Source organism: Haloferax sp. S2CR25 (assembly GCF_031624535.1).
In the GTDB taxonomy this organism is placed as follows: Archaea; Halobacteriota; Halobacteria; order Halobacteriales; family Haloferacaceae; genus Haloferax; species Haloferax massiliensis.
The window spans coordinates 1-110,681 of the sequence record NZ_JAMQOO010000002.1; the positions used below are offsets into that span (position 1 = coordinate 1).

Consider the following 110,681-nt stretch of genomic DNA (forward strand, 5'->3'; position numbering starts at 1 on the left):
CAGTTTTAGCAGTAGCAACCGTAACTCGGGTGAGGCGGCGGAATTCCGAACTCAAGACAATCTGCCGCTTCGCTTTCTACCGAGATAACGGAGTCGCCCTGCCGCAGTCTAGCGATCCTACAGAGCAGATATTTGCTAATACCCTGTTCTCCGCTCTTAATTGCCTCAATTTCAGGATTTTCTGTATCTGTTCCGATGCTGTCTACGAAGTTCTTTACCTCTGTAGGCTGGGCTTCGGCCAAGCCGGTGTAGTCGTTGTCGTGTCTCCATTCGTAGGCTACGAGGTCGATTCCGAATTTGTCGAATCCGAGTTGTTCGTGGCTGCTGTAGTTATCTAGTACTGGGTCTGATGTAACGAATCCGCCACGCTTCTCAAGATAGTTATCTTCCAGAGAGTTCTGGCTGATTTCCTCTCTCATTTCCTCGTTTCTCTCGGCAACTACGTCGACCTTGTAATTGCTAGGCGTGGCCTTTGCAGCCTTTGCAGTGTCCTGGGCTTGTTGGCTTCCCCACTGGGCTGTTGCAGTGAATTCTTGTTCTCCAGAACTCATCTGGCCTGGCTGAACAGTTACAGTATTCTGATTCCACTGACTGGAATCTCTGTTTAGTTCTACTTCGCCGTTTGAAACCGTCAGGGAACTTGGTTCGTCTGAGGTCTGAACTGAGAACTGGGCCTGGAAATCCTCAATACTCTGTCCACCCCATATTGACGGTAGTTTGGAAGGCTGGGCCTCAGTAGAAATACTGACTGTGTTCTCTGTTTCCTTGGTAGGGGTTGTTTCTGTGTTGTTGGGGTTATCTGTGCCTCCGTTGTTTCCGGTGATAGTGTTACAGCCGGCGAGTGCGGTGAGGAGTCCGGTGGTTCCGAGGAGGAGTTGTCGTCGTTTCAAAGATGAAACCTGGTTGTCGTATCTATGTAGAGTCACTGTTTATAAAATCAAGGGAGGAGAAGAAGGTACATCCGAACTCGGGTGTGGGACGATTCCTACCTCTTCACCAGTAACGGTCTGGTAGACTGTTCGTATCTCATTCAAGCATGCGGCGGAGCAGATGTCTCCTCATACCCTGTCCCGACAGCTCCCCATTTTCGATAGTGGTGGGCCTCAGGGCTATCCAGAACACAGACGGAGCCAGGTTCTCGTCCGTCTATATGGGAAGCGGGAACCGAGATGCCACGAACAGACCTTGAGACTCGTTCTGTACCTCCCCCCGGTGAACGGATTTTGACCCAGTCCTCGCCGCACTCGTAGCGAGACTCGCTTTTCTGTACCACGGTTGTGACTGGTGAGTGGAAAGCGGATCGCGCACCGAATCACGAGCTCTATGTGACGCCGCAGAGTGCACTGTATCGGGCTGTAAATGACAACTGTCCTCTCTCAGCGGATGGCAAACGCGACTCTCTGACGTTCGTTCATCTCCCCAACTGTCTGGATAGAAAGCTGGCCTCGGCACTCATAGGGCTCCGCATCACCGAGTGCCTAGTTCGGTTCGGAACGGTGCCGTCGTCATCGGCCACCTCGCTCTCGCCCCGCGAGCGAGTAATCACCATCGGTCTCGTTCGTCCCGCTCCCGACTCGCTCACGGCTTCTCCAACACCGACACGTCGATGCGAGGGTACCGCACGCCGCCCGAAATCGAGCCCTCGCCGGCGACGACGCCCCAGAGTCGGACGCGCTCGTCGGCGAGCAGTCGAAAGCCGATGTCATCGTGGAAAAAGCGGCCGGTGGGCCAGCGGGCGACCACGTCGCCGCTGAGTCGCCCCCGGTCGTCCTCGACGGCGACGAGCGCCAGTCGAATCTCGTCGCGTTCCATCGTCTCCTCGACGCGGCCGGTGTAGGTGACGGCCGTCCCCGTGAACGACTCGGGGTTCGTCCGGAGGTCGGCGTAGGGAATCGCCGTCGCGTTCGCCGGCGTCGCGACCGCGGTCGTTCGGTTCGGAAGGGTGGACTCCTCCGAGAGTGGTTGCGGCGTCGGGAGCGACCACTCGACGGTCGGGAGGCGCACGTCCGGGAGGCGGGCGTCGAGCCACGCCGCGCGGCGGGCGACCGCGGCGCGGAGTTCCGGCGACTGCTGGACGACATCCGAGACGCGCTCGGCGGCGAGGTAGGTGACGAGGCCGCCGGCGACGTAGGTGCCGGCCTTCTTGAGCGCCTCGCGGCGGGTGAGTCGGTCGGCCCCGTCGGCCTCCGGGTCGTCGCCTTCGCTCTCGGAGTCGAGGGCCTCGCTGTCGCCGTCGCCGCCCGCACCGCTCGCCCCGGCGGCGAGGTCGCGGACGAACGACTCGACGCCGGCCTCGCGGATTTCGACGGCGATGGCCGGTGCATCGAGGACGACGAGGCCGGGTCGATGGGCGTCGGAGGCGACTCGCCCGCCGCCGACCGCCGCGACGTAGGGTTCGATGCCGGCGCGCTCGCACCGCCGGACGAACGCGCTCGCCTTGTCCGCGGTGACGGTGCCCGTCGTCGTAATCCAGATTCGGAGGTCGTGCTTTGCGCCCTCGGGCGTCTCCCCGGTGGCCTCCACGTGCACGTCGGGGCCGCGGAAGCGGACGCGCGTCTCGTAGCCTCGCGCCCCCCAGACGCGCTCGAAGACGGCGGCGAGTTCGACGTCGGAGCGGTCCGAAACGACCGACGTGAGACTGGGCGCGGTCATTGCGTCCGAGGTGCCGGGCGAGGCTGTTAGCTGTTTGCGCCCGGTTCTCGGCGCTGAGAACGCGGCAAAACGGAGCGGCCGAAACGTCTCAGCCGAGGAACCGGACGGCGGCGTCGGCGACGATGTCGGCCACCTCGACCACGTCGTCGGTGAAGACGAACTCGCCGGCGGCGTGGATGTTCTCGCCGTCGGGGCCGAGGATGACCGTCGGGAGGCCGGCGCGGTCGCCGAGGTAGTTGAAGTCGCCGACGCTGGAGAAGTAGCCGTAGGCGGGGTCGGTGTCTGCGACAGCGCGAGTGGAGTCCGAGAGGGACGAAACGAGCGGGTGGTCGTCGTCCGTCACGTAGGGACCGTAGCGGATGCCCTCGTCGGGCGACTCGCGGAACCCGACGTCGACCTCGCTCTCCAAGCCGAGTTCCTCGACGACGCGTTCGGCGTCGGCGCGGGCGTCTTCGAGGGTCTCGCCGACGACGACGTGGCGGTCGACCATGAGGCGAGCGCGCTCGGGGACCGACAGCGTCTGGCTTCCGCCCTCGATTTTCAGCGGGCAGGTCGACCCCGAGCCGAGTTTCGGGTGGTCGCCCACGTCGAGGTCGTCGAGCGCGGCCGCGAGTTCGCCGGCCTCGACGACCGCGTTGACGCCGGTCTCGGGTTTCGAGCCGTGCGCCGCCTGCCCGCGGACGTCGATGTCGTAGAAGTAACGACCGCGCGCGCCGAGCAGGAGCGCCGGGTTCTCGATGTCCTCCTGTGCGAGAATCGGGCCGGGTTCGGTGACGACTGCGGCGTCGCAGTCGTCGATGACGCCGTCGCGGATGAGGCGGTCGGTGCCGAGCCCGTAGGGACCCTCCTCGTCCACGACGGCCGTGAGGAGCACGTCGCCGGCGAGGTCGCAGTCGGCGAGCGCGTCGAAGGCGACCATGACGGCCGCGAGGCCGCCTTTCATGTCGCACGCGCCCTGTCCGTACAGTTTGCCGTCCTCGATGCGGCCCGAACACGGGTCTTCGTCCCAGTCTTCGACCAGTTTCACGGTGTCCATGTGGGCGTTCAGCAGGAGCGTCGGCGCGTCCGGGTCAGCGCCCTCCAGTCGAGCGACGACGTTGTCGCCCTCGTACTCCGTGATGTCCGGTTCGCTCACGTGGTGGTACTCCGGGTCGTGCCCCCGGGCGTCCAACCAGTCGTAGACGAACTCGCTTATCTCGGCCTCCTCGAAGTACGGGCTCGGAATCCGCACGAGTTCCTGCAAGAGGTCGATTGTCTCGTCGGGGTCGACGCGGGGGGCGGCGTCGCGGTCGAAGTCGGCGTCGACCGGGCGGTCACCGCGCGGCGTCGCGTCGTCAGTCATCGCTCACCCCGCGGACAGAGGGGTTGTACTCGTCGGAGGGGACGCCGGGGAGCGTCCCGAGGATGGCCTCGACGTCGTGGTCCTTCCGCTGGCCGCGGTACCAGTAGACGCCGAAGACGACGAGGCCGACGGCGACCCACGGGACGTAAATCGACAGCGAGCCCTTGTACGCCTCGGTCAGGAGACCGACCGCGCCGAGCGAGCCGACGAGCCCCGTCACGGTCAGCAGCGCCGGGCGGGAAAAGCCCGCCTCCGCGCGGAGGTCGGTGCGGCTGTAGAGCACGTACAGCACCGTTATCGACACCGCGGCGTAGGCGATGAGGTAGCTGAACGTGGCGATGGCGATGGCCTGACTGAGGCCGGTGCTCCAGAAGGTGAGGCCGGAGGCGACGACGTACAGCGTCAGAAGCGACCAGTGGGGCGTCCCGAAGCGGTCGGAGACCGCCGAGAACTTCTTGGGGAACACCTCGTCCCACGCCCACGAGTAGGGCATCTTGATGCCCGCGGCCATGACCGCGTGGACCGACGACGCGGTGGCGAGCAGGCCGCCGATGCCGACGATGGCCGTGCCGATATCGCCGAGGAACACCGCCGCGGCCGTCGAGAGCGGCCGCGCCGAGTCCGCGAGGACCGTGTAGTCGCCGACGACGCCGTAGATGACGGCGGCGGTCAGTACGTACAGGAAGATGAGGATGGCCGTGCCGCCGGCCATCGCCAAGGGGAGGTTCCGCGAGGGGTTCTTCACCTCGGCGCCCATCTGCCCGGCGACGGCGATGCCGATGTAGGCGTAGAACAGCGGGACCGCGGCGGCGACGAAGCCGTCGAAGCCGCCGGTGAAGAACGGCTGGTAGTTCGCGGCGTCGATGTTCAACAGCCCGGGGCCGACGAGCACGAGTATCGACAGGATGAGGAAGCCGAAGATGGCGTTCTGCGAGCGGCTGTAACTCTTCGCGCCGACGAGGTTGACCAGAAAGAGGACCGTCAGCAGGCCGAAGCCGGCGAGCGTCGGGTCCACCGAAGGATAGAACACCTGTAAGTAGCTCCCGAAGCCGATGGCGAGGACCGCGTCGGCGGCCATGTAGCCGAGCCACTTCGACCACGTCACCACGAAGCCGGGGAGTCGGCTGTCGAACGCCCGCGAGACGTAGGCGTACGACCCGGCCGCGCCGGGGAAGATAGTCGCCATCCAGCCGTAGTTGAGCGCGATACTCATCGCGAGCAGCCCCGAGAGGATGACGACGAGGATGACGCTCGGTCCCGTCGTCGAACTCGCCGTGCCGAGGGTGACGAACAGCCCCGCGCCGAGCGTCCCCGCCACCACGGTGCTCACCGCGCCGAACAGTCCGATGTCCCGCGAGAGACTCCGTCCGTCGTTCACGTCTACCGATGACATGCTATCACATGGGTCGGTTGTCCGGCAAAGTACCCCTCCCTCTCATGAGTGGGGCGGCGGGAGAGCGAGCGGCGACCCCGGCGGAATCCGGCCCGAGAACCCGAAAAAATCCGTCTCAGTAGTCGCCGAGCAGTTTCGACTCCGCCTTCCGGAGGTGTTCGAGCAGCGTCGCCTTCGAGATGTCCAACTCCGCGGCCAGCGACGCGGCGCTCACCTCGCGGGGCCACGTGTAGTAGTCGCGGCGGCGAGCCAACTCGTACACCTCGCGCTGGCGGTCCGAGAGCGCGTCGGTGCGGAACATGCCGCCGCCGTCCTCCGGGGCGGTGATGAGTTCCACGTCGATGTCGGCGTTCCGCTCCTCGCGAATCTCCTCTAACCGCTCGTGGACGGTCTGCCGCGTCTCGTGGACGAGCACGGTCCAGCGCTCGCGGCCGCCCTGCATCCGAACCGGTTCGTCGGGGATGAACCCCCGCGAGACGAGGGCGTCGTTGATGGAGTTCCGGAGGTCGTAGCGGACGACGATTCCCCGCGCGGCGCTCCCCGGAACCCCGACGTCGCCGTCGTGTTCGTCGGTCTCCCACACCGACTCGGTCAGGTCGGACGCGCGGACCGCCGCGACGAGTTCGTCCACCTCCTCGGTCGTGTCGGCGTAGGCGGTGAAACGCCCGTTGGCGAGACCGTCTATCTCGTGGACGCCGTGACCGAGGAGTCCCCCGCTCGTCTCCGCGGTCACCTGTAGCGTCCAGCAGTCCGGGTGCCAGATGTCGAGACAGACCCGAACGCCCCGTCCACCCTCTCGTGCCATTCGTTGGCATGGAAGGGCGCTCGCCGGGTAAAAAGGTATCCCACCTCACTCGACGGCGGGTGGGCGCGTGCTGACGCGACGGTCGGGCGGTTCGCCGCGGCGTTACTCGATTCGCTCGCGCGCCGCGGCGACGAGTAGGGGGAGCATGATTGTCGCGTCGCCGAGGACGGTCGTGTTGCGGGCGTCCTTCTCCAGTTTGCCCCACGAGCGCGCCTCGTCGAGCGTCGCGCCCGAGAGGCCGCCGGTCGCGGCGGGGTCCATCGTTATCTGGACGCCGTAGTCGTACGCGCCCGGCGTGACGAGCATCGTCTGGAGCGTGAAGTTCTTCGGGACGCCGCCGCCGACGAGGAGACAGCCGGCCGTGTCGGCGTCGTACGCGAGGTCGGTCAACGGCGTCATGTCGGCCAGCGCGTCCAGCGAGAACGACGAGGTCTGCGAGTACATCCACGCCTGCAGGCCGAGCACGGAGTCCTGCACAGCGGGGCAGTAGATGGGCACGTCGGCCTCGTAGGCCGCGGCCGCGACGCCGGCGTCCTCCTCGATTCCCTCGCGCTCGTTGACCTCGCTGTTGGCGCGGCCGAGTTCGCGGCAGAGGTCGGCGATGCTGACGGTCCCCTCTTCCTCCAGCGCCGGGAACACCTCGCTTCGGAGGTGCGACTCGAACAGCGCGAAATGTTCCTGCGGGAGGTAGACGTTGTAGATGCGGTCGACCTCCTCGTCGCGGAGCGTCTCGTCGTGCTCGCGTTCGGTCTTCTCGCCGTGGTTCTGAGACCCATGATGATGTTTGCCCCCGACGGCCTCGATGGCGTCGTGCGTGAGGTTCGCGCCCGTCGTCACGAGGGCGTCGACGTGGCCGTCGCGGATGAGGTCGGAGACGACCTTCCGCATCCCGGTCGGGACCATCGCGCCGGCCAGCGACATGAACACCGTGCAGTCGTCGTCGGCCAGCATCTCGGCGTAGATGTCGGCGGCCTCGTGGACGTCGGCCGCGCCGATGCCCGCGTGGCCGTACTGCTCGACTAACTCGCCGACCGTCATGCCGCCGCGGACCTCGGCGTGGCCCAGCGGGTCGTGTTGGAACTCCTCGCGGTCCGGCATCTCGTAGCCGTCATCGTCGTGGTCGCTCATGCGAGGGAGTGCGTCGGCAGGGCGTTTGAACGCCCCGGTCCGGTGAGGCCGTGCGGCGGGTTGGCAGACGTTCGGTCGCCCTTACAGCCCGGTCGGGTGGCTGACGTACTCGGTTTCGAGGCCCCACTCGTCGGCGAGGTCGCGCAGGCTCCGCACGCCGAACGTCTCGGTCGCGTAGTGGCCCGCGAGGAACACCGAGATACCGGCCTCGCGCGCCTCGTGGTACGCCTTCTGTTTGCCCTCGCCGGTGACGAGCGCGTCGACGCCGCGGTCGATGGCCTCGTCCAACCAGTCGACGCCGGAGCCGGTGACGACCCCCACCGACGAGAGTTCGTCGGGGCCGAAGTCGAGGACGGTCGTGCCCGCGCTCCCGTCGAGTTCGTCGAGCGCCGTCCGAATCCCGTCGGTCGTCTTCGGCGACTCGAACGACCCAGCCTGCCCGATGTGAATCGGTCCGAGCGACCCGAACGGCTCGGTGTCAGCGAGTCCGAGGTGGTCGGCGACGCCGGCGGCGTTGCCGAGTTCCTGATGTCCGTCCAGCGGGAGGTGCGAGACGTAGAGCGCGAGGTCGCCGCGAAGCAGGGGCTCGATGCGGTCGAAGTCGCGGCCGGTCAGCCGGTCGAGGCCGCCCCAGACGAGACCGTGGTGGACGACGAGCAGGTCGGCGTCGGCGTCGAGCGCGGCGTCGATGGTCGCTTCCGCGGCGTCGACGGCGAAGGCGACTTTCTCGACCGGTTTCTCGTCGGGGCCGACCTGCAGGCCGTTGGCGCTGGCGTCCACGTCGGCGAACTCGTCGGTGGCGAGCGTCTCGTCGAGTCGAGCGACGATGTCGGAGAGCTGCATACCGGGGAGTCGTGACTCGGGAACTTGTAAGGAACGGGGTTCGCCGCGGGTCGGTTACTCGTCTGCCCGCCCGGCGGCGTGCGAGAAGACGAACTCCCGGAGGAGCTTCGCCGCCAGCGACGCGGCCTGTCCGTCGTCGCGGTCGTTGACCTCGACCACGTCGAAGCCGTCGGCGCGGGGCGCGACCGCTCGGACCGCGTCTCGCATCTCCCGAGAGGTGAGGCCGAACGGCTCTTTCGTGCCCGTGCCGGGCGCGAACGCCGGGTCCGCGGCGTCGATATCGACGCTCAGATAGACGGACTGGTCGTCGTCGAAGTCGGGGACCCAGTCGGCGACGGCCTCGGGTTCGACCACGGTCACGTCGGCGGCCTCGGCGCGTTCCCACTCGTCGGGCGAGCCGGTTCGCGCGCCGAGAATCACGACCTCGTCGACGCCGAGTTCGTCGAGGACGCGGCGGGTGACGGTGGCGTGGCTCCACTCGTTGCCGTCGTACTCGCGGCGGAGGTCGAGGTGGGCGTCGAGACAGACGAACACGTCGGGTTCGACGCCGGTGACGCCGGCGGCGGTGACGGTGTGTTCGCCGCCGAGGACGACGGGAACGGCGTCGTCCCAGACGGCGTCGCGGACGCTCCCGGCGAGCCATTCGACGTACTCAGGTGCGTCGTCCCACGCGCGGACGTCGCCCGCGTCGTGGACGCGCAAGTCGGTGAAAAACTGGTCGGTGCGCCGGTCGTAGTCGTCGAACGACTCGGCGAACCGACGGATTCGATTCGGCCCGAACCGGGTTCCGGGTTGGAAGGACGTCGAGATGTCGAGCGGAGCGCCGAGAAGGACGTAGTCGGCGACCTCGCGGTCTGCGATTGCTCCGGGAAACATCTCTGTGACCCCCGTTTAGACGATTTTTCGCTGGCCTTCGTATTCGAGGTACTCGATCTCGTCTTCGGGGTTGAGGTCTTCCTCGTCGGGGATGCGCATCGTGAACGTCTGGTACGTTTCGAGGTCCATGATCTGGGCGTCCTCGCCGGTGACGGAGACGACCTGGCCCTGTTTCCGCTCGATGATGGGCACCCACACCTTCGCGTCGACGGGCTGGGAGAGCGAGCGCTTCTTGCTGTCGAAGACGCCGCGGGCTTCGACGCGCGCCTTCGCGCTGCCGTGCTTGCCCGGCTTGGCGGTACTGTAGGCGTAGATCTTGCACGGCTTTTCTTCCATCATGACGTAGCTTCCTTCTTGGAGCTCGCGCACCTGCTTCTGCTCTTTCGCCATGCCTCTCCGTTATCGGATGGAGGGTATAAACGGTTTGGAACCGTCTTCGCACGCGAATCTCTGCCGTGGAAGGCGCGGCCGTCGGCCGATTCGGTCAGGCGTCTTCGACCGCGTCGACCTCGGCCATCTCGGGGTCGAACCACGTCCCCGTCGCGTCGCGCCTGACGCGGCTCCCGAGCGCGCCGGACGCGACGTTCGGCAGCGCGAGCGCGAGCATGATGGCGGTCGTCAGTTCCCCGGGCGTCTCGACAAGCGGGATGACGTACTGGAACGGAAAGAGAATCGGCGTCCGTTCGAGAAAGGTCAAAAGCACCGAGAGCGGCATGAGCAGACAGCCCCAGGCGACGCCCGCCATGAGGCCGTGCCACCCGCCGTCGGCGGGGTCCGTGCCGACGACGTAGCCGGCGAGCGCGCTCCCCGTGACCCCGCCGACGAGCGTGAACTGCCCCGTCATCGCGTAGACGAGCGATTCGGTGCACGCGGCGAGACACACCCCCACGAACACCGGTCGCCACTCCGTCATGCTGAACAGTGTGTCCGCGAGAGCCGATAAAATTACGCGCCCGATTCTCAGTGTTGATTACTCTCTGCGGCGCTCTTTGAGGTTCTGCCGGGTGAACTGCGGCGTCGTCCGGATGCCCTTCCGCGAGCGGAACGACCGCCACAGGAGCAGGGCGACGACGCCCGTCGGCGCGCCCGCCGCGCCGACCGCGACGAGGTTCTCCGGGTTCAGCGCGTAGATGATGACCGTCGAGACGAAGCCGAACGACAGGAAGATGCCGTAGATGAGCCGCTTGGCCAGCTTGTCGAGGACCCCTCGGTTGTCCTCCAACCGGACGTTGAGCGTCAGATTGTCGCGGTCCGCTCGGTCGAGGACGCGTTCGAGTTTGGGCGGCACGCGGAACAGCGACTGGGCGGTCTTTTGGCCCTGCTGTCCGACGCCCTCGATGATTTTCTGGACGCTCTCCTCGCGGTATCCCTCCTCGGTCAGGTAGTCGGTCGCCACCGAGATGAAGTCGAACTCGGGGTCGAGCGTGACGCAGACCCCCTCGACGACGCCGGCGACCCGGAGCACGAGCGCGAGGTTCCGGGGGAGCCGAAGCGGGAACTCGTAGATGGTCGATTCGACCTGTTCGAGGATTTGGTTGACGCGGTACTGCTCGATGTCGTCGCCGCGGGCGTCGGCGATGGCGAGTTCCATCACGTCGCCCATCACCTGCCGGTCGACGTTCGGGCTGAGCGTCCCCATCTCGATGAGCGTGTCGAGGATGCCGTCGACGTCCTGGTTGGCGACGGCGATGTAGAACTCGACGATTTTCTCCTGGACGAACGGGTCGACCTCGCCGTGCATCCCGAAGTCGTAGAAGATGATGCGGCCGTCGTCGGTCACGGAGAGGTTCCCCGGGTGGGGGTCGGCGTGGAACACGCCGTCCTCGACGATCATCTGGAGGTAGATCCGCTGGAGGTTCGTCGCCAACTCCGTGCGGTCGATTCCGCGGTCGTCCAGCGCCTCGATGTCGTTTATCTTGGTTCCGGGGAGGTACTCCATCGTGAGCACTCGGTCGTCGGAGCGCTCGGGAATCGGCTCGGGGATGACGAGCGTGTCGTCGTCCGCGAAGTTCTCCTGAATCTCGACGAGCGTCTCGGCCTCCTCGGCGTAGTCCATCTCCTCGCGGATGGTCTTGGCGAACTCGTCGGCGAGGTTCTCCAGCGAGAACGCCCGCCCCTCGCCGATAAAGCGCATGAGAAGCGGCATGGACCACCGGATGACCCGGAGGTCGGCCTCCACGAGGTCCTCGATGCCGGGGCGGCGGACCTTGACGGCGACCTTCTCGCCCTCGTACTCGGCGACGTACACCTGTCCGAGGCTCGCGCCGCTTATCGGGTCGCTGTCGAACGCGTCGAACGCCTCCTCGACGGGGCCGAGCTCCGCTTCGAGGACGGCTTTCGACTCGTCCCACGGCGCGGGGGGCACGTCGTCTTGGAGGCTCCCGAGCACCTCGATGTACTCCGGCGGGAGGATGTCGGGGCGCGTCGACAGGAGCTGTCCGAGCTTGATGAACGTCGGCCCGAGCGTCAGTAGCGACTCCAAGAGGACGTCGGCGCGCTTGACGCGCATCTCGGTCGTGACGCGTCGGCCGCCGCCGAACAGGAGGTACTTCCGCTTGTCACGGGTGTACGCGACGATGAGCGGGAAGAACTGATACAGGACGACGAGGAACCGCCAGTAGGCGCGGAGGTTGACCAGCGTGACCACCCGCCTCGTCAGGCGTCGTCACCGGACGTCTTCCGGTGGGCCGACGAGGCGTCCTCGTCGTCGTCGCCGTCGCCGTCGGTTGTGATGGGGATGGTCCGCTCGGAGGCGGCCTCGCGCTTGGGGAGGCGGATTTCCAGCGTCCCGCGCTCCATCGACGCCTCGGCCTCGTCGGCCACGGCGTCCGGGGGAAGCGGGACCTCGGCGTCGAGGAACAGCGGGCGCTCCTCGCGGACGTAGTCGAACTCGGCGGGGAGCCGTTTGTCGCGTCGCGCTTCGACGACCAATCTGCCCTTCTCGACTCTGAGCTCCGCCGTCTCGGCGGTCACGCCCGGGAGGTCGAGGACCAAGAGGTACGACGTCTCGGACTCCAACAGGTCGGCGAACACCGCGTCCGGGAGGTCGGACAGCGCGTCGCGCAGTGCTGACATGAACGCTCATAGGGAGTCGGGGTCGAAAAACCCGGCGGTCTCGCGCGCTCGCGCGAGCGCGAAGCCAAAACGGGCCGGCGCTCGGAAACCGCCCGCCGTCGCGTCCGAGGCCGACGCTTTTTGCCCCCCGAACCGAAGGGCCGGTATGAACCACGACGACCGACGCACGGCCGGGTTCAAGCAACGAACGCGGCTGTCGGACGCCCGCGAGACGCTCCTCGCGGCGGCGACGCCGCACGACCGAACCGTGCGCCGACCGCTCGCCGAGGCCGACGGCCGGGCGCTCGCGGAAGACGCCGTCGCCCCCGCCGACGTGCCCGGCTACGACCGCGCCGCGATGGACGGCTACGCCGTCCGCGCGTCGGACACCTTCGGCGCGAGCGGCCGCTCGCCGAACGTCCTCCGCATCGTCGACGGCCCGGTCGAACCGGGGACGGCCGCCCGCGTCCACACCGGCAGCGACGTGCCCGACGGGGCCGACGCCGTCGTGATGGTCGAACACACGGAACGCCTCGGCGACGAACTCGAAGTGTTCGACGCGCTCGCCGAGGGCGAGAACGTCGGCGAGCGCGGCGAGGACGTCCGCGAGGGAACGCCGCTGTTCGAGGCCGGCCACGAGCTTCGCCCGTCGGACCTCGGCCTGCTTCGCTCCGTCGGCGTCGAGGGGGTGACGGTGTTCGAACGCCCCCGCGTCTCGGTCATCCCGACCGGCGAGGAACTCGTCGAGTCCGACCCGGGCCCCGGCGAGGTCATCGAGACCAACGGCCTGACCGTCTCCCGACTGGTCGAGCGCTGGGGCGGCGAGGCGAGCTACCGCGACATCGTCGTCGACGACGCCGAGCTGCTCCGCGAGGCCGTCGAATCGGACCTCGACCACGACGTGGTCGTCACCACAGGCGGGTCGTCGGTCGGCGAGCGCGACCTCATCCCCGAGGTCATCGACGACATCGGCGAGGTGCTGGTCCACGGGGTCGCCCTCAAGCCCGGTCACCCGGTCGCGGTCGGCGTGGTAGAAGACACGCCGGTCGTGATGCTCCCCGGTTACCCGGTCGCCTGCGTCGTCAACGCGTTCCAGTTCCTCCGGCCGGTGCTGAAACACGTCGGGTCGCTCCCCGAGCGCCCCCTCCCGACGCAGGAGGCGACGCTCACGAAGAAGCTCCCGAGTTCGCCCGGCACGCGGACGTTCGCCCGCGTCAAACTCGACGCGTTGGGCGACGAACCGACCGCCGAGCCGACCCGGACGAGCGGGTCGGGCATCCTCTCCAGCGTCGCGCTCGCGGACGGCTGGGTCGTCGTCCCCGAGGAGATAGAGGGCTACGACGAGGGCGACACGGTCGCCGTCGAGGGCTGGGAGTGGTCCGCATGAGAAAGCAGTTCCGCGACCTCGCCGCCCCGGAGGACGCCCGCGAGGCCATCGCGTCGCTCGACCTGACGCCCGACGCCGAGACCGTCGCGCTCGAAGACGCCCGCGGCCGCGTCCTCGCCGAGCGAATCGACGCCGAACTCGACGTGCCCGGCTTCGACCGCGCGAGCATGGACGGCTACGCGGTCCGCGCCCGCGACACCTTCGGCGCTGACGAGGCGGAGCCGGTCGAACTCGACCTCGTCGGGGCGGTCCACGCCGGCAACGAACCGGACGTGACGGTCGGAGCCGGGACCGCCGTCGAAATCTCCACCGGCGCGGTGATGCCGCCGGGCGCGGACGCCGTCGTCATCGTGGAGCGAACCGAGGAGCGAGACGGCTCGCTCGTCGTCAACTCGGCGGTCGCGCCCGGCGACAGCGTGATGCCCGCCGGGACCGACATCGCCGCCGGCGCTCGCGCGCTCGGCCCCGGCACGCGCCTGACGCCCCGCGAAATCGGCCTGCTGTCGGCGCTCGGCGTCGACGAGGTGCCGGTCCGCGGGAAACCGACCGTGGGCATCGTCTCGACCGGCGACGAGCTCGTCCGGCCGGGCGACGAACTGCGACCCGAGGCGGGCGAAATCTACGACGTGAACTCCTACACCATCGCCGCGGGGGTCGAGGAGGCCGGCGGCGTCCCGACGCTCTACCCCCACGCGGGCGACGACTACGAGGAGATGGAGCGCCTGCTCCGGCGGGCGGCCGACGAGTGCGACCTCGTGCTCTCGTCGGGGTCGACGTCCGCGAGCGCGGTCGACGTCATCTACCGCGTGGTCGAAGAGCGCGGTGAACTCCTGCTGCACGGCGTCTCCGTCAAGCCCGGGAAACCCATGCTCGTCGGCACGCTCGGCGAGGGGAGCGCCTACATCGGTCTGCCGGGCTATCCGGTCTCCGCGCTCACCATCTTCCGGACGTTCGTCGCACCGGCGGTCCGCGACGCCGCGGGCCTCCCGGAGCCCCGGACCGCGACGGTCGAGGGGACGATGGCCGCCCGCGAGCGGTACGCCGAGGGACGGACGCGGCTCATGCCGGTCGGACTCGTCGCCGACGGCGACGGGAACACGCTCGTCTACCCCGTCGATAAGGGGTCGGGCGCGACGACGAGCCTCGTCGAGGCCGACGGCGTCGTCGAGGTCTCGGCCGACGTGGAGTATCTCGCGGAGGGCGAGTCGGTGACGGTCCAACTGTTCTCGCCCGACGTTCGCGCGCCGGAGCTGCTCGGCGTCGGCGAGGACGACCCCGCGCTCTCGCGCATCCTCGACCGCGTGTCGTCGCCACGGTATCTCCCGTTCGGCTCCCGCGAGGGTCTGCGGCGGCTCCGAGACGGCATCGCCGACGTGGCCGTCGTCGCGGGCGACCGGGGCGACGCCACGGACGGCATCGACGCGGTCGAACTTGGCTCGTGGACCCGCGAGTGGGGGCTCGTCGTCCCCGCCGGCAACCCCGACGGGGTGTCCGGCCTCGCGGACCTCGTGGACGGCGGGCTCCGCTTTATCAACCGCGACTCGAACTCCGGCCTGCGGACCGACCTCGGCAACGCCGTCGCCGCCCTCGCCGACGAGCGCGGGACGACCCGCCACGAACTCACAGAGGCCATCGAGGGGTTCGACCGCGGGACGAAGGCGTTCGAGAGCCCGGCGCGGGCGGTCGCCGCCGGCCGCGCCGACGCCGGGCTCGGCCTCCGCGCGACCGCGGACTCGCTCGGCCTCGATTTCGTCTCGCTCGGGACACAGCCGGTCGCCGTCCTCGCGAACCCCGACCGGACCGAGAAACCCGGCGTCGACTCGTTCCGCGACGCGCTCGCAGCGAGCGACGATGTGTTTGACGCCCTCGCAGGGGTCGAGAGGAGCCAAACGTCGCGGTAACGCTTTAGAAAGCCGCCGCGACCGGTTCAGATATTCGCGTTCCGCTGAAGTATAAACTAAGTGGAACGTTTTTATCCACGTAGCGTGTATAACTGGTATATGAACCGCCCGCTGAAGGTCCTACACGTCGACGACGACCCCGAGATGCTCGCCCTCTCGGCCGCCGCGTTCCGCCAACTCGACGCCGTCTCCTTTCTCACCGCCGAGTCGGCGACCGAGGCGCTCGACGTCATCTCCGCCGAGTCGGTCGACTGCGTCGTGAGCGACTCGCTCGTCCTCCCAAACGGGGTACCGCTCGTCAAGGCCGTCCGACAGGAGCACGCGGACATCCCCATCCTCCTGTTCACGGCCAAAGAATGGCCCGAGGTCGCCGACATCGCCTCGACTGCCGGCGTCACCGAGTACGTCCAGAAAGCCGGTCCCGGCGACCTCGCGACGGTCCTCCAGCGGGTCCGGAGCCTCGTCGACGACGACAGCGTCGACTCCGCGCTCGCCGTCGGGGCCTCCGCGGTCACGCAGGCCCTCGAAGAACACGCCGACGCGACCGCCGAGGCGTCGTTCGGCGTCGACGACAACTGGGTGCTCGTCGGGCAGTGGCTCGGCGACGAGGAGCTCGGCATCGTCATCGTGGAGGCCGTCGAGTCCTACGGCGGACTCTCGGCCATCGAGACGCCGCTGTACGAGTACATCGACACCGACGCGCTCGAAGAACTCCTCCGGCCCGTCGTCGAGGACGAAGAGCGCCCCGGCATCGAGGTCCGGTTCCCGTACGAAGACGTTCAGGTCGCCGTGACGAGCACCGGCGACATCTTCGCTCGCCCGTCGACCGAGCGGACGCTGTCCTGAGCGTCGGTTCCGTTCTTCACTTTTCGCCCCGTCGCCGCCGGAGCGCCGTTGAGCGGAATCGCCCGACTCAGTCGGATCGGACGAGGTCGTCGAAGCTCTCGACGCGGTACTCCCCGAGCACGCAGCGCCCGCGGTGTTCCGGGCCGTGGCGTTCGACGTGGATGCCGTCCAAGCCGGCGTTCCACGCGGCCCCGATGTCGCTTTCGCCGTCGCCGGCGAGGACGCCCGCGGTGCCGCCGTCGGTCAGGAGGCGGTCGTCCAGCCCCAGTTCGCCGATAGCCTGCCGGACCGGCGCGGCGTCGGGTTTCCACCCCGTCTCCTCTGTACAGCAGACGACGGTATCGAACCAGTCGCGCACGTCGAGGCGGTCCAACACGGGGTCGGTCAGGAACTGCTGGCAGTGGGTGACGATGCCGACCGGGCGGCCGGCGGCGTGAATCTCTTGGATGAGGCGCTCGGCGTCGTCGTGGAGGTACGTCACTTCAGCGCGCTTTGCGGGGTCTTCCTCGCGGTGGAACGCGGGCCAGAACTCGGCGGGGTCGATGCCCCACTCGCGGAGCATCGGGTCGCGCGCGCCGCCGAGTCCGTGCCAGATGGTCTCGGCTTCGCGGTCCGTGAACTGACGGCCCAGTCGGTCGCCGACGCGGTCGAACACGTCGCGCGTGTACGACCACTCGGCGTCGACGAGGGTCCCATCGAGGTCGAACAGCCAGAAATCGTAGTCATCGGCGACCATTCGGACAACAAGGTACGTCAGGCATGGATAAATGTCTTCCCCCGCGTCACGAACCGCTCGATTCGACGCGAATCGCGCTCCCGAAGTACTTGTGAAGCACCTCGCGGACCGAGTCGGCGTTGAACGCGTCGAGGTCCGCGGCGACGGCTTCGCGGAAGGCGTCCAGCGACGCCTCGTCGGCCCGGAGCTCCGCGAACGAACACGAGACGACGGGCACGTCGAGCCACGACGCCGCGAGGTCGCGGGCGTGGCGCTCGTCGTTCACCTCGCCCCGCCACAGCGCGTCGCGGAACAGCAGCCAGCCCTCCTCGCCCGGCGGCGGCGGCCTGACGCGGACCGTCGTCTCGAACTCCCGCGGGTCGGTCTCGACGCCGGCGGCCGAGTCGAGGCGGAAGCGGACCCGGAAGACGTAGGTGAGCGCCGCGGTCTCCCCGCCGCTCACAGCTCGTCGTCGAACAGGTCGGCGAGTCGGAGGTCCTTGTCCGTGATGCCGCCCTCCTCGTGGCTCGTGAGGCGGACTTCGACCTCCTGGTACCGAATCGTTATCTCGGGGTGGTGGAACTCCTCTTCGGCGACTTCGCCCACGCTGGCGGCGAACGCAACGCCGTCGAGGTAGTCGTCGAACTCGTAGACGCGGACGATTTCGTCGCCGTCGCGTTCCCAATCCGACCCGAGTTGTGCGTCGACTTCGTCGTCCGAGAGCAGGTCTGCCATGCCGAACCCGTCGAGTGGCAACCCGATAAGGATTCTGCCGGATTGTCAAGTTGTGTCCGCGCGGACGACGAACCGCGGCCCCGTCAGGAGTCGTCGCCCGCCGCGCTCGCGGCCGCGGACGACGCGCCCTGTGACCGACACCTCGTCGCCGCGGCCGACGGTTCCCGTCGCCCCGTCGCCGCCGAACGCGACGTGGCCGGCCGGCGGGACGCGGACCCGGACCTCCCCGGTGCGGTCGCGGAGGACGAACGGGCGCGTCGCGCGGCCGACGACCGCGCGGTCGCCGTCCGCGCCCTCGACGTCCGTCCAGACCTCGACCGCCGGCCCGTCGCCCGCGACTCCCGCGACGGTGCCGACGACGGTCGCCCGAGCGACGCCGTCGAGGTCGCACACCCGGCGTCTCGGGGTCGCGCCGACGAGGCGGCGACGCGCTCGCGCCCGGAGGCGATTCACGAGATACCGGCCGACGGCCGAAAACGCGCTGGCCGCGGCTCGTCGGCGGTCGGCGTCGAGACGGGAGCGGCGCGCGAGGCTCGTCGCTGACAGTCGGCGTACCATCGACGCGGAATAGTCCCGCGTTCGGATAAGAACGTTCGCCCGCCGTCCGCTTCGGCCGCCCGTCAGTCGTCGGAGAGCTGTTCGAGGACGCGCCGGGGAACCTCGCCTTCGAGCGCCTCGCGGTCGAGGTCCTCCGGCGGCTCGCCCGAGAACTCGATGGACGGCCCGGACGGCTCGGACGGCCCGGCCGAGTCCGACGCCCCGAGGTCGCCGAAGCCGGGGTCGAACAGCTGCATGGCGGTCTGGATGGTCGTCCAGTCGTCGTCGCCGGCGGCGTCGCGGAGGCTCTTGGTCGGCGCGGCGAGGATTTGGCCGACGAGCGCGTCCGCGAGCGACTCGACCGTCTCGCGCTGCTCGTCGGTGAGCTCGCCCTGCGATTCGAGTTTCGACAGCGCCGTCGACACCTCGCGGCGCTTGACGTGCTCCGCGGCCTCGTACATCGAGCTGATGGCCTCGTCGGCGCGCTTGCGCTTGTAGGCGGCGAGCAGGCGGTCGAACTCCTCGTCTATCATCGCCTCGACCTCGCGGGCGGCGCGTTCGCGGCGCTCCGCGGTCCGGTCGGTCACCGTCTCCAAATCGTCGATGTCGCGGACGCGGACGCCGTCGATATCGCCGGCGGCGGGGTCGACGTCCCGCGGCTGGGCGATGTCGATGAGCATCGTCTCGCCGGCGTCGTCCAACTGCTCCGGCGTGACGACGTAGTCGGGGCTGCTCGTGGCCGTGATGACGAGGTCGGCGTCGCGGAGGCGACCGCGGAGGTCGCCCAGTCCGGCGGCGGTCGAGACGCCCGGAACCTCGCGGGCGAGGTGGCGGGCGTTGGCGACCGTCCGGTTCGCCACGACGAGGTCGCCCACGTCGACCGACGCGAGCGCCTTGGTCGCGAGCGTGCCCATCTCGCCGGCTCCCACGACGAGGGCGTCCACCTCGCCGACGGGGGCGTCGAGTTCGGCCCGCGCGAGCCTGACGGCGGCGCTCCCGAGGGAGACCGCACCCTCGTTGATTGCCGTCTCGTCGCGGGCGCGCTCGCCGACGTGGACGGCCTTCATGAGCGCGTCTTCGAGCATCGGACCGATGGCGTCCCGCTCGCGGGCGGCCTCGATGCCGGCTTTGACCTGTCCGAGAATCTGGTCTTCGCCGAGGACGAGTGATTCGAGCCCCGACGCCACCCGCATGAGGTGGCGCAGGGTCTCTTCGTGGTCCATGTAGCGAACGCTCCCGTCTCGGACGTCGGGAGCGAAGTCGTCGAGCGCGCGGCGGCCGTCGGCCGCGTCGTCGGTGACGACGTACGCCTCGGCGCGGTTACACGTCTGCAGGGAAAACGCCTCGGTGACGCCGTCGCAGGCGAGGAGCCGTTCGACGACCGTCCGAACGTCGTCGCTCGACGCGGCCTCTATCTCGCGAACGCTGGCCCGGTCGTGGGCGACGCTCACACCGGAGATGACGCCCGAATCTCTCATGAATCACCTCGCTGTGTGTCTCGTATCACGCGCGCTGCCTCTCGTCGGGGGTTTGCATCGCCGGTACGTAAAGCCTTCCAAACTGACGGGTTTCGCACGACCGCGCGAATCGCATCACGGCGCTCTGTTGGCGACCGGTCGGACGCCTTGAGCTCCGCGCGAAGCTCCGCGGTCAGCGCGGCCATCTCGCCCGCCCCCGCCAACTCGGATTCGATGCGCTCCCGGAGGTGCTTCGAGAGGGCCGGACTCGCCCCGCCGGTCGTGATTGCGACCGACACGTCGCCGTCCTCGACGGTGGCCGGGACGACCACGCTCCCGGCGTCGCGCTCGCCGCTCCGGTCGGCCCGGTTGACCAGCGCGCCGGCCTCCCGGGCCGCCGCGACGACCGCGTCGTTCACCGCGTCGTCGTCGGTCGCGGCGACGACGAGCGCCGGCCCGAACCGCTCGACCCAACTGGGAACCTCCTCGGGTTTGGGGGCCGCTCGAACGAGTTCCGCGTCGCCGAAGTCGCGGTCTCCGAACTCGGGACTGACGACGACGGTCCGCGCCTCGCGGGCGAACCGGCGGGCCTTCCGCGCGCCGACGGGCCCCCCGCCGAAGACGACGACGGTCTCGTCGGAGAGGTCGTGAACCAGCGGAATCATCTCACGCAGTGTTCGCCTCGGCTCGTTCGTCCAGTCTGATTCCCGTCTTCTTGAGGATGCGCGTCGAAAACAGGGTGTCCCAGTCGTCGTCGCCCACGTCCCAGTAGTCGCTCATGACCTCGCGAACCTGTTCGATGCGGGCCTCGCTCTCCTCCTCGGAGCGACCGTGTGTCATCGCGAAGAAGTTGTACGGCCAGACGCCCGCGTGTCGCGGCCGGCGGTAGCAGTGGGTGACGAAGTCCAGCGCGGCGATTTCGGGGCCGACCTCCGCCACGAGGTCGTCGGGGACGTTCCAGACGGTCATCCCGTTTTCCGAGTAGCCGAGCGCGTAGTGGTTCGGGATGACGCCGACGCGGCGGACCTTCCCCTCCAGATTGAACCGCTTGATGGTCTCGACGACCCACGACGGCTCCTGTCCGATTGCCGCCGCCACGTCGGCGTAGGGCGTCTCGGTAATCGGCAGGCCGCCCTGAATCTCCATGACGAGGTCGCGCTCGTCGGGCGTCAGGGTGCGCGCGTCCGTCGGCTCCACGTCGGGGCCGAGATGCGAGAGGTCGAGGTCGCCGTCGGAGACGGGACCGTCGAGGAGGAACTTCGCGCCGACGTGGAACTCGCGGCGCTTGGGCATGTTGTACGTCGCTTGGCCAGTCTCGTTTTCGATGTCGCCGAGCACCTCGTCCACCCGCGACTCGTCGGCGACCGAGACGACGAACCACATGTTCAGGTGGGGGTGCTCGCGCTCGTAGTTGTGTGCGACCTCGCGGTGGGCGTTCACCTGCTCGGCCACCTCGTCGAACCGCTCGGGCGGCGCGTGCATGGCGACGAGCGTCGCCGTGCCGCCGATTTCCTCGGCGTTGACGAGCGCGCCGAACCGCGAGAGAACGCCCTCCTCGTCGAGCGTCCGAACCCGCTCGCAGAGGTCGGTCGCCGACACGTCCACCCCGCGCTCGCGGAGCGCGGCCGCCGCGGGCTCGAAGGGCCGCTCGACGACGGGGAAGCCGCCCTGGAAGGCGTTGACGATGGCGCGGTCGAGACGAGAGAGGTCCGCGTCCGCCTGTATCATGGGCGTCACTCGGGATGCGAGGCGGATAAACGCCTCGCTTGTTCTCACCGTGACGAACCGGAGCGAACGCCCGGCGAACAGCCGGTGAACAGTCGACGCGAGCGAGTCGAGCACCCGCGCCCGTGAAGTAAAAAAGACGTTCCAGCGACGACGGGCCGCGCCCCGTCTCAGGGGACCGGCGTGACGCGGTCGACGTCGTCGAGCGCTTCGAGTCCCTCGACGATGGCGTCTTGGTCGGCGATGGCCTCGTAGTAGAACACGAGGTCGAACGTGCCGTCGCGGACGAGCTGTTGGCACTCCCAGACGAACTCGTCGTCCTCGACGGAGAGCCCCTGGAACTGGTTCGACGAGAAGTCGGTGTCGTCGTTGCCGGCGTAAATCCACGCGTCGCCCTTCCCCGCGTGCTCGGCGATTACCTCGTTGATTTCGACGGTCAGCTCCTGCATCTCCAGGTCCTCGCGGCTGGTCAGGTCGGTGTGGACGATGGCCCCGACGAGTTCGATATCGCCGGGTTCGAGCAGCGCGAGGGTCCGCTGGTAGAGGTCCTCGTCGATGGTCTTGCTCATGTCCGAGTCTTCTCGGGGAGGTACAAACGGGTGGCGATTCGTCGTCCACCGTCGGAACCCGCCATTTTGGGGTGGTTCCCCGCACCACGACGCACCGTGTGACGCTATACCCCACAAGACACATTGCCTCGGGAGACGACCGAGGGTATATGTTCGGGTGGGTCCGACGCGGCTTTCGACGCGCCTACGAGCGGGTGCTCGACCGGGAGATAGACGACGGACCGACCCACGTCGCCATCATTCAGGACGGCAACCGCCGGTACGCCCGGAAGAACGGCGACGACGCCCCCGACGGCCACAAGGCGGGCGCGCAGACGACGGAGAACGTGCTGACGTGGTGCGAGGAACTCGGCATCGAGGAGCTGACGCTGTACACCTTCTCGACCGAGAACTTCGACCGCCCGGACCACGAGCGCGAACCCCTCTTCGACCTCATCGAGGACAAGCTCTACGAGTTCGCCGACGCCGACCGCGTCCACGAGAGCGAGGTCGCCGTCCGCGCCATCGGCGAGGTCGACATGCTCCCCGACCGCGTCCGCGACGCCGTCGACTACGCGGAGTCCCGGACCGCCGACTACGACGGGTTCACCCTCAACATCGCCCTCGCGTACGGCGGCCGGGCCGAACTCCTCGGGGCCGCCCGCGACGTCTGCCGGGCGGTCGAGCGCGGCGACCTCTCGCCCGACGAGGTGGACGTGTCGGCGGTCGACCGCCGCCTGTCCAGAAAGCCCGTCCGCGACGTGGACCTCATCATCCGCCCCGGCGGCGACGAGCGCACCTCGAACTTCCTGCCGTGGCACGCCAACGGCAACGAGGCCGCCGTCTACTTCTGTGCGCCCTACTGGCCGGAGTTCTCGAAGGTCGACTTCCTGCGCGGCATCCGCACCTACGAGTCCAGAGAGCAGTCGTGGCAGCGCACCCGGACCGAGCGCGCCGTCACGCTCGTCCGGGCCGTCGCCGAAGTCGAGTTAGAGGACGCCCGTACCGTCGCGGGTCGGCTCCGCGAGCAACTCCCCTCGTCGGGGGCCGACGAGGTGTCCGCGGAGTTGGCGAAGCGGACCGACGAGACGGCCGACTGAGTCGGTCGATTTGGGCTGTTTTTGCGGTTATCCGTCTCCCTGCGCAGCCCCGGCGTCGACGACGCGACCGCAGAACAGAATCGCGTCCGTCGGCCGGTCGCGGACGCAGAACAGGAACGGCCGGTCGAACCGGAGTTCGCCCCAGCTCGGCGGTAGCGAACTTTCGACGACGACGCCCGTCGCCGCCGCGGCCTCCGTTCCCTCCTCGTCCACGGAGACGAACGATTTGTGGAACACCTCGTCGATTGCGAGGCCTGACCCGTCACCCTCGACCATTCCGCCGAAGTCGGCGTCCGAGCCGAACGCGGCGGGCATCCCGAGGTTCGACAGCGCCTCGGAGAGTCGGACCTCCGTCTCGAACTCGAACCGCGGGAGCACGACGTCGCCGATTCGCTCCCGCATCGCCTCGAAGACGCCGAACAGCCGACTCGCGGTCAGACTTCGCTCGAACGACTCGAACTCGCCTTCGTCCGGGAGCAGAAGCACCATCGACACGTCTCGCCCGACGTACGGGAGTTCGACTGCCTGCGCGCTCGGGAGGTCGGCGTAGTTCGCCTTGAGTTCCTGCCGCATGAGCGGCACCGTCGACTCGGACCCGTCCAGCGCGGTGAACGTCCCGTCCTCGGTGTCCTCGGGGTCGAACGTGTGGGCCCACTGCGCCATGAAGTAGATGGCGTTGGTGAGCACGAGCGCCGTGTCGGGCGTGACAGCGCCCGCCGGAAGCAGGTCCTCGATTCGGCCCTCCGTCCGGTCGGCGACCCACCCGTTGATTCGCGCTCGCTCGCCGTCCGGGTCGCCGGCGAAGTCGGCCCGCCGGAGCCCGGCCCCGTAGTTCGATTCGAGGCGGTCGAGGAACCCCTCCGAGAACGCGAACCCCTCGCGGCCCCACAGCGCGTTCGCCACGGCCAGTCGGAAGGCGTCGGCTTCGCCGCCATCGACCGGGTCCCGAGCCGTCTCCCGCTCTTCGAGCGCCGCCTGAAGGTCCGCAAAGGCGGGGTGAACGTCCTCCCCGAGCGTGTAGCGCAGCGTCGCTTCCATCTGTTCGCGGGTCGTCCCGCGAGCGCCCGCGTAGGTCATCGCCAGCGCGACGGAGATGCTGTACGGCGAGAGGAACTGGTTGCCGCCCTGTTCGGACGCGACCTGTCGGTGCAGGTCGAGAGCGAACTCGGCGTTGCCGGCCGCGAGCGCGGCGAGTCGCTCGTTGTCCACGCTCGGTTCGCCGGTCGGCGGTTCGTCGTTCGGGGTCTCTGTCGGCGTGTCCGTGGTCGCGGTCGCGGTGGCCGTCGCCTCGGTTTCGGTCTCGGTCCCCGCGGACGACTGACCGTCGCCCGTACAGCCGGCCATCGTCGCGGCGGCGAGGGCCCCCGACAACGCCAGCATCTCGCGGCGGTTCATGTCGAACGGTTCAGTGGCCTAACAATATGTCTTCTGTATGCACAAACGGCGGTTTGAGCGACGGCGGCGGGTCACTCAGTCGGTCGAACGCTCCGCCGGTACGTCCGCCAGCAGAACCATCCCAGAAACGCGGCGCTCTGCCCGAGCACGACGGCGACGAACTCGGCTTCGTAACGCGGCCCTAACAGCAGTACCACCCCGGCGTAGGCGACGGTCGGAACCCACGAGCGCCACCCCTCGTGGCGCGATTCGAGGAACAGCCACGGCGGGACGACAGCGACGCCGATGAGCGCCCACGCCCAGTCCGGCGCGGCGGGCCGATTGAGCCAGAGAATGAGCAACAGCGAGAGCGCGAGGAGGACGTGGCCGTCTTCGAGCCACTCGCTGGGCGGCGGTGGCGGCGGGAGGAGGTCTGTCCTGTCGGTCGGGGTGGAGGGCATTGGATTCGTGTTGCTACTCAATCAACATATCTGTGTGGTCGAGGAGAGCGCGTCGGCACCGCCGCCACGTGATTCGCCCTACCGGCCGAACTTCTGTCGCACTCTTCGAGCGCGACAGCGGTTGGCCGATTCGCTGACGCTCATCGGCCAAACCACCGTGTCGGCAACCTCGCCACGGGATTTGGCCTACCGGCCAAACCTCCGCTGACGGTCCTGATAGTCCCGCAGCGCCCGCAGGTAGTCCCGCTTCCTGAAGTCCCGCCAGTTCACGTCGGTGAAGTAGAGTTCGGCGTAGACGGACTGCCAAATCATGAAGTCCGACAGGCGCTCCGCGCCCGTCTTGACCACGAAGTCGGGTTCGTCGGGGAACACGAGTCGCTGTTCGATGTCCGCGGCGTCGATGTCGTCGGGGTCGAGCGCGCCCTCCTCGACCTCCTCGGCCAGCGACCGGACGACCGAGGCGAACTCGCGTTTCCCGCCGAGGCCGATACTGACCTGTACGGGGGCGTCGGCGCGCTCGGTGTCGCCCGGCTCTCGGAGCTCAACCCGGTGCGGAACGTCGAGGTCGCGGAGCTCCCGGGCGAGCGTCGGGACGACCGCCTCGTCGAGGACGCTCACGGAGATGGTGACGCGGTCGCTTCCGAACTCGAACGCCCAGCCGACGAACGCTTCGAGCGTGTCGTACGCGCCCTGTTCCAGCAGGTCGCGCTCGGTGATGACGAGCGCGACGTGCTCGGGGGCGTCGGCGTCGTCGAGGCGGAACCGGAGGGCGAGATAGGAGTCGTACAGTCCCACGGGAGTCGTTCTCGCGGCGATTCTCCTAACGCTTCGGGTTCGGCGTCGCCTCCGCGGTCGCCGCCGCGGCACGGGTCCGTCGACGCCGGCCCGCGGACCCGGTGTGGTGCGGTCGTCGGTGATGTCGGGAGGGTTAAGTGCGCGTCGGGGATACCGCATGGTGTGACTTCCACGGTACGGCGAGCGGGCGGATTCGCGGTCGTCGGGACGTTGGCCCTCGCGGCCCCCAGTCTCGGCGCGGCCGCCTTCGCGCCCTTCGCCGCAGTCGCGCTCTTGGCGGCCTTCGTCGTCGACGACGGCCCCCTCTTCGAGCTGTTCGCGCGCCCCGGCGACCGGCAGGACGGCCGGCTCAACGGGCTCGCCGGGTTCGCGCTGGCCGCGACCGGCCTCGCCCTCTTGGCGACGGTCCCGCGCGTCACGATGCCGCTTTCGGTGTTCGCCGCCGCGGTGTTGATACTCGCCTACGGCAACCTCGGCGCGCGACTGGTGGGTTCGAGAACGTCCGACGAGTCGCTTCGCGCGGCGGGCTTCGTCGCGGCCGCGGTCCTCGCCGGCACGGCGGGACAGGTCGTTATCGCGTCGCTGACGGGCGACGCCGCGCTCCTCGCCCGGTTCGTCCTGCTCGCGGCCGTCGGCGGCCTCGTCGGCGCGGTGCTCCGGACGGCCCTCTACGAGCGCGACGACCCGCTCGTCATGCTCTCTATCGGCCTCGTCCTCTGGGGCGTCGAGGTGCTCGCGGGGCCGGTGTCGCCGACGCAGACCGGCGTCGCGCTCGCCCTCACGGTCGCGCTCGGCTACGCGGCCTACGCCCTCGGGACGGCCTCCGTCGCCGGCATGATAACCGGCGTGCTCCTCCTCCTCTTCGCGGTCGTCTTCGGCGGCTTCGGCTGGGCGCTCGTGCTCGTCTCCTTCTTCGGCGTCGGCGCGCTCGCCACCAAGTTCCGGTACGACAGCAAGGCCGAACGCGGCGTCGCCGAGGACAACGACGGCGCTCGCGGGACCGGCAACGTCCTCGGCAACTCGGGGGTGTCGCTCGTCGCCGTCGTCGGCTACGCCGCGGCGCAGACCCTCGGCTACCCCCTCGCCAGCGACCTGCTCGTTCTCGCGTTCGCCGGGTCGGCCGCCGCCGCGATGAGCGACACGCTCTCCAGCGAAATCGGCGGGCTGTTCGACCAACCGCGGCTCATCACCTCGCTCAAGCCCGTCCCGGCGGGGACCGACGGCGCGGTCACGTGGCAGGGCGAAGTCGCCGGCGCGCTCGGCGCGGCCCTCGTCGCCGGCGTGAGCGTGCTGGTGCTTCCCCTGCCGGCGCAGACGGCCGCCATCGCGGTCCTCGCCGGCGGACTCGTCGGGATGACGGTCGACAGCCTCCTCGGCGCGACGGTCGAGGGAGCCGGCCTCGGCAATCAGGCGGTCAACTTCCTCGCCACGCTCGCCGGCGCGCTGGGCGCGGTCGTCGTCTGGATTCCGCTGTGACGGGGGGCGACGCGGCCGCGACGGGTGTTCGCCCCGCCCGCGCCGCCGACGTGCCGGCCGTCGAATCGCTCCAGCGACTCGTCTCCCACCCGTCTCCCGACCTCTTGGACGCGTGGCCAGCCGTCGGCACGCTCCTCGTCACCGTCGACGCCGCCGACCGGCCGGTCGGCTACCTCCTCGGTGTCGGCGCGCACCTGACCGAGCTCGCCGTCTCGCCCGACCACCGGCGCGAAGGGCGCGCCACCGCGCTCGTGGACGCCTTCCGCGACGCGCGCCGTTCTGACGCCGACGCGGCCGACACGACTGACTCGGCTGACGCGCCGCTCACGTTGCTGGTCCATCCGGAGAACGACGGCGCGCGCGCCTGCTACGAAGCGCTCGGGTTCCGCTTGGACGCCCGCGTCCCCGACGCGTTCGACGGCGACGACGGACTTCGACTCGTTCTCGACTGACCGGGGCCGGTCGCCTCGGTCGGCGTCGCGGCGTGTTCGTTCTCAGTCGAGAAGCTGGTCCGCGGTTCTGACGCGGACGCTGACGGGCTTTTTGACGTACTCGCCGGCCGAGCGCGCCACGACGTGTTCGACGCCGCGCTGGGCCGCGATGTCGACGAGCTTCTGGCTCGCCTCGCCGTCGACGACGACGATTGCCGGGGCGGGGTCGGCGTACTCGACGGCGTCGTAGACTTTCTCGACCGCGACCTCGTCGGCGACGTCGAGGTCGGCGTCCAACAGGCGGGCCATGCCGCTCTCGTCGGCGATGACCTCCCGAACGTGGTCGGCGAGCGAGGGCCGTTCGTCCGCCGGTTCGACCGCCTCGGCGACGGCCTCGACCTCGGACTCGGTGAACACCTCCGCGTCGGGAGCGGCGTCGGCGTCGGTATCTGCGCGCGCGCTCGCGGCGTCCGCGGGCTTTTCGACCGCGACGGTGCCCCCGGTGGCTTCGGCGGGGGGCTCGGTGACCGCCTCGGCCGACCCGTTGGCCGGGCCGTCTGCGGATGGAGTCGACGACGCCTCAGTCGTCGGCGACTCCGTGCGAGGGTCCGCCGGGGCCTCCCCCGTCCCGTTGACGGCGGCGACGGCGGCCCGGAAGTCCCCGTCGCCGTCGTCGGGGAGCGACGAGAGCGCGACCTTGTTCCGGAGGGCGCGGACGACCGACGCGCGGTCGAGGTCCTCGACCGACTGGCCGTCGGGCGCGAACGCGACGTAGTCCACGTCGCCGACCTGCGAGAGTTCGCGCAGGATGAGTTCGCCGCCGCGGTCGCCGTCGAGGAACGCCGTGACGGTCCGCTCTTGGGTGAGGCCGGCGACCGAGTCGGGGACGTTCGTCCCCTCGACGGCGACGGCGTTTTTGATGCCGTAGCGGAGGAGGGTGAGCACGTCGGCGCGCCCCTCGACGACGATGATGGCGTCGGAGTCGGCGACGCGGGGGCCGGCCGGGAGGCCGTGATACTCGGTGATGTCCTCGACGCGGACGCTCTCTTTGACCTCTTCGAGGATTTCTGTCGAGGACATCACGGTGTCGTCGAACGACTCCGTGAGGAGTTCCTTGGCGCGCTCGACGACCATCCGGCGCTTGGCCTCGCGCACGTCCTCGATGTTCGTGACCTCGATGACGGCCTGACAGGGACCGACGCGGGTCAGCGTCTCCAGCGAGGCCGCGAGGATGGCCGTCTCGACTTTGTCGAGGCTGCTGGCGATGGTCATCTGGCCGAACGAGTGGCCGTTCTCGGAGTCTATCTGTACGTCTATCCGACCGACCTTGGAGGACTGTTGGAGGTCGCGGAGGTCGAGTTCGTCGCCGAGGAGGCCCTCGGTCTGGCCGAAGACGGCCCCGACGACGTCGCTCCGTTCGACGACCCCATCGGCGGAGATGGAAGCGTGAATGAGATATTTTGCAGTGTCGTCCATTGGTGAAGTCACCCCGCTGGGGGTGGTGATGTGGTGATTGTGATGGCGTCATGGGCCGTCCCCACGAACGTCATTATATAAGTTGCGCCCGAGGGAAATATCTATCGTGGCCGACGATTCGAACGTCGGCCGGCGCTCGTTGCCGTCCTCGAATCCACGTCGTCGCCGGCGAATCGCCGCTCTTCCGCCGCCGTCGACGACCGACCGATTCGTTACGTCTCCTCGTCAGTTCGGTGCGCCGCGACGAACTCGCCCGCGTCCCGGCAGAACGCCGCCGGGTCCTCGGGGAAGTCGTGTTCGGCGACGGCCCACTCGACGAACCCCTCGCGGGCGGCCGCGAGACAGCGTTCGACGTCGAGGTCGCCCTCGCCGAGGTGGACCGGCCGCCCGCCGCGTTTCGCGTCGGCGTCGACCACCACGTCTTTGAGGTGGACCACCGGGGTCCGGTCGGCGTAGCGGTCGAGGTACGCGACGGGGTCGTAGCCGGCCGTGAGAATCCACGCGAGGTCGAGTTCGAAGCCGATACCCGACTCCTCGGCGAGCCGGTCGAGCGCGGGTTCGCCCTCGACCGTGACGAGTTCGTGGTCGTGGTTGTGGTACAGCAGTCTGACGCCCCGCTCGTCGCACTTCGCGGTCAGGTCGTCCAGCCGGCGTGCGGTCTCGTCGACCGCGTCGGCGTCGGCGAACGCCTCCGGCGGCAGGAACGGCACCACGAGCGTCTCGACACCGAGCGCGCCGTAGCGTTCACAGACCGCGTCGAGGTCGGCTTCGAGCTCCTCGATGGGGACGTGGGCGGCGGGCGCGCCGACCCCGGTCTCGTCGAGAGCCGCGCGGACCGCCGCCGCGTCGTCGACGCCCGCGAACTCCACGCCGTCGAAGCCGGCGTCCGCGGCGCGGCGAACGAGCGCCGCGGTCGGCTCGTCGAGGTCTCGAAGCGAGTAGAGCTGGATGCCGAAGTTCATGTGCGTCCGCTCGTCCGCGCCGCTGGAAACTGTTTCGGCGCTCGGGTCGGCGTGACCGGCAGACTGGCCGACGGGACCGCCACCCGCGACGCGGCCGTGACGTGGGTGGTCCCGGTCGTTCGACAGCCATTGTTGAAGAAAATAGTTCTTCAATACGGGGCAACGTAGGTCGATAGAGTAAGATTTACGCCTCGTTATCGATTATCGTTCCTACGAATGACGCGAGTTCGCATCGACTACCGCTGGATTGCCGTCTTCGCAATCCTCGTGACGTTCGCCGTTCCGTGGTTCCTCTGGGGCGACAGCAGGGTGTTCGCCGGCCTGCCGCTGTGGCTCTGGTGGCACATCGGCTGGATGGGGCTGACCGCGGTCGTCTTCCACCTGTTCACCCGGACGGCGTGGGACCGCGGCATCGTCGGGGAGGGGGAGAGTCGCTGATGGTGTCGGCGCTCGGCGTCCAACTCGGCGTCGTCGGCGCGTACCTCGTGGTCGCGCTCGCGGTCGGCCTCCTCGCCTACCGCCTGACCAGCCGCGACGCGGAGGACTACTACCTCGCCGGTCGCTCCATCGGGACCGTCGTCCTCCTGTTTACGACCTTCGCGACGCTCCTCTCTGCCTTCACGTTCTTCGGCGGCCCCGACCTCGCCTACCGGGCCGGCCCCGAGTGGATTCTCGTGATGGGCGTCATGGACGGCGTGCTGTTCGCCATTCTCTGGTACGTCGTCGGCTACAAGCAGTGGCTCGTCGGCCGCGCCCACGGCTACGTCACGCTCGGCGAGATGCTCGGCGACCGCTTCGGCTCGACCCGCCTGCGCGCCGTCGTCGCCGGCATCAGCCTGTTCTGGCTGTTCCCGTACGTGATGCTCCAGCAGATGGGCGCGGGGGAGGCCATCGTCGGCCTGACCAACGGGATGGTTCCGTACTGGGCCGGCGCGGCCGGTATCACCGTGTTCATGATCGCCTACGTCGTCATCGCGGGGCTCCGCGGCGTCGCGTGGACCGACACGCTTCAGGGGCTGTTCATGCTCGGCGTCGTCTGGCTCGCGGTCGGCTGGGTCGCGGCCGCGGCCGGCGGCCCCACGGCGCTCTCGAACGCCCTCGCGACCAACGAACCCGAGTTCCTCGCGCTCGGCGGCGGCGTCTACTCGCCGCAGTTCATCATCTCGTCGGCCGTCACCATCGCCTTCGGCGTGGCGATGTTCCCGCAGATAAACCAGCGCTTCTTCGTCGCCAAGTCGAGCGCCGTCCTCAAGCGCTCGTTCGCCCTGTGGCCCGTCCTCGTCGTCCTGCTTTTCGTGCCCGCGTTCATCCTCGGCACGTGGGCGGCCGGCCTCGGCGTCGCCGTCCCCGAGGGCGCGAACGTCCTCCCCGTGCTCCTCAACGAGTACACGCCCGTGTGGTTCGCCGCGCTCGTCATCGCCGGCGCGATGGCCGCGATGATGTCGTCGTCGGACTCGATGCTCCTCTCCGGGTCGTCGTACTTCACCCGCGACCTCTACCGCCCCTTCGTCAACCCCGACGCGAGCGACGCCCGCGAGGCGTGGCTCGCCCGCATCGGCGTCGCCCTGTTCGCCACGCTCACGTTCGTCGCCAGCCTGTTCCGGCCCGGCACGCTCGTCTCCGTCGGCGACACCGCCTTCGGCGGGTTCGCCCAGATGGCCCTGCCGGTCATCGTCGCGCTCTACTGGTCGCGGACGACCCGGTCGGGGATGTTCGCCGGCATCCTCGGCTCGCAGGCGTTCTACCTCGCGCACGTGTTCGTCCCCGCGATAGAGGTCGGGTCGATGACGCTGTTCGGGCCGACCTACCTCACGTGGGACTACGCCCTCTGGGGGATGGCGCTGTCGGCGCTTCTGACCGTCGGCGTCTCCGCGATGACCGCCGCCGCGCCCGAGGAGAACCAGTCTCGCTTCACCGACGGTCTCCGGGCCGACTGACGCCGCGCCGACCCGACCGCGACTCCGCGCCGACCCGTCCGTTTTCGCCGCAACGAACCTTATCTTCCTGCGCGAGTAACCTCCCCCCATGCCCGAAGAAGTGCTGTTCGAGTCCGAGAACCGACAGACCCGCGCCGAAATCGCGTCGTACCTCCGCACCGTCGCCGACAAACTCGACGCGGGCGAGCCGATTACGCTGACCGCCGGCGACCAGACGGTCACGATGGAACCCCCCGCGTCGCCGACGTTCGAGGTGAAAGCGGAACGCGAGGGGCCCGCGGGCGGTCCCTACGAACTGAGCATCGAGTTCGAACTGGAGTGGGACGAAGGCGCAGAGGACGGTGCGGACGCGAGCGGCCTCGAAATCGAGTGAGGCGGTCGAAACTCACCTCCGGCGACCGCCGAATACGGTTACTCTTTTGACACCGCCGCGAGTCGTCGGTGACTCATGGAGATTCGACCGCTTCAGGCCGACGAGGTAGAGGCACTAGTGGACGACCTGTGGCTCCCGTTCGCCGACGAGATGGGCGACGTCGACGACTACGACGCGCTGGCCGAGGACGTCGACGTGCGGGCCGAGGCGCTCGACTACCGGACCGAGCAGTTGGAAGCCGATGATGTCCGGACGTTCGTCGCCGTCGCGGGCGGGGAGTCGGCGGCGGAGTCCGGTCCCGCCCCTGACTCCGCCGAGGCGTCGCTCCGCGGCTACGTCACGGTCGCCGCGTCCGAATCGCCGCCGGTGTTCGCCCGCGGGTCGGTCGCCAAGGTGAAAGACCTCTACGTCGCGCCCCCGGCGCGGGGCGAGGGCGTCGGCACGGAACTCCTCGAACGGGCCCACGAGTGGGGCCGCGACCGGGGGTGCGAGCGGGCCGCGCTGAGCGTCCACGCCGACAACGACGCCGCCCGGTCGTGTTACGAGTCGATGGGCTACGAGACGCGCTACCTGAAGCTCGACCGCCCGCTCTGAGCGCGGGAACGGAGGCGGCTTCGACCGCGAAAATGAGGGTTGAGCCGCCGTTTCGGGGGCGAGTTCGCCCCGCGAACCCGAACTCTCAAAGTCGCTGAATCCTATTGACGCGCATGAACGAGTCGGGTCACCAAGTGCTCATGGAGCAGGACGTGCTCCGCCGCCGCCTCGACGACGGCGACCTCCCCGACTGGGCGAGAAAGCACTACGAGACCTTCCGCGAGACGATGCTCGGCGACCGCGACGGCGCGCCGTTCCCCTGTTACTTCGGCATCGAGTCCGAGCGAAACGGCGACGCCCTCTACACGTTCGTCGATTCGATGACCGACAAGGACGCGCTGTTGGCGCTCCGCGACACGCTCCTCGAATATCTCGACGTGTACCCGGACTACTCCGAAGCGTGCTCGCTCGTCACGTTCTTCAAGCCGCCGGCGGAGGACCTCACCGAGGCCGACTACCACGAACATCTCTGGCACATCCTCCAGTTCCTCCACGTCAACGACCCCGAACCGTGGCCGGCGGACATCCCGACCGACCCCGACGACCCGACGTGGGAGTTCTCCTTCGGGGGCGAGCCGATGTTCCCGACCACTCGCGCGCCGTTCTACGACGAGCGCGTCAGCCGCTACTGCCCGTGGGGCCTCGAAATCACCTTCCAGCCGCGGGCGCTGTTCGACGGCATCACCGCCGACACCGAGGCCGGCCAGCAGGCCCGCGCGGTCATTCAGGGCCGCATCGAGGAGTACGACGGCGTCTGTCCGCACGCCGACCTCGGCGACTGGGGCGTCGAGGGCGACCGCGAGTGGCCGCAGTACATGTTCTCCTCCGACGAGACGCAAGCGCCCGACGAGTGCCCGATTCGCATCACTCGCGAGCATCCGAAAGTGCCGATGGCACCGGCGGACGACTGATGGCGGGGACCGATTCGAAGGTCGAGCGATGACCGCTTCCGACCTCCCGGCCGACGCCGTGCTCGTCTGTATCGACATGCAGGTCGGCTTCGACGACCCCGCGTGGGGCGACCGCAACAACCCCGAGATGGAGGTGTGCGTCGCCGACCTGCTCGCGGCGTGGCGCGCGGCCGACCGCCCGGTCGTCCACGTCCGCCACGACTCCACCGAACCCGACTCGCCGCTCCGGAGCGACCGCGAGGGCTTCGCGTGGAAGCCGGAGGCCGAACCAGCCGACGGCGAACCCGCGTTCACGAAGCGCGTCAACAGCGGCTTCATCGGGACCGACCTCGAAGCGTGGCTCCGCGAGCGCGACTACTCGACGCTCGTCGTCTGCGGTCTCACGACCGACCACTGCGTCTCGACGACCGCCCGGATGGCCGAGAACCTCGGCTTCGACGTGTACCTCCCGGCGGACGCGACGGCGACGTTCGACCGCGAGGGCTACGACGGCGAGCGCTTCTCGGCCGACGAGCTGCACCGCACCGCGCTGGCGCACCTCAACGGCGAGTTCGCCACCGTCGTCGAGTCGGGCGACCTGTCGGCGACGCGGTGAGTCGTCGAAGTGCCCGCCGTCGGTCGGCCGTGAAGCTGTAGTCAGTTTTTCATGTCCCCGTCGAGAGCGACTTCTATGGACCGTCGATTCCTCGCCGTCGTCGGGGTGTTCGACCTGCTCATCGCGGGCGGCCTCGCGTTTCTCGGCGCGCTCGCGCACCCGCTTTCGTTCGCCCAGTTCGCGCTGTTCGTGGCCGCCGGCGTGCTGTTGGTCGTCGCCGGAATCCGCGAATCGGTCGCTCTCGGGTCGACGACCCTCGGATGGCACGTCGTTGCGGGCGCGGGTTACGTCTGCTTCGGGATGGCCATACTCGTGAACGGCCTCTCGTCCGTCCTCGACGCCCGCGGCGACGTCTTATTCGGTGGGCTGTCCGCGCTCCTACTCGCCCCCGTGATGTTGTTCATGGGCATCGATTACCTCCGCGGCGGCGTCCACTTCGACCTCTCGACGTTCGAGTGAGCGTCGGCGTCGACGACCGCGGGGCGTCGAGGCCGGCGTAACCCAATTCGGTTTCTCGAACCGGCCGCCGTTCCGGCTCCCGATTACGCAAATACATTTCCCCGTCGGCGCGGAATCCCCATCCGAATGGGCGTTTCGTTCCCGTACGGCGACGAACTCGCGGTGGACTTCGAGTGGCACGAGTTCACCGGCGCGGTGGGTGATTCGGTTACGGTCCTCCCCATCGTCGTCGCCGTCGCCCGCCTGACCGACCTCTCGCTGGCCGTGGTGCTCGTCTGGTTCGGCGTGTTTCAGGTCGTCTGGGGGCTGTACTACGCGGCCCCGCTGTCGGTCGAACCGATGAAGGCGCTGGCCGCGCTCGTCCTCGCCGAGACGGTCACGACCGGCGAGGCGCTCCTTGCCGGGTTCGGCCTCGGCGTCGTCCTCCTCGCTATCGGTCGCACCCGCTCGCTCGGCCGCCTGAGTCGCTACATCGGCGCGCCGGTCGTCCGCGGCGTCCAGTTCGGCGTCGCGCTCGTCCTCCTGTCGACGGGGCTCGAACTCGGCGCGGGCGACCTCCCGCTCGCCGGCCTCGCGGTCGCCGTCGCCGCCGTCGCCCTCCTCACCAGACGCTCGAACGTGAGCGCCCTCGCCGTCCTCGCGGTCGGCGGCGCGGTCGCGTTCGCCGACGTGGGCCACCTGTCGCTCACCGTTCCGTCGGTCGGCGACGCCCGACTGCTCTCGCTCGGCGACCTCTCGTTTTCGGCCGCCGAGGCCGCAATCGCCCAGTTGGCGATGACCGTCGGCAACGCCGCGCTCGCCACGTCGGTCCTGCTCGCGGACTACTTCGACCGCGACGTCTCCGCCGACGAACTCGCCACCAGCATGGGCGCGATGAACCTCCTCGCGGTCCCCCTCGGCGGCTTTCCGATGTGCCACGGCAGCGGCGGCGTCGCCGGCAAGTACGCCTTCGGCGCGCGGACCGCCGGCGCGAACGTGATTCTCGGCGCCGGCTACGTCCTCGTCGCCCTGTTCGCCGTGGACGTGGTCGCCGCCTACCCGGTCGCCATGCTCGGCGTCGTCTTGGCGATTATCGGCCTGCAACTGGCGCGGACGAGTCTGACCAGCCTGACCCGCGCGGACGGCTACCCCCTCGTGGTCGCTATCGCCCTCGTCGGCGTCACGGTGAATCTGGGCGTCGCGTTCGTCGGCGGCGTGGTGGCGTGGCTGGCGTGGGAGCGTTGGGGCCGAGCGGTGTGGGACGGGGAGTGACGGTCGGGTCAGTTGGTCGGATTCATAACCGACCCCGCCCACGTACCACGTATGCAGACGCACATCGTTCCCGTCGGGTTCGACTACGACCGACTCATCGCGCCGCTCATCCGCGATCAGTTGGACGTGGACCGCGTCATCCTCCTCGAAGGGGCCGTTGGGAGCGAGGCGAACGTCGAGTACTCGCGGAACCTCTCGGGCAAACTCGAAAAGGACTTCGAGAACCTCCTCGGCGCAGAGACCGAACGCGTCATCGTCGACGACGTGTACGACTACGACGCGGCGTTCGAGCAGGCGTACGACCTCATCAACGCGGAACTCGACGCCGACGACGAACTCCGCGGCGACGACGACGAACCCGGCGAGGTGTGGGTCAACGTGAGCGCGATGCCCCGCCCGGTCTCGTTCGCCTTCGCCACCGCCGCCCACTCCATCATGGTCGAGCGACAGGCCGACCGCGAGCGCATCCACACCTACTACACGGCCCCCGAGAAGTACCTCGAAACCGAACTCGCCGAGGAGTTGCGGACCGAGCGCGCGCTCCTTTCGGACCTCCTCGAATCCGGCGAAATCGACGCCGACCGCATCCGCGAGCGCCTCGACGCCACCTCCGACCTGCTGTCGGAGTTCGACGAGCGCGGGACGACCATCGGCGCGAAGCAGATAGACGGCCGCCACATCGTCGAACTCCCGGTGGCCTCCTTCTCCAACGTCAAGCCGTTCGAGGAGGTCATCCTGTTCAAACTCGGCGAGCACGGCGAGTTCGGGTCGGTCTCCGAACTCGCGGAGGCGCTCGCCCGCGAGATGAACGAGGAGTACACCGACTCCTTCCGGTCGAAGGTCATCTACAACGTCGACCGCCTCGGCCCCGGCGGCAAGGGCTACATCGAACAGGAGGAACGCGGGAAGTCCTACCGGACGCGCCTCTCCAGAATCGGCGAGTTGTGGGTCCGCGCCCACGCCGACAGCGACGAGTTCCGGACGAGCGAGGAGTGAGGTCGGCGGCGACGATAGTAGGCATCTGACGGCTATCTGATGGCGGTTTTGTGAGGTTCGAACCGGCGATACTCCAAGCTGGCTCGGGGCGTGACGGTTATATCAGAATATTCTGGTAACTATCGAAGAACGGTTATGAGCTCCGGAGTGCTATACACTAGCACCCATGCCGCTATACATGGACGTACACCGGAACGTAGAGGGGAGTGCGAAAGACGTCGCCGAGGCCCACCGTGCAGACCTGGAGACGCAGGGCAAGTACGGGGTGAACTACAAGCACTACTGGGTCGACGAGACGGACGGCGCAGTCTTCTGCCTCTTCGAGGCACCGAACAAGGAGGCCGGGGCGAAAGTCCACGAAGAGGCCCACGGCCTCGTCGCCGACGAGATATTCGAAGTCCAGCAAGGCGAGTAAGCGCGGCCGGCGCACCCCTCGGCGCGTCCGTTTGAAGCGACTGTTTTTCGGTTCTCAGAACTCCAGCCCCGACGGGTCAGCCGACGGCACGAGCGGGCTCGTCGGCAGTTCCGCCGGCGGCTCGGGGAGGTTGTACTCGCGGGGGGCCACGTCGTTCGGGCCGTCGGGGTAGAACACCGACGCGAGCAGTTGGATGTGGTCGCGGCCCGCGTCGAGTTCGAACTGGCCGCCGCCGTACAGCGACATCCCGCGTTCGTCGGCGTACTCGATGGTGTCGAACAGCGACTCGACCGTGCCGAATCGCGAGGGTTTGACGTTCAGCCACGACGGCTCGAACGGGAGGGATTTCACGGATTCGACGCCGGTAATCGGGGCGTCCCACGAGACGCGGGTCTCGCGGCCGTCGAACAGCGGGCGCGTCTCGTCGGTGAACGCCGGGTCCTCGACGACGGCGTCGGGGAAGCCCGACAGGACGCGCTCGTAGAGGTCGGGGTCTGGGGCTTGGTCCACGTCGGTCCCCTCGTACTGCCCTTTGAGGTCGAGGATGCGGACGCAGTCGTGCGCGGCGAGCGACGCCACAAGCTCGTCGTGCCAGTCGGTTGTCGGGTCGAGTTTGAACTCGCAGTCGGGGTCGCGGTCGAGGAGCGTCTCGACGCGGTCGGCCGACGGCGGGTCGCCGAGGCGGGTGCTCGCCACGAACCGAACCGGGTCGCGCTCGCGGTCGACGGCGGACGCGAGGTCGGTGTCGGCCTGCCGGAGCGCGAGGTCGAGGCCGGCGGATTCGAGCGCCCAGCGCCGGTAGTGTGCGGCCGTCTCGCGCTCGGGTTCCTTCGTCGGGAACAGGTCGACCCCGTCGAGCGCCGCGGAGAAGTCGGCGAACGTGTCGTAGCTTCCGGCGAGGTCGAAGGCGTCCGCGGGCGCGTTCGCGAGGGCGTCGTGGTCCTCGGCGTCGTAGGTCACGTCCTCGCCGCGGCCGACCGCGCCGTCGCCGACGAGCGAGAACACCGTGGTCTTGCGGAGAAAGCCGCTCGACGTGTCGCTCTCGAAGCGGTCGCGGGAGACGGACTCGACGGTCAGCGGCAGGTCGGCCACGCGGTCGAAGAGGCGCATAGCTCGTCGGTTAGGGTCGGCGGGACAAAAGGCTACGTCTGAGTCGGCCGACGACGCGTCGGTTCCCGGTCAGTCGATGCCGCCCCGTTCGAGCTTGGCGACCCGCGTCGCGAGCGCGAGGAACGTCGCCGCGACGGTCAGGAGGACCGCGCCCGCCGCGGCGTACTCGTGGGCTGGCGAAACGTGCTGGACGACGCCGTCGACGATTGGCTCGGCCGGGATGAGCGTGTGGTGCGGCGTGCCCGCGATGGGGACGAAGTAGTCCACGAGGTCGTTGAGAGCGTACCAGCCGACCGCGACGAGGACGGCGAGACTCGGGAACTCGGCGTACCGCTGGATGAGGAAGGCCTCGACGACCATGGCGAGGTGGCTCCAGAAGAGGAAGTTGTACATCGCCCAGTGGAGGTACGAGAAGTCGCCTTTGAACGCGAGGAGGACGTACGGCGTCCACAGCCCGAGTTTGAGACAGCCGAAGAACGCGAGGGCGTTGACGTACTCGTTCGAGCGCCCGAGTTTCCAGAGCGCGAGCGACAGCGCGATGAACAGCGTGGCGACGGGGCTGTCGGGGACGAGCGGCCACATCGCGGTCGGCTCGATGCTGAACTGGTAGCCGTAGTACCAGAAGCCGAAGGCGGTCCCGACGAGGTTGATGACGACCACGAGCCAGGCGATGTTGAGACCGAAGTTCTCCAGCCACTCCGGCAGGGGTGCGAGCCACCGCGGGAGGTCGGTCCCCGCCGGGAGGCCGTCGTCGTCGAGCAGTCGGGTCGCCGCGTCCATACCCACGCCGAAGCGGGGGTGGACAAAAGTGATGCCGGTCTCGGTGACTGCGGCCGGTGTCGGCGGGCGGGGATTACGCCCGCGGCGCTGTTGAAGTCCTCAGCCGCTGATAGCTTGTTGAGTCCGTGCTGAATACAGGGCGCGAGTCGGTCACGTCCACCGACGAGCAATCTCGTAAGCGATGGTCATGGGCAGGGTGATGCCCAAGACGACAAACAGAATCTCATCGACTGTCGGACCAGTTTGCACGAGGGTACTGTAGAACACGAGAGCGCCCGTAGCGAGGACACCAACAACGGTTGCGACGTATTCCGGACTTGTCCAGCTGGCCTGCGAATCGGAGGAGGGCATGCGCTATAGTGCCGACGCTGTGGTGGTATAGTTTGGGAGTTTTTAGGTGAATACGTGGTCTCCGGTTGCTTCATACACCCTCTGAGTATTGCACGCTCCATCTGTCAAAAGCTAAGTAGTTCAACAGAATCACGACACCCCGCCGCCGACCACGAAACACGACCTGTGCGGAATGCGAACGGTTGGCGGGCGGAAGCGACCGCTTAAGTGAGCCCAGTCGCAAGCGACCGATATGCCAGAGGAGACCGACCTGGAGGAGCTTCGGCGCGGGACCGAACTCGTCAAGCGCGGGTTCGCCCAGATGCAGAAGGGCGGCGTCATCATGGACGTCGTGGACGCAGAGCAAGCGAAAATCGCTGAGGAGGCCGGCGCGGTCGCCGTCATGGCGCTCGAAGCCGTCCCGGCCGACATCCGCAAGCGCGGCGGGGTCTCCCGGATGGCCGACCCCGAGACGGTCAAAGAGATCATCGACGCCGTCTCCATCCCGGTGATGGGGAAGGCCCGCATCGGCCACTACACCGAGGCGCAGATTCTCGAATCCATCGGCGTCGACATGATAGACGAGAGCGAGGTGCTCACCCCGGCGGACAACGACTACCACATCGACAAGCGCGAGTTCACCTCGCCGTTCGTCTGCGGCGCGCGCAACCTCCCCGAGGCGCTCCGCCGCATCAACGAGGGCGCGGCGATGATTCGCACCAAGGGCGAGGCCGGCACCGGCGACGTGAACCAGGCGGTCACGCACCAGCGCACCATCAAACACCAGATTCGGTCGCTGACCGGCCTCAACTTCGACGAGCGCGAGAAGTGGGCCCGCGAGCACGAGGCGCCCGCCGAACTCGTCCACGAGACCGCCGAGATGGGTCGCCTGCCGGTCGTCAACTTCGCGGCCGGCGGCATCGCCACGCCCGCGGACGCCGCGCTCATGATGTACCACGAGTGCGACGGCATCTTCGTGGGCTCCGGCATCTTCGGCGCGGAGGACCCGGAACAGATGGGCGAGGCCATCGTCGAGGCCGTCAACAACTGGGACGACCCCGACACGCTCGCCGACATCGCCGCCGGCATCGGCAAGGGCATGAAAGGCGAGGCGAACGTCGGCATGGCCGACGAGGACAAACTGCAGGGCCGCGGCGTCTGACGCGGCGGCAATCGACGCGCTCGACCGTCTCGGTTCTCGATTCGGTTTTTCCGCTCGGTACGTCGTCCGCTCTCAGGCGAGGAGTCCCGACTTCCCCTTTTCCTTTCCCGTCGCGTCGTCGGACGACTCCTCGCCGAGGAGGACGGTGACCGGGCCGTCGAAGTTGAGCATGACCGACTGCGTCAGGTCTCGGGAGATGAGCTTTCCGGCGGGCGAGCGGCGGCGACCGGCGATAAAGAGGTGGTCGCAGCCCTCCCAGCGGGCCGTCTCTAAGATGGTGTCCGCCTCGGGGCCGATGTCGGCGACGATGCGGTAGTCGAGGTCCAGTCCCTCGAACGCCTCGCGGGCGACGCGCTTGGCGCGGCGGGTGGCCGACTCGATGGCCTGGTCGATGCCGTACACCACGTCCGAGGAGCCGACGCTGGCGAGCGCCGAGCGGGTCCGCTCGAACTCCTCGTCCGGGAGGACGGTGAGGACGATGAGTTCAGCGCCGCTGCCGGCGGCGAGTTCGCCGGCCTCGCGGAGGATTCGGTGCGACCGCTTTTCGGGGGAGACGACGACGAGTGCTCGTTCCATGATTCGAATATATCGCGATAGTGAGAAAAGTCTTCTCGGAATCGTGTTACCAGCGACCGCGATAACGCGTTGCAGTCGCTCAGACGGGAGAAAAGACGAGAATCTGGTGTGCGAGTTGTTCTCTGTGTGTCGTTCAGCGCTCGAACACTTCGGCCCCGCGACCGACCCGCGTCTTGTAGGCGCGGGCGGCCACGTCGGCCTCGTCGAAGGCTTCGAGCATCGCGCCGGCGACGCGGGTGCGGTCGCCCGCTTGGCAGACGGCGAGGACCGACGGGCCCGCCCCGGAGACGGTGACGCCGGACGCGCCCGCGCCGAGGGCGGCCTCGCGGACCTCGTGGTAGCCGGTTATGAGCTCTGCTCGCGCGGGCGTGACGACGCGGTCGTCCATCCCCGCGCCGACGAGGTCGGCGTCGCGGCGGCACATCCCGACCGCGAGGGTCGCCGCCCGGCCGACCGTGTGGACCATGTCCTCGATGCTGGCGTCGCTCGGGACGACGCGGCGGGCGTCGCGGGTCGAGACGGCGATTTCGGGGAGGCAGGCGACGAGCGGGATGTCGGCGTCGACGGTCGTCACGCCCTCGTCGGTCGCCACGGTGAAGCCGCCGAGGAGCGCGGGCGCGACGTTGTCGGCGTGGGCCTCGCCGGAGACGACGGCCTCGCCCTCGGCGGCGATGGGCACGAGTTCCTCGTGGGAGTGCCCGCGGTCGTACAGTTCGTTCAGCGCGAGGGCGGCGGCGGCCGAACTCGCCGCCGACGACCCGAGCCCGGACGACGGGCGGACGCCCTTGTCGATGCGGATGTGCGCGGGGGCGTCGAGCGCCTCCGCGACCGCGCCGACGACGTTCCGGTCGGGGTCGGTCGGGATGTACTGGCTGCCGACGCCGGTGACTTCGATCGTCGTCCGGTCCGCCCGTTCGACGTGCACGATGTCTGCGGGGCGGTCGAGAGCCACGCCGAAGACATCGAACCCACTTCCGAGGTTTGCGCTCGTGGCGGGTGCGCGGACCGTAACCATGCCCCGCTGTTGCCTTATCGCAGATAAAAATGTGGCGAACGTCGCAACGACCCCGTCTCGGTCGCTCGGCGAAGCGCGCCGACGCGTCCCGCGGTCGGTGACGACGCCGGCGGACCCGGCCAATCAGAAAGGACTTTCCACCGGACCTCGAACGTCCGAGCATGATAGGCATCGTCGGCGGCGGCATCGCGGGGCTCGCCGCGGCGTACCGGCTCCAGAACCGGGGCCACGACGTTCGAGTCTTCGAGGCGGCCGACTCTCTCGGCGGCCTCGCCGCGACCTACGAGACGAACGGCGACGACATCGAGAAGTTCTACCACCACCTCTCGAAGTCCGAAGAGACCATCGTCGAACTCGCCGAGGAACTCGGCCTCGGAGACGACTTGGAGTGGCGCATCGGCAAGAACGCCTACTACGTCGACGGCGTCGTCCACCCGCTGGACACCGCGTGGCAGATCGCCGCGTACCCCCACATGAGCCTCTACGACAAGTTCCGCCTCGGCATGCTCACGCAGGGTATCGACGTTCGCGGGGGTATCCCGGACTTCGACGCCTACGAGGACCTCGCCGAGTACGAACACACGCCCATCGAGGAGTTCGTCGTCGAGCACACGACCCGCGGCGTCTACGACAACTTCGTCGACCCGCTTTTGGACGGGAAGTTCGGCGAGCGCAAACACGACGTGTCGGCGTCGTGGTTCCTCGGGCGCGTCCGCTTCCGCGGCGAGCGCGACCTGCTTCGCGGCGAGAAACTCGGCTACTTCGACGGCGGCTTCGCGCCCTTCATCGACGCGCTCGTCGAGGCGGTCGGCCGCGAGCACATCGAGACCGGCGCGCGCGTGACCGAACTCGACACCGACGGGGAGGCGGTCTCGACGCTGACCGTCGAGGCCGACGGCGGGACCGAGACCCACGAGGTCGAGTCGGTCGTCGTGGCGACGATGCCGAACGTGCTCGAAGACCTCACGGGCTTCCCCTGCGACATCGACTTCCAGGGGGCGGTCTGCGGGCTGGCGACCATGTCGGAGTCGCTGATGGACACCTACTGGCTCAACATCGCCCACGACGCGCCGTTCGGGTCGCTCATCGAGCACACGAACTTCGTGCCGAAAGAGCGCTACGGCGGCGACCACCTGCTGTACGTCGCCAGCTACGTGCAGGGGCCGCACGAGGACCTCTGGCAGATGAGCGACGAGGAGGTCGAAGACGCGTGGTTCGACGAGATAGAAGCCATGTTCCCCGACTTCGACCGGTCTGCGGTCGAGGAGTTCCGCATCGCTCGCAACCCGCGGGCGGGCCCGGTGTACGAGCGGGGCTACCTCGACCTCGTCGTCCCGTACGACCTCGGCGACGACGTGGCCGAGGGCGTCTACTACGCGGGGATGGCGTCGGAAGCGCAGTATCCAGAGCGGTCGCTGAACGGCGGCATCGTCGCCGGCTACGAGGTCGCAGACCGCATCGACCGCAGCCTGTAGTCCGGTCACAACCCGGTTTTCTCGGAGCCGTTCGGGGCGTTTCGTCCCGGAGTGTGCCGTCGTCTCTCGTGCCGCGATATCGCACACTTACCGGCAATCGGTTTCCCGACCGCAACTACTTTTTAAGTAGCTGACTGACTAGTCAGTTAGTGAGTGCAGACGAAACGACGGATCAGTCGGTCCCCGACGAGGTCCACGAAGAACTGATGGCCGCGACCTACCGGGCGCTGTGCGCCCACGGCTACGCGGACCTGACGATGCAACGAATCGCAGACGAGGCCGGAAAGAGCAAGTCCCTCCTCCACTACCACTACGGGACGAAACAGGAGCTGCTCGTCGCGTTCCTCGGCTACCTGTTCGACCGCTTCGAAGCGCGGGTCGCCGCGACCGAGGGCGACGCTCCCGAGGCTCGCCTCCGGGCCCTCCTCGACAAGATGGTCCCCGGAGCGGACGACGACCGCGACTACGACCGCTTCGGACTGGCGCTCAACGAACTGCGGACGCAGGCTCCGTACGTCGAGGCCTACCGCGAGCAGGTCGCCCGCAACGAGGAGGTTATCCGCCGCCGCCTCGCCGACATCATCCGCGAGGGCGTCGCGGAGGGCCACTTCCGCGAGGTCGACGCGGACCGGACCGCGTCGCTCCTGTTCGCCGCGCTCGACGGCGCGCGCCTCCAGCGCGTCGCGGTGACCGACCCCTCGGGCACCGAGACGGCGAGTCAGTCCGCCTTCGACGCGCCGACCGAGGTCCGCGCCGCGCTCGACGAGTTCGTCGTCGAGAACCTCGTGCGCGAGGAGGGCGACGAATGAGCGCGAAGGCCCGCGACGTCAACCTCGTCGACGGCGAGCTCGTCAAGCCGATGTTGGTGCTGTCGCTCCCGCTCGTCTTCTCGCAGATCATGCAGGTGGCGTACAACCTCGCCGACACCTTCTGGGTCGGCCGCGTCGGCTCCGAGGCCGTCTCGGCGCTGTCGTTTTCGTGGCCGCTCGTCTTCCTCATGATCTCGTTCGGCGGCGGCTTCACCGTCGCGGGGACGGTCCTCGTCGCCCAGAACAAGGGCGCGGGCAACCACGGCGAAGTCGACCACGCCGCCGGCCAGACCCTCGGGTTCGTCATCCTGCTTTCGGCCGGGTTCGCGGTCATCGGCTATCTGTTGACGCCGATACTGCTCCCGCTCATCGGGACGACGCCCGGCACGGAAGTCCACCAGTTGGCGGTCGAGTACACGCGCACCATCTTCCTCGGCGTCGCGTTCATGTTCGGCTTCTTCATCTTCCAGGCGCTGCTCCGCGGGTGGGGCGACACGAGGACGCCGATGTACCTGATGGGTCTCGGCGTCGTCATCAACGTCTTCCTCGACCCGTTTCTCATCCTCGGGTTCAACGCGAACCCGATATTCGGCCTCGTCGGCCTCGAAGGCCTCGGGCAGTCGCTTTTCGCCGCGACCGGCTTCACCGGCTTCGGCGTGCAGGGCGCGGCCATCGCCACGGTGTTCTCCCGCGGCGTCGGCGCGCTCGTCGGCTTCTGGCTCCTGCTTTCGGGTCGGGTCGGCATCAGCCTCTCGCCGCGCGACCTGATTCCGGAGCGCGAGACGGTCGAGCGCATCGTCCGCATCGGCGCGCCGTCGAGCATCGAGCAGTCGACCCGCGCGCTCGGCGTGACCGCCCTCACGGCGCTCGTCGCCTACGCCGCCGTCAACGCCGGCGGGGCCAGCACCGAGACCGCGGTCGCCGCGTTCGGTATCGGTAACCGCCTCAACTCGCTGGTCTTCCTGCCGGCCATCGGCCTCGCGCAGGGGACCTCGACGGTCGTCGGCCAGAACCTCGGCGCGGACCAGCCGGACCGCGCCGAGCGCGCCGTGTTCTGGGGTATCGGCATCATCGTCGCCGCGCTGGTGTTCGTCTCCGCCGCCGCGTACCTGTTCGCCGAACCCATCGTCTCGGTGTTCATCCCCGGCGAGGAGGCGGTCATCGCCATCGGCGTGGACTACCTGCGCATCATCGGCCCGACGTTCCTGTTCCTCGGGGCGTTCAACGTCGTCAACGGCGGCTTCCGCGGGAGCGGCTCGACCCGGACCGCGATGGTGTTCTCGCTCATCTCGCTGTGGGTGCTGCGCATCCCGGCGGCGTTCGTGCTCGTGGAGTTCTTCTCCATGGGCCCGACCGGCATCTGGTACGGTATCGCCTTCTCGAACGTCGGGGTGGCGCTCCTCGCGTTCGCGTGGTTCACCCGCGGCACGTGGAAAAACAGCGTCGTCGACGTCGGCCCCCGCGTGCCGACCGACGATTAAGACACGACTCCGCGCGGCCTCTTTTAGGCGGTCTTCTCGTCGGTGCCGTCGACCTCCTGCATCCCCGGCGCGGCCGACACGTCCACGTCCTCGGGTTCGTCGGCCCCGCCGACACCGACTTCGCCGGAGTCGTCTTCGACGTACACGTCGTCTGCGAAGCCGCCCTCCGCGTGGGGGTGGTCCGGGTCGTCGAGTTTGTCGAGCGTCGCGGGCGCGTCCGGGATGTCGATGGTGCGGAACTCGCCGAGCGGGTCGGCGATGTCGATGCCGTGGCGCTCGAAGAACTCCTCGTAGCGCTCGTAGTGGGCCTCGATTTCGTCGACCGGAATCTCCATCATCTCGGTCCAGCCGTGGTTGTAGAAGTCGAAGTTGGCCTGGACGTGGGTTATCTCGCGGGCCTCGGCCTCGGGGTAGCCCGCGTCGAGCGCCGCGAGGTAGGTGTCGAACGTGCACTCGAAGAACGCCGCCATGTGGTCCTCGCGCTCGTCTCTGCGGTCGGGGTCGGCCCGCTCGCCGAAGATGCGAACGTGGAGGTCCACCATCTTCTCGGTGGCGATGTCGCCGATGACCGGCATGGTGAGCGCCTTCTTCGTCGCGAAGTGGCGGATGTTCTGGCGAATCTTCATTTCGTCGTTCGCTTCGGGTCGAATACACGTAAAGACCACGTCTCCGGGGACGACGGCGCGTTCGCCCCGAGCGAGACGGACGCGACCCCGCCGCGACCCGCGAAGCTCCCGAACGAGATTTCACGACGTAATTTAATGCGGTTCGACCGCATGTGAGGGGTATGAGCGACTCCGCATCCGTCCGCGAGGACTCGGTCCTCGAATGCGACGACTGTATCTCGCCGGCCGAAGCGTTCGGCATCGTCGCCGACGAGACCCGACTCACCATCCTCGAAGCGCTCTGGGAATCTCCCGACCGACCCGTCCCCTTCTCGGAGCTCCGCCGACGGGTCGGCGTCGACGACAGCGCCCGCTTCAACTACCACCTCGGAAAGCTCCGCGGCCAGTTCGTCCGCAAGACCGACGAGGGCTACGACTTCCGGCACGCCGGCGAGAAGGTCGTTCGCGCCGTGCTCGCGGGGACGTTCAACGAGGACCCCGTCCTCCCGGCGTTTTCGGCCCCCGGCTCCTGCGTCGGCTGCGGCGGCTCGCTCGAAGCCGACTACGGCGACGAGAAACTCACCATCTCCTGTGCCGACTGCGCCCGGGTCCACGCCCGCGAGGAGTTCCCGCCCGGCGGCCTCGAAGGCCGTAGCTCCGAGGCGCTCCTGTCGGCGTTCGACCAGCGCGTGCGACACCTCCACTGCCTCGCCGCCGACGGCGTCTGCCCCGAGTGCGGCGGGACGACCGGAACCTCGCTGTCCCGCGAGGCAGACCCGTTCGACCTCGACGTGGTCGTGACTCACCGCTGCGCCCAGTGCGCCTACGAGGCCGTCTCCCCCGTCGGGCTGGTCCTCCTCGACGAGTCGACCGTCCTCGGCTTCCTCTCGTCGCGGGGGAACGACGTGTGCGGGACCCCCTTCTGGCGGTTCCCGTGGGTCGTCGGCGACGACGCGCTCACCGTCGTCTCCGAGGAGCCGTGGCGCATCCGCGTCCGCATCGAAGCGGACGACGAGGCGCTCGTCGTCGAACTCGACGGCGGCCTCTCGGTCGTCGACTCCGCCGTCGAACCTGTCGAGACGGTTGCATAAGTACGCTCCAGTAAGCCAGCGTACAGAAATGTAATTCAGATTACTATTATGGCGTCGGCGGTCGTCTCTCCAAACGAGGAGAACGACCATGTTCGACGACACTCACATCGGCCGCGGCGACGTGCGAGAGGCGCTCCCCCACCGGTACAGGACGCTTTCGGAGGCCGCCCTCGTCGCGGTCGCGGCGGTCGGCGGCGTCTTCACGGCGGGGATTACGGCGACGCTCGTCGCCCCGCTCGCTCCCGGCCTCGGCCTCGTCGCGCTGTTCGTCGGGTGGCCGGTCGGCTTCGTCGCCGGTCTCGTCGGCGTTCGCGGCGTCGTCCGGGTGGCTTCCGCCGGTCGCGGCGTCGTCCGCGCCCGTCTCGGCCACGTCCGCAGTCCCAGCCGCGACGCCGTCGCTCGCGGTGGCGACGACGCGGAGGCGACGCATTCGGAGTGCCCCGCGGCCACCGACGGCGGCTTCGACGGGCGCTTCGGCGAGACGCGATAACCATCCGTACTCGGCTTCTGTCTCTCGATTTCGCTGGGGTCCCCGAGGGGGAAATCAATCATGAAGGAGATAGCAATCCACATTAACCCCGAATACAAACGTCGGGTCATGAGCCAATCGTACGTGATCGTCGGCGACGGTATCGCCGGGGCCTCAGCGGCTGAGACACTCCGCGAAGAGGAACCCGACGCCGACATCACCATCATCACGGACGAGGGCGAACCGCTGTACAACCGCATTCTCATCAAGGAATTCGCCAAGGGCAAACTGCCCGAGGCTCCCATCTCCATCCACGACGAGTCGTGGTACGACGACCGCGACGTCGACCTCGAACTCGACACGCTCGTCACGAACATCGACCCCGAGGGCCACACCGTCACCGCCCACGACGGCACCGAGTACGACTACGACAAACTCCTCCTCGCCATCGGCGGCACGCCGACCCAACTCCCCGTCGAGAACTCCGACGCCGAGGGCATCCACCACTTCTGGACGTTCCAGGACGCCCGCGACATCAAAGAGCACATCGAGGGCGCGGACAACTCCGTCGTCATCGGCGCGGGCCTGCTCGGCATCGACCTCGCGGCCATCACGGCCGCACAGGAGGTCGAGGGCAAGTACCTCATGCGCGGCAAGGCGTGGTGGCGCTACGCGCTCTCCGAGGAGGGCGCGGAGATCATCCACGAGGCGCTCCGCGAGCGCGACGTCGAACCCGTCTTCGACTCCGGCGTCGACCACTTCGAGGTCGACGAGAACGACCGCGTCACGACCGCCGTCGACCCCAACGGCGACCGCTACGACGCCGACTTCGTCGGCATCGCGATCGGCCTGAACTTCAACACGGAGATTCTCGGTGGCACCGACATCGAGTACGACAACGGCATCTACACGGACGAGTTCATGCGGACGAACCACGACGACATCTTCGCGGCCGGTGACATCACCGAGTTCCACGACCTCATCCTCGGCGACCGCGCCCAGAACGGCGCGTGGGGCTCCGCCAAAGAGCAGGGCACCATCGCGGCCAAGAACATGGTCGACTACGGCTCCGAGGAGTTCCGCTGGGTCTCGTCGTACTCCATCACCCACTTCGACTTCCCGTTCCTCTCGTTCGGCCACCCGACGCTCGGCGACGACCACGTCGAGGCCAAGTACTCCGACACCGAGTGGCGGCGGCTCGCCATCAAGGACGGCAAAATCGTCGGCGGCGTCCTCATCGGCGACCTCTCGCCGCAGACGAAGTACAAGAAGCTCATGCGCGAACAGGTCGACGTGAGCGGCCAGAAGGAGGTCCTCGTCAAGCAGGACTTCCAGCTCGACGACCTCGAAGGCGCGGCGGCCGAACAGTAACCCGGGACACCGCGCCCGCTGTTTTCACCCGGCCAGCCGCGTCTGCGCTCGCCTCCGGTGCGCCCGTCGGCTCGCGTGCCGGCCGCGCGACGGTTCGCTCCACACCCGTTTTTGGCTCTTTCGTCCGGCGCACTCGCCGTCCGCCGGTCAGTCCGTTCCCCCGTCGTCCCACGCCTCACCGGCCAAACATTTATCTCCACCCGTGGAGTGTGTTATCACATGTCATCCAAAGACGGACAGCAACCGTCTTCTCCAGACGCCACCGCGCCGCCGACCGTCGCACCCGTCTCCGACGTCCCGCCCGGTGCGCGGGTCCACCACTTCGACGAGTTGAGCGAGCGGACCCAGCGCGCGCTCGCGGCCGCCAGTCCCGCCGGCCGGCTCGACATCGACCCGACCGCCTCGCGGCTCTCGCGGGGCGACATCGTGGTGTTCACCGACTACGTCCGCGTTCAGTAATCTCGCTGCGTCCGTCCCGTCGCCCGCGTTCTCCGGCCAACCCGGTCGCCCCCGAGCCGTGCGGCCGTCTCGTTGCGTCGCGTCTCGCGGACGGCCGGGACCGAAGTCGTTTTCCACGCGTCGCCGCCTATCGCCGGGTATGGCAACAGGTGGCGGCCAAGGAACGATGACGCTCGCGTTCGAACTCTCCGCGCTCAAGCAGCTCGGCGACCCGAACGCGGCGTTTTCTGACGCCCGGACGTGGACGAAGTACATCGGCGTGGTGAGCGAGAAACCCACGTACGTCGTGACGAACTTCACCCGGAAAGAGCGAATCCGGCAGGACTTCTTCTCCGGACCGCGCGGCGTCAAAGAGAGCCTCGAAAACGTGATGCGCCAGTTCGACACCGACCGGCACGTCTTCGTCGGCACGTCCGACGAGGACCGCGCGGTGGCCGAGGAGACCGGCTGGGAGTACCTCCCCGTCGAGGACGCCGCCGAGGCCGCCGAGTGGGTGCTCGCCGGCGACGACGACGCTCCCGCCGACCCCTTCGAAGACGAGGGGCGCGACGACTGGCCCTAGTCGGAACACAGCGGCGCGTTCGTCCGCGATTCCGTTCCCCTATCGAAAGCACTAATCAGCAACGGCACTTCTTATTCTCCGATGAGTCACCAGTTGCCTGACGTACAGGCCTCCCAGCCGGACGTGACCGTCGGGCTGAGCCAGGTCGGCGTCACGGGCGTCGAGAAGCTCGTCAAGATAGCTCGCGACGGGAAGCGACCCCTCGTCTTGATGGCGGAGTTCGAAGTGTTCGTCGACCTCCCCGGCGGCCGCAAGGGCATCGACATGAGCCGAAATATGCAGGTCATCGACGAGGTCCTCGAAGCCGCCGTCTCCGAGCCGGCCTACCGCGTCGAGGACATGTGCGGCGACGCCGCCGAGCGCCTCCTCGCCAAACACGAGTACACGACGACCGCCGAGGTCAGCATGACCGCAGAGCTCGTCGTCCGCGAGGACACCCCCGCCAGCGGCCTGTCCACCCAGAGCACCGCCCAAATCATCGCCAGCGCCACCGCGACCGACGAGGGCACCCGAGAGGAAATCGGCGCGGAAGTGGTCGGCATGACCGTCTGTCCCTGCTCGCAGGGCATGTCCGCCTCCCGCGCCCGCGACGTGCTGCAGGACCTCGCCGTCGACGACGACACCATCGAGGAGTTCCTCGACAAGGTGCCTCAGCCGGGCCACTCCCAGCGCGGCCACGCCACGCTCACCGTCGAGACGGAGGGCTCGCCCGAGGTCGACCTCATGGACCTCATCGACATCGCCCGCGACTCGATGTCGGCGCGCATCTACAACCTCGCGAAGCGCCCCGACGAGGACCACATGACCTACCACGCCCACGCCAACGCGAAGTTCGTCGAGGACTGCGTCCGCTCGATGGCCGAGCTGTCCATCGACGCGCTCGACCACCTCGGCGACGACGCGGTGGTCCACATGAAACAGTCGAACGACGAGTCGATTCACCAGCACAACGCGCACGCCGAGCGCGAGGTGACGCTGGGACAGCTCCGCGACGAGCTCGACGCCTGAACGCCCTCGACGCCCGAGACGCTCGTTTTTCGAATCCGACCCCGATTTCAGTTCTCGTTTCCGCCGCCCTGAGCCGCTACAGCGAGAGCGGTGCCGCTTCCTCCCAGCGCGGGTCGAACGTCGCCCGGAGGTCGGCGGCGAACTCGGGGTCTTTCAGGTCGATCATGGCGAACGCCTGTCCGGGGTCGAGGGGGTTCGGCACCTCGATACAGACCTCCACGTCGTCGATGAGGTTGAACACGCCCGTGACGTTCTCCGCGGTGCGCGCCCGGAAGTTCGGCGCGCTCGACAGTCGGTTCACGTAGCTCTGTCCGACGCTCTCGGGCAGGCTGTCGACGAGGCCAGGCGACATGAGCATCGACACTTCGACCCCGCGGTCGAGCGCGGCTTCCAGTTCGTCGACGACGAGGTTGCCGACGGCGTCGAGGTCGAACTGCGGCGAGGGCGTCCCGGCCACCATCACGAGCGAGTCGTCGGCCGCCGCGAGCCGCTCGACGAGCAGGTCGATGGTCTCGTCCGCGCCGACCGCGGCCGTCCAGAACTGGTCGTGGACCGGCTCCGCGGCGTCGAGCTCGTCGGTCAGTTCGTCGACGACGTTCTCGTACTGCTCGGCCTTCTCGGCCAGCTCTTGGCGCTTCGATTCGAGCAGGCGGTCCAGCGCCGTGTCGGGCTCGACGGCGACGTACTTCTTCGGCCGGCTGGCCGCCTGACTCCGGATGAGGTGGTACTGTTCGAGGCTGTTCAGCACGTCGTAGACGCGACCCATGGGAACGTCGCTGGCGCGTGACAACTCCTTGGCCGTCGTCGCGCCCGTCCGCAGAAGCGCGCGGTAGGCTCGGGCCTCGTACTCGGACAGCCCGAGGTCTCGCAGACTGGTCATGCACCGTCCGTCACGTTTCTCCTTGATAAACAAACCGGATGTTTACACCCGCGTTCCGTTGCCGCGGGTCGTTGTCAGGCGTCGGGCGTGACTGAAGACACCGCCTCCATCAACTCCTCGGGAGTGGTTGCCTCCACCGTCGTCTCGCCGGCGCTGACGCGCGCGGTCCCCGCCGGGAGGTCGTCGACGTCGGCATCGGGGACGACGAGCGCCTCGTGGTCCGCGACGCGGAGCGCCGCCCGGTGGAGGTCGGAGCCGACGCCGTCGTTGAGTTCGACGAGGAGCGGGTCGCGGAGGAGCCGCGCCGCCGCGGTCCCGTAGGCGGCGACCTGCACGCCGATGCGGTCCCACGCGCCCGCGAACGCGGCGATGGTCTCCTGTGCCACCTCGTGGTAGCGCCCCTCGCCGGTGAGCGCCGCGAGGTCGAGCAGCGCGTTCGCCATCTCCACGTTCCCGTCGAGCGGGCGCAGCGGCGACGACAGGAGCGCCTCGCCGCTCGCGGGGCCGTCGAGGAACGAGCCCTCGTCGAACAGCTCGTCGATGGCGGCGTCGGCGACCGCAGCGGCGAAGTCGAGAAACGGTTCGCCCGCCACCGACTCGTCGCCGAGCACCTGTCGGGCGCGGCAGGCCGCGGCGACGACGCGCGCCTGATCTTCCAGCAGGAGGTCCTCGCCCGCGTCGCCGCCGGACCGGAAGTGGGTCACGACGCCGTCGTCGACGAGGTCCTCGGCGATTCTGTCGAGCGCGCGGGAGCCGAACTCGCGGGCCCGCTCGTCGTCGGTGAGCCCCGCCAGCACCAACAGCGCGTCCGCGGCGAGAGCGTTGCCGCCGGCGTACACCGTGAGGTCGGTCCGCGGGCCGGGTGCGTTGTCGCGGCCCTCCTTCCCGAGGAGGTAGTAGTCCGTCCCCGCGGCGGGACCCATGCTCCCGGCGAACCCGGTTCCGGTCCACAGCGAGTCGACGAGGAAGTCGGCGGTCCCCGCGGCCGGGTCGAGGTAGGCGTCCTCGCCGGTGTAGCGGTAGCCGTTGGCGAACGCCCGCAGGAGCGCGGCGTTCGATTCGAGCGTCTTCTCGCGGTTCGGCTTCGACCACGCGGCGTCGTCGGCGTAGCGGAAGAAGCCGCCCTCGACGGGGTCGTACAGGCCGTCGCGAATCGCGTCGAGCGACCGGAGCGCCCGGCTTCGGTCGCGCTTCAGCGCGAACTCGACGGTCCGCGGGAGCGGGAACTTCGTGGCGTCGCCCCAGCCGCCGTGGGCCTCGTCGAAGGCGACTTCCAACTGGCCGGCGAGGTGCGATTCGATTTGCGGCGAGACCTCGCCCGCGGGCGGGAGGTCGCCCCTGAGCGCCCGCGGGAGGCGTCCGGCCTCTGCGCCCTTCTTGTCCCACACCTCGCGCACGCGGTCGACGACCTGCCGCATGCCGTCGGGGCCGATGAACGTCGCGCCCGTGATGGGGTGGCCGTCGGGCGCGAGGAAGACGGTCGAGGGGAAGCCGCCCATGTTGTACCGCTCGCGGATGCGCGGCTGGCGGTCCACGTTCACCCGAATCGGGACGAAGCCGTCGTTGAGGTTGGCCGCGATGCGCGGCTCGGCGTACGTCTCGGCGTCCATCTCGTGACAGTCCTCGCACCACGTCGCCGACAGCGAAAGCAGAATCGGCTTGTCCGCCGCTCGCGCCTCGGCGAACGCGTCGGGACCCCACTCTCGCCATTCGACGCGCGTCTCGTCGGTCATGTCCACCCATCCGCGGTGGACGCGGGTAAGCGCTTCGAGCCCTCGTGGCACGACCGGTCGCCGTCGGCGGGTCGCGGGGTCCCTCGATGGCCGCCGCGGTCGGATTCGCGGTCCCGGCGCGCCGCGGGCGGGACAAAAGGGCTATGGGCCGCGACCCGGTAGTGTCGCCCATGCGAACGCGCACGCTGATGGCGCTCTTGCTCCTCATCCCCCTCTCCGACGCGTTGCTGCTCGTGGTCGTCGCGCAGTACATCAACCTCGTGCCGACCGTCGCGCTCGTCGTCCTGACCGGGCTCGTCGGGATGCTCATCGTCCGCGCCGAGGGGCGACACACCCTCAGAAGCCTCCAGTCGAAGTTCGCCGGGGGCGACCTCCCGACGAACGAGGTCATGGACGGCGGCCTGCTCATCGCCGCGGGCGCGTTCCTCCTCACGCCGGGGCTCGTCACCGACACCATCGGCTTCCTGCTCGCCATCCCCGTGACTCGATACCCCATCCGCGAGGTGCTCAAGCGCTTCGTCGTCAAGCCGTACCTCGACAAGCGCGCCGACGGCTTCGTCACCGGCAACGTCTGGACGACCGGCTTCCCGCAGGGCGACTTCGGCCCCGGCGGCCCCGGCGGCCCCGGTGGCTCGCCCGGCCCGAGCGGCGGGAGCAGTTCCGGCGGAAGCGGTAGTAGCGGCAGTAGCGGCAAGGGCGGCGGTGACGGCGTCTACGACGCCGACCCCGACTCCTACCGGTTCGACCGCGACAGCAACGACGCCAACTAACGCGCCTTTCTCGCTTTCGCGTCGGTCGTTCGGTGGCTTCACCCGCGTAGCCGCGCGTTCGGCCCGCGTTTCGAGTCCCGCAATCGACCGACGACGCCGACATTCACTAACACGCACCAACGCGCCTCCGAAAAGAAAGTCTTAAAATCAACAGCGCACAACGAGTGAATGCGCTTACCTGGGCCAATAGCTCAGTCAGGTTGAGCGCTCGGCTGATAACCGGGAGGCCCGCGGTTCAAATCCGCGTTGGCCCACTCCCATCGATAACGTTTCGTTGCCGATGCGAGTCAGGGGCTGAAACTCCCCGGCCACCCAACTTCTGCGGATACCACTGACCGAGAGAACGTTCGGTCCGTCGTTCGTGCCGTCGGGACGAATCAGCGACGAAGCCTCGACTCCACCGACCGCGCGGTGACTGCCTCGGTACAGCGAATCACTAATGTTTAACCCAAATACTCGCCTATTCAGCGCAATTTCGATCCTATTTGCACAGAATCGTCTGCATTTATCAGCATATAGCTGGTCGAACGGTCGAATACGGAGAAAGCTATATCACGCAATAGATTGTGGTACTGAATAACATGGAATACGAACTCACCTGTCTGTACGGGTGCGGCCACACCTCCACGGCCGACTCCCGCGAGAGCGTCGGCGTTCTCGTGATGGAACACATGGACGACGAACACGACACGCCCGTCGACCCGCTCGAAGCGGGCGAACTCGCGTTGAAGCGCTTCGACGGCGCGTCGCTCCGGCAGGCGCGGCAGTAGCGAACAATCCGATTTCTGTCACGTCTTCCAATCCGAGTTTCTCTCGGAGACAACCGTCCCACGACCCCGAGCGGCGGTTCAGTCCGCCGATTTCATGCTCCGAGGGCCGACGGCCTCGGACAAATTTACTCAGTTCTGTATCCCAGTAGTATTAAATCCGTACACGCCATATGTGTTTGTGATGCCAACCATCGACGTCTCCGAACACCTGTACCGCCAGATTGAGTCCGCCGCCGACGGCGACGACCTCGACGCGGCGATGTGGAAGATGGTCGGCCGGTACCAGCGCGGTAACACGCCCGGCGACTGACAGGCTTCGGACCGACCCCGCGACCCCCGACCGCGCGTGCGGTCGTCATCAACCTCGCTCGCCGCGACAGCCCTTCCCGCGGCGAGTCCGTTTTCCGTTTTCTGAGAGGTCATCCCAGAGCGTCGCCTCAACCGAGAAACCCGGTCACGCCGAGGCTTTCTGCGACCAGCCACGCGACGAACAGCGCGTAGGTTCCGAGGAGGAGGTACGACTCGCCGCGCGTCAGTGCCATCTCGGTTCGGAGGACGGCGAAGAAGACGACCGACGCGCCCGTGAGGAAACTCATCATCGGCACGACCTCCTCGAAGTTGATGACCGCGCCCCCGGCGACGAGGATGCCGACCGGGAGGGCGACGAGGAGCGCGAAGACGTTGCTCCCGAAGACGTTGGCGAGGCTCATCGGCGCGTTGCCCTGCCGGGCGGCCGCGACGCTGACGAAGGTGTCCGGCAGGCTCGTGCCGGCGGCGACGACCGTCAGGCCCCAGAGGAACGGCGACGTGCCGAAGGCGTCGCCGAGGCCGACCGCCGCGCGGACGAGCAGTTCGGCCCCGACGAGGATGACCGCGAGCGACCCGACGAGCGCGAGCCACTCGCGGCCCGGGTTCACGTCGTTGACGACGGCGGTGAGTCCCGCGCGGTGCTCCAGCGTGTCGTGGTACTGCATGAACAGATACAGGCCGTACAGCCCGAGCGGGATGAACGCGAGCGGGGGCGTGACGAGGCCGTCGAGGCCCGAGGTGTCGGCGGCGGGGCTGTAGATGACCGCGAGCGAGAAGGTGAGCACGAGGACGGCGATGGAAAGCAGGTAGAACTGCGCCTCCTTGTAGACGAGGTCGCGGTTCGAGGCGAGCCGCTGGCCCTCGCCGACGAGCGCCGACACGGCCGGGATGATGAGGATGTTGTAGACGGCGGACCCGACGACCGCGCCGACGCCGATATCGAACGACTGGTACCGGAGCGTGGCGATGACGATGCTCGATAGCTCGGGGAAGCTCGACCCCACGGCGGCGATGATGGCTCCCTGCACGATGGCGGGGAGGCCGTAGTACGCACCCAGCCGGTCTGAGGCCTGTACGAGCATGTCGCCGCCCCGCCACGCGAGGGCCGCGCCGGCGACCGCGAACGCGACGAGGACCGGAACAGATGGCACGCCCGCACTTCGGCGGCCGATAGCAAAAAACCGACCCGAACGGGGTCGCCGAACAGCGCCGCCGCGCAGTCGCCCGGTCGTCGGCGGTTCGCCCGCCGGCTCCGTCCCGCCCGCGCTCTCAGAACCCCTCGCGGAGGTACAGGTCCCGCTCTGAGAACACCGCGTCGAGGGCGTCGGCCGCGCGTCCGTCGGCGACTGCGAGGTGTTCGGTGCGGGCGAGCGCCTCGACGGACCGCGCGCCGACGAGGAGCTGTGAGAGCGCCCCGATTTCGACGGTCGCGTCGGGGGCGATGTCGTCGTCGACCGGTTCGACGCTCGCCTCGCCGTCGGCGACGGCGAGTCCGAACGGGCCGTCGTTCCAGTCGCAGCGGTCGTCTTCGACCGCGAGGACGAGGTCGCAGACGGCGTCGGCGGGCAACGAGACGGCTTCGAGGGCGGCCGACACGTCCACGATACGGACCATCGGCCCGGGCTTGATCTCCACCGTCGCCGCCCGCGGGTCGGTCAGGTCGTCGATGAGTCGGGTCGACGCGTGCTCCGACGAGAGGACGACCTCGTCGACCTGCGAGTCGTGGTCCCGCAGGAATCGGAGCAGTTGGGCGCGGGCGTCGGCGTCGACGGCGACGAGTTCCGCCACGGTCAGCGTCCGCGACTCCCAGTCGCCGGTCACGTCGTAGACGACGTAGCCGCGGAGGTCGCCGCCCCGCTCCCAGCCGTAGACGAACGGGTCGTCGTCCCAACCGCGGAAGAGCCGGTGTCGAATCCACCCCTCGCTTCGGTTCACCGCGAGGTCTGCGGTCGCCGCGGCCGCGTACACGCCCTCGACCCGCGCCCAGTCGTCGGCGTCGAGTCTGACGAACTCCCCGTCGGGGTCGGCGGCGACCGCCGCGAGCTCGTCGGGCGGGACGGTCGTCTTCGCGTAGTTGTTCGCCGTCGCCCAGCCGAACCGGCGGTAGAACGCGTACTTGAACGGCCAGAGGGCGGAGAGGTATCGCCCGGTGTCGCGGAACTCCGCGAGCAGGTCGTCGAGCATCGCGGCGATGTGGCCCCGTCGGCGCGCCTCCGGCGGGGACGCGACGGCGGAGACGCCGGGCAACGGATGCCACTCGCCGCGGACGCGGGCCGTGAAGTCGTAGAAGGCACAGACCGCGCGGAGCGACGCCGCGTCGAGGTCTCCGACGGGTGCGTCGCGCGGAGCGTCGTAGAACCCTCGCGGGCGGTAGCCCTCCGGGTCGGGCAGTCGCTCGTCCGGCCAGTCGGGACCGTTCTCGGGGCGGAAGGCGTAGTCGAGGAACTCGCGGTACGTCTCGCGGTGCTCCTCGGGGAGAGGGCGGAGATGCATACCCGCGGTGCGTCGGGCGGCAGTATATGTTTTCGGTACCGGGGGCGCGTCGTCGAGCGATTCGACGGGGCTCGACGGGGGTTGAGGGTCGCTCTCCGAACCGTGCGATTCACGTCGCCTCGGTCCCGAGTGCCGCGTATGAGCGAGACGAAACAGTCGTTTCTGTCGCGGGGGAACCTCCTCCTCGCGGCGGTCGTGACGCTCGGCATCGTCCTCCCGGGCGTGGCGCGCCGCCTCCTCGGGGAGGCCGGCTACAACGGCCTCGGGATGGTCGTGTTCACGCTCGGCTACGCGGGCATGGTCTTTATCGTCTGGTACGGGTGGATTCGACCGCTCGACATCACCGGCCCCTCCGGGTAGTCCGCCGCCGTCGGTCGGAACCGTACCGTGCCGAAGCGGTGTTGGCCGACCGTCGGGACCGTTCCGACCGCCCGGTCGCCCCAATATCGGGGGGTTCGACCCCCGGTTTCCAACGAGAATAACGGAACTTTGATAGTCGATTCGAACCGACCGAGAAAACAAGAATGCTTCCCCTTCAGCTCGTAGACACCTTCCTGCTCGACTACAACATCGGGCAGGCGCTGTTGCTCGTGTTCATCCTGTCGACGGTCGGCACGCTGCCGCTGAAGTCACGGCACGTCCTCGGCATCAACGCCACGCTGTTCGGGCTCATCTTCCTTCTGACCCCGGTGACGCTGGGCAAACCGCACTACATGTTCCTCGGCATCACGCTCCTCATCGTCGGTCCCATCGTCTACGTCTCGGGCCGCCGCTGAGGGGACGCCGCCGCGCGTTTCTCCTCCGGTCGCCGCCGTTTTTCGCCGTCAGTACGACGGACAGACCGACCGCAACTGACGTTCCGTGTTATCTCCGTTCCGCGCGCGCCGATTCCGAAGAACGCGACGTTTAAACGGCGAGAACCGCAACCCACGGGTATGTCTGAACCGAGCGTTCCCGGCGGCCGCGGGGCCGTCTTGGACCTCCCCTGCGGCGAGACGAAGCGCGTCCGGGAACTCGACTTGGGCAAACGGGAGTTCGACTGTCCCTGCGGCGACAGCCACGCCGTCGTGATGGACGTCCACCCGCCCGACCGCTTCCTCCCGGAGTTCCTCGTCGAAATCCTCCAGGAGACCATCGAGACCACGAGCGACGACATGCCCGAGTTCGGCACGGCCCACCTCATGGGCATCGTCTTGGAGGAGTTCCCAGAGGCCGTCGTCTCCGAGGACGTCTCGGAGGACGGCGAACTCGGCGCGGGCATCGTCTGGGTGACCGATTTCGATTCTCGAAGGCTCCACGAGATAATCGTCGAACTCGTCGTGGAACTGATGGAACACGCCGTCAGCCACGCCGACGACGACGACGTCGTCTCGGAGTTCGAGTCGAAGATGCTGCAGTTCGACGTGAGCGAGTTCGTCGACCAGTACCGCGCCCAGCGCGACCTCGACCCCGAACCGTACATGTAGCGCGCGCCGAGCGCCCGCTTTTCAGTCGATTCGAAGCCGCCCCACCGTCGGGTCTAAGGTTGCCTTCGCGCCGAGCGGGAGCGGCACCGCCGGGTCGGCGTGGCCGAACTCCACGTCGAACACCGCCGTCGCGTCGGGGTTGTACGCGTCGAGGACCGACAGCACCTCCGCGCGAAGCTGTGCGCCGTAGTCGGCCGGCGGCTCCCACTCTAACCCCGGTGAGAACGTCCGCGGCCGACCCACCACGACCCCGTCGAACCGCGCTAACAGCCCGCGTTCGCCCATCGCCCGCAGGGTGTAGCGGACCTCGCGGGGGAGCGGCACGTCCTCCGAGGTTTCGAGCGCGAGCACCGCCCCGTCGAGTTCCTCGGGGTCGGGGAGGTAGCGACCGGTCTGGAGATGCCACTTCAGGATGCTGAAGTTGCCGCCCCAGAGCCGACCCGTCACGCGGTCGTCGCCCCGCCACGTCCGGCCCGGATTGTCGTGCCACTCACGCGGGTCTTCGGTGTCGAAGTCGAACCAGTCGTCGGTCCACTCCGGGGCGGGTTCGACGACGCCGATGGACCGCTCGAAGAACGCCCGTCGAAGGTAGCGCTCGACGTACGGGTGTAGCTCGGGGTCGACGGTGAGCGTCGGGTGGAGCGTCGCGCCGTAGCTCACGACGCCGTGGTTCCAGAGGAACAGCCGGAGGTTGTCGTTGTCGCTGAAGCCGAAGAAACGCGTCGGCGACGCGGTCAGCCGCGCCGGGTCGAGGTGCGGGAGGATTCGAAGCTGGTCGTCGCCGCCGGTGACGGCGATGACGCCGCGTATCGACGGGTCCTCGAAGGCAGACATCACGTCCTCCGCGCGCGCCGCCGGGTTGTCCCGGAGCCACGCCCAGTCGCGGCGGGCCGACTCGAAGACGACCGGGTCGAGCGAGAACGCGTCGCGGAGTCGCGCGCACGCCCGGTCCAAGTGAGATTCGTCGATGGGGCGCGACGGCGCGACGACCGCGACCCGGCTCCCGGAGTCGAGCGGCGACGGCGTCGTGAATACCGCGGGCATGCGTAGCCGGTACTCGGATACCCGTCAAAAGCCTTCCCCGGCCACGACAGCGGCGTTCCGGGACTTTTTCGAAATTCGCAATCGAGTTTCGGACCTCGTAATTTTTCGCCGGACTTATTACGATGTGCGGATTGGATTCCGACGATGACTGACGAGGACACCTCGACCGGGTCTCAGGAAGCCACGGAGGACCGGACGATTTTGCTCATCGGAAGCGGCCCAATCCAGATCGGACAGGCGGCGGAATTCGACTACTCCGGCGCGCAGGCCTGCCGCGCGCTCCGAGAGGAAGGCGCGCGGGTTGTCCTCGTCAACTCGAACCCCGCGACCATCATGACCGACCCCGAGATGGCCGACAAGGTCTACATCGAGCCCATCACGACCGAGGCCATCTCCGAGATTATCGAACGCGAGCGCCCCGACGGCGTCATCGCCGGACTGGGCGGTCAGACCGGACTCAACGTCACGGCCGAACTCGCAGAGGAGGGCGTCTTAGAGGAGTTCGACGTGGAGATCATGGGCACGCCGCTCGACACCATCTACGCGACGGAGGACCGCGACCTGTTCCGCCAGCGCATGGAGAAGATCGGCCAGCCCGTCCCGAAGTCGACGACCATCTCGCTGGAGGAAGGCGAGGCGGTCGAGAACATCACCGAGGAGGCCCTCGAAGAGCGCGTCGAAGACTCCGTCGACGCCGTCGGCGGCCTGCCGGTCATCTCGCGGACGACCTACACGCTCGGCGGCTCCGGCTCCGGCGTCGTCCACGAGATGGACGAACTCGTCTCCCGCGTCCGCAAGGGCCTCCGCCTCTCGCGCAACAGCGAAGTCCTCATCACGGAGTCCATCTCCGGGTGGGTCGAACTCGAATACGAGGTGATGCGCGACGCCGACGACTCGTGTATCATCATCTGCAACATGGAGAACATCGACCCGATGGGGATTCACACCGGCGAGTCAACCGTCGTCACGCCCTCGCAGGTCATCCCCGACGAGGGCCACCAGGAGATGCGCGACGCCGCGCTCGGCGTCATCCGCGAACTCGGCATTCAGGGCGGCTGTAACATCCAGTTCGCGTGGCACGACGACGGCACGCCCGGCGGCGAGTACCGCGTCGTCGAGGTGAACCCGCGCGTCTCGCGGTCGTCCGCGCTCGCCTCGAAGGCGACCGGCTACCCCATCGCCCGCGTCACGGCGAAGGTCGCCCTCGGCAAGCGCCTCCACGAGATTACCAACGAAATCACCGGCGAGACCACCGCCGCCTTCGAGCCCGCAATCGACTACGTGGTCACGAAGGTCCCGCGGTGGCCCAAGGACAAGTTCACCGACGTGGACTTCGAGCTCTCGACGGCCATGAAGTCCACCGGCGAGGCGATGTCCATCGGGCGCACCTTCGAGGAGTCGCTTCTGAAGGCGCTGCGGTCGTCCGAGTACGACCCCGCCGCCGACTGGGACGAGGTGTCCGACGAGGAGCTCGAAGCCGACTACCTCGAAACGCCGACCCCCGACCGCCCGTACGCTATCTTCGAGGCGTTCGAGCGCGGCTACACCACCGAGGACGTGGTCGAACTGACCGACATCCACGAGTGGTACGTCGAGCGCTTCGGCCGCGTCGTCGAGGCGGTCGAGGCCGCCTCCGAGGGCGACTTCGCCGCCGCCGCCTCCGCCGGCCACACCAACGCCAGCATCGCCGCGGCGACCGGCACGAGCGTCGGCGAGGTCGAACAGAACGTCCCCGGCCGCACCTACAAGCAGGTCGACACCTGCGCCGGCGAGTTCGCCGCCCAGACGCCGTACTACTACTCCGCCCGCAAGCCGGAGTTCTTCCGCGGGCCCTTCGAGGGCGACTCGGCGGGCAACGAACTGCGCGTCGACCGCGACATGGAGAGCGTCGTCGTCGTCGGCGGCGGTCCCATCCGCATCGGGCAGGGCGTCGAGTTCGACTACTGTTCGGTCCACGCGGTGCAGGCGCTCCGCGACATGGGCATCGACGCGCACGTCGTCAACAACAACCCCGAGACGGTGTCGACCGACTACGACACCTCCGACGGCCTCTTTTTCGAGCCAATCACGGCAGAAGAGGTCGCCGACGTCATCGAGGCCATCGACGCCGACGGCGTCATGCTCCAGTTCGGCGGGCAGACCTCGGTCAACATCGGCCACCCGCTGGAGTCCGAACTCGACCGCCGCGGCGTCGACTGCGAGATTCTCGGCACGACCATCGACGCGATGGACCTCGCCGAGGACCGCGACCGCTTCAACCGCCTGATGGACGACCTCGGCATCCTCCAGCCCGAAGGCGGCTCCGCGACCAGCGAGGAGGAGGCGCTCGACCTCGCCAACGACCTCGGCTACCCCGTGCTCGTCCGCCCCTCGTACGTCCTCGGCGGCCGCGCGATGGAAATCGTCCATTCCGACGAGGACCTCAAGGAGTACATCGAGGAGGCCGTTCGCGTCTCCCCCGACAAGCCCATCCTCATCGACGAGTTCCTCGCCGACGGCGTCGAACTCGACGTGGACGCCGTCTCCGACGGCGAAGACGTCCTCATCGGCGGCGTGATGGAACACGTCGAGGCCGCGGGCGTCCACTCCGGCGACTCCGCGTGTATGATTCCGCCGCGCTCGCTCGACGACGAGACGATGGCCCGCGTCCGCGAGGTCACGGAGGACATCGCCAGCGCCCTCGACACGGTCGGCCTGATGAACGTCCAGCTCGCGGTCAAGCGGAACGAGGACGGCTCGAACGACGTGTACGTCCTCGAAGCCAACCCGCGGTCCTCGCGCACCGTCCCGTTCGTCTCGAAGGCGACGGGCGTCCCGATTGCAAAGCTCGCGGCGAAGGTCATGGCCGGCAACTCGATTGCCGACCTCGACGTGAGCGAGCAGATTCCCGAGCAGGTGTCGGTCAAGGAGGTCGTCCTCCCGTTCGACCGCCTGCCGGGTTCGGACCCGCGTCTCGGCCCGGAGATGAAGTCCACGGGCGAGGTCATGGGTACCGCCACCTCGTTCGGCAAGGCCTACGAGAAGGCCCAGTCGGCGGCGAACGACCCGGTTCCGGCCGACGGCACCGTCTACGTCGACCTCGCTGACCCCGAGTTCCCCGACGCCGACAGCGAGGCCGGACGGGAACTGCTCGACGCCTTCGGCGAGTACTACGAGGTGCTCACGCCCGAGGACGTCGACGACTTCCTCACGATGCTCCGCGAGGGCGACTTCGACTTCGTCGTCTCCCGCGACCGCGAGACGCTCATCGACTGCGTCGAAGAGGAGGTCAGCTACTTCTCGACGTACGCCTCCGCGAAGGCGGCCCTCGAAGCGCGCGACGCGGCCGACGAGGACATCGACGTGCTCCCGGTCGGCGAGCGCCCGCGCGTCGTCGCCAACTGGGGCCAGTAACCGAACGGTAGGCGCGCGACCCTCCCGACCCGATTCTTCGACTCGCCGCCGACTTGATTCTCTGTCTCCCGCCGGTGACCGCCGCCGACCCGGACTTTTGACGCGTTCCCGAAGGTTATTGAGCCGCGCCCCCATGCGCGGGTATGGCACGCAATCGCGGTCGCGTCCTCCTCGCCGGTGCGACGGGTCGGACGGGCCGACACGTCCTCGACGCGCTGGCCGAGACGCCCCTCGTCGTCAGGGCGCTGACCCGCGACGCAGACGCCGAGTCGGACCTCAGAGCGCGCGGCGCGGACGAGGTCGTCGTCGGCGACCTCCTCGACGCCGACGACGCCCGGCGAGCGGTCCTCGACGCCGACGCCGTCGTCTCCGCGGTCGGCGTCTCGGCGGGGCTCGAAACCATCCGCGGCGACCTCGTCGACGGCGCGGGCGTGGTGAACCTCGTGGACGCCGCGACCGCCTCCGGCGCACAGCGGTTCGTCCTCACGTCCTCTATCGGCGTCGGCGACTCGAAGGGCGGACTCCCGCTGTCGCTCCGCGCGATTCTCACCGCGTCGGGCGTCCTCTCGGCGAAGGAACGAAGCGAGAACCGCCTTCGGGACGCGCCGCTCGACCACACGATTGTCAGGCCCGGCGCGCTCACCGACGCCCCCGCGACCGCCGACGTGGTCGTCGGCGAGGGCGGCGACTCCGTCCGCGGGAGCGTCCCCCGCGCCGACGTTGCGAACGTCCTCGCGCACTCGCTTTTCACCCGCGAGACCGAAAACCGGACGTTCGAGGTCGTCTCCCGCCCCGGACTCCGCGGCCGGGCGGACAACGTGGTCGATATCGACTGGACGCCGCTCCCCCGGCCCGAGGCCGCGGGCGGCGAGGGAGACCAAGAACGAGAGCGAGAACTCGCGGAGTAGTCGGCGGCGCGCTCAGTCGAGTTTGCCGAGCGCCTCGAAGAAGTCGGAGGTCGGCCCGGCGAGTCGGACCGGCGAGTCGGACCGCTCGATGCGAATCTCCGTCGGCGGCGACACCGTCCGACGGGTCCGGCCGTCGCCGACGACGACCGCCGACGCCGCGTCGGTGACGGTGACGGTCACGGCGGCGTCCAGCGGGACGACGAGCGGCGGCATCCCCTCGTCGGCCGCCATCTCGGTGACGACGAGCCCCTCGACGCCGGGGTGGACGAGCGGCCCGCCCTCGCTGAGGTTGTAGGCGGAACTCCCCGCGGGCGTCGTGACGAGCACGCCGTCGGCGTGGCTCCCGGAGTACAGCGAGCCGTCCACGCGGACCTCCAGGTTCGCACCGCCACCGTGGCCCCGCCGCGGGCCGTGGACGACGACCTCGTTCATCGACGGGTCCATCTCCCAGTCGTCGCCCGTGGCGACGATGCGGGGGACCTCCCGGACCGACTGGTTCCCCTCGCGGAATGCGGCCACCTCGGCCAACACCTCGTCGATGGCGTCGTCGGGCGAGACGGCGTTCAGGAAGCCGACCTCGCCGAGGTTCACGCCGAGGATGGGGACGCCGTCGGCACCGCGGGCGGCGTAGAGGAACGTTCCGTCGCCGCCGATGCTCACCACGAGGTCGCAGTCGTCGAACGACTCGACGGGGACGCCCTCGACGCCCAACACCTCGGCGGTCGCCGCGTCGACGACCGCCTCGGCGTCGACCTCTGCGAGCGCCTCGCTCGCGTCCGCGGCGAGGTACGCCGCCCGGCTGTTGCCCTTCTGTGCGACGATGCCGACCTTCATGCCCCGCGGTTTGGCGTCCCCGGGCAAAAGCCCACCGTCACGTCGCCCGGTCTCGCGTCCGTTCGTCCCGCCCGGCGACGCCGCGTGATATCTTCGCACACGGGAAACGTTCATGACGACGCCGACACACCATGAGATGATGGCAGGCACGGACGCCGGCCGCGCTGTCGTTCGGTGGTGGCTCCCGTGAGTGACGACGACGACTGGTTCGAACGGGCACTCCGCGAGACCGACGACGGCGAGACCGACGCAGAGGACGCGGCCCCGGAGGAACGCGAGCAGCGCGACGACGGCGAGACCGACGCAGAGGCGGACGGCGACGCCGAGACCGAAAGCGGAGCTCCCGAAGCGACAGACGCGGCCGGAGGCGAGGGCGAACCGCTGTCGTTCGGCGACGACCCGTTGGGCGGGGGTGCGGGCGACGACGACCCGACAGACGACGACCCGTTTTCGACCGACTTCGCCACGGCGTTCAACAACGCGCCGACGCCCGACGCGGGTGGCGGGTTCGGCGGCGAGTCGCCCGGCGACGATTTCGGATTCGGTCCCGCCCCCGGCTCCGGACCCGAGGGGTCTGACCCCCCGACCTTCGACGACGAGGAGTTCGACTCCGACATCGACCGCATCGATATCGGCATCGAGGGGCTCGACGACATGATTCTCGGCGGCGTCCCCGAGCGGTCGCTCATGGTGGCCATCGGGAGCGCCGGAACCGGCAAGACGACGTTCGGCCTGCAGTTCCTCCGGAAGGCGCTCGAAGACGGCGGAAGCGGCGTCTACATCACGCTCGAAGAGAGCCGCGAGCGCATCCTCGATACGGCCGACGAGAAGGGCTGGGAGTTCTCGAAACACGAGGCCGACGGCCGGTTGGCCGTCGTGGACCTCGACCCCGTGGAGATGGCGAACAGCCTGTCGAGCATTCGCAACGACCTCCCGCGGCTGGTCGAGGAGTTCGGTGCCGACCGGCTCGTCCTCGACTCCGTCTCGCTTCTGGAGATGATGTACGACCACCCCTCGAAGCGCCGCAGCGAGGTGTTCAACTTCACGCGGTCGCTGAAGGACGCCGGCGTGACGACGATGCTCACCTCCGAGGCGGACCAGTCGACTCCCTACGTCTCCCGACACGGCATCGTCGAATACCTCTCGGACGCCGTGTTCGTCCTCCAGTACGTCCGCGGCGACGACTTCCGGGAGACCCGGCTCGCAATCGAGATTCAGAAGATACGCGACGCCAACCACTCCCGGGAGACCAAGCCCTACGAACTCACGAACGAGGGCATCAGCGTCTACCGGCAGGCGAACATCTTCTGAGTCCGCGTTCGGCGGCGTCGATACCTCAGTCGTCGGCGGGCGCGGGGTCGGCCGACTGTTCGGACTCGAAGCTCTCGAAGTGGACGACCTCGTCGACCGGGCGGCGGTACTTGCGTTCCGCCTGCAGTTCGTCGGCGTCCTCGGCGGGGATACCCATCGTCAGGAGCATCACGGGTTCGTAGCGCTCGCCGTCGATGTCGAACGCGTCGAGGACGGCGTCAGCGTCGAAGCCGCCGATGGGACAGGAGGCGACGCCCTCGTCCCACGCGGCGTACATCAGCGACATGGCGACCAGCGACGTCGAGCGGACGGTCCAGACGCGGCGCTCCTGCTCGGGGAGGTCGGCCATGCCGGCGATGTTGTCGAGGATGCCGTCGCGGACCTCCTCGCTCGGCAGGTAGCCCTTCTCCAGCATGTCGTCGGCGACGGTCTCGGCGTGCGCCTCGGGGTCCTTGTTGCCGAGCACGATGACCGACGCGGCGGCACCGGTGACGTGGTCTTGGTCGTAGGCCGCCTCGCGGAGCAGCTGCTGTGTCTCGTCTTCGCGCAGCACGACGAACTCCCACGGCTGGAGGTTGTAGCTCGACGGGGCCTGTACGGCGTTTTCGAATATCGTCCGGAGGGTCTCGTCGTCGAGCGACTCGTCGGCGTACTCGTGGATCGAGCGGCGGGTCGTCACGACCTCTGTGAACTCCATCGGTTCCCGGCAGGGACGGCGCACAAATAGGCGGTTGCAATCCGGTCGAGCCGGCCGATTCCGGTGTGCTCGCAGTCCTCGTATCGGCACACTACCGGGTGACGCCGATGTTACCGAGGGGGGCAGATGCGCGGTCCCGCGGCGACGGTCGCCCGTCGCGGCTCACCTGACGATGGTCACCGGCACGGGCGACCGCCGGAGGACCTCCTCGGCGACGCTTCCGAGCAGGATGCGCGAGACGCCGGTCCGGCCGTGGCTGCCCATCACGACGTGGTCGTAGTCGGCGTCGTCGCCGCCCAGCACCTCGACGATGACTTTCTGGGGGCTGCCGACCTCGATGCGGTCGGTCACCGCTCTGTCGGCGTCGACGAGTCCGACCTCGGCTTTCACCTCGGCGAACGTCTCTCTCGCCTTTCGTTTCTCCGCTTGGAACCACTCTTCTGAGCCGCTGAGCGCACGCTCTCTGTAGTCGGCGTCGGCGGGGTTGATGACGTTCAAGAGCGTGAGTTCGGCGTCGGGCCACTCCGAGGCGGCGAAGCGAACCGCGGCGACCGACTGCGGCGACCCGTCGGTCGGAACGAGCACGTGTTCGGCCATGTCGCGGACTACTCGGCCGACCGCTAAAAAGCCGCCCGGCGACCGCGCCGCGGCGCGGCCGTCAGTCGCCGTGTCGCGTCACGCAGGTCGAAAGCCCCTTCAGCTCGACGGGTTCGGAGTTGTCGGGCGAGTAGACGACCATCTGCCCTTTCTCCATGTACGGCACCTTGTCTTCGAGGTTCGGCGGGATGTTGACGCTCTTGATGGCGTCCTCGTCGCCGAGGTTGAGCACGACCTTCGTGTTCACCTGCTTGAACACCGGGTCGGCGATGTCCTGTGGGTCCTGCGTGATGAGGAACAGGCCGAGTCGCTCCTTGCGGCCCTGTTTGGCCGCCTCGGTGAACTTCTGGATGACCTTCCGCGCCTGCACCGAGTCGGCGTCGGTGAGGAAGTTGTGCGCCTCGTCCATCCCGAGGACGACCGGCGTCTCCTTGATGCGGTCGCTCGACGGGTCGTTCGAGAGCTTGTCGTCGATGAGCAGCGCCGACACCGCGAGGACGAACAGCTCCTTCGCCCGGCTCGACGAGAGGTGGTAGGTCGGCACGACCGTCAGTCCGCCGGGGCGGACGAGCTGGTGGTCGAGTTCGGTTATCGGCCGGGCGTCCTGGTCGAACACGCCGCTCGGGACGCCCCGGACCCGGCGTTTCACCGCGTCGAAGGTGGCCTCGTGGACCCGCCCCGACTCGTCGAGTTCCTCTTTCAGCGCCGGGTCGTCGAGGAACCGGAGGAACTGCTTGTACGTCCCCGAATCGCCGTAGTCCCCGAAAAAGCGGTTCAGGAGTTCGGTGAGCGCCTGGTACTGGTTGTCGTTGAGGCTGCTGCCGGCGACGAGCCACGGGAGGTCCCGCACCATCGAGAAGGGGATGGTGAACTCCAACTGCTCGGCGCGGTGGTTCGCGCCCGGATACGACGACCCGGCCATCTTCGGCACGAGCGCGACGGTGTTCTCGTGGCCGCCGTGGGCGACGCCCTCGCGCTCGTAGCGCCGGGCCGTCTCGGCGTCCATGTCCGGGTTGTCGTCGTGCATCTGGGCGTACTCGTCCTGCGGGTCGAACTGGACGACCGCGGTCTGCACCTCGCGGCCGTCGTCCATCTCGTAGCTCCGCTCCTCGGAGAGGTACTGCCGCAGGATGTTCTTCGAGGCGTGGGTCTTGCCGGACCCGGTGCCGCCGGCGACGAGCGTGTGGCGGAACACGAGCGGGTCGCCGTCGGTGTAGTCGTCGTTCAGCCGGTAGTCGATGGTCGGCGGACTGGCCGCCGTCCGGACCTTCTCGCCGCCGACCGAGAGGTGGCCGAGGAAGACGCCCTCCTCGGGAATCTTCAGGCCGGTCTTAATCTGGGTCGCGTCGGTGGCCTCGCCGACCGTCGCCTGCGGCTTCGGCACGCGGTCGACCATCCGGCGCTTGAGGTCGCCGCCGTCGGAAAACAGGACGGCGATGGGTTCGAGTTCGGCCATGAACTTGAAATCGCGCTCCTCGAACTCGTCGGCCGGGCGGCGCATCGCCCGGCGGGCGTGAATCTCCGTCGCGTCGTCGGCCTGGAACTCCTGGGCGTACTCCAGGCCGACGATGCGGCAGAACAGCAGTTCGTCGTCGGGGTAGGGGACGATGAGGTACTTCCCGAGGCGGACGCGCTCGCGGTTGCCCGCGGTCACGAACGCCCGGAGCGCCGTCCGGTCGGGGTCCTCCGAGACGCGCAGGCCCTGCGAGACCGCAATCGCGCCGACGCCCCGCTCGTCGCCGACGGGGTCGGCGTCGTAGTCGTCGAACTGCAGGTCGTCCGCGTCGTCGGTCGCGCCGCTCGAATCGGTCGGACCGGCGTCGTCGCGCTCGCCGCGGTCGGTTTCGACACCGCCGCCACCGACGCCGTCCCCGTCGGTCGCGCTCGCGGCGGCCGCGTTCTCGCCCTCCGAGGCGGGTTCGGAGCGCCCCTTTCCGGCGGCTTCCGCTCCTCGGTCCTCTTGACTCGGGTCGGACGAGTCGTCGGGGTCGTCGCCGGCGAAGTCGCTAAAATCCCCCAGGTCGGTCATGTTCCAACGCTTGCGGGCGGCGAGTAAAAAGCCACGCGTCGGCGACGGCTCTCGGTCCCGTGTCGAATGGTCCCGTATCCCGCGGTCTCGGGCCGTCGCGTGCGACTTTTCCGTGTCGCGCACCTAGTCCGGCTATGTTATTGGTCCGCGGTCACGGCGGCGGCACGGCACTCACCGGCACGATATTCGAGCGGGGGGAGCAAGCGCCGACCTACCGCGGCGCGCCGGACGAGGACGCCCCCTACGTCTGGGTCTGCGACGAGTTCTACGAGGTCGAAAGCGGCGGCTCGGAGACCGAAATCGACGGGCGGACGATTCGCGTCGCCTTCGACACGCCGCTTCCCCGCGGCTTCGACACCCGCGAACAGGCGCTGTCGGCGGCGAAAGAACACGTCAGGACGCAGTTCGCGCGGGTCGGCGTCTCCGCCGACGACGTGCGAGTCGAGGTCGTCAGGCCCGAAGAGGAGGGGACGCCGGAGGACGAACAGCCGGACGCGGCGGACCGCTCCGCCGACGAGGGCTCCCCCGAGGGCGACGCGTCGCTCTGAGGTCGGCTGAGCGTCTCGGGTTTCCGGCTGCGCGACGCCCTGTCGCTCACTCGTCGGCGTCGACCCAGCGGATGTTGTCGTAGCTTTTCATCGGGTCCGAATCGAGCTTTTCGGAGAGCTTGCGCCTGAGCGCCGCCTTCTCGCCGACGCTCACCCGCGCGAGTTCGTCGGCCTTCTCGACCGCCAGCGGCGGCCCGCGCGTGGCGGCCACGTCGCGGACGACGTGGTGCATCAGGTCCGTCCGGAGGTCGGGGTCCTTCGTGAACGCGTAGGGCGCTTCGACTCGGTAGCACACGTCGGTTCGGGGGTCGTACAGCACGAAGAACGTCACCGTGTACGCCTCGGGGTCGAGCTTCCGCTCGATGCCGAACGCCTCGCCCTCGGCGCTCAGTTGGCGGTCCGACCCGCCGCGCGAGGCGAACCAGCTCGTGAACGTGAGTTCGTCGGTGCGGCGCTCGTCGCCGTCGGAGCCCTCCCGGCGTTCGAGCAGGTTGACGAAGAAGGCGGCGTCGTCGACCCACGGCCGCCGGCCGGCGTCCCTCCCGTCGAGCTGTTTCCTGACCGTGCGGACGACGTGTTTCGCGCCGGGGTTCTTCACGAAGCCGGCGAGGGGGACGCCGCGCTCGACGAAGCGCTCGACGAGTCGGACGTAGTTCTCCACGACGGCCTTCGGCTTCGCGTCGCGCGCGAGGTCCTTCAGTTCGGCGTCGCGGTCGCGCCAGTTCAGGAGTTCCTTGGGGTACACCGGCCCGTCGAGGATGAGGAGGTCCGAAACGGCGTCGGCGTGTTCGAGCGCGTGGGCGCTCTCGGCGAGGTAGAGCGCGAGCGCGTGGACGACGCCCTCGGCGTAGCGGTTGACCCGCGGGACGCTCAGGACGCGCCGGCGGCCGTAGCCCTCGTCGGAGTGGAGCCACTCGTCGGTGTCGAAAAACGGGACCGGGTCGTGGGTGTGCGCCGCCATGACGATAGAGCGGTGGCGGTGGAGGTCGAGGTCCGACGGCTCGGCGGCCATCGCGGCGTGGGCCACGTCGAGGACGAGCCCGTTTTTGAACGTCGTCGGGTTGATTGTCCCCGAGTCGAGGCCGTGGACGGTCGGAAACGGCGATTCCGTGAGCGCCACGTCGTCGATGTCGGCGGCGTGGAGCCGTTTTTCGCCGAGCGGTTCGACGATTGGGAGCCCTCCATCGGGCGATTCGAGGGGGTCGAGAAACGACTCCCAGACCGTCCGCGCGAGGTCGTCGTAGTCGGCGTCGTCGACCGAGTCCGCGATGGAACTCGCCATGGACGCGATGTCGTCCACGTGGACGGGGTCGAGGGTCATATCTCGGCGTCGTCGCCGACGGGTATAGTGGTTGCCGTCGCCGGTGGGCGACCGTCCGTGGGGGAGGGTCGCCCTCGTACCGGCGCGAGACGGGTTATTCCCTCGACAGGTCCCGGCACGCTCATATCCGTTCGTTTCCAACGCTTCGCCGAGAATGTCTGTCAGCGCGGTCGGGTTCGACCTCGACTACACACTCGCGGTTCCGACGCGGGACCGCGAGACGATTCTCTCGGAGGCGGCGGCGGCGTCGGGCGCGCCCCCGCTGACCCGAGAGGCGTACCTCCGGGCACACCAAGAGAACCTCACGCGCGAGACGCGCGAACCCATCTTCGAGACGCTCCTCGACGAGCACGGCTCTCCCGTCGACCCGGAGCGCGTCACCACGGCGTACCGAGAGCGAATCACCGACGCGGTCGTCCCCGTCGAGGGCGTCGAGGCGATGCTCGCCGGCCTCCGGACGACCTACCGCGTCGGCCTCCTCACAAACGGCCCGGTCGTGGCTCAGGAGGCGAAAATCGACAAACTCGGGTGGCGCGACCACTTCGATACGGCCCTCGTGACGGGCGCGCTCCCCGCCGGAAAGCCGGACGGGCGGGCGTTCGACGCCCTGCTCGACGACCTCGGAACCGCGCCCGAAGAGACCGTCTACGTCGGCGACAGCGTCCACCACGACATCGCCGGCGCGCACGACGCCGGGCTGCGTCCGGTGCAGGTGCTCGGAGACGGCTGCGACGACCCCGACCCGCGGGCTATCGCGCACATCCACCACGACGACCTGCCGACTGCGCTGCCGGAACTCCTCGCGGACCTCTGAGTCGGTCGCGCGACGGCCGGCCAGTTATTCCTCGCGGTCCCCGGCGTCGAGCGCCGCGACCAGCGCGCGGAACGCCGGGAGCGTCCACTTCACCTGCGCGCCGTCCTCGACGAACACGAGCGTCCGCGGCGGGCGGACCGCCTTCGGGCGAACGCGAAGCCCCGCCTCGGAGGCGGCCTCGGCGGTCACGTCGGGATGGGCGATGAACTCGACGCGAGCGCGGTCCGGCTGGACGTACACTTCGGCGACGCGCTCGCCGTCGGCGGCGACCGCGTAGGCGAGCGCGCCGTCGTCGGTCGGTTCCACGTCGGCGTCGGCGTCGACGACCGAGAGAACCGAGAAGGCGTCCTCGTGGCCCGTGACCTCCGAGGCGAGCAGTTGGGCGATGCGTGTCCCGTCGGAGAGCGAATCGACGACCATGCCGGGCGTTCGCGCCCGGACGGTTTCGGGGTGTCGCTTTGCTGGCGGGCGGAGGGGCGAAGCGAAAAGACGGGCGGGCGCTACTCGGCCAGCGACCGCTTTGCTTTCTCGGCCGCGTCGTCGACGTTCACGTCGTTCGCGCGGGCGAAGAGGACCGCGGCGGCCTCGGCGGTGACGCCGAGCCGCGACTGCCGCTCGTTGATGCCGGCGACGGCGGCCTGTTTTTCGATACCGGCGGCGACGCAGGCGTCGAGAATCTGCTCGAACGCCGACTGCTCGCGGAGGACGGAGGCGTCGGGTTCGAACTCCTCGGGAATCTGTACGTCGGCGGGGTCGAACGTCGCGACGACCTCGCCGTCGTCGCGCTCGACGAGGCCGCGACCCGCGGCGAGGTCGATGAGGCGCTTGGCCTGGTCCGGGGAGAACCAGTCGCGGTCGAGCGACAGGGCGACGACGAACTCGCCCTCGCCGAGGCGGGTCGAGCCGTGTTGCCGGAAGGGGACGGCGACGGTGACGTCGAGACTCATCGGTTCGACGGCGGGCGCGGGCGAACTAAACGGTTTGCGTTGCCATCGCCCCCGAGAGACGTGGTGGCACCCGTCTCCGCCGAGCACCGATTCGAGCGATTCAAGTAGTCACCGAGGTTTTTACCCCGTATGAAGGACCAAGGACGCTCCAAGCGAAAGCGGACCGGTGGTCGGCGCAAGCCGTCCCGAAACAAGAAGCGCTACCAGCTGGGCCGCGAACCCGCCGCCACGACGGTCGGCGAGCCCCGGTTCCAGGTCATCGACTCCCGCGGCAACAACGAGAAGCTCCGCGCCCTCTCGACGAACGTCGCGCAGGTCGCAGACGGTGCCGACGTGACGCAGGCGGACATCGAAGGCGTCGTCGACAACCCGTCGAACGTCAACTACGCCCGCCGGAACATCATCACGAAGGGCTCCATCATCGACACGAGCGCCGGCCGCGCCCGCGTCACCTCCCGTCCCGGTCAGGACGGACAGGTCAACGCCGTCGCCGTCGACGAAGAGTAAGCTTCTCTCCCCCGCGTCGCCGTTTCGGCGCGGCTCGACCGTTTGCCCCCCTGAGCCTCGCGGCCGTCGCTCACGGACAGGGGGTTCGAAGTAGAAAGCGAGACTGGACGGTACTGAATCGAATCGCGCGACGACCCGACGCGGCCGGTCGGCCGGTCAGGGCGTCGGCGCGGCCTTCTGGAGCGCCGTCTCGGCGATGTTGCCGCCGTAGTCGGCGCTCCGCGAGACGGAGTCGACGATGAGGCCGAGCAGTTGCGCGCGCGCCGGGTCGAGGTCCCGGAGGAGTTCGTCGATGCCGCGGGCGCTCGCGTCGATGGCTTGGACGGCCTGACGAGACTCGTTGGCGAGGCGGCTCGCCTCGTCGCTCTCCTCGGCGAACAGCGCGTCCATCCCGCCGTTGACGACCCCTTCGGTCTCCTCGAACAGCTCCCGAATCGCCTCGACGATTTCGTCGCTGACGGGCTCTTCGAAGTTCAACGAGAGGTGGGCGATTTTCGTCGCGTGGTCGCCGATGCGCTCCAGCTGCCGGGCCGCGGACTGGTAGTCGAAGCAGATTTCGCGGGGGAGACCCAGCTCCTCGGCGGCCTTCGGGGTCCGGAGCGTCGCCCGGAAGATGCGGGAGACGACCATCCAGAGGCGGTCGACGTCGTCGTCGCGCTGGATGACGTCGCGGGCCATGTCGTCGTCCTTCTCGGCGATGGCCGCGATGGCGTCTTCGAGCATCGAGAGGGCGATGAGCCGCATCCGGGTGACCGCGTTGTGGATGGAGAGTTCCGAGGAGTCGAGCAGGTCGCGGATGACGACCCGGTCGCGCGTCTCTTCGAGCACTTCGAGACCGACGAGGCTCTGGGTCGCCTCGCGGATGGTCCGGCGCTGGTCGGTCGTGATGCGCGAGCTCTCCAGCGCGATGATGTCGAACCCGCTCACGTACATCGTCATGACGGCGCGCGTGAGCTTGTCGCCTTCGAGGCTCGTGATGTCGAGGGTCCCCTCGGTGCGCTCTTCCTCCGAACGGGGCGTGAGGAACAGCGAGTCGCCCTCCGGGTAGAACTCGACTTCGCTCCCCGCCGAGACGCCGTTGTCCGTCGCCCAGTCTTTGGGAATCGAGACGGTGTAGGTGGAACCGCCCGTCACCTGCACCTTTCGGGTTTCGACCATGTCCGTGGGTGGTTCTCAATACACAATAAAACTGTCTATCTCTATATATTGGAGTGCTGATTTACGGCACCGACGAGACACGGCCCGGTCAGTGCCGGATTCGACGGGGGATTCCGCTCGCTCGGGAGCAGCGACGCGACGGCTCCGAAGCGACTCAGTGCCCGAGTTTCTGCCGTTTCAGGGGGAACTAGCTCCCGGACCGAGGTCGAATGAGACAACCCGGAGTTTTCGACGGAATCGACCGCCGATTGTCACTCGGTAACAAGCGTTGTGGACATACCGGAACGTACCACTATATAGTTGTCATAGCAGGGTATTTACGACAAAATCGGCTCGTCAAAATCGATGACGCGTAACTCGGACAGTGTTCTTTCGCGGCGTAAGTTCCTGATTGCCTCGGGTGCGGCCGGCCTCGCGGGACTCGCCGGGTGTACGGAGAACAACACCGGCGGCGACTCCGGTGGCGAGGGCGGTAGCTCCGGCGGCGACTCCGAGGGAACGGACTCGTCGGGCGACGGGAGCGGCGAACTCTCCGGAACCATCGATATCGCCGGCTCCTCGACGGTGTTCCCGCTCGCAACCGCGATGGGTGAGCGCTTCCAGACCGAGCACTCCGAGGTCAACATCAACCTCCAGTCCACCGGCTCCGGTGGCGGCTTCGCGAACTACTTCTGTACGGGGCAGACCGACTTCAACAACGCTTCGCGCCCGATTCAGCCCGACGAGGAAGAGCAGTGCGCGAGCAACGACGTGACGCCCGTCGAACTGAAGGTCGCCACCGACGCGCTGACGGTCATCGTCAACAACGACAACGACTTCATCGGCGAGGGCCTCACCGTCGAGCAACTCCAGACCATCTTCTCGGCCGAGTCGACCCCGACGACGTGGGCGGACGTCAACTCCGAGTGGCCCGACGAGGAAATCGAGATTTACGGTCCCACCGACGCCTCCGGCACCTACGACTACTTCATCGAGGCCGTCATCGGCGAGGAGGGTCCGGGTCACCGCCAGGACTACTCCGCGACCGAGCAGGACCGCACCATCGTCCAGGGCGTCCAGGGCTCCGAGTACGCGATCGGCTATCTCGGCTTCGCGTACTACAGCGAGAGCACCGACGCCGTGCAGGCGGTCCCCATCGAGAACGACGCCGGCGAGTTCGTCGAACCGTCGCTCGACACGGCGCTGTCCGGCGAGTACAACCCGCTTTCCCGCCCGCTTTTCACCTACCCCGCCCGCGAATCGCTCGCGGAGGACCACATCGCGGCGTTCGCCCGCTACTGGATGGAGAACTCCACTAGCCGCGAAATCGTCGCCGACGAGGTCGGCTACGTCCCGCTCGGCGAGGACGAGCAACAGGAGATGCTCGACACGCTCGACGCCGCCATCGAGGAAGCCAACTAGCCGCTTTCTCGACAGAATCAGCTAACGAAGCGCTTTTTCATACACCACGATTCAATCCAACCAATGAGCACAGATGACCTCGAAACCGACCTCACGCGGAACACGGAGAACGCGCCGCGTGAGCTGCTGACGCGGTCGTTCTTCTTCCTGTGCGCGGCGCTGTCCGTCGTGACGACCCTCAGTATCGTCGGGCTCCTCATCACGGAGGCGGCCAAGTTCTTCACGCTGACAGCCCCGCTGATGGGAGTGACGGGGGAGACGGCGTCCGTCGTCGACTTCCTCACCGGAACCACCTGGCAGATACACAGCCAAGAGTTCGGCGTGCTGTCGCTCGTGTCGGCGACGCTGATGGTCACCATCGGGTCGGCCGTCATCGCGCTCCCGCTCGGCGTCGCCACCGCCATCTACCTCAGCGAGTACGCGAGCGCGCAGGCCCGGTCGATTCTCAAACCCGCGCTGGAAATCCTCGCCGGCGTCCCGACGGTCGTCTACGGCTTCTTCGCGCTCATCTACATCACGCCGGCGCTGGAAGTCGTCTTCCCCGACATCGGGACGTTCAACATGCTCTCTGCGAGCATCGTCGTCGGCATCATGATCATCCCGATGGTCGCCTCAATCAGCGAGGACGCGATGTCCGCCGTCCCCGACGAACTCCGACAGGCGGGCTACGGTATGGGCGCGACGAAGTTCGACGTGTCGACCGGCATCGTCGTCCCCGCCGCGCTCTCAGGCATCTTCTCTTCTTTCATCCTCGCGCTCTCGCGCGCTATCGGCGAGACGATGGCCGTCACCGTCGCCGCGGGCGCGCAGGCGAAGTTCCTCAACCCGCTCAATCCCGCATCGTACCTCGAAGGCGCGCTGCCCATGACCGCCGCGATGGTCCAGCTTCTCACCGGAGACATCACCGGCGGCGGGCTGGCCTACCGCAGCCTGTTCGCCATCGGTCTCGTGCTCTTCGTCATCACGCTCATCATGAACGTTATCAGCGACTACGTCTCGCGACGCTACCGGGAGGCCTACTGAGATGGCGACCGACACCGAACCCGGCCGCGTCGAAGACTTCGGACAGGTCAGTCGAACCGCCGGAACCGTCTTCCGGTACCTGCTTTTGGGCGCGACGATGTTCGGCATCGTCACGCTCGCCGTCCTCCTCGTCTACGTCGCCAACGACGCGATTCGCCCGCTCACCGCGGACCTCGGTTGGCACCTCACGTTCTTCCTGACGCTCGTCGTCCCCACGGCGGTCGTCGGCGGCTACCTCGCACGCCGGAACGTCCCGGCGCTCAAACTCGGCGGCATGGTCGTCGGGATGCTCGCCGTCTCCCTGATGTTCAGCGGCGGCGTCGCCATCGTCTTCGTCGACATCATCCCGCCGCTGACCGGCCTCTCGTACGTCATCGGCCTCATCGTTCCGGCGGCGCTCGTCGTCGTCCTGACGAAGTACGAACAGCAGATACCGTTCACGCTCCGCGTCGCCGTGACCGGAGCCGTCTTCCTCCTCTCGCTCGTCGGCGTCCCGGGGTACTACCACAGCATTCCCGAAATCGTCCGCCAACTCCCCGTGGTCCCCGCCGACTGGGTGATTCTGACGCTCGTCCTCGGCGGCGTGACCGCGGTCGTCGTCAGCCAGTACGTCGCTCGAATCCGCGAGGACACCACGGCCGGCCTCGCCGCGGGCGCGTCTGCGTTCGTTTTGACCGGCCTCGCGGCCGTCGTCGGCCCGACGGTCGGCGTCAACGCGAACGCCGCCGCCGTCGTCACGTCGGTCGCGTTCGTCCCGACGGTCGCCTACGCCGGCGGCGCGGCGGTCACCCGCGAACGGGAGCGAATCGGGCTGGTGCTCGCCGGAGTCGTCATCGGCGGGTCGCTCGTCGGCGCGGCCGCGGTCGACGCGCTCGGCTTCGCCGGCCCGCAGTCGTGGGTCGACTGGCAGTTCCTCACGAGCGCCCACAGCGGGACCGCGGAGAACGCCGGTCTCTACCCGGCCATCGGCGGCTCCATCCTGCTGATGGCGACGGTCGCCGCCCTCTCGTTCCCGCTCGGCGTCGGCGCGGCGGTGTACCTCGAAGAGTACGCCCCCGACAACGCCTTCACCCGATTCGTCGACGTGAACATCTCGAACCTCGCCGGCGTCCCCTCGGTCGTCTACGGCCTGCTCGGGCTCGGCGTGTTCGTCACCTACCTCGGCCAGCCCACGGGGACGGTCATCATCGGCGGCGCGACGCTCGCGCTCCTCATCCTGCCCATCGTCATCATCTCCTCGCGCGAGGCGATTCGCGCGGTGCCCGGCGACATGCGGCAGGCGTCCTACGGCATGGGCGCGACGCGCTGGCAGACCGTGAAGAACGTCGTCCTCCCGGAGGCGTTCCCCGGCATCCTGACCGGGACCATCCTCGCGCTCGGCCGGGCCATCGGCGAGACCGCGCCGCTCATCATGATCGGCGCGCCGAACGTCCTTTTCACCCTACCGACGGAGCTCTCGTCGAAGGTGAGCGCGATGCCCCTGCAGGTGTACGCGTGGTCCAGCCTGTTCGCCAGCGAGGACTTCTACACGAAGGCCGTCCCGGCCGGCGTCGTCGTCCTCCTGGCGGTCCTCCTCGCCATGAACTCCGTCGCCATCGTCCTGCGAAACAAGTTCGAAAGTGGAAACTGAACGTCACCAATGAGCCAAAGAGACAAAGCACCCGAGGGAGAACAGCAAGCCATGAACGGAACAGAGGACCCGACGAACGACGAGATGCTCGTCGAAACCGACGTGAGCGACGGGCTCTCTGCGTCGGCGAACTCGGTGGCCGACAACGCCGAGACCGTCATCAGCTCGGAGGACATCAACGTCTGGTACGGCGACGACCACGCGCTCACCGACATCTCGATGGACATCCCCGAGAACAGCGTGACCGCGATGGTCGGTCCCTCCGGCTGCGGGAAGTCCACGTTCCTCCGCTGTATCAACCGCATGAACGACCTCATCGACGTCGCCCGCGTCGAGGGTCGACTCACGCTCCGCGGTAAGAACGTCTACGACGACGACGTCGACCCCGTCGCGCTCCGCCGCCGCGTCGGCATGGTGTTCCAGAAGCCGAACCCGTTCCCCAAGAGCATCTACGAGAACGTCGTCTACGGCCTGAAGATTCAGGGCATCGACGCCGACTACGACGAGGTCGTCGAGGAGTCGCTCAAGCGCGCCGCCCTCTGGGACGAGGTGAAAGACCGCCTCCACGAGTCCGGGCTCGACCTCTCCGGCGGCCAACAACAGCGCCTCTGTATCGCCCGCGCCATCGCGACCGACCCCGAAGTGCTGCTCATGGACGAGCCCGCGTCGGCGCTCGACCCGGTGGCGACCTCGCAGATCGAAGACCTCGTCGAGGAACTCGCCGAGGACTACACCGTCGTCATCGTCACCCACAACATGCAGCAGGCGGCGCGTATCTCCGACAAGACCGCCGTCTTCCTCACCGGCGGCGAACTCGTCGAGTTCGACGACACCCAGAAAATCTTCGAGAACCCCGAGAGCCAGCGCGTCGAAGACTACATCACCGGCAAGTTCGGATAACCCCGTTCCCGCTCGCGAACCCCCGGGTCGCTTCTGTGAGACGTTCGATTCACGCCGCGGAGCGACGCCCGCGTCCCGCCGTCGCGCATTCGACACGGTCGTTCGAGACGGACCGGCGACTCGACCACCGGAACCATCACAAGGAATTTCACGTCCCCTATCGGAACGTCACGTATGGCCAGAAACACGTACCAATCTCGCCTCAATCAGCTCGAAGAGGACGTGTTGTATCTCAGCGAACTCGTCTCGGAGCGAGTTCGGTACGCCCTCGACGCGCTCGAAGACAAAGACGAGCGGAAGGCCCAGGAGGTCATCGAGGGCGACCACGAAATCAACCGTATCTACCTCGACTTAGAACAGGACTGCATCGACCTGCTCGCGCTCCAACAGCCCGTCGCGGGCGACCTGCGATTCATCGCGGCGTCGTTCAAGATCATCACCGACCTCGAACGCATCGGCGACCTCGCGACCAACCTCGCGCAGTACGCCATCGACGCCGAAAACGACGTGTACGCGGAAGTCGACATCCGCCGCATCGGCGACGCCGCCCTCGACATGGTCGACCAGGCGATGGACGCCTACGAGACCGAAGACACGGACCTCTGTCAGTCCGTGGCGGAGCGCGACGACGACCTCGACGCGATGTGTGACAGCGCCTCGGAGAGCATCGTCCGCGACCTCATGAACGGCGACGACTTCGAGGGCGACGGCGACCTCGACCCCGAAAGCGCCCTCGTCGACGTGCGCCGACTCCTGCTTACGGTGCGCGACCTCGAACGCATCGGCGACCACGCCGTCAACGTCGCGGCGCGGACGCTCTACATGATAGACAACGACGACTCCCTGCTGTTCTGAGGCACGTCGGCGCTCGGGTGGCTCGGTCGGCCGCGGTTCGGTCAACGTGGCCCGGACCGAATCCCGGCGTTCTCCGCATTTTCCGAACGGGTCAGGCGGACGTCTGCATGAACAGATACCCGAACATCAGCCCCGCAGTTCCGACAGCCACAGCACTGTAGAGCAGGACGTACTTCAGCGAGTACGCTGACGCGTACCAGACTGCGGCGGCGGCCGCGACGAGCGAAATGCCGAGCGTGCCGTACACCACGGGCATCCCCTCAAGCGATAGTCGGTGCGCCAGTAGCGCTTCGGCGGTGTGGGGCGCGAGGGCACCAGCGCAGACGACGAGGAACCCGCTGGTGAGCCGTCGGTCGGTGTGGGCGGACACACTATCGAACCGGCTGTACCAGACAATATGTTTTCTGGTTGCCACTATTGGCGCGTGGGAAAACCGAAGCTCCGGCTGACGCGAGTGAGTCCAAAAAGAAAAACCAGAACCACCGACCGCCGACCGCCGTCAAACCGGCTTACTGGAAGCCGATGCGGCCGCCGTCGCGGGTGTCGGGCGACAGGCCCTCGCGGGAGCCACCCTTGAACTGGTCTTGGATGTCCTCGTAGTAGCGCATCAGTTCCTCGGTGATGGTCGGGCGGACCGACTCCATCGCCTTGCGGAAGTGGCGCATCTCGATTTCCTCGGCGTCGGCGTCCTCGCGGAGCGCCTCGATGGCCGCCTCGCGGCAGATGGATTCGAGGTCGGAGCCGACGTAGCCGTCGGTTATCTCCGCGATTTCGCGGAGGCTCACGTCGGGGGCGAGCGGGCTCTGCTGCGTGTGGATGTCGAGAATCTGCTCGCGGCCCTCCTCTTCGGGCTGGCCGATGAGCACGAGGCGGTCGAACCGGCCCGAGCGGATGAGCGCGGGGTCGATCATGTCCGGGCGGTTCGTCGCCGCGATGACCATGACGTTGCCCGCGTCTTCGAGGCCGTCCAACTCCGTCAGGAGCTGGTTGACGACGCGCTCGGAGACGTTGTTGCCCATGTCGTTGCCGCGGGCGGGGGCGAGCGCGTCCAGCTCGTCGAAGAAGATGATAGTCGGCGAGACCTGCCGCGCCTTGCGGAATGTCTGCCGAATCGCCTTCTCCGACTCGCCGACCCACTTCGACAGCAGCTGCGGGCCGCGCACCGAGATGAAGTTCGCGTTCGTCTCGTTGGCGACGGCCTTCGCTATCAGGGTCTTCCCCGTGCCGGGTGGCCCGTAGAGGAGCACGCCCTTCGGGGCCTCGATACCCATCCGCTGGAACTTCTCGGGCGTGGTCAGCGGCCACTCGACGCTCTCTTGGACCTTCTGTTTGGGCCCTTCGAGCCCGCCGACGTCGTTCCACGTGACCTTCGGAATCTCGACGAGCACCTCGCGCATCGCCGAGGGTTCGACCTCGCCGAGCGCGCCGCCGAAGTCGTCGTTCTTGACGACCATGCGGTCGATGAGGCTCGGCGGGATGTCCTCCCTGTCGAGGTCGATTTCGGGGAGGTAGCGCCGGAGCGCCTTCATCGCGGCCTCCTTGGTCAGCGCCTCGATGTCCGCGCCGACGAAGCCGTGGGTGTCGTCGGCGAGGTCGTCGAGGTCCACGTCGTCCGAAAGCGGCATCCCGCGGGTGTGAATCTGGAGAATCTCCTTGCGGCCCTCCTCGTCGGGCACGCCGATTTCGATTTCGCGGTCGAACCGGCCGGGACGGCGGAGCGCGGGGTCCACCGAGTCGACGCGGTTCGTCGCCGCGATGACGATGACCTGTCCGCGGGCTTCGAGCCCGTCCATCATCGTCAAGAGTTGGGCGACGACCCGGCGTTCGACCTCGCCGGTCACGTCCTCACGCTTGGGCGCGATGGAGTCGAGTTCGTCGATGAAGATGATGCTCGGCGACTCCTCTTTGGCGTCCTCGAATATCTCGCGGAGCTGTTGTTCGGACTCGCCGTAGTACTTCGAGATGATTTCCGGCCCTGCGATAGAGAAGAAACTCGCCGAGGTCTCGTTGGCGACCGCGCGGGCGAGAAGCGTCTTCCCGGTGCCCGGCGGCCCGTGGAGCAACACCCCCTGCGGGGGCTCGATGCCCAGTTTCTTGAATATCTGGGGGTGTTTCATCGGCAGTTCGACCATCTCGCGGACGCGCTGAATCTCGTTGGTCAGGCCGCCGATATCCTCGTAGGTGATGCCGCCGCCGGCCTTCTCGAAGCCCGAGATGGGCTCCTCGCGGAGTTCGACGTCGGTGTCCTCGGTGACGAGGACGACGCCGTCGGGCTTCGTCTCGACGGCGATGAGCGGAATCGCCTGTCCGGGCGACCGCATAAACGGGTGATTCGTGCTCGACATCACCGGGACGATGTCGCGTTCGACCACGGGCCGCTTGAGAATCTGCCGTTTGACCATGCCGGCCGCGTCGGACCCGAACTGCACGCTCGCCTCCTCCGGCGGCGCAAGTACGAGTTTGTCGGCCTTCGTGGCCTCTGCCTTGCGGATGGTGACCCGCTCGCCGATGCCCACGTCGGCGTTCTGCCGCGTGAACCCGTCGATGCGGACCGTATCCGTGTTCCAGTCCTGCCGGTCTGCCCGCCACACCTTCGCGGCGGTCGTCTTCCCTCCCTCTATCTCGATGATGTCTCCCGGCGAGAGCTTGAGATGGAGCAAGGTGTCCGGATCAAGACGGGCGATGCCGCGTCCCGAGTCGTTCGGGTACGCTTTCGCCACTTCGAGTTGGACTTCGTTCATGATTACCTCGCGGGGATGCTGATACCTGTGAGAGGCCATCGGATAAGTCCTTCCCCGGTCGGCCCGAGGCACCGTCCTCTCGTGGTTACAGCCTAGCACATCGTAGGGCGGGCCGCTACTAATCCCTACCGACCGGACAGGGGGCGGCGCGTCGATGCCCGGCGTTTTTACGCTCGAACACGACAGTTCACGCATGCGACTCCTCGCGTTCGACGGTCGGATGGGTGCCAGCGGCGACATGCTCCTCGGCGCGCTCGTCGCCGTCGGTGCCGACCCGTCCGTCCTCTCGCCCGTCGAAGACGCCCTCGACGTGACCTACCGCGTCCACGAGGTCGACAAAAACGGCATCCTCGCGACCAAGGTGGACGTGCTCCTCCCTGAGGCCGACGGGGGCGACCCCCGCGGCGAGGGCCACGGCGACGACCACAGACACCAGCCCGAACCCGAGAGCGGCGACGGCGACGACGGGGGAGACTCCGACGACGCTGACGGTGACGACGAAGACGAGCACAGCAACCAACACCAGTACCGTCACCACGACCACGCTCACGACGAGGAAGGACACGACCACGGCACCGACGACGGACACGGCCAGTCGCACGCCGACCACGGCCACTCACACGACCACGGCCACTCACACGACCACGACCACTCGCATACTCACGACGACCATCACCACCACGGCCATTCGCATACTCACGCCGACCACGACGGCCACACTCACGCCGAGGGCCACGGCCCGCACCGGACCTACCCCGAGGTCGTCGACCTCGTCGAATCGATGGGCTTGCCCGCGAGCGTGGTCGGGGACGCGACGGCCATCTTCCGCGTGCTCGGCGAGGCCGAGGCCGAGGTCCACGGCACCGACCTCGACGAGACCCACTTCCACGAGGTCGGCGCGGACGACGCCATCGCCGACGTGGTCGGGGTCTGTCTCCTCCTCGACGACCTCGACGTGGACCGGGTCGTCACCGGCCCGGTCGCCGTCGGCGGCGGCCAGGCCGAGATGAGCCACGGAACCTACCCGGTCCCCGCGCCCGCCGTGGTCAACATCGCCGCGGCGGCCGACTGGTCGGTCCGCGGCGGTCCCGTCGAATCCGAACTGCTCACCCCCACGGGCGCGGCCATCCTCGCGCACCTCGCCGAGGGCGTCGAGACGCTCCCGTCGATGTCGGTCGAGTCGTCCGGCTACGGGGCCGGCGGTCGGGAGTTCCCCGACCACCCGAACGTCCTCCGCGCCGTCGTCGGCGACGGCGGTTCGCGGCTCGTCCGCGACGATATCTCCGTCCTCGAAACGAACCTCGACGACGCCACGCCCGAGGTCCTCGGCGGGCTACAGGAGACCCTGACGGACGCCGGCGCGCGCGACGTGACCATCGTCCCGACGACGATGAAGAAGTCCCGCCCCGGCCACCTCGTCAAGGTCGTCGTCAAGCCGGAAGACGCCGAGCGCGTCGCCTACCGCCTCGCGGTCGAAACGGGCACGCTCGGAATCCGCGAACACGGGGCGGGGCACCGCTGGACCGCCCGCCGCGAGTTCGAGACCGCGACGCTCGACATCGACGGCGACGACTACGAGGTGAGCGTGAAGGTCGGAAGCGACGCCGACGGCGTCGTCTACGACCGAAGCGCTGAGTACGACGACGCGCTGGCGGTGGCGAAAGAGACGGGGCTTCCGGTCCGAGAGGTCATGCGCCGCGCCGTCGACGCGGTGGCGTCGGGCGGCGGTGAGTGAGTGATTCGCTGAGTTCCCTCCCCGAGACGCTTCGCCGAAAAAACCGTTCGCTGCCGACCCGTCAGGTCACTTCTCGTTGAACTGCGGCCGGGAGTTGAACGGCGCGAACGTCCCCGCGGGGTTGTTGACGTGGACCCACGCGTGGAGACCCCAGTGTCCCGCCGCGAAGCCCCACATGCCGTCGTCGCTGTCGCCGTGGAACGGGTCCGGGAACGGTCCCCCGTAGTTCGGCGCCTCGTCGAACAGGTACTCTGCCGCGCCGAGGACGAGCGTTTCCTTGCCGTTGCCCTCGTTTCTCCCGTAGACGAGCGCGGCGGGCTTGGTGATATCGACCTCGTCGTCGTCGTTCTCGATGACGTAGTTCTCGTTCACGTAGTGGTAGCCCATGCCCGGCACGAACGGACTGCCGAGGACGTAGCCGTCCGCGATTGCCTTCCGAACGTCGGCGTACTTGGACGTGGCCGCCCGAACCGACGCGAGTTCGCGCTGGAGCGCCCCGCGGTGCGCCGCCGCGGGCGCGGCGAACGCGCCGACCGAGAGCGCGCCGACGCCGAGTGCCTTCAGATACGTCCGTCGCCCGAGTTCGGGGGTGCGTGATGTGCTCATGCGACACGGAATACGCGCCGGGAGAACGTAGGTATGAATCGGGCGCGGTGCGTCTCATAAACCGAGAGTCGCGTTAATAGCGTTCTTCGTGGGCCGACCACTCGAAACGGAGGTTCCTCAACCGGCCGCGTAGAGCCCCGTTAGGCGGCCGTTAACGACGTCAGGGCCGCCGGTATGGACGCTCACTCCTCGCGGGAGCGGTGTTCGTCCAACGCCTCGTCGATGCTCAGTTCCCCGCCGGCGACGCGGCGCGCGAGGCCGTCGTCGATGGTGCGGTTGTCGGCCGACGCCTCCCGGGAGCGCGCCTTGATGCGCGTGAGTTCGCCCTCGGTCGGCTCTATCTCGCGGGACTCGATGCGCTCGCCGCCCCGGCGGGCGATGTTCACCGCGGCGAGCACGTCGCCCATGCCGCGCGCGCCGCTTCCGAGGTAGGGCGTCGTCCCGGTCTCGTCGACGAGCTCGACCGCGACGCCGTCGAGTTCGTTGATGAGCTTCGCGCCCTGTAAGCGCGCGCCGTCGCCGATGCGGACCACGGGGTCGACCGCGTCGTCGGTCTCCTCTCGGATGACGTCGACGGCGTCCGAAAGCGGGACGTGGAACGCGGCGACGACCGTCTCGCCCGAGAGGACCGCGATACCCGGTCTGGTTCCGGGGTCGACGCCGACGACGGTCTGTCCGCCGTCGCCGCGGAGGCTGGCGAGCGCCTCGTCGACGGCGCGGCGCACGTCGTCGCCGGTCGCGGTCACGCGGGTCACGTTTCGGTCGGAGCCCGTGCCGTCGAGGTCGTCGTCGGGGCCGGTGAGGAGCACCCGCGCCCGCTCGGGCAGGGGGTCGCCCGGCTCGACGGTCGTAAACGTGACACCTCGGCTCCGGAGTTCGGACACGGCCTCGTGGTAGAGGTCGAAATCGGCGGTGGCGACGACTATCACGGAGGTCCCTTGGCGACGGCGACGAATAAAGCGTCGTGCGCGAGTCGCCGTGGCGGTCGCGGACCGGCGTCGAGGCGGCGGTCGGTCGCGCGACTGCGAGTTCCCCCGAGACCGTCCGCGGCGACCGGGGTCTTTTTCGGCCGGTGGCTCTCACCACCAGACGTGACAGAGTCAGTCTCCACCGGCTGTGACGCGCTCGACGACCTCCTCGACGGCGGGTTCGAACGCGGCACCGTCACGCAGGTGTACGGTCCCTCCGCGGCCGGCAAGACGAACGTCGCGCTCTCGGCGGCGGTCCGGGTCGCCGCCGCGGGCGGCACCGTCGTCTACATCGACACCGAGGGCCTGTCGGTCGACCGCTTCCAACAGCTCGCGGAGGCGGTCGCCCCCGAGGACGTGGAGTCTGTGACCTCGCGGCTGATGATAAGCGAGGCGTACGACTTCGAGGACCAAGAACAGGCCGTCCGCGACGCCGAGGAGTTCGCCGCCAGCGCCGACCTCATCGTCCTCGATTCGGCGACCGGCTTCTACCGGCTCGAACGGACCGCCGAGGGCGACGGCGGCGAGGCGCTCCGCCGGGTGGCACGGCAGGTCACGCACCTGCTGTCGCTGGCGCGCAAACACGACCTCGCGGTCGTCCTGACGAATCAGGTGTACGCCGACCCCGACACCGACCGGACGCGCGCGCTCGGCGGCCACACCCTCGAACACTGGACCGGCACCGTCGTCCGCCTCGACCGGTTCCGCGGCGGCAACCGCCGGGCGACGCTCGAAAAGCACCGCGCGAAACCCGCCGGTGAGACGGCGACGTTCAAGATAACGGACCGCGGGCTCTCCGCGGCTGACGTGTAGAAAAAGGTCGACGCGGCCGGGCGGACGACCCGGCCGAATCCCGCTCCTGTGTTCGGTTTGCGTTACAGCTCGGGCGTTCGGTGCGCCCCGGCGACTCGGCGGCGTTACAGCTCGTTGAGCTTGCGGAGCAGCTGGCCGCGGTAGCGCTCGTCGGCCTCGAAGCCCTTGACTTCGAGCACGTTGCGTTCGAGCTTGTCGAGCGCGACGTGGAACGCGTGTTCCGCGCCGTAGCCCTCGCCGCTGCCGGCCAGTTGGCCGTGGCTCGTGCGGAGCCGAATCTGGCACTGGATGAGCGGCGTGCCGCGGAGCTTCTCCTTGTGCTCGTGGAAGCGGACGTGGGCGTGGAGCACGCTCATCCGCTGGTACTTGTCGGCGACCTCGGTGATAGCCGAGTTGATGTCGGCGCGGCTCAGCGTTTCGAGGAGGCCGATGTTCGTGACCTGCACGTCCATCTGCTCTTCTTCGGTGTAGGTGAGCGCGCGGAGCACGTCGGTTTTGGTCACCACGCCGAGGACTTCGCCGTCGTCGTCGGCCGGCGTGACGACGAGGCCGGCGATGTCGTTTTCCAGCATGCGCGCGACCGCCTCGCGGACGCTCTCTTCGGGCGTCGCCGTGCGCGCCGGGCTGGTCATGAGGTCGTAGACCGGGAGGTCGAGCATGCGGTCGGTGTCGCCGCGGCGGTCCTGTTTGCCCTGCCGACCCTCGTCGCGCACCATGAACTCGACGAGGTCGTAGGTGGTCAGGATACCTTCGAGGCGGCCCTCGTCGTTGACGACCGGGAGCCGCGAGACGCCGTGTTCGCGGAGGCGGTTGATGGCCTGCCCGAGGTGGTCGCGCTCGCCGACGGTGATCACGTCGTCGGTGTAAATCTGCTCGACGGTCAGCGCGTCGAGGTTGTCGAGGACGGCTTCGAGGATGGCGTCCTGCGTGATGATGCCGTACTGTTTTTCGCCCTCGTAGACCGGCGCGACCTTCGTGTCGCCCTCGACGAGCATCCGCGCGACCTCGCGCACGTTCTCGTGACGGTCTATCTTGGGGACGGCCTTCGTCAGCGCGGCCGCTTTGGTGCTGTCTTCGACGTGCGAGTTGATGAGCTGTTTCTCACCGATGACGCCCGCGTACTCGCCGTCGTCCTGAACGATGATGCCCTTAGGGTTTTCCCGCTCGAAGATGGAGCGGACTTTGCCTAATCGCTCGTCAACGTCGACCTCGATGAAATCAGGAGTGGCGATATCAGCAATATCCATAATACATCCTTACATACAACGCCTCGTCTCTTGAAGGTTCGTCCCGTTTCCACCCGCTAGGAAGGACCGAAATCGCAAGGCCACGAGGGGCTGAAGGGGCGAATTCCGCCGGCAGACGGCCTATGACCATTGTTAACACTCACATTTCGCTGAATGTCGCCGTTTCTCGCCGACGCGTCGGCCGGGGACACCGTCCGCGAGGGACAGTACTCTCAGTTGGTTGTCAGCCGTTGCCGGGTCGTTCCGGGGGCGTGTCGGTCTAACTTCCCCGCCGACATCGAACCAGTTAGATTCCTGAATCCGGCGGTAGTTCGGGCCTAACCGGCCGAATCTGGTCATCTAGTCGCTCCATACTTACAGCAGTTCCTACCGTTCAGTATTTCCAGAGAATGGCGTCTCCTGACAAGAACTCCCAGACTGACCGCCGCGATGGCGAAGAATCGTTCCGAGCAGACGGTGGCTCCGCCCAACTGGTCCCCACGACCGGTCCGGAGGCGATGGCCGCCCGCGCGAGTGAACTCCCGGTCCCCGCGTCGGACCGCATCGAGTACGGCCCCGCCGACCCCGTCGAAGGCGAGGCGGAAGACGAGGACCGCCCGGAAACGCTCCGGGAGGCCGTCCTCCGCGAGGTGAAGGCGTTCTTCGCCGAAATCGACGACGAGACGGCGTTCGCGCCCGCGCCCTCCGAGGCGTTCATCGAAGACAGGTTCTTCGACTTCGCGTTCCTCGAAGGCGTCGAGGCCGTCGAACACTACTGGGTGAACAAACCCTTCGCGTTCGTCTCCATCCTGTACGACCACGAGCGGCGCGAACACCGGTACCACGTGAGCGAGCCGCGCCTCGACGACTTCGAGGACTTCGTGCGCGAGGACCTGACGAAGATTCTGCGCAACAGCCTCTTGTACCGCGACCTCGACGCCGACGGCGACCGCGAGGACGTCTTCGACGACGAGGCCCGCGGGATAATCACCGAACACGCCGCGACGGTCGAAGACGGGTCGCTCTGGAAGCTGTTTTACTTCCTGCTCCGCGACTTCATCCACTTCGGCCGCATCGACCCCGTGATGCGCGACCCCGGCATCGAGGACATCTCCTGTGACGGCGACGACGTGCCCGTCTACGTCTTCCACAGCGTCTACCGGGACGTGCCGACGAACGTCGTCTTCGACGACGGCGACCTCTCGTCGTTCACCATCCGCCTCGCGCAACGCGCGGGCAAGCAGGTCACCGTCTCCGACCCGCTCGTGGACGCGAGCCTCCCGGACGGCTCTCGCGTCCAGTTGACCCTCGGCTCTGACATCGCCACCCGCGGGTCGAACTTCACCATCCGGAAGTTCTCGGACGTGCCGCTGTCGCCGGTCGACCTCGTGCGCTGGAACACCTTCAGCGTCGAGCAGATGGCGTACTTCTGGCTCGCCATCGAGAACAACCGCTCTCTCATCTTCGCGGGCGGCACGGGCTCCGGGAAGACCACCTCGATGAACGCGGTGTCCTTCTTCGTCCCCGGCCACGCGAAGGTCGTCTCCATCGAGGACACCCGCGAAATCACCCTCCCGCACGACAACTGGATTCAGTCGGTCACCCGCGACACGTTCACGGCCGACGGCCGCGGCGAGGTGTCGATGTACGCGCTCCTGCAGGCCGCGCTCCGACAGCGCCCCGAGTACCTGCTGGTCGGCGAGATTCGCACGGAAGAGCGCGTCGCGCTGACGTTCTTCCACTCCATCGCCACGGGCCACACCGCGTACACGACGTTCCACGCCGACTCCTCGGAGGGCGTGGTCCACCGCATGCGCAACGAGCCCCTCGGCGTGCCCGCCCAGATGCTCTCGGACCTCGACATCATCTCGGTCCAAAAGCAGATTCACCTCGACGGCGACCGGACCCGCCGGAACATCGCCGTCACCGAAATCGCCGGCGTCGACGACGACGGCGAGGTCGAACTCCGCGACGTGTTCAAGCGCAACCCCGAAAACGACGCCCACGAGCGCGTCGGCGACTCCGTCGTCCTCGACGAAATCGCCGCCGAGCGCGGCTGGACGAAGGCCGACCTCAAGTACGAACTCGACATCCGCGCCGACGTGCTCCGGTACATCGCCGCCTCGGGCGTCGACGACTACCTGACGGTGTCGGCGATGATTCGCCGCTTCGAGCGCGACCGCGAGGGCCTCCTCGCGCACGTCTACGCCGAGACCTCGCTGGTCTCCGTCGACGACGAGGCCGACGAACACGACGACGACGCGGCCGACGAGGCTGACGCCCCGGCCGACGACCTCGACGACGACGAAATCGAGGTCTCGCCCGAGACCGAGCGGCTCCTCGCGGACCTGTTCGACATCGAGTTAGACGACGACGCTGACGGCGACGAAACGCCCGACGCCGCCGAGGCGGAGGCCGCCCCCGAACCCGCGCCCGCCGCCGAAAGCGACGACGCTGATGCCGGCGCAGACGACGCGGAAGCCGATTCCGCTGTCGTCGCAGACGCCGTCGAGTTCGACGATGTCGCGGAGGCCGGCCCCGCGCCGGCCGATGACGCCTCGGACGCCTCGGACGCCTCGGACGCCTCGGATGCCGACGAAACCGACGACTCCGAATCCGTGACCGACGACGACGACCGGGAGGCCGACGATGCCCGCTGACTCGTCGGCGTCGGTTCCCCTGCCCGACTACGAGGTCGAGCAGTACTTCCCGCGCGAACACTTCGACGAGTCGCCCGAGGAGGTCGAGCGACTCCGCCAGCGCTACGGCTACGTCCGCACGTACTTCAAGCGCCACCCGGCGGGCCACCGCGACCTCCAACGCTGGCTGAACCAGACCCGCGTGGGCACGACCTACGACCTGTATCTCACCCAGTCGATTAAGCTGGCGGCCGTCACCGCGGCGTTCGGCTCGCTCGTCGGGCTCGCGCTCACGTTCGTCCTCGCCCGCACGGGCGTGCTGGCGAACGCGTCGAGCCCCGTGATCCTCGGCATCGCGGCGCGGTACGTCGCCCCGCTCACCCCCTACAAGGTTCCCATCCTCGGCGTGGCCCTCGTCGGCCTCGTCGGCGGGTTAGCGGCCGCCGGGACCTACTACGCCCGGTACTACCTCCCCAAGAGCCGCGCCGAGATGCGCGGCCGGAGCATCGACATCCTGCTCCCGCACGCCATCGTCTACATGTACGCGCTCAGCCACGGCGGGATGAGCTTCCTCGAAGTCATCCGCTCGGTCGCCGACGCGCCCGACTACGGCGAGGTGTCCCGCGAGTTCGAGATGATCGCCCGCGACATGGACCTGTTCGGTAACGACCTGTTCACGGCGCTCCGCAACTCCCGGAACCTGACGCCCTCGATCAACTTCGAGCAGTTCCTCGACGACTTGCTGTCGGTCCTCGACTCCGGCGGCGACGTGACCGCCTTCCTCGACCGCGAGTCCGCGACCTACCTCGAAGAGGCCCGCGACGAACAGGAGGACTTCATCGAGACGCTGTCGATGCTCTCGGAGGTGTTCGTCGCCGCGTTCGTCGCCGCGCCGCTCTTGCTCATCGTCACCCTGATGGTCATCAGCTTCCTCGGCGGCGACACGCTCGTCCAGCTGTACGCGCTGAACTACCTCATCTTCCCGCTCGGGATGGGGCTGTTCTTACTCCTCGTGGACGTGCTCTCCTCGCCGTACACCCAGGACACGGTCCGGACGAAACACGACGTGACCGTCCTCGAAGAGATTCGGACGGTCGCGGTCGACTTCCTCGGCGCGATGCGCCGCGAGGTCCAGCGCGCCCGCGAGGCCCGCTGGGGAAGCGACGGAATCGCCTCCGACGGCGGCTTCGTCGACGAGCGACTCGACGACTACCGCCTCGAAAACGCGGTGTACGAGCTTCGGACGCTCATCGGCGACCCGCTCGACATCATGCGCCGCCAGCCGTACCTCTCGGCGGCCTTCACGGTGCCCGTCGCGCTCCTGTCGGTCGTCGCCGTCTACGCGCTCGGCCTCGCGACGCCGAGCCTCGACGCCATGCTCGCCGACCCGTACAACACGACGGTCTGGTTCGTGGTCCTCCCGTTCGCCATCGTGGCGGTCCCGCTGACGGTGTTCCACGAGCTTCGGACCCGCCGCGAGCGCACCCTCGAACGGCGCTTCCCCGACACGCTGAACCTGCTGTCGAGCGCCAACCAGATGGGCATCTCGCTGGTCGAGTCGCTCGCGCTCGTCTCCCGCTGGTCGAACGGCGCGCTCGCGGACGAACTCCGCGCGCTCCGCAACGACATCCGCTGGAACCACGACGCCCACGCGGCGCTCATGGCGTTCGCCACCCGGCTCAACGTCCCGCAACTCTCGCGGGTCATCCGGCTCATCGCCAGCGGCGGCCGCACCAGCGGCGACCTCTCGCGCGTCCTCAGCGTCGCCGCCGAAGACACCCGCAACCGCTACAAACTGGAGAAGTCCCGCCGTCGCGCGATGGGCTCGTACATCGCCATCGTCGTCATCGGGTACTTCGTCTACCTGTTCGTCATCCTGATGCTCGGCGCGAGCTACCTCGCCCCGCTCGCCGAGATGACCGCGCCCACGACGGCGTCGAACGGGCAGGCGCTCCCCATCGGTATCGGCTCCGTCCCGCTGGCGAACTTCCACGTGGTGTTCTTCCACTCCGCGCTGATTCAGGCGGTCGGAAGCGGGCTCCTCGCCGGCAAACTCGCCGACAACAGCGCCCTCAGCGGGCTGAAGTACGCCCTCGGACTGTCCGCGCTGGCGCTCGTCGCCTTCGCACTGGTGTAAGGCCATGACTCACAACACTCCCAACAACACCCAATACACACACTCGCCCCTCAGGCACGTACTGCGCGGGCTCGTCGCGGGCGCGGCCCGCCGCGGCTCGCACCTCCGCGGTGACCGCCGCGGGGCCTCGGCCATCCTCGGCACGATGCTCGCGTTCGCGCTCGTCGTCTCGCTCGTCGCGATGGTGCAGGTCTCGGCGGTCCCCGCGTGGAACCAACAGACCGAGTTCGAACACCTCACGGCCGCCGAGACCGACTTCGCCGCGTTCGACGAGAGCGTCGCGAAGGCCGTCGACGGCCGGCAGACCCGCGCGACCCTCGACGCCGGCGTCGACTACCCGACCCGCGCGCTGTTCGTCTCGCCCGCCGCAGGCTCCGGAAGCCTCCGGACGACCGACCCCGCGACGGCCCGCATCTCCGGCGCGGTCGCGACCGGCGAGACCGGCACCTACTGGGACGGCTCCGAACACGCGTTCGACACCCAGCAGTTCGTCTACCGCCCCGACTACCGCTACCTCCAGAGCGAGCCCTCGCTCGTCCACGAGGGGACCGCACAGTACACCGCCTACGGCGGCGGCGAGGTCGGCGCGACCCAGTCGCTCGTCGACGGCACCAAGGTCTCGCTCGTCTTCCTCGAAGGCGACATCGACACCGCGACGAGCGAGGCGACCACCTTCGGCGTCGTCCCCCTGAGCGCCGGCACCGACTACATCACGGTCACCGACGCGGGCGCGCCCATCACCATCTCGGTCCCCACTCGGCTCTCCGAGGACACGTGGCGCGACCTGCTTGCCGACGAGCCGAACGTCCGCTCTATCGCCTACGCGACCGGAGCCGACTACAACACCCTGACGGTCGAACTCGCGCCCGGCAAGACCTACGACCTGCGGCTCTCGCGGGTCGGCATCGACACCCCCGGCGCGCTCCAAGCGCCCGCCTACATCGTCGATGTCGAGGGCGACAACGCCGTCGTCCCGCCCGGTGCGAGCCACCGCGCCGTCGTCGAGGTCCGCGACGCGCAGAACAACCCCGTCCCCAACGCGGTCGTCAAGGCCAGCCCCGGCCTGACCGCCGAAAGCGGGCGGGTCGTCGCGCGCGACACCGGTACCGTCTCGACCGTCACCGATTCGGACGGCCGCGCGACGTTCGTCTACACCGCGCCCGGAAGCGTCGACGGCGTCGTCAACGACGAGTTCGACGTGGTCGCCGAGGACGCCGCGGGCGCGACCGTCGACCGCGTGACCTTCGACGTACAGCTCCGCGAAGGCGGCGTCACCGACCCGCTCCGCGGGCTCGTGGCCGCCGTCGACGACCCCGGCTTCGTCTACGCGGACGTCGACGGCAACGGCGAGTTCGACGGCGCGGACTACCGCGTCAACGACACCGGCACGGGCGGCGACGTGAAATACGACGCCGGTACCGACCGGCTCGTCGTCCCGCCGAGCACCGGGACCATCGTCTCCGACCGCGACATCACCCTCGCGGGCGACGGGGTCTCGCTCCACGTCGACGTCGTCGCGACCGGCTCGCACAGCCAAGTCGACGTCGACGCCGGAAGCGGCTCGCTGGCCGCGGTCGGCGTGAGCGTCACCTCGGTCTCGGGGCAGGACATCACCGTGACCGCGGGCGACGAAATCGACCTCTCGGGCGCGTCGGTCACGCAGGGAAGCAAAGCCGGCCTCTCCATCGAGGCCGGCGGCGACGTCGACCTCGACAACGCCGGGGTGACGGTCGCACAGGACAGCAACAGCCTCCGTATCGTCTCGACGAACGGCTTCGTCAGCGCCCGGAGCGCCGACATCAGCGGGAAAGGCGACATCCGCATCGACGGCACGGACGGCGTCGACCTCGCCGGAGCCGGCCTCTCGGGGGTCAAGGACAACGGCGCGCTCGAAGTCGCCTCCGCGCGCGGCGGGGTCAACCTCAACGGCGTGGTCATGCTCGGCGACGGCGACATCGTCGTCGACGCCGAGGGCAACGTCTTCGTCGTCGGCGCGAACATCGCCTCGACCAAGACGGACGTGGAGATAACCTCCGACGGCGGGATGGTCAGCGGCCGCGAGGCCGCCATCTCCGCCGAGGACGACGTGGTCATCACCGCGGCGGTCCGCATCTACCTGCCCGACTCCTCTATCGAAGACGAGGACACGCCCGAACTGAACGCCCCCGAGAAGGAGGTCTGAGCCGTGTCCCGTCTCTCCCTCGACTCCCGCGGCGTCTCGGAAATCCTCGGGCTGGTCTTCGCGTTCGGGCTGGTCGTGTCGGTCATCGCGGTGGTCCAACTCGCGGGCACGCCCGTCTGGACCGCCGGCGACGAGGCCGACCACAGCGCCAGCGTCTCGACCGACCTCGCGTCGCTCGACTCGCAGTTCTTCCGGGCCTCCGGCGTCGAGTCCGGCGGCCGCGTCGCGGTCGACTCCGACGTGTCGTACCCCGAGCGCTACCTCGTGGTGTCGCCGCCCGACAGCGTCGGGACGTTCCGGGTCGACGGCGCGGACGCCGTGACCGTCACGGGCGTCTCCGCGGTCGGTCCCGAGGCGGTGTTCTGGGACGGCTCGACCCGCACCTACGAGACCGGTGCCATCGTCTACGAGGCCGACTACGCCGAGCGCGACGAGGCCCGGATGGTGCTCGAAAGCGGCGTCTCGTACCTCGAAACCGACGGCAACCCCGTCGTCCACCGCCAGTCGCTCGTCCGCGGCACGACCGTTACGCTCGTGTTCTTCGAGGGCGACCTCGACGGCCACACGACCGCCGGCGACACCGTGGCGCTCGCGCCCGTCTCCGTCCGCAGCGAGTCGCTGCCGGTGTACAGCGCCACCGACCCGGTTCGAATCTCGGTTCCGACCTACCTCTCGGAGGACGCGTGGGTCGACCTCATGGCCGAGGAACCCCACGCGCGGGTCGTCTCACACGTCGCCAGCGGCGACCACGCGGTCGTCACTATCGAACTCGACGCGGGCGTCCGCTACGACTTCCGCGTCGCCCGCCTCGGCGTCGGCGAGGCCGTCGAACCCGACCCCGCCGCCTACGCCGTAGCGGTCGAAGGCGAGGACGCCGCGGTCCCCTCGGGCGGCCGCGAGACGCTCACTGTCCGCGCGTTCGACCGCTACGGCGCGCCAGCCGCGGGCGCGACGCTGACCGCCACCTCGCCGACGCCGCTCGGCGGCACCGTCGCCCCCATCGACGGGGCGACCGCCGTCACCGACGAGTCGGGCCGCGCGAGTTTTACCTACACCGCGCCCGCCGGCGTGACCGAAATCGAACACGACACCGTCACCGTCGCCCTCGACGGGGCGTCCGGCCCCGGCGCGACGGTCTCCATCCCGCTGGAAGTCCGCGGGATGGGCGAGACCTACGAGGTCAGAAACACCACGCCGTCGACGCCGGAGCCCGAAGACGACTTCAGCATCGACGACGGCGAGGTCGTCCCGTCGAACGCCTTCACGGGCGAGTTCGAACTGCTCGGCAGCGCCATCCGGGACGGTTGGGGCGACGTGCCGGTCTCCGTCACCTTCGTCGCCGACCGCGAGTCGCACCACCCGCGCGACTGGAACAACGTGAACGACCGCCGGTCCCACTCGTTCACCCTGTCTGGCGACGACGGCGACGGACTCTCAATCGTCGCCACCGCCCGGGGCTACGTCAGGGCCGACTCGACGGTCGACCACCGGCAGGTCGCGGTCCTCCGCGACGGCGACCCAGTCCCGGAGATACGAGGCTACAACGGACAGGACGACGTCGCCGAGTTCGTCGCGCCGTACATCAGCGCCGACGGACGAACTATGTCCCTCGCCGACAACCAGGCCATCTTCCTGTTCGAACTCGGGACGACCGACCCGCGGAGCAACGCCTTCGACATGCAGGACGTGGTCATCCTCGTGACCCTCTGGGAAGACGAGGAGGGGGACGACTGAGCGGGCCGACTCCCTCCCGCCGCGCTCGTCAGGAGCGCCGACCCATTCCATTCTTCGGTCTTTTTCCCCGTCGCGTCCGCGCGACCGCCGTATCGTTAACACTCGCGCCGCCGTAGAGCCGCGCATGTCGTTCGACTCCGACCGCGTCTCGACGGTCACGTTCGACTCGTACAGCACCCTCGTCGACGTCGACGCCGCCGAGAAGGCGCTCGCCGCGCGCGTCGACGACCCCGAACCCGTCTCGAAGCTGTGGCGGTCGCGGTCGCTCGAATACACGTTCGTCGGCAACCACGTCGACGAGTACGAACCCTTCTACGAGGTCAACCGCGCGGCGCTCCAGTACGCGCTGGACGCCCACGGCGTGTCGGTCTCGGCGAGCGAGCGCGACGAGATTCTCTCGGTGTACCACGAACTCGACGTGTTCGACGACGTGCGCGACGCGGTCGGCCGCCTCGGCGACGCCGGCTACGACTGCTACGTCGTCTCCAACGGGAACCCCGAGATGCTCGACTCGATGGTCGACCACGCGGACATCCGCGACCTCCTCGACGGCGTCGTCAGCGCCGACGAGGTCGGGGTGTTCAAACCCGACGCGGAAATCTACCGCCACGCGGCCGCCCGAACCGGGACGCCCATCGACGAAATCGCCCACGCGACCGCCGGCTGGTTCGACGTGATGGGGGCGCAACACGCCGGAATGCAGGGCGTCTGGGTCGACCGCAAGGACTCCCCGTGGGAACCGTTCGGCCCGGAACCCGACCTCACCGTCCCGGACCTCACGGCGCTCGTCGACGCGCTCGTCGGCGACGAAAGCGGGACGGCGGACTGACGCGCTCCGGCGTGCTACCCCGCACGATATATGCTATCTGTTCACAATGCTGATGTTACTTGCCGTCCATCTAGTCGGATGGAACGGCGGCGCGTGAAAGGCGGTATCCTGGCCGCTATCGGGTTCGTTCTGTCCCCGCTCTCGTGGTGGAACGACCTCGTGGTCAACCTCCCGCTGGCCTACGCGTTCGGGGTCGCGGTGAGCCTCATCTCCAGAAGCTGGTTTCTCCCGGGCGTCGTCGCGGGCTACTGGCTGACGAACGTGGCCGGGTTCGTCCTGCTCCACAAGGGCGCGGTCGACGCTGTGTCGGCCGAACCTCGTCCGTACACCGCGCGACGGTTCGCCAAGGACTTCGCCATCTCGGTCGGCTACACCGCACTCGTGGTGCTTTTGGTCTGGTTCGGCTTCCTCACCGTTCCCGACGGCCTGCTCGCGGCGCTCGGTCGCTGACTTCGGTTGGCCGGTCGCGCCGGCGCTCGCCGTCAAAAAATAGCTCCGGGCCGACCCGGTGGTGGGTCCGAGTCGGACGGTTGTCGGCGGTTCAGTTCTCCGTTTCGTTGTCGATGGGCGTCTCGGTCGGCGGCGGCGTCTCGCTCATCGGTTCGTCGGTAGTGGTTGGTTCGTCAGTGGTTGGTTCGTCAGTGGTCGGTTCGTCGGTGGTCGGTTCGTCGGTGGTTGGTTCCTCAGTGGTTGGTTCGTCGGTAGTGGTTGGTTCCTCAGTGGTTGGTTCGTCGGTAGTGGTTGGTTCCTCAGTCGTCGGTTCGTCGGTGGTCGGTTCCTCAGTCGGCGTCTCCGTGGTCGGCTCCTCACCGACAGTCACGACCGCGTCGTCGGTGACGGGCGTCCCGTTCATCGTGTACGGGCCGTCCTCGGTTCCGTTGGACGTGAGGAAGTCGAGCGTCTGGTTGTCGTTGGTGTCGAGGTGCGCCTGCGCCGTGAGGTTGGCGCTCTCGTTCAGCGGTTCGAGAAGCGGCACGGTGACGTTCTCCTGCTCCCCGGGTTCGAGGTAGTCGGTCGCGCCGACGACGGAACCGTTCTCGTCGAGGATGGCGATGTAGCCGCCCTCGGAGAGGTTCGCGCTCGCGACGGTCACGTTACTCCCGTCGGACTCCTGGTCGTCGAACTGGAGCGACGCGGTCGGCTCCTCTGTCGGCTCCTCGCTAATCGTCACCTCGGCGTCGTCGGTGACGGGCGTCCCGTTCATCGTGTACGGACCGTCCTCAGTCCCGTTGGAGGTGAGGAAGTCGAGCGTCTGGTTGTCGTTGGTGTCGAGGTGCGCCTGCGCGGTCAGGGTGGCGCTCTCGTTCAGCGGTTCGAGAAGCGGCACGGTGACGTTCTCCTGCTCCCCGGGTTCGAGGTAGTCGGTCGCGCCGACGACGGAGCCGTTCTCGTCGAGGATGGCGATGTACCCCCCGTCAGAGAGGTTCGCGCTCGCGACGGTCACGTTACTCCCGTCGGACTCCTGGTCGTCGAACTGGAGCGTCGCGGTCGGCTCCTCGGGTTCGGGCTGTTCGCCCACGGTGAGCGTCGTCAGCTCGCCGAAGTCCCGCGTCTCGACGCCGTGGATGTACGTCCCGTCTTCGAGACCCGTCGTGTTGACGTCGAACTCGATGGTCTCGGTCTCGTTGGGGTTCAGCGCCCAGCCGGTCCGCTCGACCACGTCGCCTTCGAGTCGGAACTCGACGCACTGGATCATCGGCACGTCGTTCGGGTTGGTGATGTTCGCCGACACCGTCACCGGCTCGCCGGCTTCGACGCCGGACGGCGCGGAGAGGTTGCTCACCTCGAACGACTCGTAGGTCCCGTTGCTCGGATACGTGCAGTACTCCGTCTGCATCTGTGTCTGCGTCTGTTCTTGTACCTGTGCCTGCCGTGTGTCGACCGCCGGCGCGTCCGGCTGGGCGACCGACTGCACGCCGTCGGACGCCGCCAGACCGGTCCCCGCCGCCGCCGCGACGAGGGCGACGACGACGAGGACGCCGGCGATACGTGTTCGTGTGCTCATGTGTCTGCGGTGACAGTCTACCGACGCCGCCGGCAAAAGGTGACGAGATAGTTTCAATAGTTTCGCGTTCCGGCTGTCAACTTACCTGATGGTGTAGGCGGTTAGTCTGTCTCTGATTCCGATACTGGGGGCTTATTGACCAGTTTTTCCGCAACAGTTCGCGAAACACGATGTTTCATTCGAGACGCTACGCGTTAACTGTCAGAAAAGCGATTACGTCACCGAAGCTAACAGGGTAGCCTCTCGTTTATTCGACATTCTTGACAGATTGAGTGACGGATGCGACTGAGCGTTTCGAAACCGGAACGGTATCGAACTGGTGGCTGTCTCGCGGGGCCTCTCCGGACGGCTCGGCCGACTTCCCACCCGCGTACCGATTCTCCTTTGATGTGGATGAGTACAAACTACAATCGAGAGTATCGTTACATTCGGGTTCGAATCTGAACAATTACGACCACAATATCCAAAACTTCTTGTACTCGTGTCGTATTTGGACGTGTATGAGCGAATCCAACGAGAATTCGCGGATCGCACCGTACACGGAGTACTCGCGCACCCGTTCCCGGTGCCCTCGATGCGGGACCTCCGTCCCGAAGGAGGCGGTCGGCGACGCGCTGTGTGCGAGTTGCAAGGCGGACGTCTCTATCTGATGAGTACGGCCGCACCCCACAGTTCCGACGAGTTGGCGGACGCGCCGGTGTTCGACCTCGAATGCATCTACGACGACCCCGAGAACCCGAGCGAACTGACCGTGTTCTCCCCGAAATCGGAGGAACTGACCACCTCGTGGATTACGGTCGACCGAGGGAGCGCCGTCTCGCTGGACGATATCGCGTAGGCGCTCGGCTTGCGACGTTTTTGTTTTTTGATTAACTGACGGCGACCAGCCTCGGCTCCGTAGACGCCTGTCACTTATCGTTTCGAGAACTCAGAAAGTGGGTTGGGGCGGATTCGAACCGCCGGCCTGCTCCGTGTGAAGGAGCCGTCATAACCTGGCTAGACCACCAACCCGGCTACGACTTCGATTTCCCGCGCCGCCAATTAAGACTTACGTTGTGCCCCGATTCGGGGCACAAACGCACCTACTCGGGTCGCCGCACGCGACGGCGAACCCGCCCGGCGGCTCGGCGACTCCGCGTCGCCGCCCGGCGCGCCCCGTACTCGACGCGCTCCCGCCGCGTCCGCGGCGCGGGCTCCGACTCGTCTTCGACCTCGCGCCCGAGCGCCGCCATGAGGCGGCGACGGAGCGGTGCCGTCTCCTCGTCGACCCCGGCGTACAGGTGCTCGAACCCCCGCCGGAAGTAGTACCGCGCGTCGGTGAAATGTCGGTTCATACCTCCGGATAGTCCCGCGGACGAGAAAACGGTTATGTCACGCGGTACCGAATCTCATATGTCTGAGAAAGAGCGATACACTTTAGTGATTCTTAGGCATACCTAAAACTGGGAACGCAGGCCACGCTTCGTGGTCGGTCCCAGCGTCTGGCCCCTTCCGGGACGGCGATACCGTGGGCACGATTCGTCCGTCCTGGTCCCATTATCCTCGTGAGCGACCGCGCCGGCCCGCCGACGCCGGCGGGTGAAGCGGGGGCTCGACTCAGTACGTCGGCGACTCCTCGGGCACGCCGTCGCGCTTGTTGACCAGTCGCGCGAAGACGAACAGCGCGTCGGAGAGGCGGTTGAGGTACGCGACGACCTCCTCGTTGACGGGTTCTTCCGCCGCGAGCGAGACGACGCGGCGCTCGGCCCGCCGGGACACCGCGCGGGCGTGGTGGAGTTTGGCCCCCGTCTCGCTCCCGCCGGGGAGGATAAACGACGTGAGCGGGTCGAGTTCCTCGTCGGCCTCGTCTATCCACGCTTCGAGTTCGTCCACGTGGTCGGCGGCTATCTGCGGGTCGCCCTCGTCGGGGTCGGGGTTGGCGAGGTCGGCCTGCACGATGTGGAGGTGGTTCTGGACCGTTTCGAGAACCTCGTCCACGTCGCCGTGGCCGGTCGGGCGCACGGTCCCGACCAGCGCGTTCACCTCGTCGACCGTTCCGTACGCCTCGATGCGGTGGCTCGTCTTCGACACGCGGGTCATGTCCCGCAGGTCGGTCATCCCCTCGTCGCCGCGACCGGTGTATATCTTCATGCCAGCGTCTGGTCGACGTACCGGAGGATGTTCTCGCTCTCGGACATCGTCACGCCGCGGTCGCCGTCTACGAGGACCGGAACGCCGCGCTGGCCGCTCACGCGCTTGACCTCGTTTCGGTCCGAGTGCAGCGCGTCGACCCACTGCGTCTCGTAGTCGACCCCCGCCTCGGAGAGCGCGTCGTGGACCTTCTCGCAGTACGGACAGCCGTCGAGCGCGTAGAGTTCGATTCCCATGTCGGGCCGTTGGGCGCGCCGGCCCAAAGAGATTTGCACGCCGGTGGGTCCGAGCGCCGCGCACTCCTGTTCAGCGGCATCGTCGTCGGTGCCCCGTGAGCCGTTGCGGCTCGCCACTCGTTTTAGACCCGTCTAATTTAAACCTTAGAGCAACACATCTATATAATGCGTTGTCTCTATCTAGCATAGTAATGAACGCGAATCCAGATTCGGCCGGTGCCAAACTCTCTCGGCGGTCGGTCGTCGCGGCCGGTTCCGGTCTGTTGACGGCCGGGCTCGCCGGTTGTCTCGGCGGTGGCGGCGGAGCGGGAGGCGGAACCGACGGCTCGAACACCGGCTCGAACGACGCCTCCGGCGGGTCCGAGTCGGAAGGCGGCCCCGTCGTGGTCGCCTCGTTTTTCAGTTTCTACGACTTCGCGCGGGAGGTCGCGGCCGACACCCCGGTGACCCTGAAGAACCTCATCCCGACCGGGCTTCACGGTCACGGCTGGGAACCCGATGCGAGCGTCACGCGGGACATCATCGAGGCCGACGCGTTCGTCCACGTCGGAGAGGACTTCCAGCCGTGGGCCGACCGCGCCATCCAGACGCTGAAGGACGACGGCGTGGACACCCAACTCATCAACGTCCGCGAGGGCGTCGAACTCGTGGAACTCGCCGCGAGCCTCGACCGCGACGAGGAGGGCGTCGGCGAGGGCCGCGGGAAGGACCCCCACTTCTGGCTCGACCCGCGGCGCGCCAAGACCGCCGTGGACAACATCACGGAGGGGCTGGTCGAACTCGCCCCCGAGCACGAGGAGACGTTCCGCGACAACGCCGACGCGTACAAAACCGACGTGCTCGACCGCATCGACCGGGACTATCAGGACATCTTCGACCGGGCGTCGCGCAAGGTCGTCCAGTTGGCGGCCCACAACGCCTTCCAGTACATCGGCGTCCGCTACGGCGTCGAGATGCGCCCGCTCGTCGTCAACCTCGCCGCCAGCGGCGACGTGAAGCCCTCGGACATCACCGAGGCCAAGCGCGTCATCGAGGACAACGACATCAGGTACATCGGCGCGGGCGTCTTCGAGACGCGCCGCCCCGCGAAACAGCTCATCGCCGAGACGCCCGTCGAGGCGTACTTCCCCGTCACCCCGTACGCGGGCGTCCGCGAGGACTGGGTGGAAAACGACTGGGGCTACGAGGAAATCGCCGACAACATCAACATGCCGACGTTCGAGGTCGTCCTCGGCAACAAGTCGCCCGAGGAAGTCGGCTACGACGGCTGGGCCGACGAATGGAGGAACTTCGAATGAGCGTCTTCCGTAATGGCCAGTCCGCCGAGTCAGCTGAGTCCGCCGACACCGGCGTCGCCGACGCCGCCGCCGATGACGGCCGCGGCTCGTCCGACCCCCTCGTCGAACTCGCGGACGTCGAGTTCGGCTACACCGCGACGCCCGTCGTGGAGGACATCTCGCTCCGCATCGACCCCGGCGAGTACGTCGCCATCGTCGGGCCGAACGGCTCCGGCAAGTCGACGCTGATGAAGCTCATCCTCGGCCTGCTCCGTCCCGACGAGGGGTCTGCACGGCTGTTCGGCGAGCCCTCCCACGCCTTCGACGACGGGGCGCGCATCGGATACGTCGCCCAGCACGCCAGCGCCTCCAAGGAGATGCCCATCACCGTCCGCGAGGTCGTGAAGATGGGTCGGTTCCCCCACGTCGGCTTCGGCCGACTCTCCGCCGAGGACCACCGCATCGTCGACGAGGCGCTCGCCACGGTCGGGATGTCCGAGTTCGCCGACCGCCGGGTGACGAAGCTCTCGGGCGGCCAGCGCCAGCGCGCCTTCATCGCCCGCGCGCTCGCCGGCGAGGCCGACCTGCTCGTCTTGGACGAGCCGACCGTCGGCGTCGACGCCGAGTCGGTCGACGCCTTCTACGACCTGCTCGAAGCGCTCAACGACGAGGGCATCACGGTTCTCCTCATCGAACACGACCTCGGCGCGGTCACCGACCACGCCCGGCGCGTCGTCTGTCTCAACCGCGAGGTCTACTTCGACGGCCCGACCGACGAGTTCGTCGAGAGCGACGCGCTCGCGCGGGCGTTCGGCACGGCGGCCTCCTTCGCGGGCGGTTCGGGCGGTGGTCGCGCGTGATTCCCCTCGAACTGTTGGTCGCGCTCCAAGCGGGGCCGTTAGACGCCGTCCTCGCGCCGTTCTACTGGGTCCTCGCGCTGTGGTCCGACCTGCTTTTCGCCGTCGGCGACGCGACCGGGCTCGGCTTCCTCGACTACCGGTTCATGCACCGCGCCATCCTCGTCGGCCTCTGTATCGGCGTGATGGCCCCGCTCATCGGGACGTTCCTCGTCCACCGCCAGCTCGCGCTCATCGGCGACGCGCTCGCCCACACCGCCTTCGCCGGGGTCGCCGTCGGCCTCTTTCTCAACGGCGTGTTCAGCCTCGGCGTCTCGCCGTATCTGACCGCCGTCGTCGTCGCCGTCATCGCGGCGCTCCTCATCGAACTCATCTCCGAGGCGACCGACGCCTACAACGACGTGTCGATGGCAATCGTGCTCTCGACCGGGTTCGCGCTGGGGACCGTCCTCATCAGCCTCAACGCGGGCGGCCTCGCGGTCGGAATCAACCAGTACCTCTTCGGCAACCTCTCGACCGTCTCGGCGGAGAACGCCGCCATCCTGCTCGTGCTGTTCGCCGTCATCGTCGGCACCGTCGCGCTCACGCGCAATCAACTGCTCTACGTGACGTTCGACGAGACGGCCGCCGCCGTCTCGGGCATCTCGGTCACGTGGTACAACCGCGTGATGGTCATGCTGACCGCGCTGGTCGTCGTCGGCGCGATGCAAATCATGGGCGTCATCCTCGTCGCCGCCATGCTCGTCGTCCCCGTCGCGGGCGCGGCGCAGGTCTCCCGAAGCTTCTCGGAGTCGCTTTTGGTCTCCGTCGTGCTCGCCGAACTCGCCGTCCTCCTCGGCATCGGCGCGTCCTACTACGGCGAGGCGACCGCGGGCGGCGTCATCGTCCTCGTCGCGGTCGGCATCTACGTCGTCGCCGTCGCTATCGGGAAGGTACAGGCGCGCGCCGGCGAGGACGCGACCCCCGAACTGGGGAGTATCGAGTCCTCCGAACTGTAGTCTCTCGCGTTTTCTGACCCGCCTGTTGCTCGGCGATTTCGGTGCGATTCGGTCTCGATTGTCCCCGCCACCGCTCGCGGTGTCTCATACAACCTGCCACCTCAAGCGGCGGTCAGTCCGACTGACTCCCGTGGACGGTCCCGCTCGGGTCCCACAGCAGGTCGACCGCTCCCCCGACGCCGAGGAGAACCAACAGCACCGGGAGGTCCGTCGGTGCGCCGACGCCGTAGGCGGCGACGCCGACGACGCCGAGTGGAACCGCAACGAGACGCTCGACGTTCGGAACCCGGTGGAACAACAGCACCGTCAGCGCGTACCCCGTCAGCGATGCGAGGAGCAACACCTGCACGGCGGCGTGGCCGCGGACGGCGGCCCGGACGGTCAAGCCGCCCAGCACGACGGTAAGCAGGAGGAACAACAGTACGCGGGGGCGCTCGACGATGCGGGAGGGCACGGTCGATGACTGAATCCGAAGATGCATAACCTTTGACAGACGGTCCGGGAGCCCGGCCACAGTTGTGACGCCCCCCAGTTGACGCGGCAAACCGGAGAGACGGCACAGACCCGGCCGTTCACGCGAACTGGCAGTGATTCGGCGACGAATCCGGATTTCATATCGCGGTATTTGATTTATTGCACCGGCCACAGCGTCCGCGAACCAATATCTTCAACAACGACTACCACGGATTCGACCCCATGAGCGACCTCGAAATCGAACGCGAGTGCCCGGCCTGCGGCAACGACACGTTCTACCTCGCCGCCAGCATGGAGATTCACCTCGGCACGAAGACGAAGTGGCACTGCACGGAGTGCGACTACGGCTACATCCACATCACGGACGACATCGAGACGTACGCGAAAGCGGAAGCGTAACCGCGAAAAGAGGGTTTTCTCGTTATTCGTCGTCGCCGAGCGCCCGCCACGAGAGCCGCGGGTTCCGCGCGGCGGACACCTGGTCGATGCGGCGGGCGCTGGTCTTCGAGGGCGCGGTTTCGAGCGCCTCGTCGGAGTCGGCGTACGCCGCGTTGAAGGCGTGCGCGAGGTCGTCGAGCGACGCCTTGTCCTCGACCTCCGTCGGTTCCGTGAGCATCGCCTGCGAGACGAGTTCGGGCCACTTCGTCGTCGGTGGGTGGACGCCGTAGTCGAGCATGCGCTTCGCCACGTCGGCGGCGTCGCGGTCGCCCGAGGTCGCCGCGAACTCGTGGTGGAACGGCCCGTACGGGACTTCGAGGTCTATCTGCGAGGCGAGGTAGTTGGCGTTGAGGACGGCCTTCGCGCTGGCGTCCGCGAGGCCCGCGTCGCCGAGGCGGGCGATGTAGGCGTACGCCTTCACGAGCACGAGCCAGTTGCCGGCGAAGCCGTGGACCTTGCCGATGGACGACTCGGGTTCGTACTGCTCGTAGCCGGCGGCCGTCTCGCGGACCATCGGACTCGGGAGGAACTCCGCGAGCTCTTCGACCACGCCGACCGGGCCGGCACCGGGACCGCCGCCGCCGTGGGGCGTGGCGAACGTCTTGTGGACGTTGTAGTGCATGATGTCGAAGCCCATGTCGCCGGGGCGGGCGCGGCCGAGCAGCGCGTTGAGGTTCGCGCCGTCGTAGTACAGCAGGCCGCCAGCGTCGTGGACCAACTCGGCGATATCGACGATGTCGCGCTCGAACAGCCCCAGCGTGTTGGGGTTCGTGAGCATGAGCGCGGCGGTCTCCTCGGAGACGGCGGCGTCGAGCGCCTCCATGTCCACGCGGCCGTCGTCATCAGAGGGGAGTTCGACCACGTCGTAGCCGGCCATCGCGGCCGACGCGAAGTTCGTCCCGTGGGCCGACGAGGGGATGATAATCTCCGAGCGGTCGTCGCCGCGCGACTCGTGGTACGCCTTGGCGACGAGGATGCCCGTGAACTCGCCCGCGGCACCCGCCGGGGGCTGGAGCGTCACGGCGTCCATGCCGCCGATGTCCGCGAGGTACTCCTGCAGGCCGTGCAGGAGGCCGAGCGTCCCCTGAATCGTCCGGTCGGAGCGGTCGGGGTGGACCCCGGCGTTGGGGTCCGCCGCCACGTCCTCCGTGAACGAGGGGTTGTACTTCATCGTACACGACCCAAGCGGGTACGGCCCGAGTTCGACGCTGTAGTTCATCTGCGACAGGCGCGTGTAGTGGCGCGCCAGTTGCGGCTCCGACAGCGCCGGGAGCGTCAGTTCGTCGCGGGTCAGGTCGTCGGGGAGGACGCCCTCCGAATCGACCTCGACGGTCGTGCTGTCCTTCTCGGACAGGAGCGGTTCGTACTCGTCGTCGCGGCTGAATCGGGCTTGGTCGAAGTTCATCAGATGACCTCCTCGAAGGCCGCGACCAGTCCGTCCGCGGCGTCGGCGTTCGCGTCGGTGATACAGACCTGCAGGTGGTGGTCGTCGAGGGCGTGGACCGCGAAGCCGCGACCCGCGAGGTCGTTCGTGATGGCGGGCGCGGGCTGGTCCGTCCGGACGACGAACTCGCGGAAGTGGTGGCGGTCGTACAGCGGCGCTTTGACGCCCGAAAGCTCGTCAAGTCGGTCAGCGAGGTCGCGAGCGTCGGTGACCGCTCGCTCCGCGAGGTCGACGAGGCGGTCGGGGCCGAGCCACGCCATGTGCATGGCCGTTCGGAGCGCGACCCACGCCTGATTCGTACAGATGTTCGAGGTCGCGCGCTCCTTGCGGATGTGCTGTTCGCGGGTCTGGAGCGTCAGCGTGAACGCCCGCATGTCCGCGCTGTCTTCGGAGACGCCGACGAGGCGGCCGGGAACCTGCCGGAGGTACTCCTCGCGGGTGGCGAAGATGCCGAGACCCATGCCGTAGGCCGTTCCGAGGCCGAGCGCGCCGGCCTCGCCGACGACCACGTCGGCGCCGACGCTCGCTGGCTCTTCGAGGAGCGCGAGCGCAACGAGGTCGCTTCCGAGACAGAACAGCGCGTCGTTGTCGTGGGCGAGGTCGCCGATGTCCGCGAGTCGCTCCTCGATGACGCCGCGGACCGTCGGGGTCTCGGCGTACACCATCGCGGTCTCGTCGTCGACGAGGTCAGCGAGGGCGTCGACGTCGACCGCGCCGTCGGCCATCGGGTACTCGCCGATTTCCATCTCCGCGCCGTCGAGGTAGTTTTCGAGGACGCCGAGGCGGCCCTCGTGGAGGTGTTCGGGGACGAGCACGCGGTGGCCGCTCGCGCCGCGCCGGAGGCGGTTCGCGAGGAGCGCGGCCTCGGCGAGCGCCGTCGCGGCGTCGTACATCGAGCAGTTGGCGACCGGGAGCCCGGTCAGCTCGACCAGCATCGACTGGTACTCGAACAGCACCTGCAGGAAGCCCTGCGCGATTTCGGGCTGGTACTGCGTGTACGAGGTGAGGAACTCCGAGCGCC

General features: G+C 68.1%; 112 protein-coding genes and 2 tRNA genes (1 of these 114 running past the window's edge). 58 read left to right on the plus strand and 56 right to left on the minus strand.

Annotated elements, in window-relative coordinates:
- Positions 1–5 precede the first annotated feature (5 nt).
- The 12 genes from NDI65_RS05280 to NDI65_RS05335 all read right to left on the minus strand — a co-directional run bounded on the left by NDI65_RS05280 (position 6) and on the right by NDI65_RS05335 (position 12,114).
- Positions 6–890, minus strand: a complete 885-nt coding sequence (locus NDI65_RS05280; protein ID WP_310893459.1) for a hypothetical protein — start codon at positions 888–890, stop codon at positions 6–8.
- Positions 891–1,578: 688 nt separating this feature from the next.
- Positions 1,579–2,652, minus strand: coding sequence for a hypothetical protein (locus NDI65_RS05285; protein ID WP_310893460.1), 1,074 nt, complete (start codon positions 2,650–2,652; stop codon positions 1,579–1,581).
- Between the two features lie 88 nt (positions 2,653–2,740).
- Entirely contained in the window at positions 2,741–3,994 is a 1,254-nt protein-coding gene (locus NDI65_RS05290) for a M20/M25/M40 family metallo-hydrolase (RefSeq protein ID WP_310893461.1), read from the minus strand.
- On the minus strand, positions 3,987–5,387 hold the full coding sequence (locus NDI65_RS05295) for an APC family permease (protein ID WP_089781829.1): 1,401 nt from the start codon (positions 5,385–5,387) through the stop codon (positions 3,987–3,989). Before NDI65_RS05295 ends, NDI65_RS05290 begins: the two co-directional genes overlap by 8 nt.
- A gap of 115 nt (positions 5,388–5,502) precedes the next feature.
- Positions 5,503–6,192, minus strand: a complete 690-nt coding sequence (locus NDI65_RS05300; protein ID WP_042662284.1) for a helix-turn-helix domain-containing protein — start codon at positions 6,190–6,192, stop codon at positions 5,503–5,505.
- Between the two features lie 102 nt (positions 6,193–6,294).
- Complete coding sequence (locus NDI65_RS05305; RefSeq protein WP_042662283.1) at positions 6,295–7,320, minus strand: deoxyhypusine synthase; 1,026 nt, start codon at positions 7,318–7,320, stop codon at positions 6,295–6,297.
- A gap of 81 nt (positions 7,321–7,401) precedes the next feature.
- Positions 7,402–8,163, minus strand: coding sequence for a Nif3-like dinuclear metal center hexameric protein (locus NDI65_RS05310; RefSeq protein WP_089781827.1), 762 nt, complete (start codon positions 8,161–8,163; stop codon positions 7,402–7,404).
- 54 nt (positions 8,164–8,217) lie between these two features.
- Positions 8,218–9,039 carry an agmatinase gene (speB, locus tag NDI65_RS05315; protein ID WP_089781825.1) on the minus strand — a complete coding sequence of 274 codons (822 nt, stop codon included), beginning with the start codon at positions 9,037–9,039 and terminating at the stop codon, positions 8,218–8,220.
- A gap of 15 nt (positions 9,040–9,054) precedes the next feature.
- Positions 9,055–9,429, minus strand: a complete 375-nt coding sequence (locus NDI65_RS05320) for a translation initiation factor IF-5A (RefSeq protein ID WP_042662280.1) — start codon at positions 9,427–9,429, stop codon at positions 9,055–9,057.
- 94 nt (positions 9,430–9,523) lie between these two features.
- Positions 9,524–9,952: a DUF5518 domain-containing protein gene (locus NDI65_RS05325; protein ID WP_042662279.1), complete on the minus strand. Its 429-nt coding sequence runs from the start codon at positions 9,950–9,952 to the stop codon at positions 9,524–9,526.
- Positions 9,953–10,009: 57 nt separating this feature from the next.
- Positions 10,010–11,686 (minus strand): AarF/ABC1/UbiB kinase family protein, encoded by a 1,677-nt coding sequence (locus NDI65_RS05330; RefSeq protein ID WP_089781822.1) that lies wholly within the window; start codon positions 11,684–11,686, stop codon positions 10,010–10,012.
- Positions 11,687–11,694: 8 nt separating this feature from the next.
- The gene (locus NDI65_RS05335) at positions 11,695–12,114 is read right to left on the minus strand and encodes an Hsp20/alpha crystallin family protein (protein WP_042662277.1); all 420 of its coding nucleotides are present in this window, start codon (positions 12,112–12,114) and stop codon (positions 11,695–11,697) included.
- A 145-nt stretch (positions 12,115–12,259) separates the two neighbouring features.
- Between NDI65_RS05335 and glp the strand changes: the two genes are divergently transcribed.
- The 3 genes from glp to NDI65_RS05350 all read left to right on the plus strand — a co-directional run bounded on the left by glp (position 12,260) and on the right by NDI65_RS05350 (position 16,227).
- On the plus strand, positions 12,260–13,480 hold the full coding sequence (gene glp / locus NDI65_RS05340; protein WP_310893462.1) for a gephyrin-like molybdotransferase Glp: 1,221 nt from the start codon (positions 12,260–12,262) through the stop codon (positions 13,478–13,480).
- Positions 13,477–15,381, plus strand: coding sequence for a molybdopterin biosynthesis protein (locus NDI65_RS05345; RefSeq protein ID WP_310893463.1), 1,905 nt, complete (start codon positions 13,477–13,479; stop codon positions 15,379–15,381). Before glp ends, NDI65_RS05345 begins: the two co-directional genes overlap by 4 nt.
- Before the next feature lie 99 nt (positions 15,382–15,480).
- Positions 15,481–16,227 carry a HalOD1 output domain-containing protein gene (locus NDI65_RS05350; protein ID WP_089781722.1) on the plus strand — a complete coding sequence of 249 codons (747 nt, stop codon included), beginning with the start codon at positions 15,481–15,483 and terminating at the stop codon, positions 16,225–16,227.
- A 67-nt stretch (positions 16,228–16,294) separates the two neighbouring features.
- On the opposite strand, the gene NDI65_RS05355 is transcribed toward NDI65_RS05350, so the two are convergent.
- The 8 genes from NDI65_RS05355 to NDI65_RS05390 all read right to left on the minus strand — a co-directional run bounded on the left by NDI65_RS05355 (position 16,295) and on the right by NDI65_RS05390 (position 21,965).
- Complete coding sequence (locus tag NDI65_RS05355) at positions 16,295–16,963, minus strand: HAD family hydrolase (RefSeq protein ID WP_089781721.1); 669 nt, start codon at positions 16,961–16,963, stop codon at positions 16,295–16,297.
- Positions 16,964–17,009: 46 nt separating this feature from the next.
- A complete protein-coding gene (lwrS, locus tag NDI65_RS05360) occupies positions 17,010–17,405 on the minus strand; it encodes an LWR-salt protein (protein ID WP_089781719.1) in 396 nt (131 codons plus the stop codon).
- Positions 17,402–17,677, minus strand: a complete 276-nt coding sequence (locus NDI65_RS05365; protein WP_007275669.1) for a 4a-hydroxytetrahydrobiopterin dehydratase — start codon at positions 17,675–17,677, stop codon at positions 17,402–17,404. The genes lwrS and NDI65_RS05365 overlap by 4 nt, the downstream gene beginning before the upstream one ends.
- Before the next feature lie 45 nt (positions 17,678–17,722).
- Entirely contained in the window at positions 17,723–18,235 is a 513-nt protein-coding gene (locus NDI65_RS05370; RefSeq protein WP_310893464.1) for a hypothetical protein, read from the minus strand.
- 62 nt (positions 18,236–18,297) lie between these two features.
- Positions 18,298–19,692 (minus strand): glutamyl-tRNA reductase, encoded by a 1,395-nt coding sequence (gene hemA, locus NDI65_RS05375; RefSeq protein WP_089781715.1) that lies wholly within the window; start codon positions 19,690–19,692, stop codon positions 18,298–18,300.
- Positions 19,689–20,336, minus strand: a complete 648-nt coding sequence (locus tag NDI65_RS05380; protein ID WP_310893465.1) for an NAD(P)-dependent oxidoreductase — start codon at positions 20,334–20,336, stop codon at positions 19,689–19,691. Before NDI65_RS05380 ends, hemA begins: the two co-directional genes overlap by 4 nt.
- Before the next feature lies 1 nt (position 20,337).
- Positions 20,338–21,399: an Lrp/AsnC family transcriptional regulator gene (locus NDI65_RS05385; RefSeq protein WP_089781758.1), complete on the minus strand. Its 1,062-nt coding sequence runs from the start codon at positions 21,397–21,399 to the stop codon at positions 20,338–20,340.
- Between the two features lie 167 nt (positions 21,400–21,566).
- Entirely contained in the window at positions 21,567–21,965 is a 399-nt protein-coding gene (locus tag NDI65_RS05390) for a DUF5778 family protein (protein WP_089781713.1), read from the minus strand.
- A gap of 149 nt (positions 21,966–22,114) precedes the next feature.
- Here NDI65_RS05390 and uppS point away from each other — a divergent pair, with 149 nt between their 5' ends.
- A complete protein-coding gene (uppS, locus tag NDI65_RS05395) occupies positions 22,115–23,044 on the plus strand; it encodes a polyprenyl diphosphate synthase (RefSeq protein WP_089781711.1) in 930 nt (309 codons plus the stop codon).
- A gap of 27 nt (positions 23,045–23,071) precedes the next feature.
- On the opposite strand, the gene NDI65_RS05400 is transcribed toward uppS, so the two are convergent.
- The 3 genes from NDI65_RS05400 to NDI65_RS05410 all read right to left on the minus strand — a co-directional run bounded on the left by NDI65_RS05400 (position 23,072) and on the right by NDI65_RS05410 (position 25,674).
- Complete coding sequence (locus NDI65_RS05400) at positions 23,072–24,439, minus strand: serpin family protein (RefSeq protein ID WP_089781709.1); 1,368 nt, start codon at positions 24,437–24,439, stop codon at positions 23,072–23,074.
- Positions 24,440–24,510: 71 nt separating this feature from the next.
- On the minus strand, positions 24,511–24,879 hold the full coding sequence (locus tag NDI65_RS05405) for an Rz1 protein precursor-related protein (RefSeq protein WP_089781707.1): 369 nt from the start codon (positions 24,877–24,879) through the stop codon (positions 24,511–24,513).
- A gap of 186 nt (positions 24,880–25,065) precedes the next feature.
- Positions 25,066–25,674 carry an undecaprenyl diphosphate synthase family protein gene (locus tag NDI65_RS05410; RefSeq protein WP_089781705.1) on the minus strand — a complete coding sequence of 203 codons (609 nt, stop codon included), beginning with the start codon at positions 25,672–25,674 and terminating at the stop codon, positions 25,066–25,068.
- 162 nt (positions 25,675–25,836) lie between these two features.
- Here NDI65_RS05410 and NDI65_RS05415 point away from each other — a divergent pair, with 162 nt between their 5' ends.
- Together NDI65_RS05415 and NDI65_RS05420 are read left to right on the plus strand one after the other, a co-directional pair.
- On the plus strand, positions 25,837–27,150 hold the full coding sequence (locus NDI65_RS05415; RefSeq protein WP_089781703.1) for a DUF92 domain-containing protein: 1,314 nt from the start codon (positions 25,837–25,839) through the stop codon (positions 27,148–27,150).
- On the plus strand, positions 27,147–27,602 hold the full coding sequence (locus tag NDI65_RS05420; protein ID WP_089781701.1) for a GNAT family N-acetyltransferase: 456 nt from the start codon (positions 27,147–27,149) through the stop codon (positions 27,600–27,602). The genes NDI65_RS05415 and NDI65_RS05420 overlap by 4 nt, the downstream gene beginning before the upstream one ends.
- Before the next feature lie 42 nt (positions 27,603–27,644).
- On the opposite strand, the gene dnaG is transcribed toward NDI65_RS05420, so the two are convergent.
- Positions 27,645–29,057 (minus strand): DNA primase DnaG, encoded by a 1,413-nt coding sequence (gene dnaG / locus NDI65_RS05425; RefSeq protein WP_310893466.1) that lies wholly within the window; start codon positions 29,055–29,057, stop codon positions 27,645–27,647.
- Between the two features lie 212 nt (positions 29,058–29,269).
- Complete coding sequence (locus NDI65_RS05430) at positions 29,270–30,019, minus strand: sugar phosphate isomerase/epimerase (RefSeq protein ID WP_089781697.1); 750 nt, start codon at positions 30,017–30,019, stop codon at positions 29,270–29,272.
- Positions 30,020–30,235: 216 nt separating this feature from the next.
- On the opposite strand from NDI65_RS05430, the gene NDI65_RS05435 reads away from it, so the two are divergent.
- From NDI65_RS05435 to NDI65_RS05480, 10 genes are all read left to right on the plus strand, one after another.
- Positions 30,236–30,457 (plus strand): DUF3311 domain-containing protein, encoded by a 222-nt coding sequence (locus NDI65_RS05435; protein WP_089781695.1) that lies wholly within the window; start codon positions 30,236–30,238, stop codon positions 30,455–30,457.
- Positions 30,457–31,956 (plus strand): sodium:solute symporter family protein, encoded by a 1,500-nt coding sequence (locus NDI65_RS05440; RefSeq protein ID WP_089781693.1) that lies wholly within the window; start codon positions 30,457–30,459, stop codon positions 31,954–31,956. The genes NDI65_RS05435 and NDI65_RS05440 overlap by 1 nt, the downstream gene beginning before the upstream one ends.
- 88 nt (positions 31,957–32,044) lie before the next feature.
- Positions 32,045–32,329, plus strand: a complete 285-nt coding sequence (locus tag NDI65_RS05445) for an amphi-Trp domain-containing protein (RefSeq protein WP_089781691.1) — start codon at positions 32,045–32,047, stop codon at positions 32,327–32,329.
- A 75-nt stretch (positions 32,330–32,404) separates the two neighbouring features.
- On the plus strand, positions 32,405–32,923 hold the full coding sequence (locus tag NDI65_RS05450; protein ID WP_089781689.1) for a GNAT family N-acetyltransferase: 519 nt from the start codon (positions 32,405–32,407) through the stop codon (positions 32,921–32,923).
- Between the two features lie 113 nt (positions 32,924–33,036).
- Complete coding sequence (locus NDI65_RS05455; RefSeq protein WP_089781686.1) at positions 33,037–33,834, plus strand: YqcI/YcgG family protein; 798 nt, start codon at positions 33,037–33,039, stop codon at positions 33,832–33,834.
- Between the two features lie 28 nt (positions 33,835–33,862).
- Positions 33,863–34,429, plus strand: a complete 567-nt coding sequence (locus NDI65_RS05460) for a cysteine hydrolase family protein (RefSeq protein ID WP_089781684.1) — start codon at positions 33,863–33,865, stop codon at positions 34,427–34,429.
- A gap of 75 nt (positions 34,430–34,504) precedes the next feature.
- Positions 34,505–34,888 (plus strand): hypothetical protein, encoded by a 384-nt coding sequence (locus NDI65_RS05465; protein ID WP_089781682.1) that lies wholly within the window; start codon positions 34,505–34,507, stop codon positions 34,886–34,888.
- 126 nt (positions 34,889–35,014) lie between these two features.
- Positions 35,015–36,139, plus strand: coding sequence for a putative sulfate/molybdate transporter (locus NDI65_RS05470; protein ID WP_310893467.1), 1,125 nt, complete (start codon positions 35,015–35,017; stop codon positions 36,137–36,139).
- A gap of 51 nt (positions 36,140–36,190) precedes the next feature.
- Complete coding sequence (locus NDI65_RS05475; protein ID WP_007275692.1) at positions 36,191–37,135, plus strand: DUF6293 family protein; 945 nt, start codon at positions 36,191–36,193, stop codon at positions 37,133–37,135.
- Between the two features lie 166 nt (positions 37,136–37,301).
- Positions 37,302–37,550, plus strand: a complete 249-nt coding sequence (locus tag NDI65_RS05480) for a DUF4242 domain-containing protein (protein WP_139043145.1) — start codon at positions 37,302–37,304, stop codon at positions 37,548–37,550.
- 54 nt (positions 37,551–37,604) lie between these two features.
- Here the strand turns inward: NDI65_RS05480 and NDI65_RS05485 are convergent, their stop codons facing one another.
- Positions 37,605–38,660 carry a hypothetical protein gene (locus NDI65_RS05485; protein ID WP_310893468.1) on the minus strand — a complete coding sequence of 352 codons (1,056 nt, stop codon included), beginning with the start codon at positions 38,658–38,660 and terminating at the stop codon, positions 37,605–37,607.
- A 69-nt stretch (positions 38,661–38,729) separates the two neighbouring features.
- Positions 38,730–39,440: a DUF1405 domain-containing protein gene (locus NDI65_RS05490; protein WP_089781676.1), complete on the minus strand. Its 711-nt coding sequence runs from the start codon at positions 39,438–39,440 to the stop codon at positions 38,730–38,732.
- Positions 39,441–40,023: 583 nt separating this feature from the next.
- Here NDI65_RS05490 and pdxS point away from each other — a divergent pair.
- Positions 40,024–40,932 carry a pyridoxal 5'-phosphate synthase lyase subunit PdxS gene (pdxS, locus tag NDI65_RS05495; protein WP_089781672.1) on the plus strand — a complete coding sequence of 303 codons (909 nt, stop codon included), beginning with the start codon at positions 40,024–40,026 and terminating at the stop codon, positions 40,930–40,932.
- 72 nt (positions 40,933–41,004) lie between these two features.
- On the opposite strand, the gene NDI65_RS05500 is transcribed toward pdxS, so the two are convergent.
- Both NDI65_RS05500 and NDI65_RS05505 read right to left on the minus strand, forming a co-directional pair.
- Positions 41,005–41,508 (minus strand): universal stress protein, encoded by a 504-nt coding sequence (locus tag NDI65_RS05500; RefSeq protein WP_089781670.1) that lies wholly within the window; start codon positions 41,506–41,508, stop codon positions 41,005–41,007.
- Between the two features lie 133 nt (positions 41,509–41,641).
- On the minus strand, positions 41,642–42,523 hold the full coding sequence (locus NDI65_RS05505; RefSeq protein WP_089781668.1) for a homoserine kinase: 882 nt from the start codon (positions 42,521–42,523) through the stop codon (positions 41,642–41,644).
- 161 nt (positions 42,524–42,684) lie between these two features.
- Between NDI65_RS05505 and NDI65_RS05510 the strand changes: the two genes are divergently transcribed.
- The 3 genes from NDI65_RS05510 (at position 42,685) to NDI65_RS05520 (ending at position 46,288) form a co-directional block, all read left to right on the plus strand.
- Positions 42,685–43,998, plus strand: coding sequence for an NAD(P)/FAD-dependent oxidoreductase (locus NDI65_RS05510; protein ID WP_310893469.1), 1,314 nt, complete (start codon positions 42,685–42,687; stop codon positions 43,996–43,998).
- Between the two features lie 149 nt (positions 43,999–44,147).
- Positions 44,148–44,807 carry a TetR/AcrR family transcriptional regulator gene (locus tag NDI65_RS05515; protein WP_089781664.1) on the plus strand — a complete coding sequence of 220 codons (660 nt, stop codon included), beginning with the start codon at positions 44,148–44,150 and terminating at the stop codon, positions 44,805–44,807.
- Positions 44,804–46,288, plus strand: coding sequence for an MATE family efflux transporter (locus NDI65_RS05520; RefSeq protein WP_089781662.1), 1,485 nt, complete (start codon positions 44,804–44,806; stop codon positions 46,286–46,288). Before NDI65_RS05515 ends, NDI65_RS05520 begins: the two co-directional genes overlap by 4 nt.
- A gap of 23 nt (positions 46,289–46,311) precedes the next feature.
- On the opposite strand, the gene NDI65_RS05525 is transcribed toward NDI65_RS05520, so the two are convergent.
- On the minus strand, positions 46,312–46,953 hold the full coding sequence (locus NDI65_RS05525; RefSeq protein WP_193310976.1) for a DUF6149 family protein: 642 nt from the start codon (positions 46,951–46,953) through the stop codon (positions 46,312–46,314).
- Positions 46,954–47,075: 122 nt separating this feature from the next.
- Between NDI65_RS05525 and NDI65_RS05530 the strand changes: the two genes are divergently transcribed.
- From NDI65_RS05530 to mptA, 6 genes are all read left to right on the plus strand, one after another.
- Positions 47,076–47,984: a winged helix-turn-helix domain-containing protein gene (locus tag NDI65_RS05530; protein ID WP_089781661.1), complete on the plus strand. Its 909-nt coding sequence runs from the start codon at positions 47,076–47,078 to the stop codon at positions 47,982–47,984.
- Positions 47,985–48,072: 88 nt separating this feature from the next.
- Complete coding sequence (locus NDI65_RS05535) at positions 48,073–48,474, plus strand: hypothetical protein (protein WP_089781659.1); 402 nt, start codon at positions 48,073–48,075, stop codon at positions 48,472–48,474.
- Positions 48,475–48,582: 108 nt separating this feature from the next.
- Positions 48,583–49,824: an FAD-dependent oxidoreductase gene (locus tag NDI65_RS05540; protein WP_089781754.1), complete on the plus strand. Its 1,242-nt coding sequence runs from the start codon at positions 48,583–48,585 to the stop codon at positions 49,822–49,824.
- 219 nt (positions 49,825–50,043) lie between these two features.
- Positions 50,044–50,283, plus strand: coding sequence for a hypothetical protein (locus NDI65_RS05545; RefSeq protein WP_089781657.1), 240 nt, complete (start codon positions 50,044–50,046; stop codon positions 50,281–50,283).
- A gap of 166 nt (positions 50,284–50,449) precedes the next feature.
- A complete protein-coding gene (locus NDI65_RS05550; protein WP_004975410.1) occupies positions 50,450–50,845 on the plus strand; it encodes a hypothetical protein in 396 nt (131 codons plus the stop codon).
- An 81-nt stretch (positions 50,846–50,926) separates the two neighbouring features.
- Positions 50,927–51,853 (plus strand): GTP cyclohydrolase MptA, encoded by a 927-nt coding sequence (gene mptA / locus NDI65_RS05555; RefSeq protein WP_008575490.1) that lies wholly within the window; start codon positions 50,927–50,929, stop codon positions 51,851–51,853.
- A 76-nt stretch (positions 51,854–51,929) separates the two neighbouring features.
- Here mptA and NDI65_RS05560 read toward each other — a convergent pair whose 3' ends face one another.
- Together NDI65_RS05560 and NDI65_RS05565 are read right to left on the minus strand one after the other, a co-directional pair.
- A complete protein-coding gene (locus NDI65_RS05560; protein ID WP_089781655.1) occupies positions 51,930–52,733 on the minus strand; it encodes a TrmB family transcriptional regulator in 804 nt (267 codons plus the stop codon).
- 74 nt (positions 52,734–52,807) lie between these two features.
- Positions 52,808–54,466 (minus strand): DUF255 domain-containing protein, encoded by a 1,659-nt coding sequence (locus NDI65_RS05565; protein ID WP_089781653.1) that lies wholly within the window; start codon positions 54,464–54,466, stop codon positions 52,808–52,810.
- 170 nt (positions 54,467–54,636) lie between these two features.
- Between NDI65_RS05565 and NDI65_RS05570 the strand changes: the two genes are divergently transcribed.
- From NDI65_RS05570 to NDI65_RS05585, 4 genes are all read left to right on the plus strand, one after another.
- Entirely contained in the window at positions 54,637–55,236 is a 600-nt protein-coding gene (locus NDI65_RS05570) for an FxsA family protein (protein ID WP_193310975.1), read from the plus strand.
- A 180-nt stretch (positions 55,237–55,416) separates the two neighbouring features.
- Positions 55,417–55,490, plus strand: a tRNA-Ile gene (locus NDI65_RS05575).
- Between the two features lie 327 nt (positions 55,491–55,817).
- Complete coding sequence (locus NDI65_RS05580) at positions 55,818–56,006, plus strand: hypothetical protein (protein ID WP_042661863.1); 189 nt, start codon at positions 55,818–55,820, stop codon at positions 56,004–56,006.
- A 181-nt stretch (positions 56,007–56,187) separates the two neighbouring features.
- Positions 56,188–56,316, plus strand: a complete 129-nt coding sequence (locus NDI65_RS05585) for a hypothetical protein (RefSeq protein ID WP_255516694.1) — start codon at positions 56,188–56,190, stop codon at positions 56,314–56,316.
- Positions 56,317–56,443: 127 nt separating this feature from the next.
- Here NDI65_RS05585 and NDI65_RS05590 read toward each other — a convergent pair whose 3' ends face one another.
- Positions 56,444–57,466, minus strand: coding sequence for a sodium:calcium antiporter (locus NDI65_RS05590; protein ID WP_089781637.1), 1,023 nt, complete (start codon positions 57,464–57,466; stop codon positions 56,444–56,446).
- A gap of 118 nt (positions 57,467–57,584) precedes the next feature.
- Positions 57,585–58,808 (minus strand): GNAT family N-acetyltransferase, encoded by a 1,224-nt coding sequence (locus tag NDI65_RS05595; protein ID WP_089781635.1) that lies wholly within the window; start codon positions 58,806–58,808, stop codon positions 57,585–57,587.
- A gap of 138 nt (positions 58,809–58,946) precedes the next feature.
- Here NDI65_RS05595 and NDI65_RS05600 point away from each other — a divergent pair, with 138 nt between their 5' ends.
- The 3 genes from NDI65_RS05600 to NDI65_RS05610 all read left to right on the plus strand — a co-directional run bounded on the left by NDI65_RS05600 (position 58,947) and on the right by NDI65_RS05610 (position 60,274).
- Positions 58,947–59,168 (plus strand): hypothetical protein, encoded by a 222-nt coding sequence (locus tag NDI65_RS05600; protein ID WP_089781633.1) that lies wholly within the window; start codon positions 58,947–58,949, stop codon positions 59,166–59,168.
- A gap of 164 nt (positions 59,169–59,332) precedes the next feature.
- Positions 59,333–59,584, plus strand: coding sequence for a hypothetical protein (locus tag NDI65_RS05605; protein ID WP_004969679.1), 252 nt, complete (start codon positions 59,333–59,335; stop codon positions 59,582–59,584).
- A gap of 159 nt (positions 59,585–59,743) precedes the next feature.
- Positions 59,744–60,274: a DUF5815 family protein gene (locus NDI65_RS05610; protein ID WP_004969680.1), complete on the plus strand. Its 531-nt coding sequence runs from the start codon at positions 59,744–59,746 to the stop codon at positions 60,272–60,274.
- 21 nt (positions 60,275–60,295) lie between these two features.
- Here NDI65_RS05610 and NDI65_RS05615 read toward each other — a convergent pair whose 3' ends face one another.
- Entirely contained in the window at positions 60,296–61,318 is a 1,023-nt protein-coding gene (locus NDI65_RS05615) for a S66 peptidase family protein (protein WP_089781631.1), read from the minus strand.
- A gap of 144 nt (positions 61,319–61,462) precedes the next feature.
- Between NDI65_RS05615 and carB the strand changes: the two genes are divergently transcribed.
- Positions 61,463–64,711: a carbamoyl-phosphate synthase large subunit gene (carB, locus tag NDI65_RS05620; protein ID WP_089781629.1), complete on the plus strand. Its 3,249-nt coding sequence runs from the start codon at positions 61,463–61,465 to the stop codon at positions 64,709–64,711.
- A 143-nt stretch (positions 64,712–64,854) separates the two neighbouring features.
- Positions 64,855–65,619: an SDR family oxidoreductase gene (locus NDI65_RS05625; RefSeq protein WP_089781627.1), complete on the plus strand. Its 765-nt coding sequence runs from the start codon at positions 64,855–64,857 to the stop codon at positions 65,617–65,619.
- Between the two features lie 12 nt (positions 65,620–65,631).
- Here NDI65_RS05625 and NDI65_RS05630 read toward each other — a convergent pair whose 3' ends face one another.
- Positions 65,632–66,453, minus strand: a complete 822-nt coding sequence (locus NDI65_RS05630) for an NAD(+)/NADH kinase (protein ID WP_042661874.1) — start codon at positions 66,451–66,453, stop codon at positions 65,632–65,634.
- 186 nt (positions 66,454–66,639) lie between these two features.
- On the opposite strand from NDI65_RS05630, the gene NDI65_RS05635 reads away from it, so the two are divergent.
- The gene (locus NDI65_RS05635; RefSeq protein WP_089781625.1) at positions 66,640–67,764 is read left to right on the plus strand and encodes a KaiC domain-containing protein; all 1,125 of its coding nucleotides are present in this window, start codon (positions 66,640–66,642) and stop codon (positions 67,762–67,764) included.
- Between the two features lie 25 nt (positions 67,765–67,789).
- Here the strand turns inward: NDI65_RS05635 and NDI65_RS05640 are convergent, their stop codons facing one another.
- The 3 genes from NDI65_RS05640 to NDI65_RS05650 all read right to left on the minus strand — a co-directional run bounded on the left by NDI65_RS05640 (position 67,790) and on the right by NDI65_RS05650 (position 71,087).
- Entirely contained in the window at positions 67,790–68,461 is a 672-nt protein-coding gene (locus NDI65_RS05640) for a nitroreductase family protein (protein WP_089781623.1), read from the minus strand.
- Positions 68,462–68,623: 162 nt separating this feature from the next.
- Entirely contained in the window at positions 68,624–69,058 is a 435-nt protein-coding gene (locus NDI65_RS05645) for a universal stress protein (protein WP_042661871.1), read from the minus strand.
- A 61-nt stretch (positions 69,059–69,119) separates the two neighbouring features.
- Positions 69,120–71,087 (minus strand): ATP-binding protein, encoded by a 1,968-nt coding sequence (locus tag NDI65_RS05650; protein WP_310893470.1) that lies wholly within the window; start codon positions 71,085–71,087, stop codon positions 69,120–69,122.
- Positions 71,088–71,221: 134 nt separating this feature from the next.
- Here NDI65_RS05650 and NDI65_RS05655 point away from each other — a divergent pair, with 134 nt between their 5' ends.
- Positions 71,222–71,635 (plus strand): hypothetical protein, encoded by a 414-nt coding sequence (locus NDI65_RS05655; RefSeq protein ID WP_042662121.1) that lies wholly within the window; start codon positions 71,222–71,224, stop codon positions 71,633–71,635.
- Between the two features lie 46 nt (positions 71,636–71,681).
- On the opposite strand, the gene NDI65_RS05660 is transcribed toward NDI65_RS05655, so the two are convergent.
- Positions 71,682–72,956, minus strand: a complete 1,275-nt coding sequence (locus NDI65_RS05660; protein WP_089781619.1) for a DNA double-strand break repair nuclease NurA — start codon at positions 72,954–72,956, stop codon at positions 71,682–71,684.
- A 154-nt stretch (positions 72,957–73,110) separates the two neighbouring features.
- Here NDI65_RS05660 and NDI65_RS05665 point away from each other — a divergent pair, with 154 nt between their 5' ends.
- Positions 73,111–73,770, plus strand: a complete 660-nt coding sequence (locus NDI65_RS05665) for an HAD family hydrolase (protein ID WP_089781617.1) — start codon at positions 73,111–73,113, stop codon at positions 73,768–73,770.
- Positions 73,771–73,794: 24 nt separating this feature from the next.
- Here the strand turns inward: NDI65_RS05665 and NDI65_RS05670 are convergent, their stop codons facing one another.
- Together NDI65_RS05670 and NDI65_RS05675 are read right to left on the minus strand one after the other, a co-directional pair.
- Positions 73,795–74,190 (minus strand): hypothetical protein, encoded by a 396-nt coding sequence (locus NDI65_RS05670; protein WP_089781614.1) that lies wholly within the window; start codon positions 74,188–74,190, stop codon positions 73,795–73,797.
- Positions 74,191–74,270: 80 nt separating this feature from the next.
- The gene (locus tag NDI65_RS05675; protein WP_089781612.1) at positions 74,271–74,717 is read right to left on the minus strand and encodes a DUF2240 family protein; all 447 of its coding nucleotides are present in this window, start codon (positions 74,715–74,717) and stop codon (positions 74,271–74,273) included.
- Positions 74,718–74,846: 129 nt separating this feature from the next.
- On the opposite strand from NDI65_RS05675, the gene NDI65_RS05680 reads away from it, so the two are divergent.
- Positions 74,847–75,224 carry a 30S ribosomal protein S8e gene (locus NDI65_RS05680; protein ID WP_089781610.1) on the plus strand — a complete coding sequence of 126 codons (378 nt, stop codon included), beginning with the start codon at positions 74,847–74,849 and terminating at the stop codon, positions 75,222–75,224.
- Positions 75,225–75,380: 156 nt separating this feature from the next.
- Here the strand turns inward: NDI65_RS05680 and NDI65_RS05685 are convergent, their stop codons facing one another.
- Positions 75,381–76,382, minus strand: a complete 1,002-nt coding sequence (locus NDI65_RS05685) for a phosphate uptake regulator PhoU (RefSeq protein ID WP_089781608.1) — start codon at positions 76,380–76,382, stop codon at positions 75,381–75,383.
- Positions 76,383–76,727: 345 nt separating this feature from the next.
- Between NDI65_RS05685 and NDI65_RS05690 the strand changes: the two genes are divergently transcribed.
- From NDI65_RS05690 to phoU, 5 genes are all read left to right on the plus strand, one after another.
- Positions 76,728–77,783, plus strand: coding sequence for a PstS family phosphate ABC transporter substrate-binding protein (locus NDI65_RS05690; RefSeq protein WP_089781606.1), 1,056 nt, complete (start codon positions 76,728–76,730; stop codon positions 77,781–77,783).
- A gap of 63 nt (positions 77,784–77,846) precedes the next feature.
- Positions 77,847–78,806, plus strand: coding sequence for a phosphate ABC transporter permease subunit PstC (pstC, locus tag NDI65_RS05695; RefSeq protein WP_089781604.1), 960 nt, complete (start codon positions 77,847–77,849; stop codon positions 78,804–78,806).
- 1 nt (position 78,807) lies between these two features.
- Positions 78,808–80,436: a phosphate ABC transporter permease PstA gene (pstA, locus tag NDI65_RS05700; RefSeq protein WP_089781602.1), complete on the plus strand. Its 1,629-nt coding sequence runs from the start codon at positions 78,808–78,810 to the stop codon at positions 80,434–80,436.
- Positions 80,437–80,487: 51 nt separating this feature from the next.
- Positions 80,488–81,336, plus strand: a complete 849-nt coding sequence (gene pstB, locus NDI65_RS05705) for a phosphate ABC transporter ATP-binding protein PstB (protein ID WP_089781600.1) — start codon at positions 80,488–80,490, stop codon at positions 81,334–81,336.
- Positions 81,337–81,510: 174 nt separating this feature from the next.
- Entirely contained in the window at positions 81,511–82,191 is a 681-nt protein-coding gene (gene phoU / locus NDI65_RS05710; protein ID WP_089781598.1) for a phosphate signaling complex protein PhoU, read from the plus strand.
- A gap of 91 nt (positions 82,192–82,282) precedes the next feature.
- On the opposite strand, the gene NDI65_RS05715 is transcribed toward phoU, so the two are convergent.
- Positions 82,283–82,561, minus strand: a complete 279-nt coding sequence (locus NDI65_RS05715; RefSeq protein ID WP_089781596.1) for a hypothetical protein — start codon at positions 82,559–82,561, stop codon at positions 82,283–82,285.
- Positions 82,562–82,700: 139 nt separating this feature from the next.
- Positions 82,701–84,932, minus strand: coding sequence for a CDC48 family AAA ATPase (locus NDI65_RS05720; protein WP_089781594.1), 2,232 nt, complete (start codon positions 84,930–84,932; stop codon positions 82,701–82,703).
- A gap of 193 nt (positions 84,933–85,125) precedes the next feature.
- Between NDI65_RS05720 and larC the strand changes: the two genes are divergently transcribed.
- Positions 85,126–86,667, plus strand: a complete 1,542-nt coding sequence (gene larC / locus NDI65_RS05725) for a nickel pincer cofactor biosynthesis protein LarC (RefSeq protein WP_310893471.1) — start codon at positions 85,126–85,128, stop codon at positions 86,665–86,667.
- A gap of 66 nt (positions 86,668–86,733) precedes the next feature.
- Here the strand turns inward: larC and NDI65_RS05730 are convergent, their stop codons facing one another.
- Positions 86,734–87,273, minus strand: a complete 540-nt coding sequence (locus NDI65_RS05730; protein ID WP_310893472.1) for a hypothetical protein — start codon at positions 87,271–87,273, stop codon at positions 86,734–86,736.
- A 182-nt stretch (positions 87,274–87,455) separates the two neighbouring features.
- Positions 87,456–88,202 (minus strand): hypothetical protein, encoded by a 747-nt coding sequence (locus tag NDI65_RS05735; RefSeq protein WP_089781588.1) that lies wholly within the window; start codon positions 88,200–88,202, stop codon positions 87,456–87,458.
- Between the two features lie 162 nt (positions 88,203–88,364).
- Here NDI65_RS05735 and radB point away from each other — a divergent pair, with 162 nt between their 5' ends.
- Positions 88,365–89,054: a DNA repair and recombination protein RadB gene (gene radB, locus NDI65_RS05740; protein WP_007274534.1), complete on the plus strand. Its 690-nt coding sequence runs from the start codon at positions 88,365–88,367 to the stop codon at positions 89,052–89,054.
- Between the two features lie 104 nt (positions 89,055–89,158).
- Here radB and NDI65_RS05745 read toward each other — a convergent pair whose 3' ends face one another.
- On the minus strand, positions 89,159–90,301 hold the full coding sequence (locus NDI65_RS05745) for a CBS domain-containing protein (RefSeq protein ID WP_089781586.1): 1,143 nt from the start codon (positions 90,299–90,301) through the stop codon (positions 89,159–89,161).
- A gap of 389 nt (positions 90,302–90,690) precedes the next feature.
- On the opposite strand from NDI65_RS05745, the gene NDI65_RS05750 reads away from it, so the two are divergent.
- The 6 genes from NDI65_RS05750 to NDI65_RS05775 all read left to right on the plus strand — a co-directional run bounded on the left by NDI65_RS05750 (position 90,691) and on the right by NDI65_RS05775 (position 100,251).
- On the plus strand, positions 90,691–92,940 hold the full coding sequence (locus NDI65_RS05750; RefSeq protein ID WP_310893473.1) for a type II/IV secretion system ATPase subunit: 2,250 nt from the start codon (positions 90,691–90,693) through the stop codon (positions 92,938–92,940).
- Entirely contained in the window at positions 92,930–95,056 is a 2,127-nt protein-coding gene (locus tag NDI65_RS05755; protein WP_310893474.1) for a type II secretion system F family protein, read from the plus strand. Before NDI65_RS05750 ends, NDI65_RS05755 begins: the two co-directional genes overlap by 11 nt.
- Before the next feature lie 4 nt (positions 95,057–95,060).
- Positions 95,061–97,238 (plus strand): hypothetical protein, encoded by a 2,178-nt coding sequence (locus tag NDI65_RS05760; protein ID WP_089781581.1) that lies wholly within the window; start codon positions 95,061–95,063, stop codon positions 97,236–97,238.
- Positions 97,239–97,241: 3 nt separating this feature from the next.
- Complete coding sequence (locus tag NDI65_RS05765) at positions 97,242–98,972, plus strand: Ig-like domain-containing protein (protein ID WP_089781579.1); 1,731 nt, start codon at positions 97,242–97,244, stop codon at positions 98,970–98,972.
- 124 nt (positions 98,973–99,096) lie between these two features.
- Positions 99,097–99,801, plus strand: coding sequence for a haloacid dehalogenase type II (locus tag NDI65_RS05770; RefSeq protein WP_089781577.1), 705 nt, complete (start codon positions 99,097–99,099; stop codon positions 99,799–99,801).
- A 78-nt stretch (positions 99,802–99,879) separates the two neighbouring features.
- Positions 99,880–100,251 carry a hypothetical protein gene (locus NDI65_RS05775; RefSeq protein WP_089781575.1) on the plus strand — a complete coding sequence of 124 codons (372 nt, stop codon included), beginning with the start codon at positions 99,880–99,882 and terminating at the stop codon, positions 100,249–100,251.
- Positions 100,252–100,342: 91 nt separating this feature from the next.
- Here NDI65_RS05775 and NDI65_RS05780 read toward each other — a convergent pair whose 3' ends face one another.
- Entirely contained in the window at positions 100,343–101,806 is a 1,464-nt protein-coding gene (locus tag NDI65_RS05780) for a hypothetical protein (protein WP_310893475.1), read from the minus strand.
- Between the two features lie 500 nt (positions 101,807–102,306).
- Here NDI65_RS05780 and NDI65_RS05785 point away from each other — a divergent pair, with 500 nt between their 5' ends.
- Positions 102,307–102,456 (plus strand): hypothetical protein, encoded by a 150-nt coding sequence (locus tag NDI65_RS05785; RefSeq protein ID WP_187367408.1) that lies wholly within the window; start codon positions 102,307–102,309, stop codon positions 102,454–102,456.
- Positions 102,456–102,644, plus strand: a complete 189-nt coding sequence (locus tag NDI65_RS05790) for a hypothetical protein (protein WP_089781571.1) — start codon at positions 102,456–102,458, stop codon at positions 102,642–102,644. Before NDI65_RS05785 ends, NDI65_RS05790 begins: the two co-directional genes overlap by 1 nt.
- 98 nt (positions 102,645–102,742) lie before the next feature.
- On the opposite strand, the gene NDI65_RS05795 is transcribed toward NDI65_RS05790, so the two are convergent.
- The 4 genes from NDI65_RS05795 to NDI65_RS05810 form a co-directional block, all read right to left on the minus strand.
- Positions 102,743–102,817 (minus strand) — tRNA-Val (locus NDI65_RS05795).
- Between the two features lie 71 nt (positions 102,818–102,888).
- Positions 102,889–103,140: a hypothetical protein gene (locus tag NDI65_RS05800; RefSeq protein WP_310893476.1), complete on the minus strand. Its 252-nt coding sequence runs from the start codon at positions 103,138–103,140 to the stop codon at positions 102,889–102,891.
- Positions 103,141–103,402: 262 nt separating this feature from the next.
- Positions 103,403–103,936 carry a cob(I)yrinic acid a,c-diamide adenosyltransferase gene (locus NDI65_RS05805; RefSeq protein ID WP_310893477.1) on the minus strand — a complete coding sequence of 178 codons (534 nt, stop codon included), beginning with the start codon at positions 103,934–103,936 and terminating at the stop codon, positions 103,403–103,405.
- Positions 103,933–104,172 carry a glutathione S-transferase N-terminal domain-containing protein gene (locus tag NDI65_RS05810; RefSeq protein ID WP_004969721.1) on the minus strand — a complete coding sequence of 80 codons (240 nt, stop codon included), beginning with the start codon at positions 104,170–104,172 and terminating at the stop codon, positions 103,933–103,935. Before NDI65_RS05810 ends, NDI65_RS05805 begins: the two co-directional genes overlap by 4 nt.
- 191 nt (positions 104,173–104,363) lie before the next feature.
- On the opposite strand from NDI65_RS05810, the gene NDI65_RS05815 reads away from it, so the two are divergent.
- From NDI65_RS05815 to NDI65_RS05825, 3 genes are read left to right on the plus strand one after another with little or no spacing between them, the layout of a single operon-like run.
- Positions 104,364–105,470, plus strand: coding sequence for a metal ABC transporter substrate-binding protein (locus NDI65_RS05815; RefSeq protein WP_310893478.1), 1,107 nt, complete (start codon positions 104,364–104,366; stop codon positions 105,468–105,470).
- Entirely contained in the window at positions 105,467–106,309 is an 843-nt protein-coding gene (locus NDI65_RS05820; RefSeq protein WP_089781746.1) for a metal ABC transporter ATP-binding protein, read from the plus strand. The genes NDI65_RS05815 and NDI65_RS05820 overlap by 4 nt, the downstream gene beginning before the upstream one ends.
- Positions 106,306–107,304, plus strand: coding sequence for a metal ABC transporter permease (locus NDI65_RS05825; protein ID WP_193310974.1), 999 nt, complete (start codon positions 106,306–106,308; stop codon positions 107,302–107,304). Before NDI65_RS05820 ends, NDI65_RS05825 begins: the two co-directional genes overlap by 4 nt.
- A 112-nt stretch (positions 107,305–107,416) precedes the next feature.
- Here the strand turns inward: NDI65_RS05825 and NDI65_RS05830 are convergent, their stop codons facing one another.
- Complete coding sequence (locus NDI65_RS05830; RefSeq protein WP_226908796.1) at positions 107,417–107,758, minus strand: hypothetical protein; 342 nt, start codon at positions 107,756–107,758, stop codon at positions 107,417–107,419.
- A gap of 242 nt (positions 107,759–108,000) precedes the next feature.
- On the opposite strand from NDI65_RS05830, the gene NDI65_RS05835 reads away from it, so the two are divergent.
- Positions 108,001–108,177 (plus strand): hypothetical protein, encoded by a 177-nt coding sequence (locus tag NDI65_RS05835; protein WP_004042289.1) that lies wholly within the window; start codon positions 108,001–108,003, stop codon positions 108,175–108,177.
- Between the two features lie 22 nt (positions 108,178–108,199).
- Here the strand turns inward: NDI65_RS05835 and gcvPB are convergent, their stop codons facing one another.
- A complete protein-coding gene (gene gcvPB / locus NDI65_RS05840) occupies positions 108,200–109,621 on the minus strand; it encodes an aminomethyl-transferring glycine dehydrogenase subunit GcvPB (protein WP_089781561.1) in 1,422 nt (473 codons plus the stop codon).
- On the minus strand, positions 109,621–110,681 hold the 3' portion of the coding sequence (gcvPA, locus tag NDI65_RS05845; protein WP_089781559.1) for an aminomethyl-transferring glycine dehydrogenase subunit GcvPA. 283 nt of this gene lie beyond the right edge of the window; the window shows 1,061 of its 1,344 coding nt (coding positions 284–1,344); its start codon lies off the right edge, out of view; its stop codon occupies positions 109,621–109,623. Before gcvPA ends, gcvPB begins: the two co-directional genes overlap by 1 nt.

What these genes read in the sequence shown, in the direction of transcription:
- NDI65_RS05285 (WP_310893460.1), bottom strand. Translation starts at nt 2,652, where the DNA reads ATGACCGCGCCCAGTCTCACGTCGGTCGTTTCGGACCGCTCCGACGTC.
- NDI65_RS05290 (WP_310893461.1), bottom strand. Translation starts at nt 3,994, where the DNA reads ATGACTGACGACGCGACGCCGCGCGGTGACCGCCCGGTCGACGCCGAC.
- NDI65_RS05295 (WP_089781829.1), bottom strand. Translation starts at nt 5,387, where the DNA reads ATGTCATCGGTAGACGTGAACGACGGACGGAGTCTCTCGCGGGACATC.
- NDI65_RS05300 (WP_042662284.1), bottom strand. Translation starts at nt 6,192, where the DNA reads ATGGCACGAGAGGGTGGACGGGGCGTTCGGGTCTGTCTCGACATCTGG.
- NDI65_RS05305 (WP_042662283.1), bottom strand. Translation starts at nt 7,320, where the DNA reads ATGAGCGACCACGACGATGACGGCTACGAGATGCCGGACCGCGAGGAG.
- NDI65_RS05310 (WP_089781827.1), bottom strand. Translation starts at nt 8,163, where the DNA reads ATGCAGCTCTCCGACATCGTCGCTCGACTCGACGAGACGCTCGCCACC.
- speB (WP_089781825.1), bottom strand. Translation starts at nt 9,039, where the DNA reads ATGTTTCCCGGAGCAATCGCAGACCGCGAGGTCGCCGACTACGTCCTT.
- NDI65_RS05320 (WP_042662280.1), bottom strand. Translation starts at nt 9,429, where the DNA reads ATGGCGAAAGAGCAGAAGCAGGTGCGCGAGCTCCAAGAAGGAAGCTAC.
- NDI65_RS05325 (WP_042662279.1), bottom strand. Translation starts at nt 9,952, where the DNA reads ATGACGGAGTGGCGACCGGTGTTCGTGGGGGTGTGTCTCGCCGCGTGC.
- NDI65_RS05335 (WP_042662277.1), bottom strand. Translation starts at nt 12,114, where the DNA reads ATGTCAGCACTGCGCGACGCGCTGTCCGACCTCCCGGACGCGGTGTTC.
- glp (WP_310893462.1), top strand. Translation starts at nt 12,260, where the DNA reads ATGAACCACGACGACCGACGCACGGCCGGGTTCAAGCAACGAACGCGG.
- NDI65_RS05345 (WP_310893463.1), top strand. Translation starts at nt 13,477, where the DNA reads ATGAGAAAGCAGTTCCGCGACCTCGCCGCCCCGGAGGACGCCCGCGAG.
- NDI65_RS05350 (WP_089781722.1), top strand. Translation starts at nt 15,481, where the DNA reads ATGAACCGCCCGCTGAAGGTCCTACACGTCGACGACGACCCCGAGATG.
- NDI65_RS05355 (WP_089781721.1), bottom strand. Translation starts at nt 16,963, where the DNA reads ATGGTCGCCGATGACTACGATTTCTGGCTGTTCGACCTCGATGGGACC.
- NDI65_RS05365 (WP_007275669.1), bottom strand. Translation starts at nt 17,677, where the DNA reads ATGGCAGACCTGCTCTCGGACGACGAAGTCGACGCACAACTCGGGTCG.
- NDI65_RS05370 (WP_310893464.1), bottom strand. Translation starts at nt 18,235, where the DNA reads ATGGTACGCCGACTGTCAGCGACGAGCCTCGCGCGCCGCTCCCGTCTC.
- hemA (WP_089781715.1), bottom strand. Translation starts at nt 19,692, where the DNA reads ATGAGAGATTCGGGCGTCATCTCCGGTGTGAGCGTCGCCCACGACCGG.
- NDI65_RS05380 (WP_310893465.1), bottom strand. Translation starts at nt 20,336, where the DNA reads ATGATTCCGCTGGTTCACGACCTCTCCGACGAGACCGTCGTCGTCTTC.
- NDI65_RS05385 (WP_089781758.1), bottom strand. Translation starts at nt 21,399, where the DNA reads ATGATACAGGCGGACGCGGACCTCTCTCGTCTCGACCGCGCCATCGTC.
- NDI65_RS05390 (WP_089781713.1), bottom strand. Translation starts at nt 21,965, where the DNA reads ATGAGCAAGACCATCGACGAGGACCTCTACCAGCGGACCCTCGCGCTG.
- uppS (WP_089781711.1), top strand. Translation starts at nt 22,115, where the DNA reads ATGTTCGGGTGGGTCCGACGCGGCTTTCGACGCGCCTACGAGCGGGTG.
- NDI65_RS05400 (WP_089781709.1), bottom strand. Translation starts at nt 24,439, where the DNA reads ATGAACCGCCGCGAGATGCTGGCGTTGTCGGGGGCCCTCGCCGCCGCG.
- NDI65_RS05405 (WP_089781707.1), bottom strand. Translation starts at nt 24,879, where the DNA reads ATGCCCTCCACCCCGACCGACAGGACAGACCTCCTCCCGCCGCCACCG.
- dnaG (WP_310893466.1), bottom strand. Translation starts at nt 29,057, where the DNA reads ATGGACGACACTGCAAAATATCTCATTCACGCTTCCATCTCCGCCGAT.
- NDI65_RS05430 (WP_089781697.1), bottom strand. Translation starts at nt 30,019, where the DNA reads ATGAACTTCGGCATCCAGCTCTACTCGCTTCGAGACCTCGACGAGCCG.
- NDI65_RS05435 (WP_089781695.1), top strand. Translation starts at nt 30,236, where the DNA reads ATGACGCGAGTTCGCATCGACTACCGCTGGATTGCCGTCTTCGCAATC.
- NDI65_RS05440 (WP_089781693.1), top strand. Translation starts at nt 30,457, where the DNA reads ATGGTGTCGGCGCTCGGCGTCCAACTCGGCGTCGTCGGCGCGTACCTC.
- NDI65_RS05445 (WP_089781691.1), top strand. Translation starts at nt 32,045, where the DNA reads ATGCCCGAAGAAGTGCTGTTCGAGTCCGAGAACCGACAGACCCGCGCC.
- NDI65_RS05450 (WP_089781689.1), top strand. Translation starts at nt 32,405, where the DNA reads ATGGAGATTCGACCGCTTCAGGCCGACGAGGTAGAGGCACTAGTGGAC.
- NDI65_RS05455 (WP_089781686.1), top strand. Translation starts at nt 33,037, where the DNA reads ATGAACGAGTCGGGTCACCAAGTGCTCATGGAGCAGGACGTGCTCCGC.
- NDI65_RS05460 (WP_089781684.1), top strand. Translation starts at nt 33,863, where the DNA reads ATGACCGCTTCCGACCTCCCGGCCGACGCCGTGCTCGTCTGTATCGAC.
- NDI65_RS05465 (WP_089781682.1), top strand. Translation starts at nt 34,505, where the DNA reads ATGGACCGTCGATTCCTCGCCGTCGTCGGGGTGTTCGACCTGCTCATC.
- NDI65_RS05470 (WP_310893467.1), top strand. Translation starts at nt 35,015, where the DNA reads ATGGGCGTTTCGTTCCCGTACGGCGACGAACTCGCGGTGGACTTCGAG.
- NDI65_RS05475 (WP_007275692.1), top strand. Translation starts at nt 36,191, where the DNA reads ATGCAGACGCACATCGTTCCCGTCGGGTTCGACTACGACCGACTCATC.
- NDI65_RS05480 (WP_139043145.1), top strand. Translation starts at nt 37,302, where the DNA reads ATGCCGCTATACATGGACGTACACCGGAACGTAGAGGGGAGTGCGAAA.
- NDI65_RS05485 (WP_310893468.1), bottom strand. Translation starts at nt 38,660, where the DNA reads ATGCGCCTCTTCGACCGCGTGGCCGACCTGCCGCTGACCGTCGAGTCC.
- NDI65_RS05490 (WP_089781676.1), bottom strand. Translation starts at nt 39,440, where the DNA reads ATGGACGCGGCGACCCGACTGCTCGACGACGACGGCCTCCCGGCGGGG.
- pdxS (WP_089781672.1), top strand. Translation starts at nt 40,024, where the DNA reads ATGCCAGAGGAGACCGACCTGGAGGAGCTTCGGCGCGGGACCGAACTC.
- NDI65_RS05500 (WP_089781670.1), bottom strand. Translation starts at nt 41,508, where the DNA reads ATGGAACGAGCACTCGTCGTCGTCTCCCCCGAAAAGCGGTCGCACCGA.
- NDI65_RS05505 (WP_089781668.1), bottom strand. Translation starts at nt 42,523, where the DNA reads ATGGTTACGGTCCGCGCACCCGCCACGAGCGCAAACCTCGGAAGTGGG.
- NDI65_RS05510 (WP_310893469.1), top strand. Translation starts at nt 42,685, where the DNA reads ATGATAGGCATCGTCGGCGGCGGCATCGCGGGGCTCGCCGCGGCGTAC.
- NDI65_RS05520 (WP_089781662.1), top strand. Translation starts at nt 44,804, where the DNA reads ATGAGCGCGAAGGCCCGCGACGTCAACCTCGTCGACGGCGAGCTCGTC.
- NDI65_RS05530 (WP_089781661.1), top strand. Translation starts at nt 47,076, where the DNA reads ATGAGCGACTCCGCATCCGTCCGCGAGGACTCGGTCCTCGAATGCGAC.
- NDI65_RS05535 (WP_089781659.1), top strand. Translation starts at nt 48,073, where the DNA reads ATGTTCGACGACACTCACATCGGCCGCGGCGACGTGCGAGAGGCGCTC.
- NDI65_RS05540 (WP_089781754.1), top strand. Translation starts at nt 48,583, where the DNA reads ATGAGCCAATCGTACGTGATCGTCGGCGACGGTATCGCCGGGGCCTCA.
- NDI65_RS05545 (WP_089781657.1), top strand. Translation starts at nt 50,044, where the DNA reads ATGTCATCCAAAGACGGACAGCAACCGTCTTCTCCAGACGCCACCGCG.
- NDI65_RS05550 (WP_004975410.1), top strand. Translation starts at nt 50,450, where the DNA reads ATGACGCTCGCGTTCGAACTCTCCGCGCTCAAGCAGCTCGGCGACCCG.
- mptA (WP_008575490.1), top strand. Translation starts at nt 50,927, where the DNA reads ATGAGTCACCAGTTGCCTGACGTACAGGCCTCCCAGCCGGACGTGACC.
- NDI65_RS05560 (WP_089781655.1), bottom strand. Translation starts at nt 52,733, where the DNA reads ATGACCAGTCTGCGAGACCTCGGGCTGTCCGAGTACGAGGCCCGAGCC.
- NDI65_RS05565 (WP_089781653.1), bottom strand. Translation starts at nt 54,466, where the DNA reads ATGACCGACGAGACGCGCGTCGAATGGCGAGAGTGGGGTCCCGACGCG.
- NDI65_RS05570 (WP_193310975.1), top strand. Translation starts at nt 54,637, where the DNA reads ATGCGAACGCGCACGCTGATGGCGCTCTTGCTCCTCATCCCCCTCTCC.
- NDI65_RS05580 (WP_042661863.1), top strand. Translation starts at nt 55,818, where the DNA reads ATGGAATACGAACTCACCTGTCTGTACGGGTGCGGCCACACCTCCACG.
- NDI65_RS05585 (WP_255516694.1), top strand. Translation starts at nt 56,188, where the DNA reads ATGCCAACCATCGACGTCTCCGAACACCTGTACCGCCAGATTGAGTCC.
- NDI65_RS05595 (WP_089781635.1), bottom strand. Translation starts at nt 58,808, where the DNA reads ATGCATCTCCGCCCTCTCCCCGAGGAGCACCGCGAGACGTACCGCGAG.
- NDI65_RS05600 (WP_089781633.1), top strand. Translation starts at nt 58,947, where the DNA reads ATGAGCGAGACGAAACAGTCGTTTCTGTCGCGGGGGAACCTCCTCCTC.
- NDI65_RS05605 (WP_004969679.1), top strand. Translation starts at nt 59,333, where the DNA reads ATGCTTCCCCTTCAGCTCGTAGACACCTTCCTGCTCGACTACAACATC.
- NDI65_RS05610 (WP_004969680.1), top strand. Translation starts at nt 59,744, where the DNA reads ATGTCTGAACCGAGCGTTCCCGGCGGCCGCGGGGCCGTCTTGGACCTC.
- NDI65_RS05615 (WP_089781631.1), bottom strand. Translation starts at nt 61,318, where the DNA reads ATGCCCGCGGTATTCACGACGCCGTCGCCGCTCGACTCCGGGAGCCGG.
- carB (WP_089781629.1), top strand. Translation starts at nt 61,463, where the DNA reads ATGACTGACGAGGACACCTCGACCGGGTCTCAGGAAGCCACGGAGGAC.
- NDI65_RS05625 (WP_089781627.1), top strand. Translation starts at nt 64,855, where the DNA reads ATGGCACGCAATCGCGGTCGCGTCCTCCTCGCCGGTGCGACGGGTCGG.
- NDI65_RS05630 (WP_042661874.1), bottom strand. Translation starts at nt 66,453, where the DNA reads ATGAAGGTCGGCATCGTCGCACAGAAGGGCAACAGCCGGGCGGCGTAC.
- NDI65_RS05640 (WP_089781623.1), bottom strand. Translation starts at nt 68,461, where the DNA reads ATGGAGTTCACAGAGGTCGTGACGACCCGCCGCTCGATCCACGAGTAC.
- NDI65_RS05645 (WP_042661871.1), bottom strand. Translation starts at nt 69,058, where the DNA reads ATGGCCGAACACGTGCTCGTTCCGACCGACGGGTCGCCGCAGTCGGTC.
- NDI65_RS05650 (WP_310893470.1), bottom strand. Translation starts at nt 71,087, where the DNA reads ATGACCGACCTGGGGGATTTTAGCGACTTCGCCGGCGACGACCCCGAC.
- NDI65_RS05655 (WP_042662121.1), top strand. Translation starts at nt 71,222, where the DNA reads ATGTTATTGGTCCGCGGTCACGGCGGCGGCACGGCACTCACCGGCACG.
- NDI65_RS05660 (WP_089781619.1), bottom strand. Translation starts at nt 72,956, where the DNA reads ATGACCCTCGACCCCGTCCACGTGGACGACATCGCGTCCATGGCGAGT.
- NDI65_RS05665 (WP_089781617.1), top strand. Translation starts at nt 73,111, where the DNA reads ATGTCTGTCAGCGCGGTCGGGTTCGACCTCGACTACACACTCGCGGTT.
- NDI65_RS05670 (WP_089781614.1), bottom strand. Translation starts at nt 74,190, where the DNA reads ATGGTCGTCGATTCGCTCTCCGACGGGACACGCATCGCCCAACTGCTC.
- NDI65_RS05675 (WP_089781612.1), bottom strand. Translation starts at nt 74,717, where the DNA reads ATGAGTCTCGACGTCACCGTCGCCGTCCCCTTCCGGCAACACGGCTCG.
- NDI65_RS05680 (WP_089781610.1), top strand. Translation starts at nt 74,847, where the DNA reads ATGAAGGACCAAGGACGCTCCAAGCGAAAGCGGACCGGTGGTCGGCGC.
- NDI65_RS05685 (WP_089781608.1), bottom strand. Translation starts at nt 76,382, where the DNA reads ATGGTCGAAACCCGAAAGGTGCAGGTGACGGGCGGTTCCACCTACACC.
- NDI65_RS05690 (WP_089781606.1), top strand. Translation starts at nt 76,728, where the DNA reads ATGACGCGTAACTCGGACAGTGTTCTTTCGCGGCGTAAGTTCCTGATT.
- pstC (WP_089781604.1), top strand. Translation starts at nt 77,847, where the DNA reads ATGAGCACAGATGACCTCGAAACCGACCTCACGCGGAACACGGAGAAC.
- pstA (WP_089781602.1), top strand. Translation starts at nt 78,808, where the DNA reads ATGGCGACCGACACCGAACCCGGCCGCGTCGAAGACTTCGGACAGGTC.
- pstB (WP_089781600.1), top strand. Translation starts at nt 80,488, where the DNA reads ATGAACGGAACAGAGGACCCGACGAACGACGAGATGCTCGTCGAAACC.
- phoU (WP_089781598.1), top strand. Translation starts at nt 81,511, where the DNA reads ATGGCCAGAAACACGTACCAATCTCGCCTCAATCAGCTCGAAGAGGAC.
- NDI65_RS05720 (WP_089781594.1), bottom strand. Translation starts at nt 84,932, where the DNA reads ATGAACGAAGTCCAACTCGAAGTGGCGAAAGCGTACCCGAACGACTCG.
- larC (WP_310893471.1), top strand. Translation starts at nt 85,126, where the DNA reads ATGCGACTCCTCGCGTTCGACGGTCGGATGGGTGCCAGCGGCGACATG.
- NDI65_RS05730 (WP_310893472.1), bottom strand. Translation starts at nt 87,273, where the DNA reads ATGAGCACATCACGCACCCCCGAACTCGGGCGACGGACGTATCTGAAG.
- NDI65_RS05745 (WP_089781586.1), bottom strand. Translation starts at nt 90,301, where the DNA reads ATGGATATTGCTGATATCGCCACTCCTGATTTCATCGAGGTCGACGTT.
- NDI65_RS05750 (WP_310893473.1), top strand. Translation starts at nt 90,691, where the DNA reads ATGGCGTCTCCTGACAAGAACTCCCAGACTGACCGCCGCGATGGCGAA.
- NDI65_RS05755 (WP_310893474.1), top strand. Translation starts at nt 92,930, where the DNA reads ATGCCCGCTGACTCGTCGGCGTCGGTTCCCCTGCCCGACTACGAGGTC.
- NDI65_RS05760 (WP_089781581.1), top strand. Translation starts at nt 95,061, where the DNA reads ATGACTCACAACACTCCCAACAACACCCAATACACACACTCGCCCCTC.
- NDI65_RS05770 (WP_089781577.1), top strand. Translation starts at nt 99,097, where the DNA reads ATGTCGTTCGACTCCGACCGCGTCTCGACGGTCACGTTCGACTCGTAC.
- NDI65_RS05775 (WP_089781575.1), top strand. Translation starts at nt 99,880, where the DNA reads ATGGAACGGCGGCGCGTGAAAGGCGGTATCCTGGCCGCTATCGGGTTC.
- NDI65_RS05780 (WP_310893475.1), bottom strand. Translation starts at nt 101,806, where the DNA reads ATGAGCACACGAACACGTATCGCCGGCGTCCTCGTCGTCGTCGCCCTC.
- NDI65_RS05785 (WP_187367408.1), top strand. Translation starts at nt 102,307, where the DNA reads ATGAGCGAATCCAACGAGAATTCGCGGATCGCACCGTACACGGAGTAC.
- NDI65_RS05790 (WP_089781571.1), top strand. Translation starts at nt 102,456, where the DNA reads ATGAGTACGGCCGCACCCCACAGTTCCGACGAGTTGGCGGACGCGCCG.
- NDI65_RS05800 (WP_310893476.1), bottom strand. Translation starts at nt 103,140, where the DNA reads ATGAACCGACATTTCACCGACGCGCGGTACTACTTCCGGCGGGGGTTC.
- NDI65_RS05805 (WP_310893477.1), bottom strand. Translation starts at nt 103,936, where the DNA reads ATGAAGATATACACCGGTCGCGGCGACGAGGGGATGACCGACCTGCGG.
- NDI65_RS05810 (WP_004969721.1), bottom strand. Translation starts at nt 104,172, where the DNA reads ATGGGAATCGAACTCTACGCGCTCGACGGCTGTCCGTACTGCGAGAAG.
- NDI65_RS05815 (WP_310893478.1), top strand. Translation starts at nt 104,364, where the DNA reads ATGAACGCGAATCCAGATTCGGCCGGTGCCAAACTCTCTCGGCGGTCG.
- NDI65_RS05820 (WP_089781746.1), top strand. Translation starts at nt 105,467, where the DNA reads ATGAGCGTCTTCCGTAATGGCCAGTCCGCCGAGTCAGCTGAGTCCGCC.
- NDI65_RS05835 (WP_004042289.1), top strand. Translation starts at nt 108,001, where the DNA reads ATGAGCGACCTCGAAATCGAACGCGAGTGCCCGGCCTGCGGCAACGAC.
- gcvPB (WP_089781561.1), bottom strand. Translation starts at nt 109,621, where the DNA reads ATGAACTTCGACCAAGCCCGATTCAGCCGCGACGACGAGTACGAACCG.